Raw genomic sequence first — 112301 nt, 5'->3', positions numbered from 1 at the left:
CGGGTGAGGCGGTCCGCGCACAGGCCGACCGGACGCTGCTGGCGTCGATCGGCAAGAAGGCGGGGCAGCGCACGACGGCCGCCGACGCCGACGCCACCTTCGCCGCCTGCGCGCTGGTCGCCCGGGCCGCCGGGATCGCCCTCGCCGAGCCCGCACGGACGGGCGCCGACAGCGACCGTCTGGATCCGGTGGAGCGGATCGCCCTCGCCTCACGGGTGCGCGCCCGGGCCGTCCGCCTCGACGGCCGCTGGTGGCGGGACGACGTGGGCCCGCTGGTCGGCCACCGGGCCCTGTCCGGGGCGCCGGTCGCCCTGCTGTGGCGGCGCGGCGGCTATGTCGCCGTGCACCCCGCGACCGGGCGGGAGACGCCGGTCGAGAAGGCCAACGCGGCGGAGTTCGAGCCGCGCGCCGTCATGTTCTACCGCCCGCTGCCCGAACAGGCGTCGAGCCCGCTGCGGCTGCTGCGGTTCAGCCTGCGCGGCACCGGCGGCGATCTGACGAACCTGCTGCTGAGCGGGCTGGTGACGGTGGCGATCGGGGCGCTGGTGCCGATCGCCACCGGCAAGGTGCTGGGCGAGTACGTGCCGCGGGCCCAGCAGGGGCTGATCGTGCAGGCGTGTCTGGCCGTGCTGGTCAGCAGCGTGGTGGCGGCGGCCTTCCTGCTGCTGCAGAACCTCACCGTCCTGCGTCTGGAGGGCCGCATCGAGGCCACGCTCCAACCGGCCGTCTGGGACCGGCTGCTCCGACTGCCGACGAGGTTCTTCGCCGAGCGTTCGACGGGTGAGCTGGCGAGCGCCGCGATGGGCGTCAGCGCGATCCGCCGACTGCTGGCGGGACTGGGCCCCTCGGTGGCGCAGTCGGTGACGATCGGTGCGATGAACCTGGGCCTGCTGCTCTGGTACAGCGTCCCGCTGGCTCTGGCGGCGATCGGCATGCTGGTCGTGATCGCGTCCGTGTTCCTGGCGCTCGGGCTGTGGCAGGTGCGCTGGCAGCGACGCCTGGTCGTGCTCTCCAACAAGCTGAACAACCAGGCGTTCCAGACTCTGCGCGGACTGCCGAAACTGCGGGTGGCGGCCGCCGAGAACTACGCGTACGCGGCCTGGGCGGACCGGTTCGCGCGCAGCCGCGAGCTCCAGCAGCGCCTCGGCCGGATCAAGAACCTCACCACGGTGCTGGGCACGGTGTACCTCCCGCTGTGCTCCCTGCTGATGTTCATGCTGCTGGCCGGTCCTGCCCGCGGTGCGCTGTCGGCGGCGGACTTCCTCACCTTCAACACGTCGATGACGATGCTGCTCACCTCGGTGACCTCGCTGACCGGCGCCTTCGTGTCGGCGGTGGCCGCGCTGCCGCTGTTCGAGGAGATCCGTCCGGTGCTGGACGCCACGCCGGAGGTCGCCTCGGGGAGCACCCGTCCCGGCCCGCTGACCGGTGCGCTGGAGGCCCGCCGGCTGTCCTTCCGCTACTCCGACGACGGTCCCCTCGTGCTGGACGACGTCTCCTTCGAGGTGCGGCCGGGCGAGTTCGTGGCGATCGTCGGCCCGAGCGGCTGCGGCAAGTCGACGTTGCTGCGCCTGCTCATCGGCTTCGACAAACCGCTTTCGGGCAGCATCCTGTACGACGGCCAGGACCTGGCGGCGCTGGACCAGTCGGCCGTGCGCCGGCAGTGCGGGGTGGTGCTCCAGCACGCCCAGCCGTTCACCGGCTCCCTGCTGGACGTCATCTGCGGCACCGGGTCGTACACGCCGGAGGAGGCGATGGCGGCGGCCGAGCTGGCGGGGCTCGCGGAGGACGTCAAGCGCATGCCGATGGGGCTGCACACCATCGTCTCCGGCAGCGGGTCGGTCTCCGGCGGCCAGCGGCAGCGCCTGATGATCGCCCAGGCGCTGATCCGGCGGCCGCGCATCCTGTTCTTCGACGAGGCGACCAGCGCCCTGGACAACGAGACCCAGCGCACGGTCATCGACAGCACCCGCAAGCTCAACGCCACGCGGGTCGTCATCGCCCACCGCCTGTCCACGGTGCTGGACGCCGACCGGGTCATCGTGATGGAGAACGGCAAGGTCGCCCAACAGGGCCCGCCGGCACACCTCCTCGCGGACACCGGCGGCCGACTGCACGAGCTGGTGCGACGGCAGCTGACCTGACTTGCTCCTCGGGCTGAAGCCCGAGAAATCTGGCCTGCGCTCCACAGACGGCGACCGCCGGTCCGGCGGCCGTTTTCACGTTCTTCGTGAATCCCGGTAGCGCCTCCCCTTCCCTAACGAAACTTTGCCGTTTCGCTGAAAGTCGTCTAGCCTCGATGTGTACGAAACCGTTTCGTTTACGAGTCCTTTGCCTTCGGGTCCGTTCCTTCCCGGAAACCGCCCGAAACCTGCTGAAAACTCCCGAACCGACGTCCCTGGAGTCGTTCACCATGTCCCCGAAGACCTTGACGGACAGCGCCCGCTCGGGCGCCGAACAGGTGGCGTCCGCAGCATCCGCCAAGAAGTGGTGGATCCTCGCGGTCGTCGCCCTGGCCCAGCTGATGGTGGTCCTGGACGCCACCATCGTGAACATCGCCCTGCCCTCGGCCCAGGCCGACCTCGGCTTCTCCGACGGCAACCGGCAGTGGATCGTCACCGCGTACGCGCTCGCGTTCGCCTCCCTGCTGCTGCTCGGCGGCCGCATCGCCGACCTCTTCGGCCGCAAGCCGGCCTTCCTCGTCGGCGTCGTCGGCTTCGCCGCGGTCTCCGCGCTCGGCGGCGCCGCCGCCAACTTCGAGATGCTGGTCACCGCGCGCGCCCTGCAGGGCGCCTTCGGCGCGCTCCTCGCGCCGGCCGCTCTCTCGCTGCTCAACACGACGTTCACCGACGCCCGTGAGCGCGCCAAGGCGTTCAGCGTCTACGGCGCCATCGCCGGCGCGGGCGGCGCGGTGGGCCTGCTGCTCGGCGGCATCCTGACCGACGCGCTCGACTGGCGCTGGACGCTCTACGTCAACGTGGCCATCGCCGTCCTCGCCTTCGCGGGCGGCTGGATCCTGCTCTCCAACCACCGCGACGCCGCCGGCTCCAAGCTGGACGTGCCCGGCACCGTCCTGGTCGCCGCCGGTCTCTTCTCCCTGGTGTACGGCTTCTCCAACGCCGAGACGCACGACTGGGGCTCGCCGCAGACCTGGGGCTTCCTGATCGCGGGCGGTCTGCTGCTCGCGGCCTTCACCTGGTGGCAGACCCGGTCCTCGCACCCGCTGCTGCCGCTGCGCATCCTGCTCGACCGCAACCGCGCCGCCTCCTACCTCGCCGTCCTGATCTCCGGCGCGGGCATGTTCGGCGTGTTCCTCTTCCTCACCTACTACCTGCAGCTGAACCTGGGCTTCAGCCCGACGAAGACCGGTGTGGCGTTCCTGCCGATGGTCGCGGCGCTGATGGTCACCGCCCAGCTCGGCACCACGGTCCTGGTGCCGCGGATCGGACCGAAGGCGGTCATCCCGCTGGGCTTCGCGATCGCCGGCATCGGCATGGCCTGGCTGACCGGGATCGGCGTCGGCTCCGACTACGTGAGCGCGGTCCTGCCGCAGCTCGTCATCACAGGCGTCGGCCTCGGCCTGGTCATGCCGCCCGCCATGCAGCTGGCCACCGGCGGGGTCGCCGCCGAGGACGCGGGCGTGGCCTCCGCCGCGGTCAACGCCATGCAGCAGGTGGGCGGTTCGATCGGCACGGCACTGCTCAACACGCTGGCCGCGAGCGCCGCGACCGACTACCTCGCCGGCCGGGACGCCACCAGCAAGCTGGTCCAGGCGCAGGCGACCATCGAGAGCTACACCACCGCGTTCTGGTGGTCGGCGGGCTTCTTCGCGGCGGGCGCGGCGATCGCGGCGCTGCTCTTCCGCCGCGGGGTGCCGCAGCAGGACGCGGACGCCGCGCCGGTGGTCCACATGTAGCCGGATCGCCCTGGATGATCCCAGGGGCCGGCGGGCGGCCCCACTCCGCCCGTCCGGCCCCTGGGTGCGAGATCGCGGTCGCCCCGTGTCATCGGCTCGCACTCCCCACGAGACGAGCCTCTCGCGGCGTCCACGGGGGACACGCGACCTCGGTCTCAGAAGGTGAAGAGGCTGCTCCCGGCAGCGTTCTTCACGCACTCGTTGGCGAAGGCGCGCTCGTAGGAGACGCGCTTGCCCTGCCATACGCCGTCGACCGTGACGACCACCGGGCGGTACTGCCTGGTGCACAGCGCGTCGCCCGGACCGACCAGGGAGTCGAAGTCGCCGCCGGCGGCGCGCAGTTCGGCGCAGGCCAGGGCGGCTGCCGGGTGGGTGCCGGAGGGCGTGGGCGCGCAGGTGAGGGTGACGGCCCGGGCGGCGTCGACGGTGGCGGCGCTCTCTCCCTGGCCCACGGTGAGGACCAGGGCGGACGGGGCGTAGAGCGAGGCCGGTACTGCGGCCGGGGCGGCGAGCGCGGACCCGGTGAGGGGTCCGCAGACGGCGGCGGCCGTGAGGCCCAGAGTCGCTGCCCAGCGCGCGGTGTTCCGCATTGTGTGCATCCTTCCGCTCGATTCGAGGGTGTGCCGCTCCGAGCCCGATCGGGTGCCGGACGCGGCGAGCGCGAGTCTGCCGAGTCCGCCGCGGAAACTCACATCGACCCCACAGGTTTCAGTAACCTTGCGTATTGAATCAGTGGCGTGAAGTCACATCATTCGAACGGTTCATCGCCGAAAGCAAGCGCTTCATGATCCCTTTGGCCGACTCGATGACCGGTTTTCGTAGGTTCGTTAATAGGCCTGAAACATTCCGCTCAGCGCCCCCGTCGGCCCAGCCGGTCAGGCCGTCCCGTCCTCCAGGCGGACCGGCTGGGCCGACGGGGGCGCGTCCGTGCCGGTGACCGCCAGGGAGCCGGGCGTGGCGGAGGCCGCGTCGATCTGCCACCGCTGGCCGGCGGTGTGGTCGCGAACCTTCACCACGATGTCGTCGCCCGCCTTCTCGCCCGCGGTGGTCAGGGCCAGCGCGTCGTCCCAGCGGGGCAGCAGCTCGCCCTGGACGGTGAGGTCGTAGCGCACGTCGTCGCCGCGCGCGTCGCCTGCGTCGGCGCACTCCCCCAGGATGACGACCCCCGCGTCCGCGTGGGAGTCCACGCACAGACCGGGGGCGGCCACGCTGCGCAGCTGACCGTCGTCGTCGTACGACCACTGCTGGGCGGCGTCCGAGGAGCAGTCCGCCAGCTCGACGGCGGCCCCCGCCTTCGCCTCGCCCCGGATGCCCAGGCAGAGGTCGGCGGCGGTGTTGCGCAGCCTGGTCTGCCGCGGTGCGGTGGGCAGTTGGGCGGTGCCCGGGGCGGTGGGCGAGACCGTGGCGGCCTGGGAGTCGGTGCCGGGGACGGCGCCGCTGGTGGAGGCGGCCGGGTCGGCACCCCCGTCGTCCGGCCACAGGCCGACGGCGAGCAGCGTGGTCAGCAGGCCGGCCGAGGCGAGGCCGACGCCGGTGAGCAGCGCCCGCGGCGAGCGCGGCCCGTCGCCGGACGCGCGTCGGCGGGGCGAGGGGATGCGCGCGAGCAGGGCGCCGCGCCCGCCGCGCGGACGGCCGCCGCGGTGGCGCGCGGAGCCCCGCAGCCGTACGGTCTGCGGCTTGGCGCGGCCGGGTCGCGACTCGTGGTAGCGGCGGGCGCCCCATCCGAGGACCGCCTCGGCGAGCAGCACCCCGAGGCCGCCCTCGAAGTGGCCGAGCTGCTCGGCGGCGGCACGGCAGTACCGGCACTCGTCCAGATGCCGGCGCACATCCGGCAGCAGGTCGCCGCCGCGGCGGATGGGGACGTCGAGGAGCCGGTTGTGGAAGCGGCAGTCCTTGCTCGGGGCGAGTTCCCGGTGGGCGCGGACCAGGCCCTCGCGGAGCTTGTCCCGGGCCTGGTCGAGGGCGGCGGCCACGGTCTCGGTGTCCATGCCGAGCAGTCCGGCGGCGACGGTGACCGACTCGGCCTCGACCTCCACGTGCCACAGGACGCAGCGGGCGACCGGGGGAAGGCCCTGGAACGCGCGCTCCGCCAGCACCCGGTTCTCCGGGATCATGGACTTCGCGGCCCGCATCCCCCGGGCCCCGGCCGGCTTCTGCAACACCGGCAGGACCCCGGATATCCCCTCGTCGGCGGACCACAGCCGGGCCATGTCCCGCACGGTCACCAGCAGCCGGGGGCGCAGCGCGGTGCCCGGCTCGCCCAGCTTGAGCCGGTCGAAGACCTGGTGGAAGGCGGCCGCGGTGAGCATGGCCGCCACGCTGCCGGAGGAGGCGAGACAGATCACCGCGTACTCGTGCACCGGCCGCCAGTGCCGGGCGATCAGCAGCGCGGTGGACTCGGCGACCTCGCTGTCCGCTCCGCCCCGGATCCCGGCGGCGAGGGACTCGTCGGATTCACCGGGGCCCGAGCCGGGCGGCGGGAACGGAGGACGAGGAGGGCGAGGGGTGAGCACTGAGCGGTTCCTTCGGTACGTACCTGTTCGGCTCGGCGGGGAGCGCGAATTCGCCACCGCCTACGAACGCAGGGACCCGTCCGTGACCCCCCGCACGGGTAGTTCACCATTGCACAACTAAGTCGCGCACAACAAGGCGCGCGGTAAAGCAGCCCTCTTGTTGAAGGAATGTCGACAGGCGAGCCCGACTCGCCGAGCTGTATGGCCTGTTGCGCCCCGGATTGCGCCCCGTGTGAACCGCGCGCACGCACCGGAGCGCCGCGCACGCTCCCGGCGCGGGGCACGGCGTAGTGGACTGAAACCGGCCACTTCCTCGGAGGCCCCGCGCAGGACGGCGGCTCTCCTGCGCGAAACGGCCGCCGGCCGCGCTCCTCCCGCCCACGGCCGGCGGCCCAAAACGCTCAGCGCGAAGCGCTCACCTCCGCGGCGCGCTCACCTCCGCGGCGCGCTCACCTCCGCGGCGCGCTCACCTCCGCGGTGCGCTCACCTCCGCGGCGCGCTCATATCTGCCACGACCGCAGCCGGTCCGCCGCGCCGTACACGTCGGCCTTCCCGTCGATCAGGTCCCGGGCGAGGTCGACGAGCGCGCCGTAGGGCGGGTCGATGCCGACGCCGCTGACGAACATGTAGGCCACCGCCGTGGCGCAGGCGAACCGGGCGTTGGCCGCCGGCAGGGGCTTGAGCAGGGCGAGGGTGTGCAGCAGGGCGGCGGCCCGCCAGGCCGGGTCGGAGTCCACGCCGAGCCGGGGCGGATCCACCCGGTGCCGGGCGACGGCGGCGACCAGGGCGGAGAAGTCGTTGACGGTGGGCTGGTCCGGCAGGACCTCTTCATGGCGCTGAAGCAGCCAGGGCACGTCGATGTGGATGACGGGTGTCATCGGTCAGGCGACCCGCCCCTCGCCCCGGGCGGCCGGTTCGTCGTCGGGGAAGGCGGCCGCGAACTCGTCGGCGTGGGACGCGAAGAACCTGCGGAAGGCCTCCGCGCCCTCCTGCAGCGCCCGGTGCCGTGCGATGTCGGCCGCGGCCGCCTCCCGCACGAGTGCCTTCATCGACGTACCGCGTTCCTTGGCGATCTGCCGCAGGTCCTCCAGCTCGCGATCGCTGAACTCCACATTGAGGGCTGGCATGCCCTTCACGGTACCGCGCGGGTACTTACTCGTAAATATCCCCAGGTCATACCGATGATCAGGCGGTACCGGAGGCGACCGCTAACAGCTGCTAGCCCTGGTCCGCCACGAAGGACGCCATCCGGGCCAGCGCCGCGTTCCAGTTGATCGCGTTCTCGTTGGTCGACCAGGACTGGATGTCGTCGATGTAGCAGAACTGTCCGACGCAGCCCTGGAGCTTGGACTGCGCGTACGGGTCCTGGATGCTCGAGTTCGGGCCGCCCGCGAGGGTCCCGTCCGGCGGGTCGGGGAGGCTCGGGTCCAGCTGGTGGGCGTACCAACGGCTGTGCTGGCGGTGAGCGTTCACCTCGCCGTAGCCGGTGACGTAGGAGAGGTTCAGCGCGTTGCGGCCGAGGACGTAGTCCATGCTCTCCACGGCCGCGTCCCGGTACTTCGCCGCGCCGGTGACGTCGTACGCGGTCGCGATGACCACGGCGTTGTTGAGGACCTGATGGGTGGAGCCCCAGTCGTAGCGGTTGCCGTCGGGGGCGTAGGGCATGCCGTACGGCTGTGCGGCGAGCGCCGACAGATAGGCGTCCGCGCCCCGCACGACCGACCTGCGGACCTGGTCGCGGCCGGGCAGCCTGCTGGGGACGGTCGCGAGGTCGAGGCGGCCGGCGGCGGCGGTGCGGGACCAGTCGAAGCCGTTGGGGACGAAGACGTCCGCGGTGTGCACCGGGGAGTCGAGCACGTGGTCGGCGAACTGCCGCTCCCCCGTGGTCAGATACAGCTCGGCGGCCGCCCAGTAGAACTCGTCGGTCGCGTCGTCGTCGTTGTACGTCCCGCCGCCGTTGCCGTCGTTCGGGTCCGCGTACAGGTCCGGGTGGGCGAGGGCCGCCGTCCAGGCCTTGCGGGCGGCCGTCAGCGCCTTCGCGGCGAACGCCTTGTCGTAAGGCCGGTACAGCCGGGCCGCCTGTGCGGCCGTCGCGGCCAGGTTGAGGGTGGCGGTCGTGCTCGGCGGGTGCAGTTCGCGTTTCTGCGGGTCGTCGCCGGGCAGCAGCGGCAGGCCGGTCCACTGCTCGTCGTGGACCTTGTGGTGGGCCATGCCGGCCAGCGGCTGTCCGTCCGGCACCTGCATCTTCAGCAGGAAGTCCAGCTCCCAGCGGGCCTCGTCGAGGACGTCCGGCACCTTGTTGCCGCTCTCGGGGAGGGCGAGCGTGCCGTCGCCGAGCGCGGCGGGGCGGCCGGTGCGGGCGTACAGGGAGCGTTCGTAGGTGCTCAGCAGCTCCCAGGTGGCGATGCCGCCGTTGACGACGTACTTGCCGTGGTCGCCGGCGTCGTACCAGCCGCCGGTCACGTCGAGGGTGTAGTCGCACACCCCCGGCTGACAGGGGACGTTCGCGTCGCCCTGGTTGGGCGCGGCGTTCAGATGGCCCGCCGACCGGCCGTAGCCCGGCCGCAGGTCGTCGCGGATCGCGATCCCGCTGCGCTGCGTGTAGTAGTACTTCACGGCGTCCAGGCGCAGTCGCTGATAGGCGGCCGTGCCGATGTCGAAGGGGCGGCTGGTCTCGCCGTCGGCGACCAGCGTGAAGCCCGTGCCGTGCTTGCGGTAGGCCCCGAAGTCGATCGAGTGGACGTTCTGGCCGGAGGAGGCGTCGACGCCTCGCGGCACGCTCCAGCCGTGGGCGACCGTCCGGCCGGCGGCGCTCTTCAGCTGCCAGGGCAGCTTCTCCACGGCGTCGGTGACGAGGGTGGCGTTCTTCGGCCCGGCGGGCAGATAGGCGACCTGGTTGACGCGCACCCGCGGCCCGGTGTCGGGCTCGTAGACCTCCGGCGGCACCCCGCCCAGCAGCGACACGTCGTCCAGGCAGAACCGCCACGGGTCCGCGCTGCCACCCACCTGGAAGGCGACCTGCCCCTGCGTGGAGTCGACCGGCGAGGTGAAGGTGTAGGAGTACGCGTCGCCCGACGCGCTCAGCACCGGACTCGCCTCGTACCAGGTGTCGTACGGTGCGGCCCCGAGCCCCACGATCGCCCGCACCGGATGCCCCTCGGGCACCGAGGAGGCGCTGAAGGAGAACCGGTACGACGAGCCCTTCACCAGCGTGATCGCGTCCTGGCCGACGGCGGAGTCCCAGCGGTTGACGGTGCCGCCGGGGACGTCGGCGCAGAGCCGCCCGTCGGACAGACCGGCCGTGACGTTGCTGGTCCACCAGGGGTCGGCGGTCGTGTCGAAGCCGCCGTTGCGGACCTGCTCGACCTCCTCGGCGCCGGCCCGCTGCACGGGCAGCGCGGTGAGCGCCGCGCCCAGCAGGGCGGCGAGGGACAGCAGGACTGTGCTGCGTCGTGTCACGTCCGGGCTCCTCGAGCAGAGTCATGGAGTCATGGGAGCGCTCCCAGATAGGTCGCAAGGACATGCTTGTCACAGTCATGACACCCCGTCAACGGTCCGGACCGAACGGCTTCCGGCCCGTTGTCAGTGGCGGGACCTAATGTGGACGGCCGGAGCACCCACCGCGCGCACGACGACGCGCACGACGACGATCAGGAGTCGCCTTGACCACCCTCCCCGACCGCCCGCACACCGCCCTGCTCGTCGTCGACGTCCAGAACGGCGTGGTGGAGGGCGCGCCCCGCCGTGACGAGGTGATCGCGAACATCAACGCCCTGATCACCGCGGCTCGCGCGCAGGACGTGCCGGTGGTCTGGATCCAGCACTCCGACGACGACCTCGAACACGGCAGCGAGCAGTGGCAGTACGTCCCGGAGCTGGTCCGCCTCGACTCCGAACCCCTCGTCCACAAGAACTACGTCGACTCCTTCGAGGACACCGACCTGGAGGCCGTCCTCGCCGGGCGCGGGGTCGGCCGGGTCGTCGTCACGGGGGCGCAGACCGACGCGTGCATCCGCGCGACCCTGCACGGCGCCTTCGTGCGGGGGTACGACGTGACGCTGGTCCGCGACGCGCACACGACGGAGGACCTCACCGAGTACGGCGCTCCGGCTCCGGAGCAGGTGATAGCCCACACCAACCTGTACTGGTCGTGGCAGAGCGCGCCCGGCCGCAGCGCGGGCACGGTCGACACGGCGAAGGTGACGTTCGAGACGGCCGACGCGGGCTGAGAGGCGTTGCACCGCCGGAAGGCGACGCTCAGGCCGGGCCGGTCGGTCCGGGCCGTTCGTCCGGGCCGTTCGTCCGGGCCGTTCGTCCGGTCCGGTCGGGTCCGGTCGGGTCCGGTCGGGTCCGGGCCTGAGCGCCGCAGGGTCCGCCTCCGGTCAGGCGGTCACGCCTCCAGCTTGCTGATGCGGACCGCCCCCTGGACCGTGCCGGGTGCGCTGCTGGTCAGCGTCAGCCGCAGCCGGGAGCCGCGCACCGGGTCGAAGGTGAGAGCCGTCGGCGCGTCCGAGACGGTCGCCCAGTCGACGGCCGCCCCGGTGACCGGCACATACGCGTCCCCGTCCCAGACCTCGACCCCGACCGCCGAGGGCAGGCTGTGCGTGGCGTCGACGGTGAAGGAGACCGCCACCCGGTCGAAGTCCCGGGTCCGGCCCCAGTCCACCGAGATCCAGTCCTCGGCCCGCGCCCCGTTGAAGGCGGGCAACAGGGCGGTGGCGGACTTGGCGAAGGCGTTGGACCAGCCGGTGGCCGGGTCGCCGTCCAGCACGGCGGCGGGCAGGGTGTCCGCCCGGCCGGAGTAACTGGCGTCCGCGGAGGGATGGTCGAGCGGCGCCGGGTGCTCGGGGGCGAAGACGGGCGCGGGCGTGGCAGCCGTCGAGCGGGCGTGGGCGGTGCGCACGGTGGCGGTGCCCCTGCGCAGACCGTCCACGCTCGCGGTCACCTTCAGCGCGCCCGCCTTCGTCCCGGAGCGCACGATGGCGAGGGCCTTGCCGCAGAAGGCGGTTCGGGTGCTGGCCTGGTACCGCTCGGCGCTCTCCTCGCGCCCGTTGTCGAGTCCGGCGAGCGAACCGCCGGTCACCTCGAAGGAGATGAGATGTTCGGCGTCCGGCACGACGACCCCGCGCGCGTCGACCACGTCGGCGGTGACGAAGACCAGCGAACGGCCGTCCGCGGGCAGGGACGTGCGGTCCGCGGTGAGGCGTACGGCGTGCGGGTCGCCTGCCGTGCGCAGGACGTCGGTGGCGACCTTGCGGCCGTTCCTGCGGGCCACCGCCTTCAGCTCGCCCGGCTCGTAGGCGACCTGCCACGTCAGATGCAGCTTGCCCGCGCTGCCGTTGGGGCTGGTGTAGCTGCCCGGGTAGGGGCCGGAGGCGAACGTCTTGTCGTCGCCGGTGGCCTCGGTGGTCTCCAGGTAGGTGCGGCCGTCGACGGTCTTCTTCGTGTCGAACGTCCGCACCCCCAGGGACCTTCCGTTGAGGTACAGCTCGACGGTGTCGACGTTGGCGTACGCCCACACCTCGACCGTGTCGCCCGCCGTGTGGTTCCAGGTCATCGGCACCAGATGGACCATGGGCTCGTCGACCCACTGGCTGCGGAACAGGTGGTACATGTCCTTGGGGAAGCCGGCCGTGTCGACCGCGCCGAAGAAGGACGCCTTGACCGGGAAGACGTTGTACGGCGTGGGCTCGCCGATGTAGTCGATGCCTGACCACAGGAACTGCCCGGCGAACCACTTCCGGTCCCGGTCCTTCTTGTGCCCGTACTCGCCGCTCATCGTCCAGGAGGCGAGGTTGTTGTCGTAGGACGAGGTCGCTCGCCTGCCAGGAGTGTGGTTCTCGCCGGTGTTGAGGTGCCCGGGCTCCTGGTACGTCCCGCGCGTGGAGGTCTCCGAGGACGACTCGGACTCGAAGAGGAACAGGTGCGGGTAGGCGGCGTGCAGCGCGTCCACCGACTTCGCGGTGTTGTAGTTGAGGCCGAGCCCGTCCAGCTTGGCCAGCATCAGATCGGCGGCCGAGCCCTTGGCGGGCGGGGTGCGGTACTTGTCGGAGCCGATGACGAGCGGGCGGGTGTCGTCGGCCGCCCTGATCGCGCCGATGATCCGGTCGGCCATGGCCAGACCGGCGGTGGAGGTGGAGTCGGTGATCTCGTTGCCGATGGACCACAGCACCACGGCGGGCGAGTTGCGGGCGGCCAGCACCATCTCGGCGGCGTCCTTCTCGCACCACTCGTCGAAGAACCGGCCGTAGTCGTAGCGCGTCTTGCCGGTCTTCCAGCAGTCGAAGGCCTCGACCATCATCACGATGCCCAGGTCCTCGCAGACCCGGACGATCTCCGGCGAGGGCGGGTTGTGGGAGGTCCGGAAGGCGTTGACGCCCATCGACTTCATGATCGTCATCTGGCGGCGGACCGCGTCGACGCTGATCGCCGCGCCGAGCGCGCCCAGGTCGTGGTGGAGGTCGACGCCCTTGATCTTGGCGTGGGTCCCGTTGAGGAAGAAGCCCTCGTCCGGGTCGAAGCGGAAGGTGCGGATGCCGAAGGGGGTGCGGTAGGAGTCGACGCGCTCGCCGTCCACCCGGAGCTCTGTCTCCAGGGTGTAGCGGCGGGGGTCCTCGAAGTCCCACAACACCGGTTCGGGGACGGTGAGTTCATGGGTCTCGGTGGCCCGGTCGGCGACGGCGACCGTGGTGGACGCACGGGCGAGGGTGCGGCCGTTGGGGGCGACGACGCGGGAGACGACCTCGACGTCCGCGCCCGTGCCGGAGGCGTTCTCCACGGTGGTCGCGATCCGGACGACGGCCCGTTCGTCGGTGACCTCCGGGGTGGTGACGTAGGTGCCCCAGCGGGCGACGTGCACCGGCTCGGTGACGACCAGGCGGGCCTCGCGGTAGATGCCGCTGCCGGAGTACCAGCGGCTGCTGGGCAGACGGTTCTGCACCTTGACCGCGAGCACGTTCTCCGTCGTGCCGTCGGTGTGCAGCAGGTCGGTGAGGTCGAGGGCGAAGCCGGTGTAACCGTAGGGGTGGCGGCCGACCTCGACGCCGTTGCAGTAGACGGAGGAGTCCATGTAGACGCCGTCGAACTCGACCGAGATCCGCCGGCCCGCGTGGGAGGCCGGCAGGGTGAAGGCGAGGCGGTACCAGCCGAGGCCGCCGGGGAAGAAGCCGGTGCCGCTGGTGGTGCCGTTCTGCGTGGTGGGGGTCTGTTCGATGCTCCAGTCGTGCGGGACCGCGACCTCGCGCCAGCCCGAGTCGTCGTAGCCGGGGGCGGCGGCGTCCGCGTACTGCCCGGTCGGGTCGGTGATCCCGCCCGGGTTGGCCAGCGCGAAGCGCCAGCCGTCGCGCAGCGCGACCGTGTGCCGGCCGGAGGCGCTCGACCCGGTCTCGGCGGCCTGGGCCGCCGGGGTGCCGAGGAGCGCTCCGGCGGCCGGCGCGGCCGCGGAGGCGAGAAGGACCGATCTGCGAGTGACCGTCATGGTCGGCTCTCCCTCATCAGGAACCTCAATAGGAACCATAGGAACCAGAAGTACTCACAACTGATCGTTAACAAACAGAATCTGACGACGGTCGACTCCTGCCCGTCAAGGGGCCGGACGCGTCATCCCGTCCCACGGGTGCGCCACGGCCACACCTGGGCCCTTTCGGGTGACAACGGCTGGATTTACCCCTTGACCTGGGCCGTATCCCGGCGCTCTGCCGCCCCGTGGGGGTTCCCGTCCGTGCGCGGGCGGGACGGACTACCCTGGAACGGATGTGAAAGCGCCTGTTCACTGTGAGTGTCCGCGATGGAGTGGCGACGATGAGCCCGGAGTATCCGTTCGACGAGGCCGCGACGGCCCGGGCTGTCGTCGACGACGTCGGCACGCTCGTCGGCTGGAACGAGGGCGCGCGGGCCCTGCTGGGCTGGACGGCGGCCGAGGTCGTGGGCCGGCCCGCCGGGAACCTGCTGGCGGACGGAGCGCCCGTCCTCACCGGGGCCCGCTGGGACGGAACGGTCGCTTTGCGCCACCGGGACGGCCGGGCCGTGCCGATGTGGGTGCTCGCCCACCATCACCCCTCACGCGACGGCACGCCGGGGCAGTGGCTCGTCGTGACCCCCCTCTCCGGCGGCGGCCCCGACTCCCCCGACGACCCGCTGGCCACGGCCGCGCTGGTCCAGTCGCCGTGCGCCGTCGCCGTCTACGACGACCGGCTGCGGCTGCGCCGGATCAACGACGCGATGGCCGAGGTCATCGGACTGCCCGAGGAGCGCGTCCGGGGGCTGCGGGTCTCCGAGATCGGCGGAAAACCGCAGAGCGCGGAGCTGGAACGGCATCTGCTGCGGGTGCTCACCAGCGGCCGGGCCGAGGACGTCCAGACGTACATGCGCACCGGCGGCGAGGAGCGCGCGCACGCCTGGCTGGCCCGGATGGCGCCGATCACGGACGGCGCGGGCCGGGTGCGGGGCGTGTGCCTGGCCGCCCACGACTTCACCGAGAACTACCTCGCCCGGGAGCGGCTTCAGCTGGTCAACGAGGCGAGCGTGCGCATCGGCAGCACCCTCGACGTCACCCGGACGGCACAGGAGCTGGCGGCCGTGTGCGTGCCCGCGCTCGCCGACTTCGTCAGCGTCGACCTGCTCGACCCGCAGGACGGCGGGGAGCCGCCGGCCCGGTTCACCCCGCCGGTGAGCCTGCGCCGCGCCGCGCACCACTCGATCAACCCGGGCAGTCCGGAGGCCGTCGCCAAGCCGGGCGAGGCGCAGCACTACCCGGCCGGATCTCCGCAGGCCGACTCGCTGGTCGCGGGGCGCACCATCGTCGGCTCCGTGCCGAGCGGCGCCCTGGACGCCTGGCTGAGCTGGGACACCGCGCGCGCGGAACGGGTGCGCGAGCTCGGCGTCCACTCCACGATGTCCGTGCCGATCCAGGCCCGGGGCGTGACGCTGGGGGTCGCCGTCCTCACCCGGTTCCGGCGGCCGGACCCGTTCACCCCGGACGACGTGCTGCTGGCCGAGGAGGTCACGGCCCGCGCCGCCGTCTGCATCGACAACGCCCGCCTGTACTCCCGCGAGCGTGACACGGCCCTCGCCCTGCAGCGCAGCCTGCTGCCGCGCTCCCTGCCCCGCACGGCCGCCGTCGACGCCGCGTCCCGCTATCTGCCGGCCGCCCGCGCCGGGGTGGGCGGGGACTGGTTCGACGTGATCCCGCTGTCCGGGTTGCGGGTCGCCATGGTCGTCGGGGACGTCGTGGGCCACGGCGTCCAGGCCTCGGCCACCATGGGCCGGCTGCGCACCGCCGTCCGCACCCTCGCCGACATCGACCTGGCCCCCGACGAGCTGCTCACCCACCTCGACGACCTCGTGGTGCGGCTGTCCGAGGAGGCCGGCGGCGAGGGCAGCCCCGGCGAGGTCGGCGCGAGCTGTCTGTACGCGGTGTACGACCCGGTGTCCCGGCGCTGCACCCTCGCCGGAGCCGACCATCCCCCGCCGGTGCTGCTCCGGCCGGGCGGTGTGCCGCACCCGGTGGAGCTGCCCGCCGGGCCCGCGCTCGGCGTGGGCGGGCTGCCCTTCGAGTCGACCGAGCTGGAGCTGGCCGAGGGCAGCGTCCTCGCCTTCTACACGGACGGTCTGATCGAGTCCCAGCGGGACGCGGACGCCGGTCACCGGCTGCTGAGCGAGTCCCTGAAGGCGTACTCGGACTCCCTGGACGAGACCTGCGACCGCATCCTGCACGCCCTGCTCCCGCCGGGCGGCGCCTCCGACGACGTGGCGCTGCTGCTCGCGCGCACCCGGGGGCTGCCCGCCTCGCAGGTCTCGACCTGGCACATTCCGGCCGATCCCTCGCTCGTCGCGCCGATCCGCAAGCAGGTCGTCGAGCAGCTGGCGGCCTGGGAGCTGAGCGAGGCGTCGTTCACGACCGAGCTGGTGGTGAGCGAGCTGGTCACCAACGCGATCCGGTACGGCGCCCACCCCATCCGGCTGCGGCTGATCCACGACGCGACGACCCTGATCTGTGAGGTGTCCGACACCAGCCACACCGCCCCGCACCTGCGCCGGGCGAAGACCTGGGACGAGGGCGGCCGCGGTCTGCTCCTGGTCGCCCAGCTCACCCAGCGCTGGGGCAGCCGGCACACCCCCGAGGGCAAGACGATCTGGGCGGAGCTGTCGCTGTCCGAGGAGGAGTGAGGCGAGGGACGGGCAGGGGGACGAGGCAGTGAGGCGGTGAGGCGAGGAAGCGGGGGCGGGAGCAGGGCCGGGCGGGGCTCTTACCCACACGTGTTCTGATGGACGCCCGTTCCCGTCCCGGAGAGTCTCCTGAACACCACGCTCGCCGAAATACTGTCCGTCGTCCTTCTGATCGCCTCCCTCGTGTGGGCCGTCCTGCGTCCCGCCGGACGGTCGGAGGCCGTCGTCGCCGTCCCTGCCGCGGCCCTCGTGATCGCCCTGGGGGCGATCGCGCCGGAGCACGCGCTGACGGAGGCGGAGCGGCTCGGGCCGGTGATCGGCTTCCTCGCGGCGGTGCTGGTGCTGGCGCACCTGTGCGACGTCGAGGGACTGTTCACGGCGTGCGGGGCGTGGATGGCCCGGCGGGCGGCGGGGCGGCCCCGGCGGCTGCTGACGGCGGTGTTCGTGCTGGCCTCGGTCGTCACGGCCGTGCTCAGTCTGGACGCGACGGTGGTGCTGCTGACGCCGGTGGTGTTCGCCACGGCCGCCCGGATGGGCGTGCGTTCCCGGCCGCATGTCTACGCCTGCGCGCATCTGTCGAACACGGCCTCGCTGCTGCTGCCGGTGTCCAACCTCACCAACCTGCTGGCGTTCGCCGCGAGCGGGCTGAGCTTCACCCGGTTCGCCGCGCTGATGGCGCTGCCCTGGGTGGTCGCGGTCGGCGTCGAGTACGCGGTCTTCCGGCGGTTCTTCGCAGATGATCTACCCGCCGCCGAGCCCGCCCCCGACACCGGTCCGGCGCCCGAGTTCCCGGTGTTCGCGCTGGTCACCGTGGCCTGCACGCTCGCCGGTTTCGTGGTGGCCTCGGCGCTCGGGATCGAGCCGGCGTGGGCCGCGTGCGCGGGGGCCGTGGTGATGGCCGGGCGGGCGCTGGTACGGCGGCGGGCGACGCCGGTGTCCGTGGTGCGGGCCGCGGCCCCGGGGTTCCTGGCGTTCGTGCTGGCGCTCGGGATCGTCGTGCGGGCGGTCGTCGACAACGGGCTCGCCTCGGCGCTGCGGCACGCGCTGCCGGGCGGCTCGGGGCTGCTCGCCCTGCTGGGCGTCGCCGCGCTGGCCGCCGTCCTGGCCAACCTGATCAACAACCTGCCGGCGGTGCTGGTCCTGGTGCCGCTGGCCGCCCCGGCCGGGACCGGGGCGGTGCTCGCGGTGCTCCTGGGCGTGAACATCGGCCCGAACCTGACGTACGCCGGGTCGCTGGCGACGCTGCTGTGGCGGCGGGTGGTGCAGGACCGCGACGAGCGGGTGGAGGTCGGGGAGTTCACCCGGCTGGGGCTGCTCACCGTGCCGGCCACGCTGGTCGCGGCCGTGGTGGCGCTGTGGGCGTCGCTCCAGGTGGTCGGGGTGTGACCGCGGGGCCGTCAGCGGCGCCCGCTGCCGAAGCCGGAGCCGTACCCCCCGTAACCGTATCCGTATCCGTAGCCGTATCCGTAGCCGCCGGACCCGTAGCCGGAGCCTGCGGAGGAGCCCGACTGGCCGCCCCCTGAGCAGTAGTAGGTGTAGTACGAGCAGGAGGCCTTGTCGGAGACGGACGAGGAGCTGCTCGACTTGGGGGTGGTGGGCGTCGCGGACGGCTTCGGGGTGGACGTCGTCGGGGTCGTCGCCGACTTGGGCGTGGGCGTCGGAGCCGGCGTGTCGTCGGAGGTGCTGTCGGCGCCCCAGTTGACGAACTGCATCTGCGGGTCGGGCTGCGAGGTGTCGATCACCCAGCGCTGGGCGTTCGCGTCCGCGCGGTTCTTCAGGACGAGGGCGCCCGATCCGTCGGTGGCGGCGGGGGCCAGCGCGAGGTTCTGGTCCGACCTCGGGACGAGCGTGCCCTGGAGGGTGAAGTCGTACCGGATGTTCTTGGCGTCCTGCTTGGACTCGCCCGTGCAGGGGGCCAGGCGCACCGAGTAGCCGAGCTGGGAGTCGAGGCACAGGTCGGAGTCGGCGACGCTGCGCAGCAGCCCGTCGGTCTCGTACGCCCACTGCTGGCCGGCGGCGGAGGAGCAGTCGGCGAGTTCGGTCTCGGCGCCCTTGACGGCCTTCCCGCCGACGATGCCGATGCACAGCCCGGAGGCGACGTTGTGCAGCCGGCCGCTCATCGTGCCCTGGGCGTCGTCGGCCGCGCCGACCCAGGACGGGTCGGCGGCGGACGTGTCCGTGCCCGGCGACTTCGCCGCCTCGTTGTCGGCGGCCGGGGAGTTTCCGTCGCCCGAGCCGAGGGCCGCCCACACCACGAGCGGGAGGACGACCATGCCGCTCACGGTCAGCACGGCGGCGGCCAGGTTGCGGCGGCGGACCCGGCGGGCCGCCTTGTGCGCCGAGCGGCGCGACCCGGGGCGGGAGTCGGCGCCGGTCCCCGTTCCCGCGGGGGACGCGGGGTACTTGGCGATCGATCCAGGGCGGGACCTGACGACCGGCGCCAGGGCGGCGCCGGGCGACGGGGCCGCCTCGCCCTCGTCGGTGAAGGCCTCGCCGCGGAAGGCGCCGACGACGGTCGGGGGCTGCTGCGGCGCGTCGACCGGCTCGCGGTCGCCGGCCGCCCTGATCTCCAGGTAGGCGTGGGCGGCCCAGCCCAGGACGCCTTCGGCCAGCGCGACGCCGAGGAACCCCTCGAACTGCAGCAGCTGGTCGGCGGTGGTTCCGCAGTGCCGGCACTGCTCGAGGTGTCCGCGCAGGTCGGGGTCGACGTCGACGCCGCCGCGGCGGCAGGTGACGTCCAGCAGCCGGTGGTAGCGGTGGCAGTCGTCCTCGGTGGCGAGCTCGCGGTGCACCTGGAGGCACTCCTCGCGCAGCCGCTCGCGGGCCCGGCGCAGTTCGACGCGGGCGCCCTCCTCGTCGTGGCCGAGCAGGCCGGCCGGGATCGCCAGGGGCTCGGCCTCGACCTCCGTGTGCCACAGCAGGCAGCGGGCGGACTGGGGCAGTCGCTGGAACGCCCGGGACAGCATGCGCCGGTTCACCGGCGGGAGCAGCAGGGCGGCCGCGCGTTCGCCGTCGCCCTCCGCTACGCGCAGGGCGGGGTGCAGCAGGTCGCGGCGGCCGTCGGAGTCCCACTCGGCGGCGATCCGGCGCACGGTGACCAGCAGATGGGGACGCCAGGCGGCCGTCGGCCCGTTCTGCCGCAGGGTCTCGCCGAACAGGCGGGTGAACGCCGCCGTGGTCAGCATGCCGGCCGCGCGCTCGGTCTCGGTGCACAGCCGGGCGTAGGCGAAGGCCGCCTCCCAGTGCCGGTCCAGCAGTTCGCCGACGGGGTGCAGCGCGGGCGAGGCGCCGGTCCACTTCTTCAACTCGGAGCTGAGCTGTTCGTCCGTCGCGTCGAAGCGGCGCGCCGAAGGGGAATTCGACATGCCTGCGTCTTTCACAGCTGCATTCCTCCCGGGGACATGCTGCATAAAGTCCATACCAACAGGTATGCGACCCCGCCTTCAGGGCGACGGGATCCGATCACTCAGGGTTCGGCATCTCGACGTCCGCCGGGACAGCTCTTTTGAAGCGTGGGGGGTGGTGGACGAGAGGGCCTCGTGCGCGCGGCGTGAATATTTTCTGTCCGCGCACCGACACGGCACACCTTCGCACAGGCGCACCAGGAGGAACAAGAGATCTCGCGCTTTCGTGCCTGGTGCAGCGACCGAAGAATATTGACGAATCGTCAATCGGGGATCCGTTCGGGACGGTCACGGTATTGGTGCCCCTTTTGGCGTCCCTTTCGGGACGTCAATTGCGGTGCGCATTCCGTCCCGGTACGCCCCAGGGGGCGTCCCGTACCGGGCGCGGAACACGCGGGTGAAGTGGAAGGGGCTGGCGAAGCCCGAGGCCGCCGCGACCCGCTCCACGGACAGATCGGCGGCGCCCTCCAGCAGCCGGGCCGCGTGCCGCAGGCGCGCCTCGCGCAGGTGCCGCATCGGGGACTGGCCGACCTGCTCGGCGAACAGGTGGGCGAAGCGCGAGGGCGAGAGCGCCACGTGCCGGGCGAGCGAGCGGACGGTGTGCGGGGCGCCGGGGTCGGCGGCGATCAGCGCCTGCGCCCGGCGGACCCGGTCGTCGACGCCGGGCGAGGGCCGGGGCGGACGCGCGGAGGCCGTGGTGAGCAGGACGGCCTCCTCCAGTGCGCACAGGGCGAGTTCCCGGGCTGCCGTGCCGTCGGCCACCGCGATCCCGGAGCCCCCGGCCGGCTCCCCCGCCCCGGCCCCGTGGGCGTCCGTCCAGTGGGCGTCGGCCCGCATACGGCGGAAGGCGGACTCGACCCGGTCGTGCAGCGCGGCCGGGACGGGGGCGACGGAGTACAGGCCGTCGCCGGAGCCGTACGGGCGCAGCCAGGGCATCCAGGACGGGCGGGCCTGGCAGTGCGCCCACCAGAACCGCCAGTGCGCGACGCCGGGTTCGACGGCGTAGGCGTGCGGGACGCCCGGCGCGAGGGCCACCAGACCGCCCACGTCCGATCGCACCTCGGTCCCGCCCTGCCGCAGCCGTCCGGCCCCGCCCGTGGTCCAGGTGAACAGCCAACTGTCCGAGCCGCGCGGCCGGTTGACGCCGTACCCGGTGCGCTCGTCGAAGTGCCCGACCACCAGCAGGCCGGGCGGCGGGGACGGGGTCCCGGGCGCGGCAGCCTCGGGCAGGTGGTCAGCACGCATGGGCATCCTCCGTCGTACCGCGTCGGCCTAGCGTGGCAGACCGATCGAGGCGTCCGAAGACGTCCGGAGGCATCGAGGAGGACGCACATGACCGTCACGGACACCGACGCCGGCGCCGTCGGCACTCCGGTCCTGACCCGCGCGGGGCTGCGGCGGTATCGGGAGGACGGCTTCACCGTCGTCCGGGGGCTGTTCGGGTACGACGAAGTCGACCGGCTGTGTGCCGAGTTCGCGGCGCTGCACGCGGCCGGGCGGCCGGTGCCCGGGCATTTCGAGCCGCGCCCCGGGTCAGCCGACCCGCTGCACGCGTACCCGAGGGTGATGCAGCCGCACGAGTTCAGCGGCCTGGCCCGGCGGGCGCTGCTGGACGCGCGGCTGCGGGGCGTGCTGGAGGCGCTGCTCGGCGAGGAGGCGCTGGCCGCACAGAGCATGTTCTATTTCAAGCCGCCGGGGGCCCGGGGCCAGGCGCTGCACCAGGACGACTTCTATCTGCGGGTCGAGCCGGGCACCTGCGTGGCCGCGTGGCTGGCCTGTGACGTGATCGACCGGGACAACGGCGGCCTGGAGGTGGTTCCGGGCACCCATCGGATGGGGCTGTTCTGCCCGGAGGAGGCGGACGCGGAGCTGTCGTTCGCGCGGGAGTACGTGCCGGTGCCGCCCGGACTCGCGAGCGTGCCGGTCGACATGGCGCCGGGCGACGTCCTGTTCTTCAACGGCACCCTGGTGCACGGCTCGCGGCCCAACCGCAGCGCCGACCGGTTCCGCCGCTCCTTCATCGGGCACTACGTCGGCCGCTCCGCGCGGCGCATCGGGCGGCACTACCGCACGCTGTCGATGGACGGCGAGCGGATTCCGCTGCCGGAGAGCGAGGGCGCGGGCCCGTGCGGCACGGAGTTCGCACCGCACGGGCCGCACTGAACACTTCGATGACCCGGCTCAGCGACCGGCTCGGTGACCGGCTCGGCGGCCGGCTCAGTGACCGGCGATCGGATGGGGGACGTAGGCCTGTTCCAGCTCCTCCGACTCCTTGTCGCTCAGGGGCAGTTCGACCGCCGCCACCGCGTCCCGAAGGTGCCCGGGCTTGGACGCGCCGATGATCGGGGCCGTCACCGTGTCCTGGCGCAGCAGCCAGGCGAGCGCCACCTGGGCCCGCGGGACGCCCCGCTCGTCCGCGATCCGGGTGACCGCCTCGACGATGGCGCGGTCGCCCTCCGGGTAGAGGCGGCCGCCGAACTCGTCGCTCGCGCTGCGCCCGGTGACGGACCCCCAGTCGCGGGTGAGGCGGCCGCGGGCCAGCGGGCTCCAGGGCAGCACGCCGACACCCTGGTCCGCGCAGAGCGGCAGCATCTCGCGCTCCTCCTCGCGGTAGAGGAGGTTGTAGTGGTTCTGCATGGACACGAACCTGGTCCAGCCGTGCCGTTCGGCGGTGTGCTGCATCTTGGCGAACTGCCAGGCGTACATCGAACTCGCCCCGATGTAGCGCGCCTTGCCCGCCTTGACCACGTCGTGCAGGGCCTCCATGGTCTCCTCGACCGGGGTGTGCGGGTCGAAGCGGTGGATCTGGTACAGGTCGACGTAGTCGACGCCGAGACGGCCGAGGCTGTGGTCGATCTCCGACAGAATGGCCTTGCGGGACAGTCCGCCGCCGTTGGGGCCGGGCCGCATCCGGCCGTGCACCTTCGTCGCGAGGACGATCTCGTCACGGCGGGCGAAGTCGTGCAGCGCCTTGCCGACGATCTCCTCGCTGGTGCCGTCGGAGTACACGTTGGCCGTGTCGAAGAAGGTGACGCCCGCCTCGATCGCCTGCCGGATCAGGGGGCGGGACGCCTCCTCGTCGAGGGTCCACTCGTGCGTGCCCCGGTCCGGGAGCCCGTAGGTCATGCAGCCCAGACAGATCCGCGACACGTCCAGACCCGTCGAACCGAGCTTCACGTACTGCATCGTTGCCGCTCCTGACGTCGGTGGGGGTACCGCAGGGGAGCGTACGTCTCCTCCCGGCCGCGCGTTGCTGCCCTCAGGTGACCACGCGGCGTGGGAGCGGCCGGGCCGTGCGGCCGGTCCCGCATCCTCGGCGCAGGCGACCGGCGTCCGGCCGGTCGGAGCGTGTGGGAGAGAACCAGTGGCGACTCGACGGACGAAGCTCAGGACCCTGCTCGGGGCGGCCGTGCTGCCGCTGGCCCTCGTGTCGCCCGCGTGGGGCGGGCCGAGCGCGCCGGATCCGGTGGCCGAGGGGCCCGAGACGCTGTGCGCGCCGGCCGGCGTCCTGCAGGGCCCGGGCGGACAGCGGGCCCAGATCAGCCTGTGCGCGGGCAGCGGCACGCCGACGCTGGCGGTGTCCGCGCCGGCCGGCTGTCGCAGCGCCGGGAGCGGCGCCCTGGCCTGTCTCACCTCGGGCTCCTGGACCGCGCGGCGCGACGGGGAGACGGTCTCCTCGGGCACGCTCCCGGGTTCCGGCGAGTACCCCGGGCCCGGCGTCTACGACGTCACCGCCACCGTACGGGTGCGCTCCACGCCCGCCGGCGTCGACCTCACCGGCACCGTGCACGCCACGCTCACCCTGACCGCGCCGAAGCCGCAGCCCACCCACCGCATCGAGGTCGACCGCACGTCGCTGGCCCCGAACTCCGTGACCACGCTGACGTACACCGTGTCCCGGGACAGCGAGCGGGGCGACGGGAGCGCGCGGTTCGGGCTGATCGGGGAGGAGGCCTCGGGGATGACGGTGACGACGTCCGACGCCCGCTGCGTCAATCCGCTGACCGGCAGCTACCCCGCGAGCACCAGGAACGCCTACGCCCTGGACTGCGCGCTCACCGATCTGCAGCCGGGGCGTCCCTCGACCGTCGTCGTCCAGGTCGCGGTGAAGGACGCCTGCTCCACGGTCGTGTCCAAGCTGGGCTACTGGATGCCGCAGGGGCAGGCGCTGTTCACCGGCGGGATGCTGGCGGGGCCGACGGTGACCTGCGCATGAGTCCTTCGGCCGTTCCCACCCTGCGGAGCGGCCGGACTTGCTTGAATGAACGTGCATGAAAGCGCTCGCCCAAGCGCTTCACACCCTCTGTCGTCGGCCTCGCATCGGACCTCTCCGAAGGACGTCGGCGTGATCCTCAGAGGAGGTGCCCGGGAGCGGGAGCGGCTCGACGGCCTGGTCGCCGGGCTCCGCACGGGGGCTGAGCGGGGCGCCCGCGCTGCGCGGGGACGCCGGCATCGGCAAGACGGCGCTCCTGGACCACGCGGTCGCGCAGGCCGCAGATCTGCGGGTGCTGCGGGTCGCCGGCGTCGACGCGGAGCGCGGGTTCCCGTTCGCCGCGCCGCACGGCTGCTCGTACCGCTCCTGGACGGGCTGAAGGAGCCCGGCGCGCTGCCCGCGCCGCAGCGCACCGCGCTGCGGGTCGCCTGCGGACTGGCCGACGGGCCGGCCGCCGACCGCCGCTCGCTTCCTGGCGGGTCTGGCCACGCTCACGCTGCCGGCGCAGGCCGCCGAGCCGAGCCCGGTGCCGGGGTGCGTCGACGACGTGCAGCGGGTCCACGAGGAATCGCTGGCCGCGCTCGCCTTCGTCGCGCGCCGGGTGCACGCGGAGGGCGTCGGGCTGCTGTTCGCGGCGCGCACCGGCTTCGGGACGCCCGCGGGGATCGCCGTCGCGGACGTCGGCGGTCTCGCCGAGCCGTACGCACTGGAGCTGCTGCGCGAGGCCGTCGCCGGACCGCTGGACGCGGGCGTGGCGGCGCGGATCGTGACCGCGACGGCCGGCGATCCGCCGGCGCTCACCGACCTGGGGCAGGAGCTGTCCGCGCAGCCGTTGTCGGGCGGCTGGGCCGCCGAAGGTGCGGGAGTCCAACGCCCGGCACTACACGTCGCATACGGTCACCGAGGTCAGGGAGTTCGCGGGCCGGCCGCATCTGCTGCCCGTCGCGCCCGGCTGGGAGGAGGTCGCCGACTTCGCCCTCGACTGGGCGCTCTCGCACGCCCGGTAGCCGGGTCCGGTCGCCAAGTCCGTTGGGCGGGTCCGGTCGCCAAGTCCGTTGGGCGGGGCCGGTGAAGAGGCCTGGTAGACAGGTCCGGGGCGGCGGCGCGATCCGGCCCGTCGCCCCGGACCTGCGGGCGCCCCGACATCCGGGCGCCCGGACATCTGAAAGGACCAGGACCACCGTATGACCGAGGTTCGCATCACCCACATCGGCGGCCCGACCACGCTCATCGAGGCCGCCGGCCGACGACTGCTCACGGACCCGACGTTCGATCCGCCCGGCCGCCGCTACGCCTTCGGCTGGGGCACCTCTTCGCGCAAGACGTCGGGTCCGTCCCTCGATATCGCCGAACTGCCCCCGATCGACGCCGTGTTACTCAGCCACGACCACCACGCCGACAACCTGGACACGGCCGGGCGCGCCCTGCTGCCCCGGGCCGGCGTCGTCCTCACGACGCCGGCGGGCGCCCGCCGCCTCGGCGGCAACGCCCGCGGCCTCGCCCCCTGGGCGACCTGGCAGCTGAACTCCGCCGGCCTCCCGCCGATCGAGATCACCGCCACCCCGGCCCGCCACGGCCCGCCCCTCTCCCGCCCGCTCGTCGGCGACGTGACCGGCTTCGCCCTGAGCTGGCCCGGCCAACGCCACGGCGCCCTGTGGATATCGGGCGACACGGTCTTGTACGACGGTGTCCGCGAGGTGGCGAACCGGCTCACCGTGGGCACGGCCCTGGTGCACCTGGGCGGGGTCGGCTTCCCGCTGACCGGGCCCGTCCGCTACTCGCTGACGGCGTCCCGGGCCGTCGAACTGTGCCGTGCGGTGCGCCCGCACACCGTGCTGCCGGTGCACTACGAGGGCTGGTCGCACTTCCAGGAGGGCCGTGGCGCGGTCGAGGCCGAGCTGGCCAAGGCCCCCGACGAGATCCGCGAACGGTTCCACTGGCTGCCGCCCGGCACCGCGACGGAGATCTCCGTCTGACGCACCCGAGCGGGCCCGAGTCACCCGAGCAGGTCCAACGCCCGCTCCCACCGGAACTCCGGCCGCCCGCCGCCCACCCCCGCCTCACCGTCGTAGGGGTCGCCGATGCGGACGCCCATCGCGCGCAGGCGGGTCAGGCTCTCGCCGTAGGCGGGGTGGGCGGCCAGGGCGCCGGCCACACAGGGCAGGACGCCGATGGGTATGCCCAGGCCGGAGACCTCGCAGAGGGTGCCGAGGGCGAGGGTGTCGGCCATGCCGGCGGCCCACTTGTTGACGGTGTTGAAGGTGGCCGGGGCGACGACGACCGCGTCGGGCGGAGGGAAGGGGCGCGGGTCGCCGGGGCGCCGCCAGGCCGAGCGGATCGGGCGGCCGGTCTGCGCCTCGACGGCGGCCGTGTCGAAGAAGCCGTTCATGGCGAGGGGGGTGGCGATGACGCCCACCTCCCAGTCGCGTTCCTGCGCGGCGGTGATCAGCTTGCTGACGCCCTCGGCGACCCCGGCGGCGCAGACGACGGCGTAGAGGAAGGGCTTCCCGTCCTGTTCGGTCATCCGGGAACCCTACTGACGGGAGCCCTACTGACGGGAGCCCTATCGGCGGGAGCCCTATCGGCGGGAGCCCTGCCGAGGGGGCCTAGCGAAGGGGGCCTACCGAAGGGGGAAGGACAGCCCTCGTTCGGCTGCGGGGCGCGGGCCGTGGATGCGGCGGTCCCGCTCCTCGATGCGCACGTCGTCGATGCTCGCCTCGCGTCGGGTCATCAGCCCGTGCTCGTCGAACTCCCACAGCTCGTTGCCGTACGAGCGCCACCACTGTCCGTCGGCGTCGCGGCACTCGTACTGGAAGCGGACGGCGATGCGGTGGCCGTCGTAGGCCCACAGGTCCTTGCGCAGCGCGTACTCGTGCTCGCGCGCCCACTTCGCGGTGAGGAAGTCGACGATCGCGGCGCGGCCGGTGAGGAAGGCGCCGCGGTTGCGCCAGACCGAGTCCTCGGAGTAGGCGAGGGCGACCCGGTGCGGGTCACGGGTGTTCCAGGCGTCCTCGGCGGCCTGGGTCTTCTGGGCGGCGGTCTCCCGGGTGAAGGGCGGCACGGGCGGGCGGGCGTCCGGCATCGTCATCTCCTGACTCATCTCCTGACTCATCTCCAGACTCAACTCCCGAACTGGGGAGAACGAGCGTTCTCCGGTAGACTGCCACCGTAGAGAACGCTCGTTCTCCGGTCAAGGAGCCTTGAGGAGCGGTGATCGCCCATGGACAGCGCGACAGCCCGTGAGCAGGCGCTCGACGCCGCGGAGAGGCTGTTCTACGGGCGGGGCGTGCAGTCCGTCGGCATGGACGACGTGCGGGGCGCGTCCGGCGTCTCGCTCAAGCGGCTGTACCAGCTCTTCCCGGCGAAGGAGCAGTTGGTGGAGGCGTACCTGGAGCGGCGCGACCTGCGCTGGCGCGCGCGGCTGGCCGGGGCCGTCGCAGGGCACGAGGACCCCCGGGAGCGGATCATGGCCGTGTTCGACTGGCTGGAGTCGTGGTTCGGGGAGCCGGACTTCCGGGGATGCGCCTGGATCAACGCGTACGGCGAGCTGGGCGCGACCTCGGAGCGGGTGGCGGGGCAGGTGCGGGCCCACAAAGGGGCGTTCCGGGACTACCTCGCGGGTCTGGTCGCCGACGCCGGTCTGCCCCCCGCCCTGACCGGGCCGCTGTTCCTGCTGGCCGAGGGCGCGATGGTCACGGCCGGCATCGACGGCGCCGCCGCCCCGGCCGCCGAAGCCCGGGAGGCGGCACGGCTGTTGCTGGGGTGAGACCGGGGCCGGAGGGGGGCGGGGGGCGGGGGCGACGCGCCGTCGCGCGCCACCCCATCGCCGGGTCCGCGACACGTCAGCCTCGTGCCGGCCGCGTGCCGGCCTCGCGTCAGCCCGCCGTCTCGGACAGCGTGATCGCGCCGACCGGGCAGGCGTGTGCGGCCACCCGGACCATCGGGTCGCCGCCGCCGTTCTCGCGGCCGGGCAGCAGGGCGCTGAAGCCGTCGTCGTCCTGGGTGAAGACGCCGGGGGCGGCCAGGGCGCACTGGCCGGCTCCGATGCAGACGTCCGTGTCGATGTCGATGTGCGTGTCGGTGTGCATGGGCGGAGCCTCTTACCAGGTCACGGGGAGTTCCAGCATCCCCTGGATCGTGTCGCCGGGCTTGAAGGGGATCTCGTCCGCCGGGACGGCGAGGCGCAGGCCGGGGAGCCGGTCGAAGAGGGTGTACAGGGCGATCTCCAGTTCGGCGCGGGCCAGGTTCTGGCCGAGGCACTGGTGGATGCCGAAGCCGAACGCCACGTGATGGCGGGCCGAACGGCGCCAGTCGAGGGTGTCCGGGGCGGAGTAGGCGCTCTCGTCGCGGTTGATGACCGAGGTCGCGAAGACCACGCCCTCGCCGGCCCGGATGGTCGTCCCGGCCACCTCGATGTCCTCGGTGGCCTGCCGCAGCAGGCCGTCCGCGATGGACAGCATGCGCAGCAGTTCCTCGACGGCGGCCGGGAGCAGCGAGGGGTCGGCGCGCAGCTCGGCCAGCCGTTCGGGGTGCTGGAGCAGCGTGTACGTGCCGAGGGAGATCATGTTGGCGGTCGTCTCGTGGCCGGCGACCAGCAGGATGGTGGCCAGGGAGATCGCCTCCTCGCGGTCCACCGCGCCGTCGCGCAGCTGCCCGTGGACGAGGGCGTCGAGGACGCCGTCGCCGGACGGGTGCTCCAGCTTGCGGTCGATCAGCGCGTCGAGGTAGGCGTCGAGCCGGTCGCGGGCCTGGCGCACCTCGTCGACCTCCCGACTGCGCAGCAGCCGTCGTGACTGCTCCTCGAAGAACTCGTGGTCGGCGTACGGCACGCCGAGCAGCTCGCAGATCACCGTCGAGGGCACGGGCAGCGCGAAGGCGTTCACCAGCTCGGCGGGCGGTCCCTGGACGAGCATCGCGTCGATCCGCTCGTCGACGATCCGCTGGATGGCCGGACGCAGGGCGGTGGCGCGTTTCAGGGTGAAGCTCGAGACCAGCATCCGACGCTGGGCGTGGTGCTCGGGGTCGTCGACGCCCAGCAGGGCGGCCCTGCGCTCGCGCATCACCTCGAAGCGCGGGGCGGTCGCCGGGTAGCCGGGGCGGGTGCGGTCGGTCGACAGGCGGGGGTCGGAGAGCAGGTCGCGGGCCGTGGCGTGTCCGGTGACCAGCCATGCCGTACGGCCGTCGTAGAGGGTGACGCGGGACAGGGGGCGGGAGTCGCGCAGGGGGTCGTAGGCGGCGGGCGGGTGGAAGGGGCAGGTGCGGTCCTGGGGGAACGCGACGGGAGCGGGGCTTCGCGTCGCGTCCGTCAGGTCCGCCACGTCCGCCGATTCCGTCAATTCCGTCAATTCCGTCATGGGAGACCTCGCAGACGAAGAGTGCGTCGTGCCGATCTTCATTAGATGCCCTGGGCACCTATGAGTCGCCACGCCATTCCGGCCAGATCGACGAATGGGGCAATCTGGCCGGAACTGCGCGCTCCGGAATGGCGCTCCGAGCGCGTCGCTCGGGCACTGCGGGAGGACACGGCGTCCCGCGCCCGAAAAGCGGTTGCCGCGGGACGGCCCTCACCCGCAGGATCCGGCCATGCCCTCCATCGAAGCCCTGTCGCCGCTGACGTCCGCCGCCGTCCTTCCGGCGGGGGTCCGACAGCAGCCCGGCCGCCCCCGGAGGCCCGAGCCCGCACGCCCATGACGGCCGCGCTGGTCGCGGGGCTGGTGGCCGGCTACGGCATCGCCGTGCCCGTCGGCGCCGTCGGGACCTACCTCGTCTCCCTCACCGCCCGCACGTCCCTGCGCACCGGCGTGTGCGCCGCGCTCGGCGTGGCCGCCGCCGACGGGCTCTACGCCCTGCTGGCCACCGCCGGAGGAGCCGCCGTCGCCACCGCGCTGCGGCCGGTGCTGACACCGCTGCGCTGGGCCTCCGCGCTGGTGCTGCTGACGCTCGCGACGGTGGGCGCGGTGTCGGCCGTACGCCGCTACCGGGCCCACCGGCTCAGCGTCCTCGGCGACCGGTCCGCGCCGCCTCCGCCGAGTCCGGTCCGGGCCTTCCTGAGCCTGCTCGGGATCACTCTCCTGAACCCGACGACGGTGGTGTACTTCGCCGCGCTCGTGCTGGGCAACGGCGCCGCCGACGCCGTACGCCCCCTGGAGCAGGGCCTGTTCGTACTGGCCGCCTTCGCCGCGTCCGCTAGCTGGCAGCTGCTGCTCGCCGGGAGCGGCGCGCTGCTCGGCCGGGCGCTGACCGGTCACCGGGGACGACTGGCGACGGCGCTCGTGTCGAGCGGGGTGATGACGGTGCTGGCGGTGAGGATGCTGCTGTGAGGCCGGGCGGATACGGCCGGTGCGGATGATTCCCGTGCACGCCGGCGTTGAAGCACGGTGCGAGTCGGACGTACGACCTGACGAACGCGATGCGCTCGACGAACACGACGAACACGACGAACACGACGAACTTGACGAACTTGACGAAGGGGACGGATGCCATGCCTCTCGAGGGCGAGTACGAACCCAGCCCGACGCAGTGGGTACGCGAGCAGGTGGAGCTGTACGAGCGCTCCAACGGCGCCGAGGGGACGACGCTGCGGGACACGGGACTGCCGGTCATCCTGCTGACGACCCGGGGCGCGAAGAGCGGGAAGATCCGCAAGACCCCGCTGATGCGGGTCGAGCACGAGGGCCGGTACGCCCTGGTGGCCTCCCAGGGCGGGGCGCCCCAGCACCCGGTCTGGTACCACAACGTGAAGGCCGACCCCCAGGTGGAGCTCCAGGACGGTCCCGAGAAACAGGACATGACGGCCCGCGAGGTCACCGGCGCGGAGAAGTCCGCCTGGTGGGAGCGCGCCGTCGCCGCGTTCCCGCCGTACGCCGACTACCAGAAGAAGACGGACCGGGAGATTCCGGTGTTCGTGGTGGAGGTGGCCGACGGCGACTGACCTCGGCAGAGGCGACCCTGCGGAGAATTCGTAGAAAAATCTGCCGCGGGGACGTGTGAACGTGTCCGCAGGGGGCACGCGAGAGTCAGGCCCCGCCGCGTTCCCCCGTCGCGGCGGGGCTCCCCCATGTCTGGACCCTTCAGTCGGTCACCAGCCACTCCCCGTCGCGCATCAGCTCGCGCCCCTCGATCTCGTCCGCCTCGCGCCAGGCCTGCATCCGGACGGGGCGGACACGGAAGTACAGGTAGGGCTCGGCGAGTTCACGCGGGTCGAAGCCGGTCTTGCCCGCGAAGATCTCCGCGTCCTCCTCCGGCAGCTCCGCGGGCGGCACGGCCACGACGGCGCCCTCGATCATGACGACGTCCCGCGTCGGCCCGACGGCGACGCGCGCCACGCCGGTGGCGTGCAGATTGCGCCCGGTGGGACTGTCGGCCGGGGTGGCGAACAGCAGCGTGGCCCCGTCCCAGACGAAGGACAGCGGCACCAGATACGGCGATCCGCCATCCTGCGCGGCGGTCGCGACCCAGGCGTCCACATCACTCTCCAGCCGATGGAGCGTGTCGCTTCTGCGCTGCTTCGCGGGGCGTGCCGCTGCGGAGGTCATACCTCCAGTGTGACCACCGCCCGCCGGTCCGCACCCGCGATCTCCGCCGACCGCCCCGGCCCCTCTCACCCCTCTGGACTTCCTGGACAGGTGTCCCGTTATAGTGGACACCCGTCCAAGAAGTTGAGGGAGATCATGGAGATCCTGGCGAACGTGCTGGTCGTGCTGGTGGCCGCGCTGCATGTCTACATCCTGGTGATGGAGATGTTCCTGTGGCAGAAGAAGCCGGGGCTGTCCTTTCACGGGTTCGACGCCGAGATGGCGAAGCGGACCGCCGCGATGGCCGCCAACCAGGGGCTCTACAACGGTTTTCTCGCGGCGGGGCTGGTGTGGGGGCTCGTCGCCGGCGATCCGACCGGCTTCCGGGCGCAGGTCTTCTTCCTGTGCTGTGTGATCGTCGCGGGCGTGTACGGCGCGGTCACGGCGAACCGACGGATCCTGGTCGCACAGGCCCTGCCGGGCGCGCTCGCCCTGGCCGCCGTCCTGATCGCGCAGTGACGCGGGCCGAGCCCGAGGACCCGCGGGCGGCCCGCACCCGGGCGAGGCTGCGGACCGCGCTGCTCCAGGAGTGCGCGCAGCGGCCGCTGGAGGAGGTCGGCGTCGCCGCGCTGGTGCGGCGGGCCGGCGTCGGCCGGGCCACCTTCTACGTGCACTACCCCGACCTGGAGGCCCTCGCCGTCGACGCCTGCGCGGACGTCGTACGCGAGGCCGTGGAGGCGCTGCACGCCTGGCAGGGGCGGCCCGACCCGGTGCGGGCCCCGGCGGCGCTGGCGGAGTTCTTCGCCTCGCTCACCCCGCACGCCCCGCTGTACCGCGCCCTGTTGACCCCGGGCGGCGGCGGACCGCTCGGCCGGGTCCTGCACCGGGATCTGCGCGCCTACAGCCTGCGCGAGCGAGAGCGCGCGGGTGCGGCGGACGCCCCGCTGGTCGCCTCCGCCGTCGCCGCGACCTTCGCCGGAGTGCTCGCCGACTGGCTGCACGGCCTCCTCGACGGCACGGCCGCCGACATCGCCGACCAGGTCTGGCAGTTGCTGGTCGCCCTGCACGCGAGCCGCTGACGGGTCACATGCAGGCGACCCTCTCCTTCGCCAGGGGCCAGGCCTCCACGCCCTCGGGTGTGCGGACGTAGGCCGTCGTCCGGTCCTCCGTCAACCACAGCCGCCAGTCCCGGTAGCGGTATCCGGTGTCGTGCGCGTCGGCGGGCATCGGCACGTCCCCGTCGTACGGCGAGGTGAGCAGGTCGCCTTCGAGCGCCCGGCCGGGATCGCGGACGTACTGCCGGTAGCCCTCGCCCCGGCCCATCCCCAGGAAGTGCACGTCCTGCCAGTCGCAGTGCTCCGCGCCGGCGTAACTGCTCAGCGACGTGGTCGGGACACGCTCGCCGCTGCGGTCGGTCCAGATCTCCACCCGGCCGGAATCGGTGAAGCGCGCGGGCAGTTCGGCCGGATCGCAGGAGGCGTGGGTCTCCGGACCCCAGCCCGGCCGGTTCTCCTGGTCCTTGGCGACGACGACCGCGACCTTGGTCCGACCCCCGACGTCGAAGGAGTACAGGACGCGGTCGGTCTCCCGGCGCTCCACGCGATATCCGGAGCGCGGGCCCGACGGGTCGAACATGTCGAAGTAGACCCTCAGCCCCTGCTCCGGCGAGTCACCCCCGTCGCCCCTGCTCCAGCCGTCGGGTCCGCCGCCCTCGAAGATCTCCCCCGCGCACTCCAGTGCCCGGCCCGCGGCTCCCGACCCGACCAGCAGCGCCTCAGGGGTGTTTTCGTCCAGCTCCCTGGTGGGGACGTTCAGCGGACCGCTGTACGGCGTCGCCGGGGGCGTGCCCTCGACGACCACGCCCTCCCCGCCCTCGGCGCCGCACCCCACGGCCGCCACCAGTGCCGCCAGCACCGCCACGAACCCTCTGCGCATCCCCGCCCCTGTTCCTCCGGCCGCTCTTGCGCTCCTTCGACGCCGGGGCGGCGCGGAACGTTCAGCGGGCCGACTCGAAGGTCATGCCGGTCGACCGGAACGTCCTGCGGTACGCCTGCGGGGAGACCCCGATCGCCGCGTGCAGATGCTGGCGCAGCGAGGCCCCGGTGGCGAAGCCGACGCGGCCGGCGATCTGGTCCACGGAGAGGTCGCTCGCCTCCAGCAGGCGTCGCGCGTGGACGACGCGCTGCTGGATGAGCCAGCGGCCGGGGCTGAGGCCCACCTCGCCGTGGAAGCGGCGGGCGAAGGTGCGCAGACTCATCCGGGCGTGCGCGGCGAGGTCGGCCAGGGTGAGCGGCTCGTCGAGACGCTCCAGGGCCCAGGCGCGGGTGGCCGCCGTACTCGCCGCGCCGGCCTCGGGGACCGGCTGCTCGATGTACTGCGCCTGACCGCCGTCGCGGAACGGCGGGACCACACAGCGCCGGGCCACCTTGTTGGCGAGTTCGCCGCCGTGGTCCTTGCGCACGAGATGCAGACAGACGTCGATCCCGGAGGCCGCTCCGGCCGAGGTCAGCACCCGGCCGTCGTCGACGAACAGGACGTCCGCGTCGAGTTCGACCCGCGGGTACATACGGCGGAACCGGTCGGCGACGTTCCAGTGGGTGGTGGCCCTACGGCCGTCGAGGAGGCCGGCGGCGGCGAGCACGAAAGCGGCCGTGCAGATGGAGACGATGCGCGCGTCGGGGCGGATCCGGGCGAGGGCCTCGAGAACCCCGTCCAGCGGCTCGTCGGTGAGCCGCTCGGGCGCCACGGGGGCGATCACGACCGTGTCCGCCGTCTCCAGCGCCTGCGGGCCGTGCTCGACGCCGATCGTGAAGTCCGCGTTCGTGGACACCGGCCGACCGTCGACCGTGCAGGTCAGGGTCTCGTAGTGGCCGTCGGCCGCGCCGAGGATCCGGCTCGGGATGCCGAGCTCGAAGGGGTAGACGCCGTCCAGGGCGAGGACGACGACCCGATGTCTCTCTGTCGGGGCGACCATGGCACGATCCTATCGAAGCTTGGCCATCGTGCCATTTCCCGGGCGAACGGGGCCCGGCAGGCTGGTTCACCATGAGCACTGTGAACACCATGCGCGTCATCCGCCAGGACGTCCTCGGCGGTCCCGAGGTATTGAAAGAAGTGGAGGTGGAGCGGCCCGCGCCCCGTGCGAACGAGGTACTGGTCCGGGTGCGCGCGGCCGGCGTCAACCCGACCGACTGGAAGCACCGGGCCACCGGCGCCCTCCTGGGCGAGCCGCCCTTCGTCCTGGGCTGGGACGTCTCCGGAACCGTCGAGGCCGTCGGCATCGGCGTGTCCGCCTTCCGGCCCGGCGACGAGGTCTTCGGAATGCTGCCGTACCCCTACGGCCACGGCTCGCACGCCGAGTACGTCCTCGCCCCGGCCCGCGCCCTGGTGCGCAAGCCCGCGAACATCGACCACACGGAGGCGGGCGCCCTGCCGCTGGTCTCGCTGACCGCCTGGCAGGCGCTGGCGGAGACCGCCGAACTCCGGGCGGGACAGCGTGTGTTGATCCATGCCGCGGCGGGCGGGGTCGGTCATGTCGCCGTACAGATCGCCAAAGCGCGCGGCGCGTATGTGATCGGCACCGCCAGCGCGGGCAAGCACGAGTTCGTGCGCGGACTTGGCGCCGACGAGGTGATCGACTACCAGGAGACCGACTTCACCGAGGCGGTGAAGGACGTCGACGTCGTCCTGGACACGCTGGGCGGAGACACCTCGGTGCGCTCGCTGAGCGTGCTGCGGGCGGGCGGCATCGTGGTGTCGATCCTGCCCGTGCGTTCGAACGAGTACTACGAGGAGGCCGATCGGCTCGGCGTCCGGGCTGTGTGGGTGCTCGTGGACGCCGACCGGGCCGGGATGCGGGCGATCGCCGAACTGGTCGAGGCGGGTCGGCTGCGCGCCACGATCGCGGGCGCCTTCCCGCTGGCCGATGCCGCCGAGGCGCACAGGCTCGGCGACACCGGCCGGACCACCGGGAAGCTGGTCCTGACGGTCGACTGACGGGCTACCGGCAGCCGGTAGCCCGTAGCCGGTAGCCCGTACCCGGAGAGGCCCGTCAGAAGGTGAGCACCGGCTTGATGGTCTTGCCCGAGGTCATGTCCTGGACCGCCTGGCCGATGTCGGCGAAGGCGTACGTCCCGATCAGGCGGTCCAGCGGGAGCCGTCCCTCCTTGACCAGCTTGACGAGGGCCGGGATGAACGTCTGCGTCTCGCTGTCGCCGAGGGTGAGGCCGACGACCCGCTTCCCGGCGAGCAATCCGTTGACGTCCAGGGCGACTTCGCTGCCGAAGGGCGGGGCGCCGACGACGACCAGGGTGCCGCGGGCGGCGAGCGCGTCGACGCCCTGACGCAGGACGGCCGTACTGCCCGTGGTCTCCACGATGCCGTCGGCGCCCTGGCCGCCGGTGATCTCGGCGATCGCCTCGCCGAGGGCGCTCTGGCCGGCGTCGACGGTGTGGGTCGCGCCCAGCTCCTTCGCCAGTGCCAGGCGTTCGGCGACCTTGTCGACGGCGATGATCGTGGTGGCCGGGGTGAGGGCGGCGGCCATGACCGCCGACAGGCCGACGGCTCCGGCGCCGAGGACGACGACGGTGCTGCCGGTCGTCGGCCGGATCACGTTCCACACGGCGCCGACGCCGGTCTGCACCCCGCAGCCCAGCGGGGCGATCGACTCCAGCGGCACGTCCGGGTCGACCTTGACGAGGCTGCGCTCGTCCACCAGCGCCCGTTCGGCGAAGGAGGACTGGCCGAAGAAGTGGCCGCCGAGGGGCTCGCCGTCCCGGCTGACGGTGCTGGAGCCGTCGGTCCGGCGGCCGCCGATGAGGTTCAGCGGCAGCCAGGCCGCGCAGTAGGCGGGGTGGCCGCCGTGACAGTTGCGGCAGTCGCCGCAGGAGGTGAAGGACAGCACGACGTGGTCGCCGGGGGCCACCCCGGTGACGGCCGAGCCGACCGCCTCCACGACGCCGGCGCCCTCGTGACCGAGGACTCCGGGCAGCGGGAAGGGCAGTCCGCCGCTCGCCACGCCGAGGTCGGTGTGGCACAGTCCGGCCGCTACCAGACGGACGACCGCCTCACGGGGACCGGGGTCGTCCAGGACGACGTCGCTGAGAGTGAACGGGGCGCCGGCGGACTCGACGACGGCGGCACGCGTGGTGGTGGGCATGAGATCGGCTCCTAGACGGGGGCGCTCAGTCGAGCGAGACGACGACGGACTTGACCTTGGTGTAGGAGGCGAGCGCCTCGGGGCCGTACTCGCGGCCGAATCCGGAGTCCTTGACGCCGCCGAAGGGGACGGCCGGGTCGAGCATCGCCCAGTCGTTGACCCAGACGATGCCGGCCTGCAGCCGGTCGGCGACCCGGTGGGCGCGGGCGAGGTTTCCGGTCTGCACGCCGGCGGCCAGGCCGTACGGCGTGGAGTTGGCCAGCGCGACGGCCTCGTCCTCGGAGTCGAAGGGCTGGACGGTGAGGACCGGGCCGAAGATCTCCTCCTGGACGACACGGGAGTCGTTGGGGAGGTCGGCGATCACGGTGGGCTTGTAGTAGTAGCCGCCGTCGAGGTCGAGGCGCTCGCCGCCGCAGACGATCCGGCCGCCCTCCTTGCGGGCCAGGTCGACGTACTCCTCGACCTTGCGCAGGTGCTTCTCCCCCGCCATCGGGCCGATGACGGTCTCCGCGTCGCGGGGGTCGCCGATCGGCACGCCGGGGACGGCCTCGGCCAGGATGTTCAGCAGGGTGCTGTGGACCGGGCGGGAGACCAGCAGGCGCGGGCCGCCCATGCAGAACTGGCCGGTGTTGAAGACGAAGCCCTTGATGACCGCGCCGACGGCCTTCTCCAGGTCGGCGTCCTCGAACACCAGGTGCGCCGCGTTGCCCCCGAGCTCCATGGTGACCTGCTTGAGCTGCTCGCCGGCGACGCTCGCGGCGTGCCGGCCGACCGCGGTGGAGCCGGTGAAGGCGATCTTGTCGACGCCCGGGTGGCGCAGCAGCGCCTCGCCGGCCACCGGACCGCTGCCGGTGACGACGTTGACGACGCCGTCGGGGACGCCGGCCCGCTGGAGCAGGCCTGCCATGTACAGCGCGCTGAGCGGGGTCTCGTCGGCCGGCTTGTGGACGACCGTGTTGCCGGCGGCGAGGGCCGGGGCGAGCTTGGAGCCGGCCAGGATCAGCGGGAAGTTGAACGGGGTGATGGCGGCGACCACGCCGATCGGCCCGCGCTTGGTGTAGGCGAGGGCGTTCATCGGGGTGTCGCGGCTCGCGCCGTCCAGGGAGTACGCGAGGGAGGCGAAGTACTCGTAGTCGTTCGCCGCGTTGGTGACGTCGACGGCGTGCGCCAGGGTGATCGGCTTGCCGACGTCCAGGCTCTCCAGCCGGGCGATCTCGTCCGCCTCCTCGCGGATCAGCTGGGCCACGCGGTGCAGGACGCGGCCCCGCTCGCGGCCGCTGAGCCCGGACCACCGTCCGGAGTCGAAGGCCTCGCGGGCGGCCCGTACGGCCGCGTCCACGTCGACGGGGCCCGCCTCCGCGACGGTGGTGAGGACCGCGCCCCGGGACGGGTCGACCACCTCGGTCCGCGCCCCGTCCGCGGCCTCGCGCCACTGTCCCCCGATGAAGAGCCGACCGGGGTCGATCTCGAAGATGGTCATCACCACTCCTCAGCATCGTCGCCAAGATTTCAACCAACAGGATTCCTGTTGGTCCGCAGTCTCATTACAGACAGGTTTCCTGTCAATGGTCTACGCTCGCCTCATGGCCGGCACCCAGACAACCAAGGCACCTCCGTCCCTGCTCTACATGGTGAAGCAGGTGGAGCTCGTCGTGCGATCCCGCCTGGACGAGCTGGTCAAGCCGTCCGGCATCACCGCTCTGCAGTACACGGCGCTCACCGTACTGGAGCGGCACGACGGACTGTCCGCCGCTCAGCTGGCCCGGGACTCCTTCGTCACCGCGCAGTCCATCGCCGACCTGGTGCGCTCCCTGGAGAACCGCGGCCTGATCCGCCGCGAGCGCAATCCGCGCAACCGGCGCGAGCTGCTGATCCTGCTCACCCAGGAGGGGCGCGAGCTGCTCGACCTGTACGCGGGGCCGGTGCGGGAGCTGGAGGAGCGGATGGTGCGGGACCTCACGGCGCACCAGGCGGAGCAGCTCCGGGCGGCCCTGTCGAAGGCGTGGCAGGCTCTGTCGTAGAGACGCCCGCATTTCGAAGACATATGTCAATCGAACATGCTGAGATTCACTCGATCGGGGGTAACTTGCTGGGGTGGGGAACAGCCGTGCGCTTCCCCGCCGTTGGAGGCTCCCGACCGGTGGAGCGGGTTGGAGGCGATGTCGTCGTGCAGCAGGAACCCGCGGACACCCCGCATCTGCGCGTCCGCCGGGACCGGGGGTACACGGTGCTGGAGTTCCACGGCGAGATCGACCTCGTCGCCGCGACGGAGATCGCCCCGCGTCTCGACGAGGCGACCACCGGTCCCGCGCCCCGGATCGTGATCGACCTGACCGGGATCGAGTTCTTCGACTGCTCCGGCCTGCGCCTGCTGTACCGGGCCCGCGGCCGCGTCCTCGGCCGCGGGGGACATCTCCACCTGGTCTGCGCCCACCCGCTGACCCTGCGCGTCCTGCGGGCCACCGGCCTGTCCCGGCTGCTGCCGCCGGCGGGGACGCTGGAAGCCGCCCTGGAACGGCCCGAGGCGACCTCGGGGTCGTTATGACCGCGTCCCGGCATGACGGCGCCCCGGCTCGCCCTCCGCGGCCGGCCGTATGTCACGCGGTGCGCGGCGCGTCGAACAGCGCGCTCACGGACTCCCCGTTGTGGATCCGGCGCACGGCCTCGGCGAGCGCCGGGGCGATGGACAGGATCCGCAGCTTGTCGGTGTGCTCCTCGACGGGCACCGGCACCGTGTTGGTGCACACGATCTCCAGTACGTCGGGCTGCTCGCTGAGCCGTTTGAGGGCGCCGGCCGCGAACAGGCCGTGGGTGCAGGCGATCCGTATCGACCGCGGCTCCAGCTCCCGCAGCCGGTCGAGCAGCTCGATGACGGTGCTGCCCTTGGCGATCTCGTCGTCCAGGACGATGACGTCCCGCCCGGCGACCTCGCCGATCACCGCGCTGATGCTGACCCGGTCGTCGGCATAGCGCTGCTTGGCGCCCGCCGCCACCTGGGCGCCGATCATCCGCGCGAAGGCGGCGGCCTCCTTGGCGTTGCCGAGGTCCGGTGAGACGACGGTGGTGTCGGTGAGGTCGTAGCGACGGAAGTGGGCGGCCAGCTCACGGCGGGCGTGCAGATGGTCGACGGGCATCGAGAAGAAGCCGTGCACCTGGGGCGAGTGCAGGGTCATGGCCAGGACGCGATGGACGCCGGCCGCCGCCATCAGGTCGGCGACCAGGCGTCCGCCCAGCGAGATGCGGGGCGCGTCCTTCTTGTCGGAGCGGGCGTAGGAGTAGTGCGGCATGACGACGGTGATCCGGCCCGCCGACGCCCCGCGGGCCGCGTCGCACATCAGCAGCAGCTCGACCAGATGCTCCTGCACGGGCTTGACCAGGGGCTGGACGAGGAAGACGTCCCGCTCCCGACAGTTCGCCTGGAGCTGGACCTCCAGACAGTCGTTGGCGAACCTGCTGACGCGGGTGGGGCTCAGGGGCACGCCGAGGTGGGCGCAGACCTCGGCGGCCAGCTCGGGGTGGGCGCTGCCGCTGAACACGGAGATGTCTCTCACGATCGGCTCCTCGCTGACCATGTCCGGCTGGAGTCGGGATCTCTCATGCTACGGACCACGTCCGTTTTGCCCACTCGACGGCACAGTGGTCGGACGGCCGCCGAACGGGTGACGGCGTCCGACCTCCGGAAGTCTCTTGTCACAGGTTGCCAACAAGCCGGTCTGGCAGGGGAATTGGCGGGAATCCGGTCAGTAGGAAGGAGGGCCGTCGACATGACGACTCCCAACAAGCGCCTCCCCAGGCGTCTGCCCGGCTGGGCCAAGGTGCTCACCGCCGTCGTGGTCGTGCTCGTGGTGATGTTCGCCGGGATCAGTCTGAGCCTGCTCCCCGGACTGCGCGACCTCTTCGGCACCGAGACCCGCGACCGCTCGGGTCCCGCCCTGCTCAAGTCCATCCAGGACATGAGCCGTTACGACGCCGCCTCCGGCAACTTCCAGGTCGTCGTGGACCTGGAGAAGGACGCCAAGTACCTCCCCGACGCGCTCCGCGGCACCCGCACGCTGTACGTCGGCGCGGGCACCGTGGACGCCTACGTCGACCTCGGCAAGCTCGGCGACGACGACGTGAAGGTCAACGACGACCGCACCTCGGCCACGCTCCGGCTGCCGCACGCCCTGCTCGGCAAGCCGGCGCTCGACCCGGACCGCTCCTACGCGGTCTCCAAGCAGCGCGGTCTCCTGGACCGCCTCGGCGACCTGTTCTCGGACAACCCCAACGGCGAGCAGGCCGTCCAGAAGCTCGCGGTCAAGCACATCGGCGAGGCGGCGAAGGACAGCGAGCTGACCACGCGCGCCGAGAAGAACACCACCGACATGCTCAAGGGGCTCCTGAGCTCCCTGGGCTTCAAGGAGGTGACCGTGGCCTACGGCGCCTGAGACGCCAGAGACACCGGGGTGAAGGGGTACGTCGGGTGGGGCGAGTCCCTCGCCGACGCGCCCCTTCACCCTCGTCCTCTTCGCCCGCATCCTCGGGCCGTTCGCGGGTAACCGCCTTAGGACGCAGGTCGGTTGACAACTGGAGGACCGCATGGCCCGAACAGCCTCACGTCCACGTGCCGTGTTCCGCCTGCGCACCCCCAAGGGCGAGAAGCCGGCGCCGCCCGCGCGGAAGGCCGTAGAGCCCGCCGCGCCGGAGAAGAAGCGGGCGCCGGCGTTCGTCTGGCCGAGGAAGAGGACCGCGGAGCCCGCCGCGGCCGAGAAGAAGACCGTGGAGCCCGGCGCGGCGAAGAAGTCGGAGCGACGGGCGCGCAGCGAGCGGCGGCCGTTGCCGTGGCCGCTGCGGCTGCTGGCGATGCTGGTGGCCTTCGCGTTCATGGTGGCGTTCGCCGTCGTGCTCGCCCGGCTCACCCTGGAGCCGTCCCCCGCGTCCGTGTCCCTGGTGCACTCCAACCTGCGGCCGGGCGAGTCGCTGAAGGCCTACCTGGATCAGCCCGCGCTGCGCGACGCGGTGAAGCAGATCGGCGGGAACCTGCTGCTGGGCGTGCCCTTCGGCATCCTGGTGCCGGTCGTCGCGCCCCAGACGCGCGGGCTGCTGCGGGTCCTGCTGCTCACCGCGACCGTGATGCTGCTGGTGGAGTTCGCCCAGGGCGCGCTGGTGACCGGACGGGCCTTCGACATCGACGACGTCATCCTCAACACCACCGGCGCGCTGATCGGTTACCTGCTGCTCGGACGCCGGGTGAGCCGGGCCGTGCACGCCCGGAAGCAGCGCGCACGGAAGCAGCGCGCCTGACAGGACGCGGGTGAGCGCACGGGGACAGGACGATCAGCGGTGCCGTGGCGTCCACGTGTACCTGTCCCCGCCGACCCAGCGCACCACGTCCGGATCGTCGAGGTCGTGGACCGTGATGCCGAACGCGGCGGCCGTCTTCAGGACGTCGGTGACGGCCCACGCCTGACCCACCACCTCGCCGTCGATTTCCACGATCCGGAACGGCGGCGTGCCCGGCTGCACCCCGAGCACCATGATCCGCGGATGGGAGATGTAAGGGCTCGCGACTTCGGTCATGTAAGAAACTGTAGAGCGCAATCGATGATCACGAATCCTCCCAGAACCACTCAATTCACCCGGCCGGGTGAGACAGTGGAGCCAGGAGGTGGCGATGGATCCCGTCGAGGCCCTGGACCGGATCGCCTTCCTGCTGGAGCGGTCCCTGGCGCCGACGTACCGCGTCAAGGCCTTCCGCACGGCGGCCGGGGTGCTGGCGGAGCTGTCGGCGGAGGAGATCTCCCGGCGGGCGCAGACGGGGACGCTGGAGGCGTTGAAGGGGGTCGGCCCGAAGACCGGCCAGGTGGTGCGCGAGGCGCTCGCCGGGGACGTCCCGGCCTATCTGCGCACGGTGGAGGACGAGGCCGGCAAACCGCTCACGGACGGCGCCGGCGCACGGCTGCGGGAGCTGCTGCGCGGGGACTGCCATCTGCACTCCGACTGGTCGGACGGCGGCAGCCCGATCGAGGACATGGGCCGCACGGCGGCCGCGCTCGGCCATGACTGGGCCGTGCTGACCGACCACTCGCCCCGGCTCACGGTGGCCCACGGGCTCACTGCGGAGCGCCTGCGCCGACAGCTGGACGTGGTCGAGGAGCTCAACGCGTCCTGGGCGCCGTTCCGGCTGCTGACCGGCATCGAGTGCGACATCCTCGACGACGGCTCCCTCGACCAGGAACCGGAGCTGCTGGAACGGCTCGACCTGGTGGTCGTGTCCGTGCACTCCAAGCTGCGCATGGACGCCCGCGCGATGACCCGGCGGATGGTGAACGCCGTACGCGATCCGCACGCCGACGTGCTCGGGCACTGCACCGGGCGGCTGCTGACCGGGCGGAGCCGGTCGCAGGCGGGGCGGCGCGGACGGCCGGGGACGGAGCAGGGGCGGGCCGAGTCGCGGTTCGACGCGGACGAGGTGTTCGCCGCGTGCGCCGAGTCCGGCACGGCCGTGGAGATCAACAGCCGGCCCGAGCGGCTCGACCCGCCGCGCCGGCTGCTGCGCCGGGCCGTGGCGGCGGGCGTGCTGTTCTCCGTGGACACCGACGCCCACGCGCCCGGCCAGCTGGACTGGCAGATCCTCGGCTGCGCGCGGGCCGAGGAGTGCGAGGTGCCCGCGGAGCGGATCGTGAACACCTGGCCGGCGGAGGAACTGCTGGCGTGGACACGGAAGGGCGAGTGAACGGCGCGGGACGGTGACCGTCGAAGGGTGGTGACCCGTCGCGGGCGGTCACCGTCGAGGGGTGGTGACGCACCTCACCGTCGGGCGCGCCCGGTGCGGGAACAGCCGTGGGCGGCTTCCGGTTGAACCGTCCGTGGGTGCGGATGGGACAGTGTCCCCGGGCCTCACCATTCGCCCACAGGGACGATCGTTCGGCTGAAGCCCTGTGGAGCCTTTCGCCGAGAGGCGACCGCCATCCGTGCCCACCGCTCGACCGCCCCGACCGCGATCCCCCGTCCGGTCGGGGCTTCCTCATGTCCGGGGCACGCTCGGCTTCCCGCCGGGTCGCGCTCGATTTCCCGCCGGGTCGCACTTGACTTCGAGAGCACTCCAATTCGTAGCGTTCGGACCATGAGCAACAGCGATACCGCACAGCACAAGATCGGCTCGGGCTTCGAGGCCTCGAGCACCGCCGACGACGTCGTGCGGGGCATCGACCTCACCGGGAAGCTGGCGATCGTCACGGGCGGCTACTCCGGCCTCGGCCTGGAGACCACCCGCGCCCTGACCGGCGCCGGCGCCCACGTCGTCGTCCCCGCCCGCCGCCCGGAGACGGCCCGGGAGAACCTCTCCGGGATCGACGGCGTCGAGACCGACGAGCTCGACCTCGGCGACCTGGAGAGCGTGCGCGCCTTCGCCGACCGGTTCCTCGCCTCCGGCCGCACCGTCGACATCGTGATCGGCAACGCCGGGATCATGGCCTGCCCGGAGAGCCGGGTGGGGCCCGGCTGGGAGGCGCAGTTCGCCACCAACCACCTCGGCCACTTCGCCCTCGTCAACCGGCTGTGGCCGGCGATCGAGCCCGGCGGCGCCCGCGTCGTCTCCGTCTCCTCGCGCGGCCACCACGCCGGGGGGATGCGATGGGACGACGTCCACTGGCGGCGCGGCTACGACAAGTGGGAGGCGTACGGCCAGGCCAAGACCGCGAACGTGCTGTTCGCCGTCCACCTCGACCGGTTGGCCCGGGAGCGCGGCGTACGGGCCTTCTCCCTCCACCCCGGAGCCATCCTCACCCCCCTCCAGCGACATCTGGAGCGCCAGGAGATGGTGGAGCGCGGCTGGATCGACGAGGAGGGCAACCTGCTGGACCCCGATGGCTTCAAGACCCCGCAGCAGGGCGCGGCCACGCAGGTCTGGGCCGCGACCTCGCCCCAGCTGGACGGCCTGGGCGGCGTCTACCTCGAGGACTGCGACATCGCCGAGCCCGCCCCCGCGGACGGCGAGCGGGTCGGCGTGAAGGACTGGGCGACGGACCCGGAGCAGGCGGCGCGCCTGTGGGAGCTGTCGGCGGAGCTGACGGGCGTGAACGCGTTCGCCGCGTAGGGCCTGCCCGGCGGAGCCTCACTGATCTGACTGATCTCTCGGGGCGCGTTCCTCCAGTGCTGTGCGCCAGGCGGGTTCTGGGGGCGCCGCGCAGCAGGGTGCGGGGACGGCCGCGGTCGGAGTCGACGCTGCCGGCCTCCTCGACCAGCCCGTCGGCGACCAGCCCGTCGGCGACCAGGTCGCCGACGACGTTGCTGACCGAGCCGGAGCTCAGTCCGGTGGCCGGGCCGAGCTCGAAGCGGCTGAGGGGTCCGAAGTAGAGCCGCTGCAGCACGGCCGTGCGGTTGGCCCGCCTGAGATCGCGCACCGTGCGCCCGTTCCCCACCGCCATGCGGCTCCCTTCATGCCTTGCCCGACCTGCGGCATACCCTTGCGGGTGGCCCTGGCGCGCTGTTCTCCGCCCCTTAGTTCACGGTGTGAGCCAAGAGACGTCCGCGTCGGCGATCTCGTCCAGCGCGACGACGAGCTCCGGGGCGACCGCCTCCTGCACCCAGCGGTCGTGATCCGCGCCGGTCGCCCGTGGGACCGTCTCGGTGAGCATGATCAGGTAGAGGTAGGTGCGGTAGAGGGCGAGCCGCAGGCGGGCGGACGCGTCGAACACCGCCCGCCCTCCGGCCCCGCGATAGCCCTCGAGGAACGCCTCGTCCTTCCTGATGTCCCCCAGCAGCGCCAGGGAGACGAAGTCGGCGAGCGGGTCGCCCCAGAACATCCGCTCGCCGTCGATGAGACCGCCGATGCGGGCGTCCCCGTCCGCGCGGTCGACCAGGATGTTGCCGGGCCACAGGTCGAAGTGGACGAGGCGCGGGACGGTGACCTCGTCGAGGGCGTCGTAGGCGGCCCGGGCGACGGCGGCCACCTCGTCGGCGGGGCGGGGCAGTCGGGCTCCGTAGTGGCGGGCGTCGGCCAGGATGGCGTCGAACATCGCGGTGAACGCGGTGCGCCAGTCGGGGGCGAGCGGGCCGAACGCGCCGGTCGGGTAGCCGAACCCGGGCCCGGTCACCTCGTGCAGTCGGGCGACCTGACGGCCCAGCTCCGTGCGCAGCCGCGTCTGTTCGGCGGCCGTGAGCGAACCGTCCCAGGGGTCGCCCGGGCACAGCGTCAGCAGCAGCCGTGGCCCGTCGAGGGTCACGACCCGGGGCGCCGGCACCTCGGCCTCGGCCGCACCGCGGCAGAACTCCGCCTCCCCGACCAGCAGTCGGCTCTCGTAGCGCAGGCCCACCGCAGTGGGGGCGACCTTCATCACGTAGCGACTGCCGTCCGTGAGGCGAAGCTCCTCGACGGTGTTGTACGTGCCACCGCTGAGCGGACGGACACCGGCGAGGCGGTCGGGCGGGACGCCCGCGGCCTCCAGCACGCTCCGGGCCCGCTCCCAGGAGTCCCTCACCATGCGCCCACCCCTTCTCCCTCGGTCAGCCGGCCGCGTACCCGCCCTCGACGCAACGCCCTTCCCCGATCAGCCCGTTGAGCCGCGTCTCGACGGCCGGGCCGTCGGCGTCGGCGTCGGGCGCGCGGTCCCGGTACAGGGTACGGAACGCGTCCCGGACGGCCGGTCACGGTGTCCGGCCGCCGTCCCTCACACCGGACCGGCTGACTACCCTGGCCCGGTGACCACCACCCCGCACGTGCTGTCGATCGCCCTGGACGAGACGTCGGACCCGTCGCTGCGCCCGCTCCCCGTGGCCGTCGCCGAGCTGCTGGCGGAAATCGGCGCGCCGCCCCGGCTCGTCGCCCATCTGCGGGCCGTGCACGACGTGGCCGCACAACTCCTCGACCGGGTCGGGCTGTCCTGCCCGGCGCTGGCCGTGGACCGGGAGGCCGTGCTGTTCGGCGCGGCCACGCACGACGTCGGCAAGGTCCTGCACCCGGGCGAGCTGTCCGGTCCGGGCGCCCGGCACGAGGAGGCCGGGCGGGAGCTGTTGCTGGCGCACGGGGTCCGTCCCGAGCTGGCGCGCTTCGCCGGGACCCATGCCTCCTGGGAGGCCTCCGGCGTCGGCGTCGAGGATCTGCTGGTGAGCCTGGCCGACAAGGTGTGGAAGAACAAGCGGGTGGCGGCCCTGGAGGACCTGGTCGTGGCCGAGCTGTCGCGCGCGAGCGGGCGGCCGGTCTGGCAGGAGTTCCTGGCCCTGGACGAGTTCCTCACCGACGTCGGCGAGGGCGCGGACCGACGGCTGGCCTGGCAGGCGCTCCACCCTGTGCAGGGGTGAACCGGGAAATTCACTGGCCCGCGCGTGCCACGGCTCCCTAACCTAATACCTCTAGGTTTTAGCCGAGCTTCCGGAGACATCCCATGAAGTCCCTCACCGAGCGCGACATTCGCACCTCGTTCGTCAACTGCTCCAAGGGCGAGGCCGCCCGCCTGGCCGTCCCCCGCGATCTCGACCAACGACCGTGGGACGACCTGGACTTCCTCGGCTGGCGCGATCCCGGCGCGCCCGACCGCAGCTACCTCGTCGCCGAACGGCAGGACCGGCTCGTCGGCGTGACCCTGCGCTTCCCGTCGTCGCGGCGCAGCCTCCTGCACCGCAGCATGTGCTCGCTCTGTCTGACCACCCATCCGGGCGGCGGAGTCTCGCTGATGACGGCCCGCAAGACGGGTGCGGCGGGCCGCGAGGGCAACTCGGTCGGTCTGTACATGTGCACGGACCTCGACTGCTCCCTCTACCTGCGCGGCAGGAAGGTCCCCGCGTCCGGGGGCCGGTTCGAGGAGAGCCTCACCCTGGAGGAGCAGATCGACCGGACGACGGGCAACCTGTCGGCCTTCCTCGACAGGCTGTACGCCTGACCTTCCCCGCCCACCCTCCCGGCCCGGCGCTCCTGCCGGGCCCCGCCCGGCCTTCCCTGCCTGGTCGGGACCGTCTAGGCTCCGTCGCGGACAGTCACCGTCCTCAAGGGAGCCGAGTTCCCCGTCGAGTGGCGCAAGATGCTGCAGAAACGTTCCGGGCCGACGGGGAAAGGGAACTGGACTGGGGATGCGAGATGTACGTGAGCGGGCGGCGCCCCTTGTGCGGTTCATGCGGCGCCACCGGGAACCCGTGGTCGTCCAGGCCCTGCGATCCGCCGCGGCGGCGACGGTGGCGTACGTCGTGGCGCTGCACCTCAGTCCTGAGCCCGCCCCGCTGACCGCGCCCCTGACCGCGCTGCTGGTCGTCCAGGTCACCCTGTACGCCACGCTCACCAACGGCATCCGGCGGGTCAACTCGGTGGTGGCCGGCGTCCTGGTCGCCATCGCCTTCAGCCTGCTGGTCGGTCTGACCTGGTGGAGCCTGGCCCTGCTCATCGTGGCCTCGCTGGCCGTCGGACATCTGGTGCGCGTCGACGAGTACGTGCCCGAGGTGGCGATCAGCGCCATGCTGGTGCTCGGGGTGACCACGGTCGGGGACACCGCCTGGGCCCGGGTGGTGGAGACGCTGATCGGCGCGGTCGTCGGCCTCGGCTGCAATCTGCTGCTGCCCCCTCCGGTGTGGGTGGAGGAGGCGGGGGAGTCGATCGAGGGGCTGGCCCGTGGGCTGCGCCAGCTGATGCTGCGCATCGGGGAGGAGGCCTCGGGCCGTACGCCCGTGGAGCAGGCGGCCGCCCGGCTGCACGAGGCGCGCCGGCTCGACCACGACATCGTCGGGGTCGACGCGGCCCTGCGGCAGGCCGAGGAGAGCCTGCGGCTCAACCCCCGGGTGCGCGAGGGCCTGCTGCACCGGGTGGTGCTGCGCACCGGCCTGGACACCCTGGAGATCTGCACGGTCGTCCTGCGGGTGCTGGCCCGCACCCTCACCGACCTCACCAAGGAGCGCGAACCCGAGCCGCTGTTCGCGCCCGAGACCGGCGCCGCGGTGGAGCGGCTGCTGTCGGAGATCGCCGACGCGGTGGTCAGCTTCGCGGTGCTGGTCACCACGCAGGTCAGCCAGAACGCGGACGCCGCCGAGGCCCGGCTCACCGCGGAGCTGCGGCAGGCCGCGGCCACCCGGGACAAGCTGGCCCAGCTGCTGCTGGAGCAGCTCCAGCACGACGCCCGCCAGTGGCAGCTGCACGGCGCGGTGCTGACCGAGGTCAACCGCATCCTCGACGAGCTCGACACCGAGCACCGCTCCCGCCGGCTTCTGGAGGAGCTGGACCGCTGCACGCGCGAGGAGCGCGACCGGCTGCCGTGGCTGTACCGGCTGCGCGCCCTGGTGCGGGTTCCGGACCGGCTGCGGCGGAACCGCGCGGCCGCCCCCGGTCGTTCTAGGTGACGTACACGATCGGGATGACGTGCACGTCGACGAGGGGAGCACGCGGATGGCCGACAGCGCCGTACGGATCAACGGGGACACACTGAAGCTGCCGGGCGGGGTGTCGGTGCGGTTCGTCCGCACCCTGCGTCTGCCGGAGAGCGGCACGCACGCGCTGCCGCCGGGCCTGGGCACGTTCCCGGTGCGGCGGGTCGCCGACTATCCGAACACCGCGCCCGCCGAGTGGCTCGCGCGCGGCGGCGTGCTGCTGCCGGTGTATCTGCGCGAGGCCATGTGGCTGAGCTTCGGGGGCTCCACGGAGCCCGCCGCGCTGCAGGTAGGGGTGGGCAAGGTGTGCGCGGTCTCCGGCGAGCCGTGGAGCGACCGGCTCTCCGCGCGGCCGCAGAACTATGTCGCGCTGCCGCGCCAGCCCTGGCTGGACGGCATCAACTCGGGGAAGGGCACGGTGCGCCAGTTCGTGGCGGTGCCGCTGGGGCTGGGCGCGACCGTGGAGGGTCAGGTCACCGGCGAGGAGGTCTGGGGCGGGATCCAGCTGCAGTCGTTCCCGCTGAACGAGGAGAAGCACGCCGAGTGGCGCGAGGCCGAACGCCTGGCCGCCGAGCGCCGGGCGGCGGCGGAGCGCGAGCGGTCGCTGCGGACGCAGAGCACGAAGACGGTCTACGGCGCTCCGCCCGCCCCGGGCGCGATGCCTCCGCCGAGTCTGGGTGCGGCGCCCCCCGCTCCGGGCGGCGCGCCCCGGGCCGCCGCCGCGATGGGCCTGGGCGTGGGCGGTTCGATGCGGCAGGAGGTGTTCAAGGACGACCGTCCCACCCGGCACTATGCCTCGACGCCCGCCGGGCGGGTCTTCGTGCATCTGGTGACGCCCCCGGAGTGGCGTCGCATCACCGGCGAGCCCGCCCCGCCGTCCCCGGTGGACCGCGCCGCGTACACCCGGGCGGGCCTGCCCTGGTACGACTACTACGACCAGGACGCCCAGGACCTCGCCCCCACCGACCAGCTGGGCGCGGTGCAGCCGGTCGGCGACTGGCTCGGGGACGACCTGGACCCCTGGCAGCCGCCCGCGCCGGGCCAGGTGCACCCGCTGAAGGACGCGCCGGGCAAGCCGGTGGAGGACGGCGACTGGTAGAGCGACCGGCAGAGCGGCTGAGGGGGCCTCGGGCCGACCGGTGCCCGGCCTTCCGCTTTTGCGTTCGACGCCCGTTCCGGGTCAAGGTGGCTGTCACGACCGGGGCGTACGACGACCAGAGGTGCGGGCATGGGCAGTGGTACGGGCGGGACGGGCGGCAGGTGGAGCAGGCGCCGCTTCGTCGGTGCGCTCGGCGCGCTGGGCGGCGCGACCGCGGCCTCCGCCCTGGCCGGCTGCGGCGCGGACGACAGCGCGTCGGCGCGGGCCCCGCAGGGCGGGGAGCGGGCGCAAGGCGCCACACCGTCCCGGCAGCCGTCCCCCGCCCCCTCCCCCTCGGTCTCGTCGTCCGCGCCGGAGGCATCGGCTCGCCCCTTGGGCCCCCGCCCGCTCTACCTCGGCACCTACACCTCCGCGCAGGGCGGCGGCACGGGCATCGGCGTCGCCTCCTACGACCCCGCGTCGGGGCGGATCACCGGCGGCCGCACGGTGACCGGCGTCCAGGACCCGTCGTACCTCGCGGTGCACCCGGACGGCGGGACGCTGTACGCGGTGAACGAACGGGAGCGGGGTGCGGTGACCGCCGTACGGCTGTCCGACCGGAGGGTCCTCGGGAGCCTGGCGACGGGCGGGGCGCAGCCCTGTCATCTGTCCGTGCATCCGGGCGGGCGCTGGCTGCTGAGCGCCGACTACGGCTCGGGGACGGTGGCCGTGCACCCGATCGACGCCTCGGGGGCGCTCGGCGAGCGCACGGATCTGGTCACGCACCGTCGTCCGGCGCCCGGTCCAGGTCAACGGGGGCCGCACGCGCACCAGTTCGTCACCGCGCCGGACGGCGGGCACGTCCTCGCCGTCGATCTGGGCACGGACACGGTGTACACGTACCGGCTGAACGAGAGGTCGGGGACGCTGACGGAGGTCGCGCAGGCGCACACCCGGCCGGGCGCGGGTCCGCGGCACCTCACGTTCCATCCCGGCGGCCGGCACGCCTACCTCGCCAACGAGGCGGACGACACGGTCGCGGTCTGCGCCTACGAGCCGGCGAGCGGCCGGCTGACGATCGGCGCGCCGCAGTCCACGGGCGCGACGGCGGACGTCAACTACCCGGCGCAGCTGGTGGTCACGCCGGACGGGGCGTACGCGTATCTGGCCAACCGGGGCGACGACAGCCTCGCGCGCTATGCGGTGGAGGCGGACGGGGCCCGGCTGCGGCTGCTCGACACGGTGGCGGTGGAAGGCGACTTCCCGCGGCAGATCGCCCTCTCGCCGGACGGCGGTCTGCTGTTCGCGGCGAATCAGCGCTCCAGCACCGTCAGCGTCTTCCGCGTGGACGGCGCGAGCGGTGAACTGCGCCTCGCGGGCGAGCCGTTCGCCTCACCCGTCGCCGTCTGTGCGCTGCCGCTGTAGGGCGCGGGGGCAGGAGGCGGCGGCCGCCTGGGTGAGCAGGACGTGCATGCGCTCGGTGAGCTGCGACACGTCGTCGGCGGGCGCGTGGAACGGCAGTCGTACGTCGCCGTGGGTGCGGGAGCGCTCGATGCGCAGCGTCAGTCCGTGCCGGTCGACGGCGAGCGGCTGGACGCGGACGGCGCTGTGCAGGCTCTCGGGCCGGACGAGCCGGGTGAGCCGTTCGACGGCGTCGGGGTGGGCGTCGGCGAGGTGGGTGAGCAGCTGGGCCTCGGCGGCGGCGAGGGGGTCGGGTGCGGCGGCGGCGAACTCCTCGAGGCCGACGACGACCGCGCCCGTGGGCGGTTTCAGCACGACGCGGGTGGGCTGGAAGGCGAGACAGCCGTCCTCGGGGACGAACCAGCCGGCGAGCCAGAGCCGGGCGCGGATCCGGCTGCGGACGGGGACGGGCGCGACGTCGGCGAACTCCAGCACGGCGGACGGCTCGCCGCGGGGCGCGCAGATCGCCGCCGTCAGCAGGGCGCTGTCCTCGGGCACGCTCAGCCGTACACGCCCGTCCTCGTCCACGGTGTGCGCGCCGACGAACTCCTCGCGGCCGCCGTCCGCGGTCACCGCGCAGGACCACGCGGCGGCGAGCACCGAACGGGCCCGTTCGGCCGCCGCGGGCGCGGCCGTCCAGCTGTGACCGTCACCCATGTCGCGCAGATCGCCCATGTCACCCATCTCGGAACCTCCTTAGGTAAGCCTTGCCTAACCTATCGGAGATCGGGGTGAACGCCAACCGGCTCGAGCGATCCTGTGCGGCGCCTTTCAGCGGGCGATGACCCCGAGCAGCGCCCGCGCGCACAACTCCCGCACCTGCTCCCGGGACAGGTCCGCCCCCCGCAGCCACTCCAGACAGACGGCCGTGGTGAACGCCAGCCAGCCGCGCACCGCCAGCCGTACGTCGGGGCGCTGTTCGAAGAGCGGGCCGAACTCGGGGTCGGCGGCCAGCGCCGCGAGGATCTGGTTCTCCTGCGCCGCGAGCGCCCGTTGGTAGACCTTGCGCACGGCCTGGTCGCCGGCCGCGTCCGCACGGTGGAAGGCCCGGTAGCCGTGCGCATGGGTCTCGACGTACTCCAGATAGACGTCCAGACCGGCGGAGAGCTGTTCGCGCACCGGCACGCCCGGCACGGCCGCCGTCATCCGCAGCATCCGCCCGCTCTCGCGCTCGACGACGGCCGCGAAGAAGTCCCGCTTGTTCGGGAAGTAGTGGTACAGCAGTCCGCGCGAGACGCCGGCGATCTCGGCGACCTGCTCGATCCAGACCTCGTCGTACGGACTCTCCGAGAACAGTCGCGCGCCCACCGTCAGGAGCTGCTCCCTGCGCGCCTCGGTGCTGAGTCGGCGCCGGGTGGGCTCAGTCTGGTTCGCGGCCATTCCCGCACTTTACTTGACGTCGGTTCAACAGCGGGATCAGACTGAGACACGCTATTGAACCGACGTACAACAGGCTCAACCTGCCGCAGGATCAAGGGAGATCGCGTCATGGCGGAGACGACGACCGCGCTGCCGAAGGGCTTCCGGGGCGCCGAGCAGGGCTGGCCTCGCCTGGACCGCATCCCGCATCCCCCGCGCCGGGTCCCGCTGCTCGGTGACGTCCTCGGCGCCGACCGGCGCACTCCGATACAGGACTCGCTCCGCTACGCCCGGCAGCTGGGGCCGATCTTCCGCCGGAAGGCCTTCGGCAGGGAGTTCGTGTTCGTCTGGGGCGCTGACCTGGTCGCCGACATGGCGGACGAGTCGCGGTTCGCCAAACACGTGGGCCTGGGGGTCGCCAACCTGCGGCCCCTCGCCGGGGACGGACTGTTCACGGCGTACAACCACGAGCCCCACTGGCAACTGGCGCACGACGTCCTGGCCCCCGGCTTCAGCCGCGAGGCGATGGCGGGCTACCACCCGATGATGCTGGCCGTGGCCGAGCGGCTGACGGACCGCTGGGACCGCGAACTCGCGGCCGGCCGGGCGGTGGACGTGCCCGGCGACATGACCAAGCTGACCCTGGAGACGATCGCGCGCACGGGGTTCGGACACGACTTCGGCTCCTTCGAGCGCGACCGCCTGCACCCCTTCGTGACGGCGATGGTGGGCACGCTCAGCTACGCACAGCGCCTCAACACCGTGCCCTCACCGCTGGCCCCGCTGCTGCTGCGCGCCGCGACCCGCCGCAACGAGGCCGACATCGCCTACCTCAACCGCACGGTCGACGACCTCGTGCGCACCCGCCGGGCGGCGAGCGGGGACGGGGACCTGCTCGACCGGATGCTGGAGACGACCCACCCTGAGACCGGCGAGCGGCTCTCCCCGGAGAACGTCCGCCGCCAGGTCATCACCTTCCTGGTCGCCGGACACGAGACGACCTCGGGCGCCCTGTCCTTCGCGCTGCACTACCTCGCCCGCCACCCGGACGTCGCGGCCCGCGCCCTCGCCGAGGTAGACCACGTGTGGGGCGACGCGCAGGCGCCGGGCTACGAGCAGGTCGCCAAGCTGCGGTACGTGCGGCGGGTGCTCGACGAGGCGCTGCGGCTGTGGCCGACGGCGCCCGCGTACGCCCGCGAGGCCACCCGGGACACCGAACTGGCCGGGGTCCACCCGATACGGCGGGGCGGATGGGCGCTGGTCCTGACGCCGATGCTGCACCGCGATCCCGAGGTGTGGGGCGAGGGCGCCGAGCGCTTCGACCCCGACCGCTTCGACGCCGGGGCGGTACGGGCGCGCGCCCCGCACACCTTCAAGCCGTTCGGCACCGGGGCGCGGGCCTGCATCGGCCGCCAGTTCGCGCTGCACGAGGCCACGCTGGTGCTCGGGCTGCTGCTGCGCCGCTACCAGCTGCGGCCCGACCCGAGCTACCGGCTGCGGGTCACCGAACGGCTGACGCTGATGCCGGAAGGGCTGAAGCTGCACCTGGAGCGGCGCACCGCGCCGACCGCACCCGCACCGGTCTCGGTCCCCGACGAGCGTTCGTCAGAGCCCGGCTGTCCAGTGCACGGGACGGGCGACTGACTCCGGCAGCCTGGTCCCGACGCTGCCCCGGGCCGCGTCGAGCTGAGGCTGGGTGAGGAAGAACGCCCCGGTCAGATCGGCGTCCGTGAGGTCGGCGTCCCGCAGATCGGCGCCGATCAGGTCCGCACCGCGCAGGTCGGCCCCGGTGAGGTCGGCGGCGATGAGGTAGGCGCCGCGCAGATCGGCCCGACTCAGATCGGCCCCCTTGAGCCGGGCGCCCATGAGATCGGCTCCCCGCCGCTGCTTCTTCTTTCCGCGTACCCCGGCCCGCGCCAGCTCACTGGTCCGCAGCAGAAGCACGTTGACCTCCTGCCGATGCGCGCCGACGTCGAGCGCGCCGAGCTCGTCGGGCGTCCCGCGCGTGAGTTCCTCGGTACGGTCGAGAGCCCGGCGCAGATCCGGATGAACCGGCCGGGCGGCTGGCAGGGCGAGCGCCTCGGCCAGGTACCACAGCAGCTCGTGAAGCTGCCGTACGACGGGGAACACGTCGAACATCCGACGCGACTCCTCCCGCGGGACCGTACGCCAGTCCTGACCGCCGAAGGTGACCTGTGAGACCTTCTGCCCGGCGCCGAAGCAGTCGTAGACCGTGCAGCCGGTGAACCCCCGCTGCCGCAGCCGGGTGTGGATGCCGCAGCGGTGGTCCTCGCCCAGGTTGGGGCAGGGCGTGCCGGCCGGCTTGTCGATCGCGAAGTCCGCGGAGCGGGCGAAGGGCAGGGCCACACAGCACAGCCCGAAGCAGTTCCCGCAGTCACCGCGCAGCTCGCCGCGCTCCACCCTCTGGTCTGGCATGCCCTCCACCCTACTGACCTGCGGTCATTCTGCCTCCGGGATATCCAGCCGGGCCAGGCGCTCGGGGTCGGCCAGGATGTGCAGGGCGACGATCCTGCCGTCGGCGACGGTGACGCCCATGACCGACTGCGTCCGCCCGTCGACGACGTTGACGATCCCGACCGCGCCGTTGACCAGCACGAACCGCCGCTGGGCCGCGAACTGCCGGAAGAGCAGGGCCTGTCCGGCGACCGCCCGTGCACCGTGCACCACCTTGGACGCGGCCGCGCCGCGCACCGCCCCGGAGTCGGCGCGCAGCACCACGTCCGGGTCGAGGACGGACAGCAGCGCCTCGAAGTCGCCCGCCCGGCTGGCCGCCAGGAAGGCGTCGACGACCGTGCGCTGCCGGACCGGGTCGGGCTCGGCCGACGGCGTCGCGCTCTGCACCCGGCGCCGGGCGCGGCTGGCGAGCTGCCGGGTCGCGGCCGAACTGCGCTCCACCAGCGGCGCGATGTCGTCGAAGGGCACGGCGAACAGGTCGTGCAGCACGAACGCGAGACGCTCGGCGGGGTCCAGGGTCTCCAGGACGACCAGCAGGGCGAGCCCCACCGAGTCGGCCCGCAGCGCCTCCTGCTCCGGGTCGGTCCGGGAGAGGGAGGCGAGCGAGGAGAGGGGGGCGATCACCGGGTCGGGGACGAAGGCGTCGTAGGCCTCCATCGGCTGTTCGCGGCGGGCCGTGCGCGAGCGCAGCAGGTCCAGACAGATCCGGCCGACGACGGTGGTCAGCCAGCCGCCGAGGTTGTGTACGTCGTCGGTGTCGGCGCGGCTGAGTCGGAGCCAGGTCTCCTGGACGGCGTCGTCGGCCTCGGTGAGCGAGCCGAGCATCCGGTAGGCGACGGCCTTGAGATGCGCCCGGTGCTCCTCGAACCGCTCCGCCAGCGCTTCCTTGTCGTTCACAGCTCCCCCTGAGCGAATCGACTATCGGTTGAACAGCTTGACCGCCAAGCCCCTCTAGACCTCGTCCCGGGTCAGCGCCAGCAGGCGGTCCAGGACGCGGGGGCCGCCCGCGCGGACGCCGTCGTGCTCGAACTCGTCGGTGACCCAGGTGCGCAGACCGCGGACGGCGCGGGCGGTGGCCAGGGAGTGCGCGGTGTCGACGTACAGGTCGTCGTGGTAGACCGCCGCCGCGACCGGGACCTCGTTGGCGGCGAGTCGCGCCGGGTCGTAGAGGGGGGTCCAGTCGGTGCGGGCGGCGAGGAGGTCGGCGGTCTCGCGCAGGGGGCGCAGCGCGGGGTCGCAGTCGAACATCCAGGGGTGGACGGTCTCCCCGGTCAGCAGCACCGGTCCGTCGCCGGCCAGCGTCTTCGCCGCGTCGAACTGCGGGAACTCGGCGCGCACCCGCTCCGCGGCCCAGCCGGTGGGGCGGGCGTCCTGGCCGTAGATCGCCTCGTGGACGAGGGCGTAGAGGGGGTGTCCGGCGTACGAGAGGACGCTCTGGATCTCCTCCTGGAAGGCGTCGGACAGCGCCGGGCCCTGCGGGGTGGGCACGAAGGCGTCCTCGAGGAGGAAGTGCAGCCGGTGGCTGCCCTCGCCGGAGCCGAGGAGGATGCCGAGGGTCTGGAAGGCCTCGACGGTCAGACGGTAGCCGCCCGGGAGGGTCACCTCGTGCTGGAGCAGGTGATCGGCGATGCGGCGGACCCGTTCGACGTCCTGCGGGTAGCGGGCGTAGTGCGCGGCCGCCTTGCGCTCCATGCGCGGGTAGGCGGCGCGGTAGACGTCGTCGGCGTGGGCGTCCAGGGACGGCAGCCCGCCGGTGATCAGCGCGGCGGTCAGCCCCTCGGGGGCGGTGGAGAGGTACGCGACCGTGCAGAAGCCGCCGAAGCTCTGGCCGAGGACGGTCCAGGGAGCGCCGGCGGTGACCTGGCCGCGGATCAGCTCGCAGTCGCGGACGATCGCGTCGGCGCGGAAGTGCGCGAGGTAGTCGGCCTGCTCGGCCGGGCCGCCGCGCAGCGGGAGCGTCTGACGGTTGGCCGGTGTGGAGTGACCGGTGCCGCGCTGGTCGAGGAGGAGGACGCGGAACTCCTCCAGCGCCCGGCCGAGCCAGGCGGGGCGGCCGACGAACCGCTGGGCGCCGAATCCGGGGCCGCCCTGGAGGTAGAGCAGCCAGGGCAGGTCCTGGTCGGCCTTGTCGCTCGCGACGACCTCGCGGGCGTACAGCTCGATGGTCTCCCCGGCCGGGTCGGCGTGGTCGAGGGGGACGGTGAAGCGGCGGTCGGTGAGTACGACGCCGGGCTGGCGGTAGCTGAGGGACAACAGGGGTCTCCTGGGACGCTCGGTGTACGGGCCGCGACCCAGTTCAGCACATGTCCGGGCCGCGCCGGAGCCCGGGGGATCATGAACGCCTACTGAACGGGCGCTCAGCGGTCGCTGAACGGCTGCTCAGCGCGCCGAGAGGCTGGACCTGCGCACCACCAGTTCCGGCTGGAGGACCACCCGCCGGTGCTCGTGCCGGCCGGCGTTCTCCTCCGTCTCCTCCAGCAGCAGCTCGGCGGCGAGCGCGCCCATGGTGACGGCGGGCTGGCGGACCGAGGTGAGCGGGACGGCCGCGGCGGCGGCGAACTCGATGTCGTCGTAGCCGACGATGGCGAGGTCGTCGGGGACGCCGACGCCGGCCGCGTACATGGCCTGCAGGACGCCGAGGGCGAGCAGGTCGTTGGCGCAGAACACGGCGGTCGGGCGGTCGGCGAGGCCGAGCAGGCGGGCGCCCGCGTCCCGCCCTGCGGCGACGTCGAGCCGCTCGGTGGGCAGCTCGCGCAGCTGTTCCGGGCCGAGGCCCGCCTCGGCGAGCGCGTTCAGGGCGCCGGTGCGGCGGTCGCGGACCTGGGTGAAGCCGGGCGGGCCGCTGACGTAGGCGATGGAGCGGTGTCCGGCGTCGATCAGATGCCGGACGGCGAGCGCTCCGCCGGCCACGTCGTCGACCGACACCGAGCACTCGGTGGTGCCGTCGGAGACCCGGTCGACCAGCACGAACGGGATGCCGTGCCGACGGAAGGACTCGATGTTGCGGCCGGTGGCGTCGGCCGGGGTGAGCAGCACGCCCCGCACCCGCTGCTCGGCGAAGAGCGACAGGTACTCGGCCTCCTCGCCCGCGCTCTCGGCGCTGTTGCAGACCATCACGCCGAGCCCGGCGTCCCGGGCGGCCCGCTCGGCGCCTCGGGCGACGTCCACGAAGAAGGGGTTGCCCATGTCCAGGACGAGCAGGCCCATGATCCGGCTGCGGCCCGCGCGCAGCTGGCGCGCGGACTCGCTGCGGACGTAGCCGAGCCGGTCTATCGCGGACAGCACCCGGGCCCGGGTCTCCGTGGCGACGGTGTCCGGGCGGTTGATGACATTGGACACCGTGCCGACGGAGACTCCGGCGGCACGGGCGACGTCCTTGATTCCCACCGGCTGGGCCATCAGACGGGGACCTCCAGGTGAACGGGGTACGGCGGGACGGCCTTCACAGTACCGTCATGCCGCCGCACCCCTGTTCGGGTACGGATACGGGTCATGCGGGCAGTGCGAAGTCGACGACGTGGAGCGCCGAGGGGGTCGTTCCGCTCGATGTCTCCTGATACATGAACGACAGCACGTTGTCGGCCTTGACACGCAGTTCGTCGATCACGACCTCGCCGAAGGCGTTGAGACCGCTGCCGTCGAAGAGCACCGTCCAGTCCGTGTAGCCGGAGGCCTTCGACGCGCCGGCGATCCGGCCGAAGGGGAAGACCGCGTAGGCGTTGTCGTACTTGTCCAGGACCAGCTTGGTGCGCTGGCTGGAGCCGAGGACGACCGGGATCTCCGTCTTCTGCCAGGCTCCGGAGGAGTTCTTGCGGACGTGGAAGGCGCGGCCGTTGGCGGTGCGGTCGCCGACGTAGTCGGTGGTGCACTGGCCGAAGCGGCCGGGGACGTAGCTGATGATCGCGTGCGGGAGGCCGGTGGAGTCGGTGGACTGGCTCTCCTGGTTCATCAGGGAGTGGTCGGGGTTGAGGGAGTCGACGACCAGGCCGGAGTCGGTGACCGCCACGGTGTCCGAGGTGCCGGTGGTGGCGACGAGCGTGCCCGCGTTGTTGCGCCAGGTGCGGCCGCGGTCGTCGGAGTAGACGTAACCGGTGTCGTGGTTGGTGATGCCGCCGCTGGAGCACATCACGGCGCCGTTCTGCTCGCGCCAGGTGAAGAAGGCGTGCAGCCGGCCGTTGACGTCGTAGTCGATGCCGTGCAGGTACATGTTGCGCAGCGTGCTGGAGCCGTGCGAGCTGGTGTAGGTGCCGGTGGAGCTGCTCCACTCGCCGAGCGCGGTCCACGTCGAACCGTCGTACTCGGCAAGGGCGTTGCGGCCGTTGCCGGAGATGCCGACCCGGTAGCTGAGCTGGAGCCTGCCCTCGGGGGTGGAGACGAACTGGGGGTAGGTGAACTGGGTGGTGAGCGCGAGGCCGTCGAGGGTGGTCTGGACGGCGCCGAAGACGGCCGAGGTCCAGGAGGTGGTCCCCGGGTTGTCGAGGAGTCCGGCGACCGACTTCACGTAGAAGAAGCCGTCGCTGTGGGAGTCCATGTTGAGGTGCAGCCGGCCGTCGACCTTGGAGACGCCCATGGAGATGACGTTGTGGGAGTCGCTGGCCTTGAGCTTGTGGGTGAGGGTGACGGTCGACCAGGTGCTGCCGCCCAGGACGCGGCGGGCGACGACCGCGTAGCCGGTGGAGGTGTACCAGGCGGCGTACTGGTAGCCCTTGTAGGTCAACAGGCCGTTCTTCTGGAACGAGTTGTTGTTGACCAGGCCGTCGTAGGAGACGAAGAAGACGGCTGTCGCGTCGAGTTGGGTGGCGCCTGTCTGCGTGACCGAGGGGCCGGGGTCGGCGGCGCTGGCGGTGCCGGTGGCGAGGAGGGGGGTCGCGGCGGCGCTGAGGAGGGCGCCGGCCAGCAGAGTGCGTCGTCTCATCTCGGGGGACTCCGTTGTCATGCGAGGTGGAAAACTTCGGTCAGGGGCTTCATGGCCTCGTCGGGGCGGGCTCCGTCGAGGGACTCGAAGAAGGGGGCCATCTCGGCCTGCCAGCGGGCGTTGACGTCCGTGGCCTCCATGCCGGCGAGGGCGGCCTCGAAGTCCTCGGTCTCCAGGTAGCCGACGAGCAGGCCGTCGTCTCTCAGGAAGAGCGAGTAGTTGTGCCAGCCGGTGGCCGAGAGAGCTTCGAGCATCTCCGGCCACACGGCCGCGTGGCGTTCGCGGTACTCGGCGAGGCGGTCCTGTCGGACCTTGAGCAGGAAACAGACGCGCTGCATGAAGTACCGCTCCCGTGGGGTGAAGGCGGATCAGAAGTTGAACTGGTCGATGTTCTTGGCGTCGAACACGGTCGGCTTGCCGAGGCTGATCACACCGTCCTTGCCGATGGTGTACGTGGTGCCGTCGGCCTTGAAGGTCTCGCCCTCCTTGCCGGTGATCTGGCCCGAGACCAGCGCCACCGCCGTCTGCGCGGCCAGTGCGCCGAGCTTCGAGGGGTCCCACAGCTCGAAGGCGTCGACGGTGCCGTTCTTGACGTAGGTGCGCATGTCGTTCGGGGTGCCCAGGCCGGTCAGCTTGACCTTGCCCTTGTACTTGGAGCCGGAGAGGTACTGGGCGGCGGCCTTGATGCCGACGGTGGTCGGGGAGATGATCCCCTTCAGGTTCGGGTACTGCTGGAGCAGGCCCTGGGTCTGCTGGAAGGACTGCTGGGCGTCGTCGTTGCCGTACGCGACCTTGACGAGCTTGACGTCCTTGTACTTGGCGTCCTTCAGCTCGTCCTTCATGAAGTCGATCCAGGTGTTCTGGTTCGTCGCGGTCTGCGCGGCGGACAGGATCGCGATCTCGCCCTTGTAGCCGATCTGTTCGGCGAGCAGCTGCACCTCGGTGCGGCCGAGGTCCTCGGCGGAGGCCTGCGAGACGAAGGCGTTGCGGCACTCGGGGTTGGTGTCGGAGTCGTAGGTGACGACCTTGATCTTGTTGCTCATGGCCTGCTTGAGGGCGGTGCACAGGGCGCCCGGGTCCTGCGCGGACACGGCCATCGCGTCGACCTGCTGCTGGGTGAGGGTGTTGACGTAGCTGACCTGGCCGGAGGTGTCGGTGGCGCTGGAGGGGCCGACCTCCTTGTAGCTGGAGCCCAGCGTCTTCAGAGCCTCCTCGCCGCCCTTGTCGGCGGAGGTGAAGTAGGGGTTGTTGACCTGCTTGGGCAGGAAGCCGACGGTCAGGCCCTTCTTGGTGGCCGCGTTCGGGTCGGCCTTGCCGCCGGAGGCCGCCGAGCCGGTGGACTCGCTCTTCACGTCCTCCTTGGTGGTGCCGCCGCAGGCGGTCGCGGCGAGGGAGAGGGAGGAGACGACGGCGAGAGCCGCACAGGCACGGCGGAGGGATGACTTGGACATGGCGAGTCCTTCTTGAGAGAGGTTGAGGTGAGAGCTTTGAAGGGGCGCGGGGCTGTGTCGATATGCGGCTCCGCCGCGCGGGCGCGACCAGCCACAGCGGACCCGCAGCTTTGATACGGCCTATCCGGCGGAGCGTGCCGCCCTCGCGACGGAGATCTGCCGTGCGACCCGGGGGCCGAGCACGGAGACGACGAGCAGGACGCCGGTGACGACGATCTGCGACTGGGCGGAGACGTCCTGGAGGCTCATCACGTTCTGCGCCGCGCCGAGCAGGAAGACTCCCGCGATCGCGCCGCCGAGCGTGCCCTTGCCGCCGTCGAAGTCGATGCCGCCGAGCAGGACGGCCGCGATGACGGAGAGTTCGAGGCCGGTGGCGTTGTCGTAGCGGGCGCTGGCGTAGTGCAGCGCCCAGAAGATCCCGGTGAGGGAGGCCATCAGCCCGGTCACCGTGAACAGGATCAGCTTCTGCCGCTTGACCCGGATGCCGGCGAACCGGGCGGCCTCCTCGCTGGCCCCGGTGGCGAACAGCGAGCGTCCGAACGGGGTGGCGTGCAGGACGACCACAGCGATCGCGAGCAGGACGACGAAGGGCAGGAAGGCCTGCGGGAGGAAGCTGTCCCCGACCCGGCCGGCCGCGAAGTCCAGGTACTGGGTGGGGAAGTCGGTGACCGCGTCGGAGCCGAGGACGATCTGCGCGATGCCCCGGTAGGCGGCGAGGGTGCCGATGGTGACGGCGAGAGAGGGCAGCCCGAGGCGGGTCACGAGCAGGCCGTTGACCAGCCCGCACACCACGCCGAGCAGCAGACAGATCGGGATGATCGTCTCGATCGTCATGCCCTGGTTCCACAGGGCGCCCATCACCGAGCCGGACAGCCCGGCGGTGGAGGCGACGGACAGGTCGATCTCGCCGGAGACGACCAGCAGGGTCATCGGCAGCGCGATGAGCGCGATGGGCAGGGTGTTGCCGATGAGGAACGACAGGTTGAGGGCGTTGCCGAAGCCGTCCACGAAGGAGAACGAGAACAGCAGCAGGACGATCAGGAGGGCGCCGACGACCGTGTCCCAGCGGATGGCGCGGGTGAGCGACTCAGGCATGGCCGGCGTCTCCCTTCTTGACGGTGGTCTTCACGGGGGCGGTGGTGGTCCTGGTCGCGGCCGACTTCCTCTTCAGCGCGGACGCCACCCGTAGGGCGACGACCCGGTCGACCGCGATGGCCAGCAGGAGCAGCACGCCGTTGATGGCGAGCACCCAGACCGAGCTGACGCCGAGTGCGGGCAGGACGCTGTTGATGGAGGTGAGCAGCAGCGCGCCGAGGGCTGCGCCGTAGACGCTGCCGGAGCCGCCGGTGAAGACGACGCCGCCGACCACGACCGCGCTGACGACGGTGAGTTCGTAGCCGTTGCCGGTCCCGGAGTCGACGTTGCCGAACCGGGCCAGGTACATCGCCCCGGCGAGTCCGGCGAGACCGCCGCAGAAGGTGTACGCGGCGAGGATCCGCTTGCGGACCGGGATGCCGGCGAGGCGGGCGGCCTCCGGGTTGGAGCCGAGCGCGTACAGCTCGCGTCCGCTGCCGAAGTGCTTGAGGTAGTACGCGGTGGCGATGAGGACGGCGAGCGCGATCAGCGCCAGCCACGGCACCGCCGAGAGACCGCCGGATCCGAAGTCGACGAACGAGTTCGGCAGGTCGGCGGCGGTGATCTGGCGGGAGCCGACCCAGATGGAGTCGATACCGCGGATGATGTACAGCGTGCCGAGGGTGACGACGAGGGCGGGCACCTGACCGAGGCTGACCAGCAGGCCGTTGAGGAGCCCGAAGCCGACGCCCAGCAGGACCGCCAGCACGATCGCGATCACCGGGTTGCCGCCGCCGTGCAGATAGGCGCCGGCGGCGAAGGCGCTGATGCCGAGGGTGGAGCCGACCGACAGGTCGACGTTGCGGGTGATGACGACCAGGGACTGGCCGGTGGCGACCAGCACCAGGATGGTGGCGTTGAGCAGCAGGTCCTTGATGCCCTGCTCGGACAGGAACTCGCTGTTGCCGGCCTGGGTGACGGCGATCATCACCAGGAAGACGACCAGGATGGCGAGTTCGCGCATCTTGAACACGCGGTCGACCAGCCGGGTGCCGCTGGACTTCGGCGCCTCGGCGACGGGGGCCTCGTGGGAGGTGGTCGCCGTCATGCGGCGGCCCTCCCGGTGGCTGCGGCCATCACGGTTTCCTCGGTGGCTTCGGTGCGGGGGATCTCGGCGGCGAGCCGGCCCTCGTGCATCACCAGCACGCGGTCGGCCATGCCGAGGATCTCGGGCAGGTCGGAGGAGATCATCAGGACGGCGACCCCGTCGGCGGCCAGCTCGCTGAGCAGCCGGTGCACCTCGGCCTTGGTCCCGACGTCGATGCCGCGGGTCGGCTCGTCCACGATGAGCACCTTGGGGCCGGTGGCCAGCCACTTGGCGAGGACGACCTTCTGCTGGTTCCCGCCGGACAGCGTGTTGACGGTGTCGGCGATCCGGGCGTACTTCACCTGGAGCTTGACCGCCCAGTCGAGGGAGCGGCTGCGCTCTGCGCCGCGGTCCATCAGACCGGCCTTCACGGTCGTCCGCAGGCCGGTGAGACCGATGTTGCGCTCGATGGACATGTCCATCACCAGGCCCTGGGCCCGCCGGTCCTCGGGGACCAGCGCGAGGCCGGCCGCCATCGCGGTGGAGGGGGCTCCGTTCGTCAGCGTGCGGCCGTCGACCGCGACCTCCCCCGCGTCCCAGCGGTCGATGCCGAAGACCGCCCGGGCGACCTCCGTACGCCCGGCGCCGACGAGTCCGGCGAGGCCGACGATCTCGCCGCGCCGGACCTCGAAGGAGACGTCGGTGAAGACGCCCTCCCGGGTCAGCCGGCGGACGCTGAGGGCGACCTCGCCCGGCGTCACGTCCTGCTTGGGGTAGAGCTCGTCGAGGTCGCGGCCGACCATACGTCTGACCAGGTCGTCCTCGGTCATGTCCTCGATCGGTTCGCTGGCGATCCAGGCGCCGTCGCGCAGGGTGGTCACGCGTTGGCAGATCTGGAAGATCTCCTCCAGCCGGTGGGAGATGAACAGCACCGCCGCGCCCTGCTCACGAAGGGTGCGCACGACGCCGAAGAGTCGGGCGACCTCGCTGCCGGTGAGGGCGGCGGTCGGCTCGTCCATGATCAGGACGCGGGCGTCGAAGGAGAGCGCCTTGGCGATCTCGACGATCTGCTGGTCGGCGATGGACAGTCCGCGCGCCGGGCGGTCGGGGTCGAGGTCGACGCCGAGGCGCTGCATCAGGGCGGCGGTGGCCGCACGGGTGGCCTTGTGGTCGATGCGGCCGAGGGCGCGGCGGGGCTGGCGGCCCATGAAGATGTTCTCGGCGATCGACAGGTCGGGGAAGAGCGTGGGCTCCTGGTAGATCACGGCGATGCCGGCGTCGCGGGCGTCGCCGGGACCGTGGAAGACGACGGGCTCACCGTCGAGCAGCACCCGACCGGCGTCGGGTCGGTGCACTCCCGCGAGGGTCTTGATGAGCGTGGACTTGCCCGCGCCGTTCTCGCCGGCGAGGGCGTGTACCTCGCCGGGGAACAGCTCCAGGGAGACGCCCCGCAGGGCGCGAACGGCGCCGAAGGACTTGGCTACGTCCCTCAACGCCAGCACCGGGGCCGGTCCCGCGTCGGACGGGTGGGTCATGGATGGCTCCTCGACGACGCCCGGGACATGCCCTCACGGCGTCGTGAAAGGTTTCAACTGGATTGCCGGGACGTTAGGCATCCGGGCCATGTCACGTCAATGGGTACGTCTCGAAAAGTTTTCGATAGCCGAAGGTCACGCAGCGGTCACGGAGAACGGGCCTGGCCGGAAGTCTTGACACTCCCCCGACGGGCTCATAGCTTCCCGTTCTGAATCGTTTCATCCGAGAGCCGTTCCGGATGGCTTTCCGAATGCCCCTCCGGATGTCCTTCCGGACCGATGTCACAGGAGCCCAAGTGACCGACCTCGCCGCGGTGAAGGCCGCGCTCAAGACCCAGGCCGTCGAGACGCCGTCGTGGGCGTACGGGAACTCAGGCACCCGTTTCAAGGTGTTCGCCCAGGAGGGCGTCCCGCGCACCCCGCAGGAGAAGCTGGACGACGCGGCGCAGGTGCACTCGTTCACCGGCGTGGCCCCGACCGTGGCCCTGCACATCCCCTGGGACAAGGTGGAGGACTACTCCGCACTTGCGAAACATGCCGAGGATCGCGGGGTGAAGCTGGGCGCGATCAACTCCAACACCTTCCAGGACGACGCCTACAAGCTGGGCAGCATCTGCCACCCGGACGCGGCGGTGCGACGCAAGGCTCTTGATCATCTGCTGGAGTGCGTCGACATCATGGACGCGACCGGCTCCGCCGATCTCAAGCTGTGGTTCGCCGACGGTACGAACTATCCCGGCCAGGACGACATCCGCGCGCGGCAGGACCGGCTCGCCGAGGGCCTCTCCGCGGTGTACGAACGGCTCGGGGACGGGCAGCGGATGCTGCTGGAGTACAAGTTCTTCGAGCCCGCCTTCTACGCGACGGACGTCCCGGACTGGGGCACGGCGTACGCGCACTGCCTGAAGCTCGGGCCGAAGGCGCAGGTCGTGGTGGACACCGGGCACCACGCGCCCGGCACCAACATCGAGTTCATCGTCGCCACGCTGCTGCGGGAGGGGAAGCTCGGCGGGTTCGACTTCAACTCACGGTTCTACGCGGACGACGACCTCATGGTGGGCGCCGCCGACCCGTTCCAGCTGTTCCGGATCATGTACGAGGTCGTGCGTGGGGGCGGCTTCACGTCCGAGGTGGCGTTCATGCTCGACCAGTGCCACAACATCGAGGCGAAGATCCCGGCGATCATCCGGTCCGTGATGAACGTGCAGGAGGCCACGGCCAAGGCGCTGCTCATCGACCGGGACGCGCTGAGTGAGGCACAGGCCTCCGGCGATGTGCTCGAGGCGAACGCCGTCCTGATGGACGCGTACAACACGGACGTCCGGCCGCTGCTTCGTGAGGTGCGCGAGGAGATGGGGTTGGACCCCGAGCCGATCGCCGCGTACCGACGGTCCGGGTGGGCCGAGAAGATCGTCGCCGAGCGGGTCGGCGGGGAGCAGGCCGGCTGGGGCGCGTGAGCGTCTGCCTGGATCTGTTCCGTCGCGGGCCGCGGGCACGTCGTGGCCGGTCGCGCCCGCGCGGCGGAGCCGCACGTCGACACGGCTCCGCGCCCCTAGGGAAATGCTCTCCCCTCTCTCAAGTAAGGACTGGACGTTCATGGCACCGCACCCCGAAGCTTCCGCTCTCCTGGCCCGGTCTCAACGGCTCGGCGCTGATCCCCGCAACACCAACTACGCCGGCGGCAACACGTCCGCCAAGGGGACCGACGAAGACCCCGTGACCGGCGGGGACGTCGAGCTGATGTGGGTGAAGGGTTCCGGTGGTGACCTCGGGACGCTCACCGAGGCCGGGCTGGCCGTGCTGCGGCTGGATCGGCTGCGGGCCCTGACGGACGTCTACCCGGGCGTCGAGCGCGAGGACGAGATGGTCGCCGCGTTCGACTACTGCCTGCACGGCAAGGGCGGCGCCGCGCCGTCGATCGACACCGCCATGCACGGGCTCGTCGACGCCGCCCACGTCGATCATCTGCACCCCGACTCGGGCATCGCGCTGGCCTGTGCGGCCGACGGGGAGAAGCTGACCGCCGAGTGTTTCGGGGACAGCGTGGTGTGGGTGCCGTGGCGGCGGCCGGGCTTCCAGCTGGGGCTGGACATCGCGGCCGTGAAGGCGGCCAACCCGCAGGCCGTCGGGTGCATCCTCGGCGGGCACGGCATCACGGCGTGGGGAGACACCTCCGAGGAGTGCGAGCGCAACTCGCTGCACATCATCCGCACCGCCGAGGCCTTCCTGGCGGAGAGGGGGAAGGCCGAGCCCTTCGGGGGCGTCGTCGAGGGGTACGGCGCTCTGCCCGAGGCCGAGCGGCGGGAGCGGGCCGCCGCGCTCGCGCCGTATGTCCGGGCCGTCGCCTCGCAGGACCGGCCGCAGGTCGGGCACTTCGAGGACGCCGACGTCGTCCTCGACTTCCTGGCACGGGCCGAGCATCCGCGGCTCGCCGCGCTCGGCACCTCCTGCCCGGACCACTTCCTGCGGACCAAGGTGCGGCCGCTGGTCCTGGACCTGCCGCCCACGGCTCCGCTCGAGGAGGCGATCGCGCGGCTGAAGGAGCTGCACGCCGAGTACCGGGAGGAGTACGCCGCCTACTACCGGCGGCACGCACTGTCCGACTCGCCCGCCATGCGCGGGGCCGATCCGGCGATCGTGCTCGTCCCCGGCGTCGGCATGTTCAGCTTCGGCAAGGACAAGCAGACGGCGCGCGTGGCCGGCGAGTTCTACGTCAACGCGATCAACGTGATGCGGGGGGCCGAGGCGGTGTCGGCGTACGCGCCGATCGAGGAGTCGGAGAAGTTCCGTATCGAGTACTGGGCGCTGGAGGAGGCCAAGCTCCAGCGGATGCCGAAGGCGAAGCCGCTGGCGACCCGGGTGGCCCTGGTCACCGGGGCCGGCAGCGGGATCGGGAAGGCGATCGCGCGTCGGCTGGTCGCCGAGGGCGCGTGTGTCGTCGTAGCCGATCTGGACGCGCGGAACGCGTCGGCCGTCGCCGAGGAACTGGGCGGGCCCGACAAGGCCGTCGCCGTCACGGTCGACGTGACGTCCGAGGAGCAGATCGCCGACGCCTTCCGGGCGGCCGCCCTGGCGTTCGGCGGGGTCGACCTCGTCGTCAACAACGCCGGGATCTCCATCTCCAAGCCGCTGCTGGAGACTTCGGCGAAGGACTGGGATCTCCAGCACGACATCATGGCCCGGGGGTCCTTCCTCGTCTCGCGTGAGGCGGCGCGGGTGATGATCGCGCAGGAGCTGGGCGGCGACATCGTCTACATCGCTTCCAAGAACGCGGTCTTCGCCGGGCCCAACAACATCGCCTACTCCGCGACCAAGGCCGACCAGGCTCACCAAGTGCGGCTGCTGGCAGCCGAGTTGGGCGAGCACGGCATTCGCGTCAACGGGGTCAACCCGGATGGGGTGGTGCGGGGGTCGGGCATCTTCGCCGGCGGCTGGGGCGCTCAGCGGGCGGCGGTGTACGGGGTCGAGGAGGCGAAGCTGGGCGAGTTCTACGCGCAGCGGACCATCCTCAAGCGCGAGGTGCTGCCCGAGCACGTCGCGAACGCCGTGTTCGCGCTGACCGGCGGTGAGCTCACCCACACGACCGGACTGCACGTCCCCGTCGACGCGGGTGTGGCGGCCGCGTTCCTCCGGTGACGGCCGTGCGGTCGTACGCCGCCGTCGACCTCGGCGCGTCCAGCGGGCGGGTCATGGTCGGCCGAGTGGGCCCGGACTCCCTGGAGTTGACGGAGGCGCACCGCTTCCCCAACCGGCCGGTCCGGGTGCCGGAGGGGCTGCGCTGGGATGTGCTGTCCCTGTACGCGGGGGTGTTGGACGGGCTGCGGGCGGCCGGTCAGGTGGACTCGGTCGGCATCGACAGCTGGGCCGTCGACTACGGCCTGCTGGACGCCGACGGGGCCCTCCTCGGCAACCCGGTGCACTACCGCGACGCCCGCACGGACGGGATCGCGGAGAAGGTGTGGGGAGCCGTGCCGGCCGCCGAGCTGTATGCGGCCACGGGCCTCCAGTACGCGCCCTTCAACACCCTGTACCAGCTCACAGCGGCGGCCTCTTCTGCCCAACTGGCGCATGCGCGGCGACTGTTGCTCATCCCCGACCTGCTGTCGTACTGGCTGACGGGCGAGCAGGGGACCGAGCTGACCAACGCCTCGACGACCCAGCTGATCGATCCCCGGACGCGCTCGTGGTCGTACGACGTCGCCGCGCGGCTGGGTGTCGACCTGGAGCTGTTCGCGCCGCTGCGGCGGCCGGGCGATCCGGCGGGGCTGCTGCGGGCGGAGGTGCTGGAGGAGACCGGGCTGAGCGGGCCCGTGCCGGTGACGGCCGTCGGGTCGCACGACACGGCGTCAGCGGTGGCGGCCGTCCCGGCGGTGGGCGAACGGTTCGCGTACATCTGCACCGGCACCTGGTCGCTGGCCGGTCTGGAGCTCGACGCGCCCGTGCTCACCGAGGAGAGCCGCGCCGCCAACTTCACCAACGAGCTGGGGCTGGACGGCACGGTCCGCTATCTGCGCAACATCATGGGCCTGTGGCTGCTCCAGGAGTGCGTACGGGCCTGGGGCGACCCCGATCTGGGGGTACTGCTGCGGGAGGCGGCCGCGGTGCCTGCGCTGCGGTCGGTCGTGGACGCGGGGGACGCGGCCTTCCTGGCGCCCGGCCGGATGCCGGAGCGGATCGCCGAGGCCTGCCGGGCGTCGGGGCAGCCGGTTCCCGGGTCCCCGGCGGAGATCACCCGCTGCATCCTCGACTCGTTGGCCCTGGCCCACCGCCGGGCGGTCGGGGACGCCCAGCGGCTGGCCGACCATCCGGTGGACTGCGTGTACATCGTCGGCGGCGGCACCCGCAACGCGCTGCTGTGCCAGCTCACCGCCGACGCCTGCGGGCTGCCGGTGGTGGTCGGCCCGACGGAGGCGGCCGCGCTGGGCAACGTGCTCGTCCAGGCCCGGACGCACGGCATCGTCGGCGACCTGGCCGACATGCGGGCGCTCCTCGTCCGTACCCAGCCGCTGACGCGGTTCGAGCCGCGCGGCGACGCGGCGCGCTGGCAGGAGGCGGAGGCTCGGCTCGCCACCCGGTGAGCCGGGGTCTCCCCCGCGCCTCTCCCCTCCTACTAGGCTTCACTCATCCGATGATCGACCCCGAGGAGCCGCGATGCGTGTCGCACTGTTCCTGACCTGTGTCAACGACACGCTCTATCCCGACACCGGCCGTGCCGTGGTGAAACTGCTGACCAGACTGGGCGTCGAGGTCGACTTCCCGATGGCCCAGACCTGCTGCGGACAGGCCCACTACAACACCGGCTACCGCCACGAGGCCGAACCGCTGGCCCGGCATTTCTCCGATGTCTTCGGGGAGTACGAGGCGATCGTGACGCCTTCCGGCTCGTGCGGGGCGATGGTGCGGGAGCTGTATCCGAGGATGGGCGAACGGGCCCGGGCCGAGGGGCGCGGGGACACCCTGGCCGCGACGCTGGCGCCCGTGGCGCCCAAGACCTACGAGCTCACGGAGTTCCTGGTGGACGTGCTGGGGGTGACGGACGTCGGGGCGTACTACCCGCACAAGGTGACCTACCACCCGACCTGCCACGGGCTGCGGAGCCTGGGGCTCGGCGAGCGTCCCCGGCGGCTGCTGCAGGCCGTCAAGGGTCTTGAGCTGGCCGAGCTGCCGGGGGCGGAGGAGTGCTGCGGGTTCGGCGGCACCTTCGCCGTGAAGAACCCCGACGTCTCGGCGGCGATGGGCGCGGACAAGGTGCGCAACGCCGAGTCCACGGGCGCGGAGGTGCTGTGCGCCGCCGACAACTCGTGTCTGATGCACCTCGGCGGGACCATGGCCCGGCTGCGGACGGACCTGCGGCCGGTGCACATCGCGGAGATCCTGGCGAGCACGGAAGAGGAGCCGACCGTATGAGCGGCACGTTCGTCGGGATGCCCGCCTTCCCCAAGGCCGCGCACGAAGCCGTCAACAACCCGACCCTGCGCGGCAATCTGCGCCACGCCACCCACACCATCCGCGCCAAGCGGGAGAAGGCCGTGGCGGAGGTGTCGGACTGGGCGGCGCTGCGCGAGGCCGGCAAGCAGATCAAGGACCACACGCTCCGTCATCTCGACCGCTATCTGGTCCAGTTGGAGGAGTCGGTCACGGCCGCCGGCGGCATCGTGCACTGGGCCGCCGACGCCGACGAGGCGAACCGGATCGTCACCGAACTGGTCCGGATGACCGGCGAGTCGGAGGTCGTGAAGGTCAAGTCGATGGCCACGCAGGAGATCGGCCTCAACGAGGCCCTCGAAGCGGAGGGCATCCACGCCTACGAGACCGATCTCGCCGAACTCATCGTGCAGTTGGGCAAGGACCGGCCCTCGCACATCCTCGTCCCGGCCATCCACCGCAACCGCGGCGAGATCCGGGACATCTTCGCGCGCGAGATGAGCGAGTGGGGCCGCCCGGCCCCCGAGGGGCTGACCGACACGCCCGCCGAACTCGCCGAAGCCGCCCGCCTCCATCTGCGGGAGAAGTTCCTGCGGGCGAAGGTCGGGATCTCCGGCGCGAACTTCATGGTCGCCGAGACCGGCACCCTGGTGGTCGTCGAGTCCGAGGGCAACGGGCGGATGTGCCTCACCCTTCCCGAGACCCTGATCTCGGTCGTCGGCATCGAGAAGATCGTGCCGACCTGGCGCGACCTGGAGGTCTTCCTCCAGACCCTGCCCCGCTCCTCGACCGCCGAGCGCATGAACCCCTACACGTCCACCTGGACGGGCACCGCGGACGGCGACGGGCCGAGCACCTTCCATCTCGTCCTGCTGGACAACGGCCGCACCGACACCCTCGCCGACGAGGTCGGCCGCCAGGCCCTGCGCTGCATCCGCTGTTCGGCCTGTCTGAACGTGTGCCCGGTGTACGAGCGGGCCGGCGGCCACGCCTACGGCTCGGTCTACCCGGGGCCTATCGGCGCGATCCTCAGCCCCCAACTCCGGGGCACCGCGAGCGAGATCGACGCCTCGCTGCCGTACGCCTCGTCGCTGTGCGGGGCCTGCTACGAGGTCTGTCCGGTCGCCATCGACATCCCGGAGGTGCTGGTGCATCTGCGGGAGCGGGTCGTCGAGGGCGGGCCGGTGACCCGCGAGGGCAACAAGGTGGTGCTCAAGCCCGCCAAGGGGCATGCCGCCGAGCGGGCGGCGATGCGCGCGGCCCGCTGGGCGTTCAGCCACCCCGGCGCCCTGCGCACCGGACAGCGGCTCGCGTCCCGTACGCGTCGGCTGCATCCGCGTGCGCTGCCCGGGCCCGGCAAGGCGTGGAGCGACACCCGGGAACTGCCGGCCGTGCCCGCGGAGCCGTTCCGCGACTGGTGGCAGCGCACGCACGGCGGAAGCGGAGAGGGCGGGGCGAAGTGAGCAGCAGGGAACAGATCCTGGGCCGGGTGCGACGCGCCCTGGCCGACGTACCGCGGGACGACCCCTCGTACGAGGATGCGGTCGCCCGCGACTATCTGCGCGAGCACGGCGGGCGGAGCGTCGCGGAGACGGTGGAGCTGCTGGCGGAGAACCTGGCGGACTACCGGGCGCTGGTGCACCGGTGCGCCGAGGCCGAACTCCCCTCTCTGGTCGCCCGGCTGCTGGCGCGGCGCGAGGCGGCGACCGTGCTCGTGCCGACCGGTCTGCCGGAGGCGTGGCTGGCGGAGAGCGACGTCACGCGGGTCGCGGACCGGGGCGAGAGCACCGCGCACGAGCTCGACCGGGTCGACAGCGTGGTCACGGCGTGCGCGCTGGCGGTCGCCGAGACGGGCACGATCGTGCTGGACGGCGGCCCCGACCAGGGCCGCCGCCGGATCACCCTGGTCCCCGACCATCACCTCTGCGTGGTGCGCGTCCCCGACCAGGTCGTCTCCTCCGTGCCCCAGGCTCTCGAACTCCTCGACCCGCGGCGGCCGTTGACATGGATCTCCGGTCCGTCGGCGACCAGCGACATCGAACTGGACCGGGTGGAGGGGGTGCACGGCCCGCGCACCCTGGAGGTGATCCTCGTCGGCTGAGGTCGTCACCGGCCCGCCGCTCGTCCGTCGCTCGTCACCTGGCGTCGTAGCCCTCGCGGGCCTGTTCCACCTCGGGCAGGTTGTCCGTGGCCCATTCGGCGAGGTGCGCGAAGAGCGGGCGGAGGCTGAGCCCGAGTTCGCTGATCTCGTACTCGACGCGCGGGGGGACCTCCGGGTGGTAGGTGCGGATGACCAGGCCGTCGCGTTCGAGCTGCCTGAGACGCTGGGTGAGGACCTTGGGGGTGATGCGCGCGATCCGGCGTTCCAGCTCGACGAAGCGCTGGCGCCCCTGAGTGTGCAGCGTCCACAGGATCGGCGTGGTCCAGCGGCTGAACACGATGTCGACGACGGGGGCGATGGGGCAGGCGAGTTCGGGATCCGTCTCGGTCGGAGTCTCCGGCGCATGGGCGGTCATGTGCATCCCTCCGGGAGAGTCACTTTCCTCTAGGTACCCACTATACGAGCGGTGTTAGCTTCGCTGTGCAAGGACGACAGGCAAGAGCAACAACCCATCCTCAGCAGGGAGTTAGCCATGATCGTGGTGACGGGGGCGACCGGTAACGTCGGCCGTGAGCTGGTCCGCATTCTCGCGACGGCCGGTGCGCGGGTGACCGCGACGTCCCGGAACATCTCGGACGCGGAGGTCCCGGACGGCGTACGGCAGATGCGCGCGGACCTCACCGACGCGGAGAGCCTGCGGCCGGTGTTCGACGGGGCCGACGCGCTGTTCCTCCACGACGGTGGGGCCGGCGCGCATCTGCTCAGGCCACGGGACGTTCTCGACGCGGCGAAGGCGAGCGGGATCGGCCGCGTGGTGCTGCTGTCCTCCCTGGGGGTGGTGACACGACCCGAGTCGCCGTCGCACGGGGGCGTGATGCGTGCCGTCGAGGACGCCGTGCGGGAGTCGGGCCTGGACTGGACGATCCTGCGGCCGGGCAGCTTCCACACCAACGCCTACGCCTGGGTGGAACCGGTGCGCGCCCACCGGACCGCCCCGGCCCCCTTCGGGGACGTCGGACTGCCCACCGTCGACCCGGCCGACATCGCCGAGGTCGCGGCCGTGGCGCTGCGGGAGGACGGACACGTCGGCGCCGTCTACGAGTTGACCGGGCCCGCGCCGACCACGCCCCGGCAGCGGGCCGCCGCGATCGGCGAGGCGCTGGGCGAGCCCGTCCGGTTCGTCGAGCAGACGCGGGAAGAAGCGCGTGAGCAGATGCTGGCGTTCATGCCGGAGCCTGTCGTCGAGACCTCGCTGGCCATCCTCGGCGCGCCGACGCCCGCCGAGCAGCGGGTCAGCGCCGACGTGGAGCGGGTGCTGGGCCGGGCGCCGCGCGGCTTCGCCGAGTGGGCGCGACGCAACGCGGCCGCCTATCGGTGACCTGGTGAAGGGGCTGCGCGCTCGGCCGTGTGCTCGGCAGTACGTTCAGCAGTACTTCATCGCGCAGCCGTACCGCAGGGCGTACCGGGCGGCGCGCAGGTACAGCGCCACGTAGAAGGCCGCGTCCAGGTCCTCGGCCCAGGGGCCCGGGTGGGTGGCGGCGGCCTCTCGCCCCTCGCCGTCCAGGAACCACAGGGTCAGTTCGAGATTCCCGCCCGTCGCCGGTATCGCGTCCAGGGGCAGGCCGATGACGGCGGCCAGGCGCTCGGCGAGGGCGAGGACCTGCGGGGCCCCGGCGACCAGCGTCTCGTCGGTGTACGCCGAGCCGACGGGCAGCGTTATCCCCTCATCCAGCGACAGCGGCACCAGCACGGACCAGTCGAGGAGGGTGGCGACCTCCGCGTCCGTGAGCCGCGCCCGGCACAGCGCGACGAACCCGTCCATGGAGGGGCTGACCTTCTCCTCGAACCAGCCCGGCGCCTCCCGCGCCCCCGCTCCGGGCCGGTACGGCGGCAGCCCGCGTCGGCGCAGCTCCTCGGCCAGCGCCGAGGCGACCTCCGCATGTCCCCCCTCCTCCCGCGCGAACCAGTCCTGCGTGGCGACACTCACCAGATACACACCCATGCACACAACGTAACCGGTGCCACTGACAGCGCCGGCACGGCCGACGACACCCCCGACGACATCGCCGACGACATCGACAAGCGAGGTGAACAAGCGCTTAGATATGTGATCGGAAATGCTTCTCTCCCCCGATCGCGTCCGTCCGGAGGCCCCGTTGTTCACGTCCGTCGACGATGTCTCCGCCCGGCTCGCCGAGACCGGGTACCTCGCCTCCCCCGCGGTCGCCACGACCGTGTTCCTCGCCGACCGTCTCGGCAAGCCGCTGCTCGTGGAGGGCCCGGCCGGGGTCGGCAAGACCGAGCTCGCCAAGGCCGTCGCCCAGGTGGCCCGGGCCCGGCTGGTACGGCTGCAGTGCTACGAGGGCGTCGACGAGTCCCGGGCGCTGTACGAGTGGAACCACGCCAAGCAGCTGCTGCGCATCAGCGCGGGCCGCGACGAGACCTGGGACGAGACCCGCACGGACATCTTCAGCGAGGAGTTCCTGCTCCCGCGCCCCCTGTTGACCGCCCTGCGCGGCGACGAGCCGACGGTGCTGCTGATCGACGAGACCGACAAGGCGGACATCGAGGTGGAGGGCCTGCTCCTGGAGGTGCTCAGCGACTTCCAGGTCACCGTCCCGGAGCTGGGCACGATCACCGCGACCCGCCGCCCCTTCGTCGTCCTCACCTCCAACGCGAGCCGTGAGCTGTCGGAGGCGCTGCGCCGGCGCTGTCTGTTCCTGCACATCGGCTTCCCCGAGGAGGAGTTGGAGCGGCGGATCGTCCGGCTCAAGGTGCCCGGGATCGACGCGGCGCTGGCCGAGTCGGTGGTCCGGGTGGTCGGGGCGCTGCGCGCGATGGACCTGCGCAAGGCTCCCTCGGTCGCCGAGACCATCGACTGGGCCCGCACCCTGCTCGCCCTGGGCGCCCACACCCTCGACGAGACCGTCGTACGAGACAGTCTGGGCGTGATCCTCAAGCACCAGGACGACATCCTGAAGGCGTCGACGAAGCTCGACCTGGACGCCGTATGACCACCCCTACGACGGGTACGACGGGTACGACGGAAACGACGCACAAGACCGATGCGGCGGACACGGCGGCGCGGCTGGCCGGGTTCGTCGCGGCGCTGCGGGAGCACGGCGTGCGGGTCGGCACCGGCGAGACCGTCGACGCGGCCGAGGCCGCGGCGGCGCTGGGGTTCGCGGACCGCGGGCTGCTGCGCGAGGGGCTGGCCGCGACGCTGCTGCACTCGACGGAGCAGCGGCGGGTGTTCGACGCCGTCTACGACCTGTACTTCCCGCGCGGCGTCGGCGCCCCGCTGGGCGAGCCCGGCGACCGGGACGAGCTGCGCGACCGGCTCGCCGCCGCGCTCGCCGCCGACGACACCGCGATGCTGGCCCAGTTGGCGATCGAGGCGGTCGACGGCCTTGGCGGGTACGGGAGTTCACCGGGTTCGGACGGCTGGTCCTCGCACCAGACGCTCGAACGGCTTCGGCCGCAGACGCTGTTGGCGCAGGTCCGCGACGATCTGCGGGCGCGGGGCGGTGGGTCCGGATTCGCCGGCCGACTGCTGGAGGACGAGATCCGGCGACGGATCGAGGCCTTCCGGGCCCTGGTGGCGGCGGAGTCGCGCCGCCGGGTCGCCGAGCGGCGGGGGCGGGAGGAGATCGCCCGGCGGGCCGTGGCCCCGACCGCGGACCGGGTCGACTTCCTGTACGCCGGGAAGGACCGGCTGGCCGAACTACGGCGCACGGTGCAGCCGTTGGCACGCAAGCTGGCGACCCGGCTGGCCGCGCGCCGTCGTCGTGCCGCGCGCGGCACGATCGATCTGCGGCGCACTCTGCGCGGCTCCCTTTCCACGGGCGGAGTGCCGATGAAGCCGGTGCTCCGCCGGCGCCGTCCGGTACGGCCCGAACTGGTGCTGCTGTGCGATGTGTCGGGCTCGGTGTCCGGGTTCTCCGACTTCACGATGCTGCTGGTGCAGGCGTTGCACGAGCAGTTCGCCAAGGTACGCGTGTTCGCCTTCGTCAACCGCGTCGACGAGGTGACCGCCCTGCTCGAACACGGCGCGGCCGACCCGGCGGGCCTCGGCGCCCGCATCCAGGCGGAGGCCGCGCTGACCGGCTACCACGGCAGCAGCGACTACGGCGCGGCCCTGGGCGAGTTCACGGAGCGGTACGGCACGGCGGTCGGCCCGCGCACCACGGTCTTCGTGCTGGGCGACGCGCGGACGAACATGGGCGATCCGAACCTGCCGGCGCTGCGGCGGATCGCCCGACAGGCGCGTCGCGTCCACTGGTTGAACCCGGAGCCGCTCCCCCAGTGGGGCTCCGGCGACTCGGCCGCACCCGAGTACGCCGAGCTGGTCGCGATGCACGAGTGCCGCAACGCCCGCCAACTCGGCGCACTGGTGGAGCGGTTGCTCCCGGTCTGACCCTGGTCGAGCCCGGGCCTAGCCCTCCTTCGCCTTGGCGTACTCCTTCGCCATCGAGCCGGCGAAGTCGTAGACCACGCACTGTTCGTCGCCGACGACCCACGCGTCGTGTCCCGCCGGGCACACGAAGACGTCGCCGGGGCCCAGTTCGCCCTCGCCGCCGTCGTCCATACGGATGTGCATGCGGCCCGAGACGATGTAGCCGTTGTGGTGGATCTCGCAGCTGGCGGTGCCCGCGATCGGGGCCACCGACTCGGACCAGCGCCAGCCGGGCTCGAAGGTGCCCACGGCGAAATCGAGGTTCGTCATGTGGACGGCCTCGAGGTGGCCGCGGGGGAAATCGCGCCGCTCGTCCGGCTTGTCGAGCGTCTTCACTTCCAGCATGACGCTGCCTCCTTCCGACCGCGCCTCACCACGGCCGGGGCCGGTCTCCCCGACGGCCCTGGATGCCGCCGGTGGTAGCCAGGCCCCCATACCTCTCCATCGTCCGCCCGGCCACCGGAGGCCGCCATTCGGGGGACCCGGGCCCGGACACCGGCGCGGAGACGCGCAGGAGCGCAGGTGGGGGTCAGGGCTCAGGTCGTTGCGGGACCGCAGAGCTCGGCGAAACGGTCGGCGTCGACGTTGCCGCCGGAGACGATCACGCCGACGCGGCGGGGCAGGGAGTCCACCCGGCCGGCGAGCAGGGCGGCCAGCGGGGTCGCACCGCTCGGCTCCACCACGATCTTCAGACGCTCGAAGGCGAACCGCATGGCCGCGCGGATCTCGTCGTCGGACACCAGGGCGATCTCGTCGACGAGCCGGCGGTTCACGGAGAAGGTCAGCTCCCCCGGAATGTGCAGGGCCTGGCCGTCGGCGATGGTGCGCGGCACCGGGATCTCGATCCGCCGGCCCGCCTCCAGCGACCGCTTGGTGTCGTCGCCGGCCTCCGGCTCGACGCCGACGATCCTGATCCCCGGGTGCAGCGCCTTGGCCGCCGTGGCGCTGCCGGCGATCAGCCCGCCGCCGCCGACCGGCGCGAGCAACACGTCCAACTCCCCTGCCTCCTCCAGGAGTTCGAGGGCCGCTGTGCCCTGGCCCGCCATGACGTGCGGGTGTTCGTAGGGCGGGATCAGCGTCAGGCCCCGGTCGGCGGCCAGAGCCTCGGCGATGGCCACCCGGTCGCCGCCGTAGCGGTCGTACGTCACGATCTCGGCGCCGTACGCCTCCGTCGCCCGCCGCTTGGAGCGCGGGGCGTCCTCGGGCATGACGATCACCGCGGCGGCGCCCAGCTCGCGGGCCGCGAGGGCCACCGCCTGGGCGTGGTTGCCGGAGGAGTAGGCGGCGATGCCGCGGGACAGCTGCTCGGGGGTGAGCCGGGAGGCCGCATTGTAGGCGCCGCGGAACTTGAAGGCGCCCACCCGCTGGAAGTTCTCGCACTTGAGGAGCACCTCGGCGCCGACGAGCGCGTCGAGGGTGCGGGAGCGCAGGACGGGCGTGCGGTGGGCGACGCCCTTGAGCCGGGCGGCCGCGTCACGGACGTCGTCGAGGGTGATCGGCGCAGGTGTGGTCGTCACGGGCGTGCTCCCTGGGAGGTGTCGGCGGCGGTCGGGTCGGTCGAGGCCCGGGCCTGGGAGAGATAGCTGTACGCGGAGGCGCGGGAGACGCCGAGGCGGGCGGCGACCTGCTCGATCGCGCGGCGCACGGCGAACACCCCGTGTTCGTCCAGGCTCCGGAAGAGCGCGAGGCGCCGTGTCCGGTCGAGGCCGGCCCAGGTCTGCTCCTGGCGCGCCAGATGGGCGTCGAGGAGAGCGTCGACGACGGAGTCGATGTCGTCGCCGAAGGTGGTGACCGGCGCCTTCCCCAGCACTCCCTCCGGTGTTCCCGTCGGCGTCCCCCCGGCGCCGGCCAGCGCGGCGAGCAGGCTCTGCGCGCGGGTGACCTCGGTGACGTCCACGTTGACGCACAGCGCGCCGAAGACCGCGGCGGCGGAGTCGCGCAGCAGCATCGTCGACGACTTCACCAGCCGCCCGTCGCCGATCCGGGTGACGTAGTTCAGCTCGTCGTCGGCGGTGTCTCCACGGGCCAGCACCCGCAGGCCGATCTCGCTCATCGCGCCGCCGACCGTGCGCCCCGTCACCGCCCCCGCGACGGCGACGACCGACTTCTCCGGTCGCCGGTAGTCGTGCAGCACCACCTCGCACACCGGCCCGAACGTCGCCGCGATCCCGGCGACGACAGGCCCCAGCGCCCGCAGGATCGCGTCCCGCTCAGCATCCCGGGCACCCCGGGAGTCCCCCGAATCACGTGAATCCATGAAAGCATTAGACCATACGTCCAGTCATTGGACTGCCAGTCCAGGTCGACGCGGTGGCCGAAGCGGCCGTCGATTCAACGGTCGACGCGCCTGGCCGACACGCCGGACGGCCGCGCCGGGTCGACGCCTTCAGGGGAACCGTCGATCAAGGGGTGGCCACGCCAATTGCCGTTTCCCTAGGATGGGTTGTCGGCCGCGCCAGACCAGGGCACGGCGGGGATCTGGGGGAAGAGATGCAGCCTGGCAAGCAGCTGTCCACGTCGATCGATGCCACGGTGCCGACCGCCGCGCGCATGTACGACCACTACCTGGGCGGCAAGGACAACTACGCGGCCGACCGCGCCGCCTGCGAGGAGCTCGACAAGGTCGTCCCCAGCACCCGCGCCCTTGCGCTGAACAACCGGCGCTTCCTCCAGCGCATCGTGCGGACCCTGACCCAGGAGTACGGGATCCGGCAGTACCTCGACCACGGCTCCGGCCTGCCCACCCAGGACAACGTCCACCAGGTCGCCCAGCGCATCGACCCGACGACGCACGTCGTCTACGTCGACAACGACCCGATGGTCCTCGTCCACGGCCGGGCCCTGCTGGAGCAGGACGAGCGCACCACCGTCATCCACGCCGACATGCGCGAGACCGAGGCCATCTTCACCAACGAGGACACCACCCGGCTGATCGACTTCTCGCAGCCGGTGGCCGTGCTGTTCAACTCGGTCTTCCACTGCATCCCCGACAGCGACACCGACGGTCCGCAGGCCGTCGTCCGCCGGGTGGCCGAACGGCTGGCGCCCGGCAGCTATCTGGTGATGTGTCAGCTCGTCAGCGAGGACCCCGAGGTCCGCAAGTTCGTCACCGACTTCATGGACCAGGCCACCCAGGGGCACTGGGGCCGGGTGCGCCAGGAGAAGGACGTCGCCGCGCTGTTCGAAGGCATGGACATCCTCGACCCCGGGCTGGTGGAGGTCTCCACCTGGCGCCCCGACAACGAGGTGGCTCCGCGCCAACTCACCCAGGAGTGGATCGAGTTCGGCGGTGTGGGCCGCCTGCGCCCGTAGTCACGGGCGGGGTCGCGCAGGGCGTGATCACGGAGCGGCGTAGCGCCGCTCCGCCGTCTGCTCCAGCAGCGCCAGGGACTCCCGCGGGTTGAGGGCCTCGTCGGCCAGCCGGTCCAGGGCGATCCGGTACTCCTCCGTCTCGTCCTGGTCCTCCAGGAACGTGGCGCTCGTGATCTGCTCCAGATAGACGACGTCGGGCAGATCGGTGCCGCCGAAGCGCAGATAGGTGACGGGGATGGTCGGCGCGGAGGCATGCGTCAGGTCCAACGGGACGACCTGGACGGTCACATGGGGCAGCCGGGCCACCGCCACCAGATGCGCGAGCTGCTCCCGCATCACCTCGGGGCTGCCCAGGACGCGCAGCAGCACCGACTCGTCGAGGATCGCCCACACCTGCGGGGCGTCCGCGCGGCGCAGCAGCTCGGCTCGCCGCGTCCGCAGCTCCACACGGCGCTCGACCTCGCGGGTCGGGGCCGACGGCAGCCCGCGCTCCACCACCGCCCGTGTGTACGCGGGGGTCTGCAACAGCCCCGGCACGTACTGGATCTCGAAGGTACGGATCGCGATGGCCGCCTCCTGGAGTCCGACGAACCGGTCGAACCACTCGGGCATCAGCCGCTTGTCGTACCGCTGCCACCAGCCCGGCTCGCCCGCGCGCCGCAGCAACTGCAGCAGCACGGAGGCCTCGTAGGCGTCGGTCCCGTACTGCTCCAGGAGCGCACGGACGTCGGCCTCGGTGGGCGGCCGACGCCCCTTGCCCGCCTCTATGCGCGACAGCTTCGCCGGGCTGAATCCGACGGCGCGCGCTGCCTGGTCCTGTGAGAGGCCGACGTCCTCCCGGATACCCGCCAGCTGCACGCCGACCAGCATTTTCAGCAAGGTCGGGGCGGGCTCGGCCCGATTCAGATACGGTTCGAGGCGGGAGACGCGAGGTGACTCGAAAGGCATCCTGACTCCCTGTGGACCGGCAGACGACAGACCCAATCATCGCATCCGACGGCCTCCGACCGCACGGGGCACGGCAGTTGAGTCCCCCTCAGATGTTCACGACACCCTCACGACGCGCCCCCCTCACAGCAGGTGGTCGAACTCCCCGTCCTTCGCCCCGGCGACGAACGCGGCCAGCTCGGCCGGCGTGTAGACCAGCGCGGGCCCATGGGGATCACGGGAGTTGCGCAGGGCGACGTCTCCCCCGTCCAGAGCCGCGACCTCCACGCAGTTGCCCTGGGCGCTGCTGTGGCTGCTCTTCATCCAGCGGACGTCCAGCGCGCTGGCCTGTACCCCGTTCGGCACTGACGACATAGCACTCTCCTCGCTCGTAGCCCGTGGCTCGTACGCGCAATTTCCCGTGAAATTGCACGAGGACACTGTCAGCGTGGATAATAGCCATGCCGTCAACCGCACTTCTGGCAGACCGTCCTGACGTCGTCTCAGGGATCAGGGAGATGCACCGTGTCATCACCTGCGCAGTTCCGGAGCCACGAGTCCGTCCGTGACTCGCCCAGAACCGCCGTGCTGCCGCTCGCGGGCAGCCGGGAGGGATTCGCGCAGGCGCGGGACTTCACCCACCGCGTGCTCGACGGCTGGTCCCTGGACCACTGCTCGGACGACGCGGTCATGGTCGTCACCGAACTGGCCGCCAACGCCGTCCTGCACGCGCTCCCGGACCCCGAGGCCGACGACTTCGACGTACGCCTCAGGCTCAGCCTGCGCCGCTCGCACCTGGTGTGCGCCGTCACCGACCCCAGCGACGACCCGCCCCTCTACCCGCACGACGGCGATCCCCTGCTGGAGCACGGCCGCGGACTGCACATCGTCGAAGCCCTCTCGGAGCACTGGGGCTGGACCCGCCGCTCCCCCATGGGCAAGACCGTCTGGGCCATGCTCCCGACCCGTCTCCACCCCTGACATGACTGCCACGAAGAGAACCCCCGCCCTGGAAGACCTCGGACACGTGCCGTGGCCCGAGATCAAGGACTCCACCGGGTCCGCCGCGGCCATCCCGCACCTGCTCACCACCGTCGCCCGGGGCGACGCCGACACCGCGGGCTCGGCCCTCGGTCAACTGCGCCGACGCATCTGCCAGTACGGCTTCGTCGTGGACCAGGCGACGGCGGCGACGGTCCCGTTCCTCTGGGAACTCGTCCGGCTCCCGCAGGTCACCTGTCGCGCCGACATACTGCGCCTGCTGAAGAGCATCGCCGACGCCCGGCAGTGGGAGAGCACCGCGGCCGCGTACCCGAAGCTGCTGCGCCACCCCGGCAACCATGTCGCATGGGAACGCGAGGCCCGCCTCGCCGTCCGCGCGCAGCGCGGCGTCCTGCGACAGCTGCTCGCCGAGCCGGAACCGGACACCGAGGTAGTCCGCGCCACCACGGAACTCGCGGCGACGCTGACGGACGGACCTCGCCCCTGAGAGACCGCCGAAGGACCGAGAAGCCCCGGTCCGACGGCTCCCCGCTCGCAGGAACTGCGCATCCCCGCTTCTCAGCGCTAGGTTGGGCGGCATGAGCAACCTTGACCGTGCGCCCGTACCGAGTGTGTGCGGCGGCCGTGGATTCGTCGTCGCCGAACCCGTCCGCGAGCTGCTGAGCCCCCGGCGCGTCAAGCTCGGCGGGTCGACCGAGGTGCGCCGACTGCTGCCGAACCTCGGCCGACGCATGATCGGCGCCTGGGCCTTCGTCGACCACTACGGCCCCGACGACATCGCCGACGAACCCGGCATGCAGGTCCCACCGCACCCCCATATGGGTCTGCAGACCGTCAGCTGGCTGCACGAGGGCGAAGTGCTGCACCGCGACTCGACCGGCAGTCTGCAGACCATCCGGCCCCGGGAGCTCGGGCTGATGACCTCCGGGCGCGCGATCAGCCACTCCGAGGAGAGCCCCAAGGCGCACGCCCGCCTCCTGCACGGCGCCCAACTCTGGGTCGCCCTGCCCGACGCCCACCGCCACACCGACCCCGCCTTCGAACACCACGCCGACCTGCCCACGGTCACCGCTCCCGGCCTCACGGCCACCGTGCTCCTGGGCGGCCTCGACGGCTCGACGTCACCCGGTTCGGCGTACACCCCGATCGTGGGCGCCGACCTCGCGCTCGCCCGCGGCGCCGACGTCCGGCTGCCGCTCGACCCCGACTTCGAGTACGGCGTGCTGTCGATGTCCGGCGAGGTGCACGTCGACGGAGTGCCCGTCCTGCCCGGCTCGATGCTCTACCTCGGCTGCGGCCGCACCGAGCTGCCCCTGCGCGCCGAGTCCGACGCGGGCCTGATGCTCCTCGGCGGCGAGCCGTTCGAGGAGGAGCTCGTCATGTGGTGGAACTTCGTCGGCCGGTCCCAGGAAGAGATCGTCCAGGCGCGCGAGGACTGGATGAAGGGGGCACGTTTCGGCGAGGTGAGGGGCTACGACGGGGATCCGCTGCGCGCACCGGAACTGCCGCCCACGCCGCTGAAACCACGGGGAAGGGCCCGCTGACCTGAATGCTGACCTCATGCCGGCTTTCCTGATGGGTCGTCACACGACGCCACCCCGGGAGCATCGCTCCCGGACGTGTGAGGCGTGAGATTCCCGGAGCGCTCACGTCCGACCGGACGGCAGGACGTAGGCAGGTCCGCGCTCGGACCATGCGGTCCACAGGAGCGCGTTGGCGCCGTAGGCGGCATGAATACCGACCGCGACCTGGCAGTTGGCCCGTTTTCCCAAGGCCCCGCAGTACTGCGGGGCCACCCCGGCCGACATCCGCCCGTCCTTGGGCACCACCGACACATCGTCGATCACCCAGGCCGTCGGACCGATCAGCGGCAGCACGCGTTGCGGAACGTCCTCACCGGACACCCGGACGAGACACCGGAATCACTTCGGGAACAGATCGCGCCGCTGCCTTCGCTGACCCATCGCGTTCGTTCCTGGTGCGACGGCGCCGCCGTCTGCCTGGTCAGCCGTCCAGCCGCCGTGCGCCGAGCCAGCTGACCATCGCCGGGTCGCGGTGGTCGAAGAACAGCGTCGCCCCGGTGTCCAGGGTGGCGACGGCCGCCATCTGGTCGTCGGTGAGCTGGAAGTCGAAGACGTCGAAGTTCTCCGCCATGCGCTCGGGGCGCACCGGGAGACACTGTCCGATGACATTCCTCCTCCTTGGCGCCACCGGAGCCACCGGCGCCCTGTTCGTGGAACGGGCCACCGCCGCCGGACACGAGGTGCTCGCCTTCGTCCGCGACGCCTCCAAGATCACCCCGGCCGAGAGGCTGACACCCCGCAAGGAGATCGACCCGTGACCAAGACCCTCGGCCTCATCGGCGCCGGCAACATCGGCAGCGCGTTGGCCCGACTGGCGGTCGCCGCCGGCCTCAATGTCGTGCTGAGCAACTCCCGCGGCCCGGAGACCCTCGCCGATCTCGTCGCCGACCTCGGCGAACAGGCGCGCGCGGCCACCCCCGCCGAGGCCGCGCAGGCCGGCGACCTGGTGGTGGCGACCGTCCCGCTGAACACCTACGCGCAGCTGCCCGCCGCCGCCCTGGCCGGCAAGACCGTCATCGACACCATGAACTACTACCCCGAGCGCGACGACCGGATCGCCGAGCTCGACGCCGGCGAGCAGACCTCCAGCGCACTGGTCCAGCGCCATCTGACCGACTCCCAGGTGGTCAAGGCCTTCAACAGCATCGACTTCGTGCGCCTGTTCAGCTCCGCCCGACCCGCCGACGCCGACGATCGCAGCGCCCTGCCCATCGCCGGTGACGACAAGGCCGCCAAGTCCCAGGTGGCCGAACTGCTGGACGCGCTGGGCTACGACGCCGTGGACATGGGCACTCTCGCCGACAGCTGGCGCAGCGAGCCGGGCACCCCCGTCTACGTCCAGCCGTACCTGTCGGCGCGGCCCGAGGGGCTGACCCAGGAGGAGACAGGGCGCTGGTTCTTCGAGGTCCCGGGCGTCCCGGTGCCCGCCGACAAGGTGAGGGAACTGACCGCCACCGCCGTCCGGCGTTCCGCGGGCGACGCCCGCGCGACCCTCGCCTAGGACCGCCTGTTCGGCGGGTGGGGGGCCGTGCCACAGCCCGGAACACCGCTCCCCCGTACAGCCCGACCTGTCACCCGACAAGGCCAAGCCCCTAGCTTGGCATGAGGCCAAGCAGCCACGCGTGACGCCTCGGACCGAGGGCGCCGGACACCTCGCGCGTGCTCGCGCAACGCCGACGCGGGGACATCGAAGCGAACGCGGCCGACTTGGCCGAGCCCGACGAACTGCTCACTCTCGTGGGCAGCCGCTACCGGAGACGCTGCTTCTCCTCCAGCTCTGTCCGCACCCTGCTGAGGGCTGCCCAGGGCTGGGGGAGGGCACGGCCGCAACACGAAGAGACTGTGATGAACGACAGACGAATCCCCCTGAAGAAGCGGTTCAGACTCGCGGCGGCGGTTGCCGCGACGTCGGCCGTGCTCGTCTCGGCGCCGTACGCGTCCGCCGCGACGGACCAGACGCAGCCGAAGCCGGTCGTCACCCACGTGAAGACCGTCGCCTCCTTCGACTTCGCCGTCGGCGACGCGCCGGAGAACGTCACCCTCAACCCGGACGGCTCGCTGACCGTCTCGATGCTGGGCGGTTCGGTGGGCAGGCGACCAGCGCTCGTACGGGTCGACGTGTCCGGGCACCGTGAGGTGCTCGTCGCCGGGCAGCCGGGTGACATGATCACCGGCAACGCGCGCGGGCACGACGGCAGCGTCTACTACAACGTGTCCTCCGCCGACGCCGCCCGGTCCGGCGTATGGAAGCTGCCTCTGGACGGAAGCCCCCGGCGCATCGCCGCCCTGCCCGCCGGTGAACTCCCCAACGGCCTGGCCATCGACCCGGCCGGACGCACCCTGTACGTCGCCGAAAGCTTCAAGGGCGTCGTCTGGTCCGTTCCGGTCTCGGGCGGTACGGCGACGCGCTGGCTGACCGACGCCTCGCTCGCGCCGGCGGAGTCCCCGCTGCCGTTGGGCGCGAACGGGCTCCGTTTCCACAACGGCGCCGTATGGGTCTCCAACTTCAGCAAGGGCGCCCTGTTGCGGGTGCCGGTCACCGCCACCGGTTCGGCCGGTCCGGTCCATGTCGTGACCAGCGGCGTCGTGGGCATCGACGACTTCAACTTCCTGAGCGGCCGGTCCGACGTGGTGTTCGCCGCGCTGAACAGCACCGACGAGATCGCCGTGGTCTACCCGAACGGCGCCAAGAAGACCGTCCTGACCGCCGCGGACGGGCTCGCCTCGCCGACCGCCACCGTGGTGCGCGGACAGCGGCTGTACATCACCGACGGCGGGTTCGCCGAGTCCCGCGACGCGAAGCTCCAACAGGGGAAGATCAACTTCTCTGCCCTGTTCGCCTCCTCCGCGTCCTAGCCGGTCGGTCGGGGCCCGGGCAACGAGCAGCTGACCGATCCGTCGGCCACGTCCTGGGCACCCGACCTCCCCGAGAACGTAGAAAGAAGGAGTCCGAAACATGAGCAACGAACACCAGCCCGTCAAGGAAATCGTCGTCGTCATCGGCCCCGGCAGCATCGGCCTGGCCATCGCCCGCCGGGTCGGCGCCGGCCGCACCCTGCTGCTGGCCGCCCACGACGAGAAGGCCTCGCAGACTGCCGCCGAGCAACTGCGCGGCGAGGGCTACGAGGTGGCCGTCCAGGCCACCGACATCTCCGACCTGGCCCAGGTCGAGGCGCTGGCCGCCACAGCCGCCGAGATGGGCGCGGTCACCCAGGTGATCCAGGCCGCCGGCGTCTCCCCCACCCAGGCGACCATCGAGCGGCTGCTGCACGTCGACCTGCTCGGCACGGCGTACGTCCTCGACGTCTTCGCCCGTGTGATCGCGCCCGGCGGGGCCGGCATCGTGGTCGCCAGCATGGCCGGGCACCGGGAGAGCCCCTACCCGCGCGAGATCGAGCACGCGCTCGCGACCACCGAGACCTCGCAGCTGCTCGCGCTGCCGTTCCTGCAGCCCGACCGGATCGGCTCCTCCGTCCACGCCTACGCCCTGTCCAAGCGGGCCAACTCGCTGCGCGTGCAGACCGCCGCGGCCGCGTGGGGCAAGCGCGGAGCCCGCGTCAACGCCGTCAGCCCCGGCGTGATCATCACCCCGCTGGCCCTCGACGAGCTCTCCGGCCCGCGCCGCGAGTGGTTCGAGACGGTGCGCGAGGTTTCGGCCGCCAAGCGCTTCGGCACCTCCGAGGAGGTCGCCGCGGCCGCCGCCTTCCTGCTCGGCCGCGAGGCAGGCTTCATCACCGGAGCCGACCTCCTGATGGACGGCGGCGTGACCGCGGCGCTGCGCGCCGGTGAGCTGACCACGCCGTGACGCGCCGAGAGCCGCGGGGGTGAATCCGCCCAGGTCCGGGTCCGCAGTCCGGACCCGGGCGGACGGCTGGTCCTCACCGCTGACACCCGGGCCCTGCGGGCGACGCACGGCTGTCCGCGCGGTTGCGGCACACCACCCCGCCCGCCGTGCTTCGTGCCGCCCGGCCTCCTGTCGTGACCCGCTGCATCCAGCCCGCTCGGACACCTGTCTGCGGTCTCCCGTGTCGCTGCCAGGACGAACCTCCCGAGCGCGCTGCATCACGAAGCGAGCCGACGCCGACGACGGACTGACTCACCGACCCACATGGCGGCGCAGCTCCGCGTACCAGCGGGTCTCCGCCGCAGCCACCGCCGCCAGGATGACGACGACGCTCGCCAGGGCGGCGACCGGCGGGAGTGCGGCCGCCGCGGGGATGCCCGCGAGCAGCAGGCACAGGGCCGTCAGGCGGAAGCCGCCCCATACGTTCAGCATGATCCGGCCGAACAGCAGCAGCCCGGCCACGTAGAGGGCCGCTCCGCCGCACAGGGCCCAGGCGTAGAAGCCGCCCAGCGCCTTGCCGTCGGCGGCGTGCGCGACGACGCCCTCGACGCCGAGGGCGGTCAGGACGACACCGGCCATGATGGGGAAGTGGGCATAGCCGTAGGCGTTGACCGCCAGGCCGAGGCGGGCCTGGCCCTGCGCCTTGTCCAGCTGGCGTTCGCCGATCAGGGTCGCCAGGTCGAAGTACAGCCACCACAGGCCCGTCGCGGCGGCCACGCCCAGGACGGCGGCGGCGAGCAGCCCCGCGCCGACCGGGTGGTCCGTGGCGCCGGCGCCCATGGCCAGCAGGGATTCACCGATCGCGATGATGACGAACAGCTCGTGCCGCTCGGCGAAGTAGCGGGCGCTGTGGATGCGCCAGCTGCCCCGGCGGGAGGTGGCGTACACACCGCCCCAGTCCACCACGATCGCCGCCGCGAACAGCGCCGTCTGCCACCGGCCGCCGACCGCCGCACCGGCGATCAGGAGCCCGCAGCCCGCCAGGACCGGCGCCCAGGAGACGGCGACCTGCCGCAGCAGCCCGCGGTCGCCACGCGCCAGCACGCTGTAGAGGACCAGGTGCACGACACGTACGAACAGGTAGGCGCAGGCCAGGACCAGCGGACCGTTCAGGCCGCCGGGCAGGTCGTCCCACGCCTCCGGGACGGTGAGCGCGACCACGAACACCCCGGCCATCGCGAGTGCCATGCCCGCGCGTACGACGCCGCGGTCGGCCCGGGCCTGGTTGCCCAGCCAGGCGTACGCGGACCAGGAGAACCAGACCAGCGCCAGCAGCAGCACTCCGTGCAGCACGCCCGTGCCGGTGTGGTGGTGGGCCATGTACTGGGTGGTCTGGGTGAGCGTGAAGACGTACACCAGGTCGAAGAACAGCTCGAAGGTGGTCACCCGGCTGCCCGCCGGCGACTTCCGTGCTCCGGTCGGCGGGCCGCTCTGCGGCGGTCCGTACTGCTCGCTTTGCACCTACATGTCCTCGGAGCGTGGGTCGAGCGGCGTGGTCGTGGAGCTCTCAGTGAGGCCGGTGATGCCGGTGAGGGCCGGTCTTCAGGTTGTCCGCGGGAGGAGCCGGCGGCAACAGGACCACGATCGTTCGGCTGAAAGGCTGCGGGACGGTCAGGACAGGGGGGAGGCGGGATCCTCCTCGGCGGCCGCCGACCGGTCGTCGCGTGCCGACGTCCGCTTCGCGGACTTCTCCTGCCCGAGCAGGTCGAGCAGGACCATGGCGTCGTGATCGGCGGTGCCGGGCTCGGCGTAGTACGTCACCATGCGGTGCCCTGAGGTGCCTTCCAGCTCCATGGACTGGTAGCCGAGGGTGAGGTCGCCGACGTCGGGGTGATGGAAGGTCTTGCGGCCGTAGGAGTGGCCCTTGACGTCGTAGCGCTCCCACAGGCGGGCGAACTCCGGGCTCTTGAGGAGGAGTTCACCGGCGAGCCGGGTGAGGTCGGGGGCGTCGGGATCGGTGCCGGCCAGGGCGCGCAGCCGGGCCACGCAGCCGCGGACCTGGGTGTTCCAGTCGTGGAACAGGTCACGCGAGGCGGGGTGGAGGAAGAGGTAACGGGCGATGTTGCGCTCCTTGGCAGGCCAGTCCTGGATGCCGGGGAGGAGTCGCATTCCGCCTGGGTTGGCGGCGAGCAGGTCGTTGGTGCGGCTGACGACGTGTGCGGGTTGGGGGCGCAGACTCTCCAGGAGCAGTTTCACGCCGGGCCGGACGGTGCGGCCGGGTGCGGCGGGAGGCTCGGGCGCACTGCGCGCGGCGCGGGCGGCCAGGCTGCGCAGGTGCTCAAGCTCGTCGTCCTCCAAAAGGAGGGCGCGGGCGAGGGAATCGACCACGGAGGCGCTGGGCCGGGTCTCCTTGCCGCGCTCCATGCGGACGTAGTAGTCGATGCTGATCCCGGCCAGGGTGGCCAGTTCCTCGCGGCGCAGCCCGGGCGTACGGCGCAGGCCGGAACCGGCCGTCAGGCCGACCTCCTCCGGGGTCACCCGGGCCCGGCGGGCGCGTAGGAAGCGCCCCAGCTCGGTGCCCACGCCGTTGCGCTGCTCGCTGTTCATGTCTTCCAGTCTGCGGGCCGCGCAACCTCTTCGGCATATGCGTGGGGGGCCCTGTCACACCCCGGAATGCCGCTCCCCGGCACAGCCCGCCCCGCCATGCGGCGACCATGGGGGGAAGAGCTGGCCGCCGTCAGTTCCGCTTCTCTTCGACGGGTTTCACGTTCGATGCGGTGGCGACCATGTCCAGCAGGATCATCTTGTCGTGGTCGGGGGTGCCGGGGTCGGCGTAGTGGGCGACCAGCCGGTGGCCGGGGAAGCCTTCCAGCTGCATGGACTGGTATTCGAGGGTGAGGGCGCCGACGTCCGGGAGGTGGAAGGTCTTGCTGCCGTGGGTGTGCGCCCGTACGTCGTAGCGGTCCCAGAGCTGTCCGAACTCCGGGCTCTCGGTGAGCAGTTCGTCGACGAGCCCGACGAGGTCGGGGGCATCCGGGTCGGTGCCCGTCAGGGCGCGCAGACGCCCCACGCACGCGCGGATCTGCTCGTCCCAGTGGTCGAACACCGTGCGGGCGCCGGGGTTGAGGAACACCCAGCGCGCGACGTTGCGCTTCTCGACCGGCCACTGCTCCATGCCCACGAACAGCCGCAGCCCGCCCGGGTTCCAGGCGAGCAGGTCCATCGTGCGGCTGACCACGACCGCGGGGTGGGGCCGCAGGCTCTCCAGCAGCAACTTGATCCCGGGTCCCACCGACGGGGTGGGCGCCGCCGGAGGCTCGTAGGCGGCGGGGCGGGCGGCGCACACGGCGAGGTCCCGCAGGTGTTCGTGCGCGTGCTCGTCCAGCAGGAGGACACGGGCGAGCGCGTCGACGACGGACGGGCTGGGATGGGACTCCTTGCCGCGTTCCAGGCGCGTGTAGTAGTCGATGCTCACACCGGCGAGGGTGGCCAGCTCCTCACGACGCAGCCCGGGCGTGCGCCGCAGGCCGGGGCCTGCCTTGAGGCCGACCTCCTCGGGCGTCACCCGGGTGCGGTGGGCGCGCAGGAAACGCCCCAGTTCAGTGCCGTCACTGCCGTTGCGCTGCTCACGTGCCATGCGGCCAGTGCGTCAGGGCGGGCAGGACGGGATCCACGGGCTGGGCGTGGGGGGCCCTGTCACACCCCCGAACAGCGCTCCCCGGCACAGCTCGGCCTGCCACGCGACGCGTCCGGCGCGCAGGCTGGACAGCGTTGAAGAACTCGTTCCGTCCCGAGAAACCGTTTCCTCATCAGGAGATCCACCCGTGTCCAGTTCTGTCGCATCGGACAAACCGTCGGCGTCGGCCGATGCCGCCGCCGAGCAGCCCGGCACCGCGAACGGCGCCCGGTGGGCGCTGGCGGCCGCGCTGCTCGGCTTCTTCGTGATGACCCTCGACGCCCTGATCGTCAACGTCGCACTGCCCGAGATCGGGCGCGGCTTCGGCGGTGGCATGACGGGGTTGCAGTGGGTGGTGGACGGCTACACGCTGATGTTCGCCGCGCTGCTGCTGTCCGCGGGGTCCGTGACCGACCGGATCGGTGCGCGGCAGGCGTTCGGGGCGGGGCTCGTCGTCTTCACCGTCGCCTCGGCCGCCTGTGGCTTCGCACCCGACCTGGGCGTGCTGGTCGCGGCGCGGCTGGTGCAGGGTGCGGGTGCCGCGGTGATCGTGCCGGCCTCGCTGGCGCTGATCCGCGAGGCGTTCCCCGACCCGGCTCGGCGTGCCCGGGCCATCTCGGTGTGGGCGATGGGCGGCTCGGTGGGCGCCGCGGCCGGCCCGGTGCTGGGCGGTGTGCTGAGTGAGCTCAGCTGGCGGATGATCTTCTTCGTCAATCTGCCGGTGGGCGTGCTGGCGCTGTTCCTGCTCACCCGGGCCGCCCGCTCGCCCCGTCGGGGCGACGCCCCGTTCGACTGGACCGGGCAGATCGCCGCGGTGGCGGCGATGGGCGGCCTGACGTACGCGGCGATCGAGGCCGGCTCCGTGGGCCTGGGCGCGCCGCGCGTGCTGCTCGCACTGGCGGTGGCCGTGGCGGCGGCGGCGGTCTTCCTGGCGGCGCAGGCGCGTGGCCGCAGCCCGATGGTGCCGCTGGAACTCCTGCGCTCCCGGACGATGGCGCTCTCCGCGACCGTGGGCTTCGCGCTCAACGTCGGCTTCTACGGCATGATCTTCCTGCTCGGCCTGTACCTCCAGCAGGACCGGGGCCTGTCGCCGATGGCCACCGGGCTGGCGTTCCTGCCGATGACCCTGCTGACCGCGGTCGTCAGCCCTACCGCCGCCCGGCTCGCCGCGAAGTTCGGGCCGAGGATGCCGATCGTCACCGGGCAGCTCCTGATGGCCGCGGGCCTGGCCGCGCTCTGCGTTCCGCCGGCGTCGGCGCCCGCCTGGCTGCTGGTCCTGCTGATGATCCCGGTCGGAACCGGTGGCGGCCTCGCCGTACCGGCGGTGACCTCACTCCTCCTCGACCGCGTCCCCGCCCAGCGCGCCGGCACGGCGAGCGGAGTGCTCAACGCCTCCCGCCAGCTCGGCGGCGCCCTGTCCGTGGCCGTCTTCGGCGCCCTGGTGTCGAACCATGCGCACTTCCTGCACGGGCTGCGCACCAGCCTCCTGATCGCCGCGCTGCTCGTGGCCCTGACCGCGGCGGCGTCCGTACTCCTGAAGGAGAAGACCTCATGACCTCGACATCGGCGGCATCGGCCTGGACGAGCGAGGAGCTCGACAGCATCGAACACGCGGAGGAACTGCAGATCGCGTCCCTGCGGCAGGGCGGCGAGCTGGGCAGCCGGCGGACGATCTGGGTGGTCCGCGTCGGCGCCGGCGTCTACGTCCGTTCCGTCAACGGCCCCGGCTCCGACTGGTACCGCGGCACCCGGGCCCGCCGGGAGGGCCGTATCCAGGCCGGCGGAGTCGGCAAGGACGTCTCGATCATCGACGCCGACGACGAGGTCAACGACGCCGTGGACACCGCGTACAGGACCAAGTACGGGCATTACGCCGCGTACATCATCAAGGCCATCACCAGCCCCGAGGCGGGCTCCACGACGATGCGGCTCGAACCCCGCTGACCCGACAACTCCCTTACAAACAGCAGCAGTCACACCAAAACCACCAGACCGGAGAAGCCATGCTCACCGTCAACGCCTACGCAGCGACGTCCGCCGCAAAACCCCTCACGCCCACGACCGTCGAGCGCCGCGACGTAGGCCCGCACGACATCCTCATCGAGATCAAGTACGCCGGCATCTGCCACTCCGACATCAGCAACGCCCGCAGCGAGTGGGGCCCGTCGACCTACCCCCTGGTCCCCGGCCACGAGATCGCCGGCGTGGTCACCGAGGTCGGCGCCGAGGTCACCCGGCACGCGGTCGGCGACCGGGTCGGCGTCGGCTGCATGGTCGACTCCTGCCGCGAGTGCGAGTCGTGTCTGAGGGGCGAGGAGCAGTACTGCCTGAAGGGCAACACCCTCACCTACGGCGCCGTCGACAAGGACGGCACCCTCACTCAGGGCGGCTACTCCACCCACGTCGTGGTCACCGAGGACTTCGTCGTCCGCATCCCCGAGGGCATCGACCTCGACGCGGCGGCCCCGCTGCTGTGCGCGGGCATCACGACGTACTCCCCGCTGCGCCGCTGGGGCGCGGGCCCCGGCAAGAAGGTCGCCGTCATCGGCCTGGGCGGCCTCGGCCACATGGCCGTCAAGCTCGCGCACGCGATGGGCGCCGAGGTCACCGTGCTGTCCCAGTCGCTGAAGAAGATGGACGACGGCCTGCGCCTGGGCGCCGACCACTACCACGCCACCAGCGACCCGGCCACCTTCGAGCAGCTGGCCGGCGCCTTCGACCTCATCGTCAACACGGTCAGCGCGAAGCTCGACCTCGACGCCTACCTCGGCCTGCTGGCCGTGAACGGCGCCCTGGTCAACGTCGGCGCCCCCGCCGAGCCGCTGTCGCTCAACGTGTTCTCGCTGATCATGCGCGGCCGGTCCTACTCCGGATCGCTGATCGGCGGCATCAGGGAGACCCAGGAGATGCTCGACTTCTGCGCCGAGCACGGCATCGGCTCCGAGATCGAGGTCATCCCCGCCGACAAGATCAACGAGGCCTACGAGCGTGTCCTCGCCTCCGACGTGCGCTATCGCTTCGTGATCGACACCTCGACGCTGGCCTGACCGCCGACGGCCACGTCCGCCTGAGACCAAGACAGCCGCACGAGAACCGAGGAGATGAGCGGATGGCCACCACTGCTCCCCGGACCGACGACGAACTCGACCGGATCGGATCGGCCGAGGAACTGGAGGTCGCCTCCCGGCTCCGGGACGGCGAGCTGGGAGGTTGGCGCACCATCTGGGTCGTGCGCGTGGACGGCGACATCTACGTCCGCTCCGTGAACGGCCCCGCCTCCGCCTGGTTCCGCGCCACCCGAGCCCGCCACGAGGGCCGTATCGAGGCCGGCGGGGTCGAGAAGGACGTGGCGTTCGAGGACGTCGACGGCGAGATCGACGACACGGTCGACGCCGCCTACCGCACCAAGTACGGCCGCTGCTCCGCCCACACCATCCAGCGCATCACGAGCTCCACCGCGGGCTCGACGACCATGCGGCTCCTGCCGCGCCGACCGCCGCGGGAGAAGGCCCATGTTCACCGTCGACGACCACGCCGCCGCATCGCCCGGCGAGCTCCTCGCGCCGACCACGGTCGAGCGCCGTGATCCCGGCCCCCACGAGGTCACGCAGCGGGTCATCCGCCTCCTGACCCCGTTGGGAGCCATGCCGTGATCGGTCTCGAACTCGTCGTGGTCCTCGGCGTGGCCGTGCTCCTGGGCAACGCCGCCGGCGACCGCTACCGGATCGCCCCGCCCGTCGTGCTGCTCGTCCTCGGCGCACTGCTCGGCTTCGTGCCCGCGCTGCGCGAGGTCGAACTGCCGCCGGAGGCGGTCCTGCTCATCTTCCTGCCGGTGCTGCTGTACTGGGAGAGCCTGACCACCTCGCTGCGGGAGATCCGCCGGGACCTGCGCGGCATCATCCTGATGAGCACCGTGCTGGTCATCGGCACCGCCGGCGCGGTGGCGACCGTGGCGCACGAACTGGGCCTGGCCTGGGGCCCGGCGTGGGTGCTGGGCGCGGCCGTGGCCCCCACCGACGCGACCGCCGTCGGCGTCCTCGCCAAGGCACTGCCCCGCCGCAACGTGACCCTGCTGCGTGCCGAGAGCCTCGTCAACGACGGCACGGCGCTGGTGGTCTTCGGGCTGGCCGTCGGCATCACGGTCGGCGACGAGCACTTCACCGTCCCCCACGTCACCTGGCTGTTCGCCGTCTCCTACGTCGGCGGAGCCGCGGCCGGAGCGGTGACCGCCTGGCTGGTGATCAGGGTGCGCCGGGTCTTCGACGACCCGCTGCGGGGCAACGTGGCGATGATCCTCACGCCGTTCACCGCCTACCTGGCCGCCGAGCTGATCCATGCCTCCGGCGTGCTCGCAGCCGTCGCGGCGGGGCTGATCATGAGCCAGGCCGGGCCACGCGTGGCAGGCGCCGCGATGCGCCGCCAGGCGGAGGAGTCCTGGTCGCTGGCCACCTTCCTGCTCAACGGCTCCCTGTTCGTCCTCGTCGGCCTGCAGGCCCAGGCCGCCGTACGCGAACTGCACGGCAGTGACCTCACCAACGCCCTCATCGCCGTCGCGGCGGTCTCCGCCGTGGTCGTCGCCGCGCGCTTCGCCTTCAACTTCACCGTTCCGTACCTGATCCGTCTGCTGGACCGCCGCCCGCAGCAGCGCCTGCGCCGGATGAACTACCGTGCGAGGGTGGTCACTTCGATCGCCGGCTTCCGGGGCGCGGTGTCGCTGGCCGTGGCCCTGTCGGTGCCGACGACGCTCGACTCCGGCGCCCCCTTCCCCGACCGCGACACCATCGTCTTCGTCACCTCCGGAGTCATCGTCACCACGCTCCTGGTCCAGGGCCTGCTGCTGCCGGCCGTGGTGCGCTGGGCCCGGCTGCCCCACGACACCTCGGTCGAGGAGGAGCGCTTCCTCGCCGAGACGACCGCCACCGAAGAGGCCCTCGAAGCCCTCCCCGCACTCGCCGAGGAACTGGACACCGACCCCGCGGTCACCGAACGCATGCGCCAGGAGTACGAGACCCACCTGCTCGTCGTCCGCGCCGGGGGCGACGAGACCACCACCGACGACGAAGCCGTCCTGCGCCACCACCGGCACTACACCGCCCTGCGCCTGGCCCTGCTCGCCCACAAACGCGCCACGTTGGTCCGCCTGCGCGACGACCACGAGATCGACGACACCGTGTTGCGCCACGTCCAGCGTCAGCTCGACATCGAAGAAGTACGGCTCTCCCGACGCCAAGCCTCCGAATGACCCCCACCAGGACAGGAGCCCCATGCCCGCTTGCTCTACCGGGCCGTCACGTGCCGACCCATCAGGTGTCTCTTGAGCGACGGGCCAGGAACTTTCCCAGTTCCCACACGAGCAGGAGCGCGAGAGCGGCCAGCAGCGCCCAGCCGAACTGCCGCGCGTTGATCTCGGTCGTCCCGAGGATGCGGCGGAAACCGTCCATCTGGGTCACCAGGACCGCGATTACGAACTGGGTCAGTGCCACCCAGTTCATCTGCCTGCTGTCGAAGGTGGACGTTGTCAGCACGGAGTCCGTCTCGCTGCGGCACTCGAACGCGGCCACGATCAGACAGAGGGCGAAGGCGGTGAACGCGATCGACTGGCCGGTGTCGACGCTGTCGAAGTGGGCCTGACCGAGCTTGATCAGCGCGAGCAGGAGGGCGGTGATCGCCAGCCCGCCGAGTCCGACCGTGACCAGTACGGGCCGGGTGAGGACGGACTCCCCTCGCGGTCGCGGCCTGCGTCGCATGAGTCCGGGGCTCTCCCGGTCGAAGCCGAGAGCGAAGCCGAAAGAGGCGTTGACGACGAAGTGGATCCACAGCACCTGCGGCGGGGTGAAAGGCTCACCGGCGGCGATGTTGAAGACGGTGGCCCCGAGAAAGGTCAGCACGAAGGTGACCAGCAGGAGCAGGACGAATCGGATGTACTTGGTGAGGTTGTCGTAGATTCTGCGGCCCTGCTCCACGGCGTAGACGATGGTGGCGAAGCGGTCGTCGGAGAGGATCATGCGTCCGGCGTTCTTCGCCACGTCCGTGCCGCTGCCCATGGCGATGCCGATGTCGGCGGCTTTGATGGCGGGCGCGTCGTTGACGCCGTCCCCCGTCATCGCCACGACATTGCCCTTTTTCTTGAGGGTGTCGGCGAGCAGCACCTTGTGCTCCGGCGCGACGCGGCCCACCACACCGATGCCATCGATGCGGGCGAGCTGCTCCTCCTCGCTCATGGCGGCGAATTCGGCACCGAGGACCGCCTCGCCGGGGATGCCGAGCTGCCGGGCGATCGCCGCACCTGTGGTGACGTCGTCACCGGTCACCATGCGGACCCGGATGTGCCCCGCCTGCGCGCCGGCCACCGCTGCCTTGGCGTCCTCGCGGGGCGGATCGACCATGCCGACGAGACTGGTCACCCGCAGCTCGGTGACGTACGCGAGCAGGTCGCCGTCCGGGTCGAAGTCGGCCGGGTCCAGATCACGGGTCGCCGCGGCCATCACCCGGTGTCCCTCGCCGCCCATCCGCTGGGTCTGTGTCTCGGCGCGCGCGCTCAGTTCGGCGTCCCATGGGATGGTCTTGCCCGCCGCAAGCGCGGTGGCGGCCCGCGCCACCACCGCCGGGACCGCGCCTTTGACGAAGCACCGGACAACCTGCCGTCCGGAGGCGTCGACCGCTTGGTTGAAGGTGGCCATCAGCTTGTAGCCCGGGTCGAACGGCAGCGTGGCGAGCCGGGGAAGGCCCTCCCTGGTGGCGTCGATGTCCAGCCCGGCCTTGTGCGCGAGCACCAGCAGGGCGCCCTCGGTGGGATCGCCCACCACCTCGCCGTCCACCAGCTTCGCGTCGCTGGCCACCACGTAGGGCAGGATCGCGTCCTCGATGCCCGCGGCGGAAGCCGGCGAACCCGCGGCATGGTGGATCTTCCCGTCGAGGCCGTAGCCCGTGCCCGAGACGGTGTACCGGTCGGTGGGACTCACGACTTCGACGGCGGTCATCTGGTTCATGGTCAGGGTGCCGGTCTTGTCCGAGTTGATCGCCGACGTGAACGCCAGGGTCTCGACGGACGGCAGTTCCTTGACGATGGCGTTCCGCTTCGCCAGGTTGAGGCTGCCGACGGACAGGATCGCCTGGGTCACCGTCGGCAGGGCCTCGGGGATGGCGGCGATGGCCAGCGAGACCGCGCTGACGAACAACACGTCCCAGGCCTGGTCCCGCCAGCGTCCCAGGGCGAACATCACGATCATGGTCAGGGCCGCCGCCCCCGTGATCCACAGCGTCAGGGTGTCGAGTTCCCTGGTGAGCGGCGGCAGCTCTTTCTCGGTGGCCGACAGCATCCCAGAGATCTTGCCGACCTCTGTCGCGGCGCCGGTCGCGGTGACGACGAGCACGCCGCTGCCGTGGGTGACCGGGGTGTTCATGAAGGCCATGTTCGTCCGGTCGCCGGGCGCCGACAGGGTGCCCGCCAGCGTGCCGGCGTCCTTCGCGGCGGGGACGCTCTCGCCGGTGAGCGCCGACTCGTCGATCTGCAGGGCACTGGCCTCGATGATGCGTCCGTCCGCCGCCACCTGGTCCCCGGCGGCGATGAGCACGATGTCGCCGACGACCAGCTGTTCGGCGGGAATCTCGGCCTCCGTGCCGTCCCTGCGTACCCGCGCCGTCGCCTTCATCATCGACTGCAGCGCGTTCATCGCGCTCTCGGCCTTGCCCTCCTGGCGCAGGCCCACGACGGCGTTCAGCAGGGTCAGGACGATCAGCAGGATCGCGGTGGCCCACTCCTGGATGAGCAGCGAGACGACCGCCGCGGCCACGAGGACGATCTGCATGTAACTGCGGTACTGCGCGAGGAACCGGTGCCAGGCCGGAGGCCGCTTCTCCTGGGGAAGTGAATTCGGGCCGTGCGCGTCCAGAAGTTGCGCGGCCCGTGCTGCGGAGAGACCGAACGCCGGATCTACGCCGAAAGCCGTTACAACATCCTCGGGAGTGCGCGTGTACCAGCCGTCCTCCGAAGCCCGAGGCTGTTCTCCCACGGAATTCGAACGCACCGTCATCGCTCTGCCTCCCGATCCGTGCCCCGAGCCGTGGCCGCGGATGCGTCCGGGCCGATCGCGCGCTGGTTCCACGGGTCTCAGCCGCGCTTCTTCCTGGCCGGCGGATGCCGGTCGGCGTACGGATCGGCCGATGCCCCGGCGGGGGCCTCCCGCTCCAGGTCCCGTTTGGTGACGAGCAGGTCCTTCCGTGCGGCCTTCCCCACGTCGGGGTACTGAGGATCGATGTCCATCAGGGTGTGCGCGAGGATCGCCGCCGAGCAGATCCGTCCGAACCACTTCCGGTCCGCCGGCACGACGTACCACGGCGCCCACTTCGTACTCGTGGCCGACAGCATCTCGGAGAACGCGTATTGGTAGTCGTCCCACCGGCGCCGCTCGCGGACGTCGGCCGCGGAGAACTTCCAGTTCTTCTCCGGCCGGTCGATCCGCTTCAGGAAACGGGTGCGCTGCTCTTCCTTGGACAGGTTCAGGAAGATCTTCACCACCTTGAACCCGTTGTCCGTGAGATAGCGCTCCCAGTGGTTGATCTCCCGGTAGCGCCGCTGCCATATGTCCGGCCCGCGCGTGTCGTCCGGCAGTTTCTGCCGGACCAGGTTCTCGGGGTGGACGCGCACGACGAGAACCTCCTCGTAGTGCGAGCGGTTGAAGATGGCGATCTCACCGCGCGTGGGCAGGCGCTGGGCGTAGCGCCACAGGTAGTCGTGGTCCAGTTCCTCGGCGGAGGGCACCTTGAAGCTGCTGACTCGTACGCCCTGAGGATTGACGCCGCTCATCACATGGCGGATCGTCCCGTCCTTGCCGCCGGCATCAAGGGCCTGGAGGCACAGGAGTACGCCGTAGGTGTCCTGGGCGGCCAGCCGCTCCTGGTACTCGGCCAGCAGGGACACCCCGGTCCGCAGCAGCTCGATCCCCTCCCGCTTCTTCAGACCTGCCTTGTAGCGAGGATCGAAGTCCCGGTCAAGGCGCACCTTCGACCCCGGTTTCACCCGTAGGGGCGCGATGAAATTCGCGATGCGTTCGGCTCTCTCGTCCGACATCACGATCAGTCCTTCTCTGGTCCGGGGTGAGCGCGGCGCGTCTCGGGGGCCGCTCTGCGGTAAGCGGTCCTGACTGTGGTCTCGACGGTGACCGCGTCGACCGAGGGATAGACGGCCCTCAGCCGCGCCGCCATATTCCGGACGGACACCGGTTCGTCCTGCGAACCGGGCGGCGGGACGGTCGCAGGCCCTGCGGGATCAGTGCGCTTCACCGGCCCGGGGCGGCGGCTCAAGCCCCCGACGGGGAGGCATGCACGGACGTCAGGAGTCTGTTCTTCGACCGTCATGGCCGCACGTGTCCCATCTCCCACGACCTCCAGACCGCAGAACCACCCATCCCGCCACAGCCGTGACAGGATCCCTCGCGCTCATTGTCTGTTCGCCCGGACAAGATCGCCCCCTGAGGCTGGGGGCGGGAAACCGCCGGGGGAGGCGTCGGCGCCGCGGCCGGGCCGCTGATCGAGGGAACTCTTCAACCGTCACCGCACACGACCCGCCCGGCGAGGCTTCGCCCGGCGACTACGTCGTCCCCGTCGATTGACCGGCGCCATCGGCCCCGGGACGCCTTTGCCGGGTCCGCACACCCTGCCGGGCTGCTTCGCGGATGCCGGTGTCCCGTGTACGGCGGCGCCTCTACCGTCCAGCCCGACAGGTGATCACAGGGGGTGTGCGGAAGGGGCCGAGCAGTGGGCGGGATCTGGGTCTGGACGGGGTGGTGAACCACTTCATGACCGAGTGGCACCAGCGGTACCGCGGCCCCGGTGTGATGATCTACTGGCACGTCGAGAAGAAGTCGCTGTGCGTCTACAGCCAGCTCAAATCCTGCTCGGCCTCCGAGGTCGCCGCGATGATCGAGGCGTGCTGCGGCACTGCACGGATATGGAGATCGACCGGCAGTGCACCGACACGCACGGCGCCTCCATCGCCGGGTTCGCCTTCGCCTTCGCCTTCGCCCACATGCTCGGCTTCAACCTGCTGCCCCGGCTGAAGAACGTCGGCTCGGCGCGGCTGTACCGGCCGGCGGCCGGGGAGGACGAGAAGTGGCCGAACCTGGCGCCAGTGCTGTCGACCAAGACGATCGACTGGGAGCTGATCCGTCAGCAGTACGACCAGATCGTGAAGTACACCACCGCCCTGCGCCTGGGCGCCGCCGAGGCCGAGCAGGTCCTGCGGCGCTTCACCCGCGGCGGGCCCAAGCATCCGACGTACCGGGCGATCGAGAACTCGGGCGGGCGGTGCGTACGACGTTCATCTGCGACTACCTCGCCGACGCGGATCTGCGCCGGGAGATCAGCGACGGGCTCCAGGTGGTGGAGAACTGGAACAGCGCCAACCATGACCTGTTCCACGGCAAGGACGGCGACCTGACCGGTTCCGACAAGGAGTCCCAGGAGGTCTCCGTGCTCGCCCTGCACCTGCTTCAGTCGGCGCTGGTGCACGTCAACGCTCTGCTCCTCCAGGACATCCTGATCGAGGAAAAGTGGCAGAAGCGGCTCACCGACGCCGACCGGCGGGCCCTGTCGCCGCTGTTCTGGACCCACGTGAACCCCTACGGCCGGTTCGAGCTGGACATGAACAGCCGCCTCGATCTGGACCTGTCCATCCGGACGACGGTGCCCAGCCCGCGCATCCCGCAGGGAGGGACAGCCGCAGCCCCGGCATGACACCTCGGGCCCTGGGCCTGGCTGGATCCCGAGGGGCCTCGGCCGCGTCCATGTGAACCGATCGCCACCCTCGCCCACCCCGATGCGTTTCGGGTGGTGCCGTCCGGGTGGTCAGTTGTGGTGTTCGCGGGCGGGCATGTCCCCTCGCGTGCCCCGTCGTTCAGTCGGGTGTCTCGGTCGAGTCGGCGTTTTCGGAGTCGTTGGCCGGCGCGGACCGCTCGATGTCCTCGTTGGCCGTGGCCCAGCTGGCCAGCAGGTTCAGGGCGTCCTGCGAGGCTGAGTGGGGCTCGGCGGTGTAGGTGAGGAGGAACTGGCGGGGGCCGTCGGGGAGCGGGAAGGTTTCGAAGGGCAGGTCGAGGTCGCCGACGACCGGGTGGTGGAGGAGCTTCACGCCCGTGGTGTGCATCCGGACGTTGTGGGCCGCCCAGCGGCGACGGAATTCCTCGCTGCGGGTGGACAGCTCCCCGATCAGGTCCGTCAGCCGCCGGTCGTAGAGATCGCGGCCCGCCTCGGCGCGCAGCATGGCGACCGTGTCGCCTGCGACTTCGTCCCAGCGGCGGAAGAACTCGGTCGCGTGCGGGCTGAGGAAGACGAACCGGGCGTTGTTCGGCGGCCGTGCAGGGTCGGCGTAGACGGGGGAGAACAGGGCGCGCCCGAGGTGGTTGGCGGCCAGGATGTCCCCGCGTCCGCTGAGGATGAACGCGGGTGTGCCGCTCATCGAGTCGAGGACGCGCTGCACCGTGGGCCGGACACGCTGCTGGGCCGGGCGGCGGCGTGGCGGGCGGGTCGTGCCGGCGCCGCGCAGGAGGTCGAGCAGGTGGATGCGTTCGGCCTCGTCGAGCTGAAGTGCTTGCGCGATGCCCTCGATGACGCTCTCGGAGACGCCGGTGGCGTTGCCGCGCTCCAGCCGGGTGTAGTACTCGCTGGAGATGCCCGCGAGGAGGGCGACCTCCTCGCGGCGCAGCCCGGTGACCCGCCGACGTTCTCCGCCGTACACGGGCAGTCCGGCCTGCTCGGGGGTGACCCTGGTCCGTCGCGTGCCGAGGAATTCCCGGATCTCCGCTCGGAAATCATCGCGGATGTCGCGGTTTGTGCCGTTGGGGTCGTTTCTGCCTGCCATGCGCTTCACTCTACGAGCGCATCCGCCGGGTTGGGGGTCCCTGTCAGTGACCCCCTCATCAGGGACTCCCACCCTGGGGTGACAGCCGGTTTTGTTGGTGGTGCACCGCCCACGGCGGTGTGAACCGTCCAGACAGACGGTGCTCGTGCCGCCGGTCCCAGCCCCCTCTGAGGCGCCGTCGGTGCGGCAGGCATCACCCCCGCACACAGCGGGTGCCGGAGCACGGCGCCTGAAAGGAAGCCCCCCATGAGCAAGGTCATTCTCGTCACCGGTGCCGGACGCGGTCTGGGCACGGACATCGCCCGCGAGGCCCTCGCCGCCGGCCACCAGGTCGTCGCCACCGGCCGCCGCCCCGCAGAGGTCGAGAGGACCCTGGGCGGGCCGCAGGACAATCTGCTGGTCACCAGGCTCGATGTCACCAGCCTGGAGGACGCCGAGGCCGCCGCGCAGGCCGCCGTCGACCGCTTCGGCCGCATCGACGTCCTGATCAACAACGCCGGGAACCTCTTCACCGGCTACTTCGAGGAGATCTCGCCCGTGCAGATGCGCCAGCAGTTCGAGACCAACCTCTTCGGCCCGATGAACGTCACCCGCGCCGTCCTGCCGATCATGCGCCGCCAGCGCGCCGGCCACGTCATCACCATCACCTCGACCGCCGGACTGGTCGGCATGGAGTTCACCTCCGCCTACGCCGCCTCCAAGTTCGCGGAAGAGGGCTGGATGGAGTCCCTGCGCTACGACGTCGAGCCGTACAACATCCACACCACGATCGTGGAGCCCGGCTACTTCCGCACCGAACTCCTCGTGGACGGCTCCACCACCTGGCCCGAGCTGTCCATCGACGACTACGCCCCGCGCACCGCCCCCCGGATCGAGGGCATGAAGAGCATGAACGGTCAGCAGCCCGGCGACCCCGCCAAGCTCGCCCGCGCCCTGCTCGCCATCGCCGGCCAGGAGACGCCGCTGCTGCGCTTCGTCGCCGGTGCGGACGCCATCGAGGCCGCCGAGGCCAAGGCGAAGGGGCTCCTCGCCCAGGCCGACGCCTCCCGCGAACTGGGCGGCGCCCTGGCCTACGACGACGCCCACGCCTGAACACCACACCCCGCACCCCGGCCAGGACGGAGGACCGCTGCCGGGTGCATTTCGACAGCACGGAGAGAGCCAACATGCCCCTCAAAGGCGAGTACCAGCCGAGCAAGGCGCATTTTGTACGTGACCAGGTGGAGCTGTACGAAAGCTCCGGCGGTACGCAGGGAACGACGCTGAGTGTCCTGGTCGCACGGGAGGAAGACGAGAGGCTCCGGGACCTGCCCGTCGTCATCCTGACCACCCTGGGCGCGAAGAGCGGCAAGATCCGCAAGACCCCGGTCATGCGGGTGGAGCACGACGGCGTCTACGCCGTGGTCGCCTCCATGGCAGGAGCCCCCAAGCACCCGGTCTGGTACCACAACGCGGTGGCCGACCCCCGGGTCGAGCTTCAGGACGGCCCGGTGCGCCAGGACATGCTGGCACGCGAGGTGACCGGGGACGAGAAGGCCCTGTGGTGGGCCCGAGCCGTCGAAGCGTTCCCCGACTACGCCGAGTACCAGAAGAACACGGACCGTGAGATCCCGGTCCTAGTTCTGGAGCCGGCGGCCCACGAGCACTGACCCGGCGCAGCCGGTTCAGCCCGCGGACCCACCGCAGCCTGGCCCTGGCAACACCAGCGTCGGACCACCCCACCTGGCAGCAGCCAGCTCGAATCCCCCATGGTCGGCCCGCCTGACTGCCTGGACGAAGCACATCACAGACGACCGCGGCATCGATGTCCTCGGCAGCCTGACCTACGACGACACCCACGCCTGAGCACCATGCCCGGCCGAGGCCGGAAGCCGCCGGGTGCACCTACGGCGCTGACCCGCTACCCGGCAACGGCGCCCGCGCCGACAGCGTGCGGACCACCGAAGCACGGTCCGCCAGCTGGTGGCGCACCCCATTGATCAGACCGGCCTGACGGCCGTCACGAAAAGGAGTACCTGATGAAGCACGTATCACTGGGCGGGCTCGATGTCTCCCGCATCGGACTGGGAGCCATGACCATGGCCGGCGTCTACACCACGGGTGCGGGGCTCGACGACGCCGAGTCGATCCGCACCATCCACCGTGCGCTGGACCTCGGGGTCACCCACATCGACACCGCCGAGATCTACGGCCCCTTCCACAGCGAGGAAATCGTCGGCAAGGCCGTCAAGGGCCGCCGGGACGACGTCGTCGTGGCGACGAAGTTCGGTCTCGTCTCCCACGCCGGCAACGGCCCCGGCGTCATCGACAGCAGCGCCGGCAACGTGAAGGCCGCGGTCGAAGGCTCGCTCCTGCGGCTCGGCACCGATCACATCGACCTCTACTACCAGCACCGCGTCGACCCGAACACGCCCATCGAGGAGACCATCGGCGCGCTGGCCGAGCTGGTCGCCGAAGGCAAGGTGCGCCACATCGGCCTCTCGGAAGCCGGACCCGAGACGATCCGCCGGGCGCACGCCGTGCATCCGGTGGCCGCGCTGCAGACCGAATACTCCCTGTGGACCCGCGACGCCGAGGCCGAGATCCTCCCGCTGCTGCGCGAGCTCGGTATCGGATTCGTGCCCTACTCGCCGCTCGGCCACGGCTTGCTGACCGGGCAGATCCGCACCGTCGACGACTTCGCCGACGACGACTGGCGCAAGACCAACCCGCGCTTCACCGGCGAGAACTTCCAGCGCAACCTGCGCATCGTCGACGAAGTGCAGGCCATCGGCGCAGAGATCGGCGCCACCCCGGCCCAGACCGCGCTGGCCTGGCTGCTGACCCGCGGCGACGACATCGCCCCCATCCCCGGAACCCGGCGGGTCGCACGCGTCGAAGAGAACACCGCCGCCGACGCCATCGAACTCAGCGCCGCTCAGCTCGACCGCCTGAACAACCTCACACCGGCCGCGGGCGAGCGCCACGACGAGGCGAACATGGCCACCATCGACCGTTGATCTGACGCCCCGTCGGCGTACTGGCCCGTCGCACCCGACCAACCCGCATCCGTTCGCCCATTTCACTGATCACTGAAGAGGCTTTCTCATCATGTCCAAGGTTCTCCTTGTCGTAGGCCACCCCGACCTGTCCCAGTCGAAGGCCAACAAATCTCTGGTGGACGCCGTCCGCGAGCTGGCCCATGTCACCGTGCACGACCTCTACGCCGCCTACCCCGACTTCCAGATCGACGTCGACGCCGAGCAGGCGCTGCTGGCCGAACACGACGTGATCGTCTTCCAGCACCCGGTGTTCTGGTACAACACCACCCCTCTGCTCAAGCAGTGGCAGGACAAGGTCTTCACCCTCGGCTGGGCCTTCACCATGGACGGCTCTCCCTCCAAGCTGGCCGGCAAGAAGGCCATCGTCGCCGTCACCGCCGGCGTCCCCGCCGAGCACTACACCCCCGACGGCGCGAACAAGACCACCCTTGAGGCGCTCCTCAGCAACTGGCACGCAACCCTGCGGCTGTGCCAGTTCGACATCCAGCCGATGGTCAAGCTGTACGGCACCGCCTTCGGCCTCTCCGACGAGGACCTGTCCACCGCCGCCAAGCAGTACAACGAACTGCTCGCCTCCTTCGCCGCCTGACCGCGCTCTCGCGACAACAGCCGCCCTCGCTGATCGCAGCGCAGCGGTGACAGCCCTGCCAGTCTCCGGTCACTCTTCGCCGGATCAGCGCCAAGCGACTGGAGACTGGTAGGACCACCCGCGCCGCGGAGATCTACGAGGAACTTGCGGCTCGCTGGTCGGCCGCTCGCGAAGGATCTCGAAGTCGTGCTTCCAGCGAAAGCAGCATCAAGGCCCTGCTTAGCGAAGAACAGCCCCTCATAAACGGTCCTTTGCACGAGCAAGATCAATACTGGGCCGCCGGACCCCCGTCGATCCCGGATTCGTTCTCAAAACGCGTTCTCACCCAAAAGCGGGACGGACCCTTCTGAGACTTGCATTGTGCGAAAATCCGGGCCCATGACGGCCCCTCAGCAGCCCTCCGCGTCCGACCGGTCGGACGCGGACGACGTCGAACAGCACGCCTGTCCGAAGTGTGATGCTCAGCCCGGCTCGCCGTGCCGCTCGCGCGGCGGCGCGGTCGCCTCCGCCTACCACACCCGCCGCCTCACCCAGGCGCCCCGGCTGAAGAAGGCGCTGCGCGTGCCGACTCCGGCCGACCGCGGACCGGGCCGGCCGTGGCGGCCGGGCACCCCGCCGCCGGCGCCGATCGACCCGGACCTGCCGAGCGCGGACATCCGCATCGGCTACGCCCGCTGCTCGACCCTCGGGCAGGAACTCGACTCCCAGCTCGACGCGCTCAGCAAGCACGGCATCCCGAGGGACAAGATCTTCAGCGAGAAGATCGGCACCCGCGTCCGGGTCCGCCCCCGATTCGAGGAGGCGCTCCGCACGGCTCGGGAGGTCAAGGCGCACGCCCCGCACTGCCGCGTCATCTTCACCGTGTACGAGATGAAGCGGCTCGGCCGCGACGCCGCCGAGCTGACCGCGCTCGCCGACCATCTCACCGCCCACGGCCTGGCCCTGGAGATGCTCGCCGGGCCCCTGCCCGGCGTCTACGACCCCACCGGGCCGGGCAAGCTGCTGTTCGCGTTCTTCGCGGCGATGGCGGAGACGGAGCGGGAGAACATCCGGGAGGCGACGCTGGAGGGGCTCGACACTGCGGCCCGCAAGGGCAAGCACGGCGGCCGGCCGCCGGTCATCACCGACGACATGCTCCACACCGTGCTGCACCGGAGGGCGAACGGCGAGTCCGTCGAGCAGATCCAGCCCGACCTGATCATCCCCACCGGCAAGCGCAAGGGCCAGAACCCCTCCGTCGCGAGCATCTACCGGGCGCTCGCCGAGCACGCCAAGCGCAAGGCGTACCCGCAGGCGGTCGAGCAGGCACACGCCGACTTCGCCGCCCTTCAGGCCGACCAAGTCCCCGACCCCACCTCGCTGTCCCTGACCGAGCGTCACTCTGATTACAGAGAGCTACTCGTCACTTCGCCGTAGCTTCGGGAGAACAGGGCCGTGATCCCCGTGGGTTCGCGAAAACTGAAGGTAGTTCATCGGGAACCTGAGGGGCCGATGCCGCCATTTTCAGCGATAGACCCCTGGGTTCATGGGGAACACGTTGGGTCGGCTTCGACAGGCCTGTGTGTGGAGTGCGCGGAGCAGAGGACGGCCAGTGGAGAAAACCGATCGACAGACGAGTGCACGAGGCACTGTGATGGCTCCGACTGCCCGCCGCATGGAGCGGGCCCACCTCAGGAGTTGCTCTTGGCAGCCGGGAGAGCCGCGGACCCCCGCCCCGCGATCGATGCCGCACTGGCCAGGCACCTGGTCGATACGCAGTTCCCGCAGTGGGCCGAGCTGCCTCTCAAACGGCTCGACCCGGCCGGTTCGGACCATGTGATCTACCGGCTGGGCGAGGACCTGTCCGTCCGGCTGCCCCGCCATGCGGGTGCCATCAGACAGGCCATGAAGGAGTCCGAGTGGCTTCCCAGGCTCGCCCCGCACCTGCCGTTGGCCATCCCGGTACCGGCGGGGGTGGGTGAGCCCGACTTCGGCTATCCGTGGCCGTGGGCGGTGTCCCGCTGGCTGGACGGCGATGTGGCGACTGCTGAGGCACTGGCTGACTCGTCCCGGGCTGCCGTCCAACTGGCGGAGTTCCTCACCGCTCTTCAGGCGTTTATTCCCGAGGACTTCCCCGTCGAGGACGCTCGCGAGGAGCTCACCGGTCGGCCGCTGACCGACCGGGACCGCGCGACGCGAGCCGCTATCGCGGAGGTCGACGGTGCGTTCGACGCCGCGGCCATGACCGAGCTGTGGGATGCGGCGCTGAGCGCCCCCGGATGGGATGGCCCGCCGGTCTGGTTCCACGGCGACTTCCACACCGGCAACCTGCTGACCGTCGCCGGCCGCCTCAGCGCGGTCATCGACTTCGGCGAGCTCGGCATCGGCGACCCGGCCTGCGACCTGACCATCGCCTTCACCCTGATGTCTGCCGGGAGCCGGGCGGTTTTCCGCGCCACGCTCGGTGTCGACGACGCCACCTGGACCCGGGGCCGCGGCTGGGCCCTGGCCACCGGCCTGAACGCCTACACCTCCTACGCCGCCGTCAATCCCCGGGTCGCCGCGCAGACCACCCGCCAGATCACCGAGGCTTTGATCGGCTGATCAACCGATTCCAGGATGTGCGGGTTCATGGAGAACGCCCTGGGCCCATTTCGGGTTCGGATCCGAGGAGCTTGCGGGCGGAGTCCGCGTAGCGGATGGCGGTCTTCTCGTCGATGCCGAAGACGAGCGCGAGGTGGAGTGGGTCGGCGCCGTGGGTGAGGGCCTCTTCGAGCTGTCTGTCGACGCGGAGCCGTTCGAGAGTGGCGGTGAGGTTGCGGGTGGCCCGGGTGGTCCAGAGCTTGCCGGCCGGGCCGAGTTCGACGGCGGTCTTCTGAGTGATCAGCAGGTGCGGGTTGGCCGTGTTCGGCCAGCGGGTGCGGCGGTGGTCGAGCCAGTCCAGGACAGCACGGCGGGTGAGGTCGTCGAGCGGGCGGACGTGGCCGCCGACGGTGATGCGCCGGTTGCCCAGATCGACGTCGTCCAGCTGCATCGTGCGGATCATCTTCGGCCGTGCCGCGCGGACGGCGGCCAAGGCGATGATGAGCCGGATGTCTGGGGTGGTGGCGGTGGCGATGGCCTCGTCGATGTCCGCCTGGGCAAGGGCTTGGAGGACGCCGCCGGTCTGTCGGGGGACGCGGATACGGACCGTGGGGTTGCGGAAGATCTGGCCGTTCTTCTTCGAGTACCGGAACAGCGACCGCAGGGCGACGATCCGGCTCTCACGCTGTTTGCCGGTGACAGCGTCTCGGGTCGCGATGATGTCCTCCCGGGTGACTTCTCGCAGGTGGTCGTATCGGCTGGACCATTCCAGTAGCACCGGCTGGATCTCACCCAGGTAGGCCCATGCCGTGTGCCGGGAGCGGGGCTCGGACCGCGGGCCACCGTCGAGGAGAGTACGAGCCCAGGCTTCGACGGCGCGGCGGATGCCCGGGGCCATCCCGTCGAGTTTGCGTTCCAGCCACCGGTCGACTGCGGGGGCGCGGTCGTCGGTGAACAGGCCAAGGCGGTCGAGGACTTCGGCGGTCCGCACGACCGGTAGCCCGCGGACACGCAGGGCCGGGAAGAGCTCGGAGTACCGAATCGACTCACCTTCGCGGTAGCCGGACAGCACGATCACCAGCGCTCGGTTCACGTCGCTGGCGATCCAGCGGCTCCAACCGCGGGCCTCTCCCAGTGCCCGGGCGGCCTTCCAGGCCCGGACCAGCCAGGGATTGGCCAGGTCAGCATGCCGCTCCCGGTCGAACCGGCGGAAGTCCCGAGTGGCGGTGAACAGCGTCAGTTGCATCCATTCTGTGATCATGTGAGACGGGTCGGGAAGTGGCGGCTGCCTCAAGACGCGTCGCCCGGCTTTGCCGACCGGCAGCCCTCCGCTTTTGGGCCGCTGCAGATTCGCGAAGAACAGCTGCTGGCAGGTCACCAGCCGTAGGTACGGCTCGATTACCGAAGCCTTGCCACTGGCCTTGATCGCCCAGGTCGCCTGAGCCCCGCAGAGACGGCAGTATCCGTGCTTGTCATCGACCGGGACCTGCCGCCGACAGCCGACGCACTTGCCGACGGCGTGTTGCTGACCGTAGGTATAGCAGCCGCGGCAGAACCGGCCGGGCAGCTGCCCCCAGGCGAAACAGCCTGAGCAGGAGGCTGCCGGCTTGTTCTCGCTGATCTTCCCCATGATGGTGACCAGGTCACATCGGAGGCAGCGAACGGCCGTCGCGACGCTTGGGTACGACGGCCGGAGCCACCACCGAGCCGGCCGTGGCCTCCTGAACGCCAGCTTGCTGACCTGGGCGCCTGACCTTCCCGGGCTCGGGAATCAGCAGATCGCTGATCTCACAGCCGAGCACGACTCAGATCGCGTCGAGGTCCTCCAGCTTGAGAGAGACC

At 71.8% G+C, this 112301-nt stretch carries 103 protein-coding genes and 5 pseudogenes (2 of these 108 only partly in view); 57 read left to right on the top strand and 51 right to left on the bottom strand.

Going from position 1 to position 112301, the window contains the following annotated elements; all coding sequences use genetic code 11:
* Both OG562_RS40070 and OG562_RS40065 read left to right on the top strand, forming a co-directional pair.
* Window positions 1-2144, top strand: the 3' portion of a protein-coding gene (locus OG562_RS40070) for an NHLP bacteriocin export ABC transporter permease/ATPase subunit (protein WP_266406838.1). 709 nt of this gene lie to the left of the window's left edge; only the last 2144 of its 2853 coding nucleotides appear in the window; the start codon falls outside the window, past its left edge; it ends in the stop codon at window positions 2142-2144.
* A 269-nt stretch (window positions 2145-2413) separates the two neighbouring features.
* Entirely contained in the window at window positions 2414-3916 is a 1503-nt protein-coding gene (locus OG562_RS40065; protein ID WP_266406837.1) for an MFS transporter, read from the top strand.
* A 155-nt stretch (window positions 3917-4071) separates the two neighbouring features.
* Here OG562_RS40065 and OG562_RS40060 read toward each other — a convergent pair whose 3' ends face one another.
* The 5 genes from OG562_RS40060 to OG562_RS40040 form a co-directional block, all read right to left on the bottom strand.
* On the bottom strand, window positions 4072-4506 hold the full coding sequence (locus OG562_RS40060; protein ID WP_266406835.1) for a protease inhibitor: 435 nt from the start codon (window positions 4504-4506) through the stop codon (window positions 4072-4074).
* Window positions 4507-4791: 285 nt separating this feature from the next.
* On the bottom strand, window positions 4792-6429 hold the full coding sequence (locus OG562_RS40055; protein WP_266406834.1) for a ricin-type beta-trefoil lectin domain protein: 1638 nt from the start codon (window positions 6427-6429) through the stop codon (window positions 4792-4794).
* Window positions 6430-6929: 500 nt separating this feature from the next.
* The gene (locus OG562_RS40050; RefSeq protein ID WP_266406833.1) at window positions 6930-7307 is read right to left on the bottom strand and encodes a toxin Doc; all 378 of its coding nucleotides are present in this window, start codon (window positions 7305-7307) and stop codon (window positions 6930-6932) included.
* 3 nt (window positions 7308-7310) lie between these two features.
* Complete coding sequence (locus OG562_RS40045; RefSeq protein ID WP_266406831.1) at window positions 7311-7556, bottom strand: hypothetical protein; 246 nt, start codon at window positions 7554-7556, stop codon at window positions 7311-7313.
* 91 nt (window positions 7557-7647) lie between these two features.
* Window positions 7648-9888, bottom strand: coding sequence for a glycoside hydrolase family 9 protein (locus OG562_RS40040; RefSeq protein ID WP_266406828.1), 2241 nt, complete (start codon window positions 9886-9888; stop codon window positions 7648-7650).
* Between the two features lie 203 nt (window positions 9889-10091).
* Between OG562_RS40040 and OG562_RS40035 the strand changes: the two genes are divergently transcribed.
* Window positions 10092-10658, top strand: a complete 567-nt coding sequence (locus OG562_RS40035; protein ID WP_266406827.1) for a cysteine hydrolase family protein — start codon at window positions 10092-10094, stop codon at window positions 10656-10658.
* 161 nt (window positions 10659-10819) lie between these two features.
* Here OG562_RS40035 and OG562_RS40030 read toward each other — a convergent pair whose 3' ends face one another.
* Window positions 10820-13906 (bottom strand): glycoside hydrolase family 2 TIM barrel-domain containing protein, encoded by a 3087-nt coding sequence (locus tag OG562_RS40030; RefSeq protein ID WP_266406825.1) that lies wholly within the window; start codon window positions 13904-13906, stop codon window positions 10820-10822.
* A 323-nt stretch (window positions 13907-14229) separates the two neighbouring features.
* Here OG562_RS40030 and OG562_RS40025 point away from each other — a divergent pair, with 323 nt between their 5' ends.
* Together OG562_RS40025 and OG562_RS40020 are read left to right on the top strand one after the other, a co-directional pair.
* A complete protein-coding gene (locus tag OG562_RS40025) occupies window positions 14230-16596 on the top strand; it encodes a SpoIIE family protein phosphatase (RefSeq protein ID WP_266406824.1) in 2367 nt (788 codons plus the stop codon).
* Between the two features lie 129 nt (window positions 16597-16725).
* Window positions 16726-17982 (top strand): SLC13 family permease, encoded by a 1257-nt coding sequence (locus OG562_RS40020; protein ID WP_266409783.1) that lies wholly within the window; start codon window positions 16726-16728, stop codon window positions 17980-17982.
* An 11-nt stretch (window positions 17983-17993) separates the two neighbouring features.
* Here the strand turns inward: OG562_RS40020 and OG562_RS40015 are convergent, their stop codons facing one another.
* Window positions 17994-19961 carry an RICIN domain-containing protein gene (locus tag OG562_RS40015; protein ID WP_266406823.1) on the bottom strand — a complete coding sequence of 656 codons (1968 nt, stop codon included), beginning with the start codon at window positions 19959-19961 and terminating at the stop codon, window positions 17994-17996.
* Between the two features lie 327 nt (window positions 19962-20288).
* On the bottom strand, window positions 20289-21245 hold the full coding sequence (locus tag OG562_RS40010) for a helix-turn-helix domain-containing protein (protein WP_266406822.1): 957 nt from the start codon (window positions 21243-21245) through the stop codon (window positions 20289-20291).
* Between the two features lie 87 nt (window positions 21246-21332).
* Between OG562_RS40010 and OG562_RS40005 the strand changes: the two genes are divergently transcribed.
* Window positions 21333-22163, top strand: coding sequence for a phytanoyl-CoA dioxygenase family protein (locus OG562_RS40005; protein ID WP_266406821.1), 831 nt, complete (start codon window positions 21333-21335; stop codon window positions 22161-22163).
* 54 nt (window positions 22164-22217) lie between these two features.
* On the opposite strand, the gene OG562_RS40000 is transcribed toward OG562_RS40005, so the two are convergent.
* On the bottom strand, window positions 22218-23186 hold the full coding sequence (locus tag OG562_RS40000; RefSeq protein ID WP_266406820.1) for an aldo/keto reductase: 969 nt from the start codon (window positions 23184-23186) through the stop codon (window positions 22218-22220).
* Window positions 23187-23364: 178 nt separating this feature from the next.
* Between OG562_RS40000 and OG562_RS39995 the strand changes: the two genes are divergently transcribed.
* From OG562_RS39995 to OG562_RS39980, 4 genes are all read left to right on the top strand, one after another.
* Entirely contained in the window at window positions 23365-24216 is an 852-nt protein-coding gene (locus tag OG562_RS39995; protein WP_266406818.1) for a hypothetical protein, read from the top strand.
* Between the two features lie 145 nt (window positions 24217-24361).
* Window positions 24362-24592, top strand: coding sequence for a hypothetical protein (locus OG562_RS39990; RefSeq protein WP_266406817.1), 231 nt, complete (start codon window positions 24362-24364; stop codon window positions 24590-24592).
* A gap of 168 nt (window positions 24593-24760) precedes the next feature.
* Window positions 24761-25285, top strand: a complete 525-nt coding sequence (locus OG562_RS39985; RefSeq protein WP_266406815.1) for a hypothetical protein — start codon at window positions 24761-24763, stop codon at window positions 25283-25285.
* 112 nt (window positions 25286-25397) lie between these two features.
* On the top strand, window positions 25398-26189 hold the full coding sequence (locus OG562_RS39980; RefSeq protein WP_266406814.1) for an MBL fold metallo-hydrolase: 792 nt from the start codon (window positions 25398-25400) through the stop codon (window positions 26187-26189).
* Between the two features lie 20 nt (window positions 26190-26209).
* On the opposite strand, the gene OG562_RS39975 is transcribed toward OG562_RS39980, so the two are convergent.
* Window positions 26210-26737 carry a flavoprotein gene (locus OG562_RS39975; RefSeq protein WP_266406812.1) on the bottom strand — a complete coding sequence of 176 codons (528 nt, stop codon included), beginning with the start codon at window positions 26735-26737 and terminating at the stop codon, window positions 26210-26212.
* Between the two features lie 96 nt (window positions 26738-26833).
* On the bottom strand, window positions 26834-27295 hold the full coding sequence (locus OG562_RS39970; RefSeq protein ID WP_266409781.1) for a nuclear transport factor 2 family protein: 462 nt from the start codon (window positions 27293-27295) through the stop codon (window positions 26834-26836).
* 138 nt (window positions 27296-27433) lie between these two features.
* On the opposite strand from OG562_RS39970, the gene OG562_RS39965 reads away from it, so the two are divergent.
* Window positions 27434-27979, top strand: a complete 546-nt coding sequence (locus tag OG562_RS39965) for a TetR/AcrR family transcriptional regulator (protein ID WP_266406810.1) — start codon at window positions 27434-27436, stop codon at window positions 27977-27979.
* A gap of 109 nt (window positions 27980-28088) precedes the next feature.
* Here OG562_RS39965 and OG562_RS39960 read toward each other — a convergent pair whose 3' ends face one another.
* Together OG562_RS39960 and OG562_RS39955 are read right to left on the bottom strand one after the other, a co-directional pair.
* Window positions 28089-28301, bottom strand: a complete 213-nt coding sequence (locus OG562_RS39960; protein ID WP_266406807.1) for a ferredoxin — start codon at window positions 28299-28301, stop codon at window positions 28089-28091.
* A 12-nt stretch (window positions 28302-28313) separates the two neighbouring features.
* Entirely contained in the window at window positions 28314-29567 is a 1254-nt protein-coding gene (locus tag OG562_RS39955) for a cytochrome P450 (protein WP_266406805.1), read from the bottom strand.
* A 333-nt stretch (window positions 29568-29900) separates the two neighbouring features.
* Between OG562_RS39955 and OG562_RS39950 the strand changes: the two genes are divergently transcribed.
* Together OG562_RS39950 and OG562_RS39945 are read left to right on the top strand one after the other, a co-directional pair.
* Entirely contained in the window at window positions 29901-30533 is a 633-nt protein-coding gene (locus OG562_RS39950) for a LysE family transporter (protein ID WP_266406803.1), read from the top strand.
* A 161-nt stretch (window positions 30534-30694) separates the two neighbouring features.
* The gene (locus tag OG562_RS39945; protein ID WP_266406801.1) at window positions 30695-31144 is read left to right on the top strand and encodes a nitroreductase family deazaflavin-dependent oxidoreductase; all 450 of its coding nucleotides are present in this window, start codon (window positions 30695-30697) and stop codon (window positions 31142-31144) included.
* 139 nt (window positions 31145-31283) lie between these two features.
* On the opposite strand, the gene OG562_RS39940 is transcribed toward OG562_RS39945, so the two are convergent.
* Window positions 31284-31748 (bottom strand): pyridoxamine 5'-phosphate oxidase family protein, encoded by a 465-nt coding sequence (locus OG562_RS39940; RefSeq protein ID WP_266406798.1) that lies wholly within the window; start codon window positions 31746-31748, stop codon window positions 31284-31286.
* Between the two features lie 135 nt (window positions 31749-31883).
* Here OG562_RS39940 and OG562_RS39935 point away from each other — a divergent pair, with 135 nt between their 5' ends.
* On the top strand, window positions 31884-32246 hold the full coding sequence (locus tag OG562_RS39935) for a DUF1304 domain-containing protein (protein WP_266406796.1): 363 nt from the start codon (window positions 31884-31886) through the stop codon (window positions 32244-32246).
* Window positions 32243-32806, top strand: a complete 564-nt coding sequence (locus OG562_RS39930) for a TetR/AcrR family transcriptional regulator (protein WP_266406795.1) — start codon at window positions 32243-32245, stop codon at window positions 32804-32806. Before OG562_RS39935 ends, OG562_RS39930 begins: the two co-directional genes overlap by 4 nt.
* Window positions 32807-32810: 4 nt before the next feature.
* Here the strand turns inward: OG562_RS39930 and OG562_RS39925 are convergent, their stop codons facing one another.
* On the bottom strand, window positions 32811-33662 hold the full coding sequence (locus OG562_RS39925) for a hypothetical protein (protein ID WP_266406794.1): 852 nt from the start codon (window positions 33660-33662) through the stop codon (window positions 32811-32813).
* 61 nt (window positions 33663-33723) lie between these two features.
* Complete coding sequence (locus tag OG562_RS39920) at window positions 33724-34701, bottom strand: GlxA family transcriptional regulator (RefSeq protein WP_266406792.1); 978 nt, start codon at window positions 34699-34701, stop codon at window positions 33724-33726.
* A gap of 71 nt (window positions 34702-34772) precedes the next feature.
* On the opposite strand from OG562_RS39920, the gene OG562_RS39915 reads away from it, so the two are divergent.
* Window positions 34773-35723: an NADP-dependent oxidoreductase gene (locus tag OG562_RS39915; RefSeq protein WP_266406790.1), complete on the top strand. Its 951-nt coding sequence runs from the start codon at window positions 34773-34775 to the stop codon at window positions 35721-35723.
* Between the two features lie 55 nt (window positions 35724-35778).
* Here OG562_RS39915 and OG562_RS39910 read toward each other — a convergent pair whose 3' ends face one another.
* Both OG562_RS39910 and OG562_RS39905 read right to left on the bottom strand, forming a co-directional pair.
* Window positions 35779-36885 (bottom strand): NAD(P)-dependent alcohol dehydrogenase, encoded by a 1107-nt coding sequence (locus tag OG562_RS39910; RefSeq protein ID WP_266406787.1) that lies wholly within the window; start codon window positions 36883-36885, stop codon window positions 35779-35781.
* 25 nt (window positions 36886-36910) lie between these two features.
* Window positions 36911-38365 (bottom strand): aldehyde dehydrogenase, encoded by a 1455-nt coding sequence (locus OG562_RS39905; RefSeq protein ID WP_266406785.1) that lies wholly within the window; start codon window positions 38363-38365, stop codon window positions 36911-36913.
* A gap of 103 nt (window positions 38366-38468) precedes the next feature.
* On the opposite strand from OG562_RS39905, the gene OG562_RS39900 reads away from it, so the two are divergent.
* Complete coding sequence (locus OG562_RS39900; RefSeq protein WP_266406783.1) at window positions 38469-38906, top strand: MarR family winged helix-turn-helix transcriptional regulator; 438 nt, start codon at window positions 38469-38471, stop codon at window positions 38904-38906.
* Between the two features lie 146 nt (window positions 38907-39052).
* Entirely contained in the window at window positions 39053-39430 is a 378-nt protein-coding gene (locus tag OG562_RS39895; protein WP_266406780.1) for an anti-sigma factor antagonist, read from the top strand.
* A gap of 52 nt (window positions 39431-39482) precedes the next feature.
* Here OG562_RS39895 and OG562_RS39890 read toward each other — a convergent pair whose 3' ends face one another.
* Window positions 39483-40436 carry a ribose-phosphate pyrophosphokinase gene (locus OG562_RS39890; RefSeq protein WP_266406777.1) on the bottom strand — a complete coding sequence of 318 codons (954 nt, stop codon included), beginning with the start codon at window positions 40434-40436 and terminating at the stop codon, window positions 39483-39485.
* A 213-nt stretch (window positions 40437-40649) separates the two neighbouring features.
* On the opposite strand from OG562_RS39890, the gene OG562_RS39885 reads away from it, so the two are divergent.
* Window positions 40650-41312 carry a DUF4230 domain-containing protein gene (locus OG562_RS39885; protein WP_266406774.1) on the top strand — a complete coding sequence of 221 codons (663 nt, stop codon included), beginning with the start codon at window positions 40650-40652 and terminating at the stop codon, window positions 41310-41312.
* Window positions 41313-41643: 331 nt separating this feature from the next.
* Window positions 41644-42168 (top strand): VanZ family protein, encoded by a 525-nt coding sequence (locus OG562_RS39880; RefSeq protein ID WP_323187670.1) that lies wholly within the window; start codon window positions 41644-41646, stop codon window positions 42166-42168.
* A 33-nt stretch (window positions 42169-42201) separates the two neighbouring features.
* On the opposite strand, the gene OG562_RS39875 is transcribed toward OG562_RS39880, so the two are convergent.
* Complete coding sequence (locus OG562_RS39875) at window positions 42202-42444, bottom strand: hypothetical protein (RefSeq protein WP_266406772.1); 243 nt, start codon at window positions 42442-42444, stop codon at window positions 42202-42204.
* A gap of 94 nt (window positions 42445-42538) precedes the next feature.
* On the opposite strand from OG562_RS39875, the gene OG562_RS39870 reads away from it, so the two are divergent.
* Entirely contained in the window at window positions 42539-43600 is a 1062-nt protein-coding gene (locus tag OG562_RS39870) for a PHP domain-containing protein (protein ID WP_266406770.1), read from the top strand.
* 390 nt (window positions 43601-43990) lie between these two features.
* The gene (locus tag OG562_RS39865; protein WP_266406768.1) at window positions 43991-44962 is read left to right on the top strand and encodes an SDR family NAD(P)-dependent oxidoreductase; all 972 of its coding nucleotides are present in this window, start codon (window positions 43991-43993) and stop codon (window positions 44960-44962) included.
* 73 nt (window positions 44963-45035) lie between these two features.
* Here OG562_RS39865 and OG562_RS39860 read toward each other — a convergent pair.
* Window positions 45036-45293 (bottom strand): annotated as a pseudogene (locus OG562_RS39860) (sugar kinase); the annotation flags it as partial.
* Window positions 45294-45371: 78 nt separating this feature from the next.
* Entirely contained in the window at window positions 45372-46346 is a 975-nt protein-coding gene (locus tag OG562_RS39855) for a phosphotransferase family protein (protein WP_266409779.1), read from the bottom strand.
* Between the two features lie 220 nt (window positions 46347-46566).
* On the opposite strand from OG562_RS39855, the gene OG562_RS39850 reads away from it, so the two are divergent.
* The 5 genes from OG562_RS39850 to OG562_RS39830 all read left to right on the top strand — a co-directional run bounded on the left by OG562_RS39850 (window position 46567) and on the right by OG562_RS39830 (window position 51715).
* A complete protein-coding gene (locus tag OG562_RS39850) occupies window positions 46567-47166 on the top strand; it encodes an HD domain-containing protein (RefSeq protein WP_266406767.1) in 600 nt (199 codons plus the stop codon).
* 83 nt (window positions 47167-47249) lie between these two features.
* Entirely contained in the window at window positions 47250-47744 is a 495-nt protein-coding gene (locus OG562_RS39845; RefSeq protein ID WP_266406765.1) for an FBP domain-containing protein, read from the top strand.
* 187 nt (window positions 47745-47931) lie between these two features.
* On the top strand, window positions 47932-49185 hold the full coding sequence (locus tag OG562_RS39840; RefSeq protein ID WP_266406763.1) for an aromatic acid exporter family protein: 1254 nt from the start codon (window positions 47932-47934) through the stop codon (window positions 49183-49185).
* 46 nt (window positions 49186-49231) lie between these two features.
* Entirely contained in the window at window positions 49232-50311 is a 1080-nt protein-coding gene (locus OG562_RS39835) for a hypothetical protein (RefSeq protein ID WP_266406762.1), read from the top strand.
* 129 nt (window positions 50312-50440) lie between these two features.
* Entirely contained in the window at window positions 50441-51715 is a 1275-nt protein-coding gene (locus OG562_RS39830) for a lactonase family protein (protein WP_266406760.1), read from the top strand.
* Here OG562_RS39830 and OG562_RS39825 read toward each other — a convergent pair.
* A complete protein-coding gene (locus OG562_RS39825; RefSeq protein WP_266409778.1) occupies window positions 51683-52408 on the bottom strand; it encodes a DUF2470 domain-containing protein in 726 nt (241 codons plus the stop codon). The genes OG562_RS39830 and OG562_RS39825 overlap by 33 nt on opposite strands.
* A 114-nt stretch (window positions 52409-52522) precedes the next feature.
* Window positions 52523-53131: a TetR/AcrR family transcriptional regulator gene (locus OG562_RS39820; protein WP_266406757.1), complete on the bottom strand. Its 609-nt coding sequence runs from the start codon at window positions 53129-53131 to the stop codon at window positions 52523-52525.
* Between the two features lie 108 nt (window positions 53132-53239).
* Here OG562_RS39820 and OG562_RS39815 point away from each other — a divergent pair, with 108 nt between their 5' ends.
* The gene (locus OG562_RS39815) at window positions 53240-54754 is read left to right on the top strand and encodes a cytochrome P450 (protein ID WP_266406755.1); all 1515 of its coding nucleotides are present in this window, start codon (window positions 53240-53242) and stop codon (window positions 54752-54754) included.
* Here the strand turns inward: OG562_RS39815 and OG562_RS39810 are convergent.
* From OG562_RS39810 to OG562_RS39765, 10 genes are all read right to left on the bottom strand, one after another.
* Window positions 54716-55546 carry a pentapeptide repeat-containing protein gene (locus tag OG562_RS39810; protein WP_266406753.1) on the bottom strand — a complete coding sequence of 277 codons (831 nt, stop codon included), beginning with the start codon at window positions 55544-55546 and terminating at the stop codon, window positions 54716-54718. The two genes, OG562_RS39815 and OG562_RS39810, sit on opposite strands and share 39 nt — an antisense overlap.
* Window positions 55547-55570: 24 nt before the next feature.
* On the bottom strand, window positions 55571-56482 hold the full coding sequence (gene sigJ / locus OG562_RS39805; RefSeq protein WP_266406751.1) for an RNA polymerase sigma factor SigJ: 912 nt from the start codon (window positions 56480-56482) through the stop codon (window positions 55571-55573).
* Window positions 56483-56536: 54 nt separating this feature from the next.
* Window positions 56537-57838: an alpha/beta fold hydrolase gene (locus tag OG562_RS39800; RefSeq protein ID WP_266406750.1), complete on the bottom strand. Its 1302-nt coding sequence runs from the start codon at window positions 57836-57838 to the stop codon at window positions 56537-56539.
* A 126-nt stretch (window positions 57839-57964) separates the two neighbouring features.
* The gene (locus OG562_RS39795) at window positions 57965-58984 is read right to left on the bottom strand and encodes a LacI family DNA-binding transcriptional regulator (protein ID WP_266406748.1); all 1020 of its coding nucleotides are present in this window, start codon (window positions 58982-58984) and stop codon (window positions 57965-57967) included.
* A 91-nt stretch (window positions 58985-59075) separates the two neighbouring features.
* Window positions 59076-60500 (bottom strand): BNR repeat-containing protein, encoded by a 1425-nt coding sequence (locus OG562_RS39790; protein ID WP_266406746.1) that lies wholly within the window; start codon window positions 60498-60500, stop codon window positions 59076-59078.
* A 17-nt stretch (window positions 60501-60517) separates the two neighbouring features.
* On the bottom strand, window positions 60518-60838 hold the full coding sequence (locus OG562_RS39785; protein WP_266406745.1) for an L-rhamnose mutarotase: 321 nt from the start codon (window positions 60836-60838) through the stop codon (window positions 60518-60520).
* Window positions 60839-60868: 30 nt separating this feature from the next.
* On the bottom strand, window positions 60869-61951 hold the full coding sequence (rhaS, locus tag OG562_RS39780; RefSeq protein ID WP_266406743.1) for a rhamnose ABC transporter substrate-binding protein: 1083 nt from the start codon (window positions 61949-61951) through the stop codon (window positions 60869-60871).
* Between the two features lie 120 nt (window positions 61952-62071).
* Window positions 62072-63046 (bottom strand): ABC transporter permease, encoded by a 975-nt coding sequence (locus OG562_RS39775; RefSeq protein WP_266406741.1) that lies wholly within the window; start codon window positions 63044-63046, stop codon window positions 62072-62074.
* Window positions 63039-64133, bottom strand: a complete 1095-nt coding sequence (locus OG562_RS39770) for an ABC transporter permease (protein WP_266406739.1) — start codon at window positions 64131-64133, stop codon at window positions 63039-63041. Before OG562_RS39770 ends, OG562_RS39775 begins: the two co-directional genes overlap by 8 nt.
* Complete coding sequence (locus OG562_RS39765) at window positions 64130-65647, bottom strand: sugar ABC transporter ATP-binding protein (RefSeq protein ID WP_266406737.1); 1518 nt, start codon at window positions 65645-65647, stop codon at window positions 64130-64132. The genes OG562_RS39770 and OG562_RS39765 overlap by 4 nt, the downstream gene beginning before the upstream one ends.
* Window positions 65648-65943: 296 nt before the next feature.
* On the opposite strand from OG562_RS39765, the gene rhaI reads away from it, so the two are divergent.
* The 6 genes from rhaI (at window position 65944) to OG562_RS39735 (ending at window position 73673) form a co-directional block, all read left to right on the top strand.
* A complete protein-coding gene (gene rhaI, locus OG562_RS39760) occupies window positions 65944-67104 on the top strand; it encodes an L-rhamnose isomerase (protein WP_266406735.1) in 1161 nt (386 codons plus the stop codon).
* A gap of 139 nt (window positions 67105-67243) precedes the next feature.
* Window positions 67244-69283, top strand: a complete 2040-nt coding sequence (locus tag OG562_RS39755) for a bifunctional aldolase/short-chain dehydrogenase (RefSeq protein WP_266406732.1) — start codon at window positions 67244-67246, stop codon at window positions 69281-69283.
* 5 nt (window positions 69284-69288) lie between these two features.
* Complete coding sequence (locus OG562_RS39750; RefSeq protein WP_266406730.1) at window positions 69289-70725, top strand: rhamnulokinase family protein; 1437 nt, start codon at window positions 69289-69291, stop codon at window positions 70723-70725.
* A gap of 73 nt (window positions 70726-70798) precedes the next feature.
* Window positions 70799-71554 carry a (Fe-S)-binding protein gene (locus OG562_RS39745; protein ID WP_266406727.1) on the top strand — a complete coding sequence of 252 codons (756 nt, stop codon included), beginning with the start codon at window positions 70799-70801 and terminating at the stop codon, window positions 71552-71554.
* The gene (locus OG562_RS39740; protein ID WP_266406726.1) at window positions 71551-73035 is read left to right on the top strand and encodes a LutB/LldF family L-lactate oxidation iron-sulfur protein; all 1485 of its coding nucleotides are present in this window, start codon (window positions 71551-71553) and stop codon (window positions 73033-73035) included. The genes OG562_RS39745 and OG562_RS39740 overlap by 4 nt, the downstream gene beginning before the upstream one ends.
* Window positions 73032-73673, top strand: coding sequence for an LUD domain-containing protein (locus OG562_RS39735; RefSeq protein ID WP_266406725.1), 642 nt, complete (start codon window positions 73032-73034; stop codon window positions 73671-73673). The genes OG562_RS39740 and OG562_RS39735 overlap by 4 nt, the downstream gene beginning before the upstream one ends.
* Before the next feature lie 34 nt (window positions 73674-73707).
* Here the strand turns inward: OG562_RS39735 and OG562_RS39730 are convergent, their stop codons facing one another.
* Window positions 73708-74088 (bottom strand): helix-turn-helix domain-containing protein, encoded by a 381-nt coding sequence (locus OG562_RS39730; protein WP_266406724.1) that lies wholly within the window; start codon window positions 74086-74088, stop codon window positions 73708-73710.
* A 117-nt stretch (window positions 74089-74205) separates the two neighbouring features.
* Between OG562_RS39730 and OG562_RS39725 the strand changes: the two genes are divergently transcribed.
* The gene (locus OG562_RS39725) at window positions 74206-75051 is read left to right on the top strand and encodes an NAD(P)H-binding protein (protein WP_266406722.1); all 846 of its coding nucleotides are present in this window, start codon (window positions 74206-74208) and stop codon (window positions 75049-75051) included.
* A gap of 45 nt (window positions 75052-75096) precedes the next feature.
* Here OG562_RS39725 and OG562_RS39720 read toward each other — a convergent pair whose 3' ends face one another.
* Window positions 75097-75675, bottom strand: coding sequence for a hypothetical protein (locus OG562_RS39720; RefSeq protein ID WP_266406719.1), 579 nt, complete (start codon window positions 75673-75675; stop codon window positions 75097-75099).
* Between the two features lie 154 nt (window positions 75676-75829).
* Here OG562_RS39720 and OG562_RS39715 point away from each other — a divergent pair, with 154 nt between their 5' ends.
* Window positions 75830-76687 (top strand): MoxR family ATPase, encoded by an 858-nt coding sequence (locus OG562_RS39715; protein WP_266406718.1) that lies wholly within the window; start codon window positions 75830-75832, stop codon window positions 76685-76687.
* Window positions 76684-78090, top strand: coding sequence for a VWA domain-containing protein (locus tag OG562_RS39710; RefSeq protein WP_266406716.1), 1407 nt, complete (start codon window positions 76684-76686; stop codon window positions 78088-78090). Before OG562_RS39715 ends, OG562_RS39710 begins: the two co-directional genes overlap by 4 nt.
* 18 nt (window positions 78091-78108) lie before the next feature.
* Here the strand turns inward: OG562_RS39710 and OG562_RS39705 are convergent, their stop codons facing one another.
* The 3 genes from OG562_RS39705 to OG562_RS39695 form a co-directional block, all read right to left on the bottom strand.
* Window positions 78109-78474 carry a cupin domain-containing protein gene (locus OG562_RS39705; RefSeq protein WP_266406714.1) on the bottom strand — a complete coding sequence of 122 codons (366 nt, stop codon included), beginning with the start codon at window positions 78472-78474 and terminating at the stop codon, window positions 78109-78111.
* A gap of 191 nt (window positions 78475-78665) precedes the next feature.
* Window positions 78666-79646: a threo-3-hydroxy-L-aspartate ammonia-lyase gene (locus tag OG562_RS39700; RefSeq protein ID WP_266406712.1), complete on the bottom strand. Its 981-nt coding sequence runs from the start codon at window positions 79644-79646 to the stop codon at window positions 78666-78668.
* On the bottom strand, window positions 79643-80386 hold the full coding sequence (locus OG562_RS39695) for a transcriptional regulator (RefSeq protein ID WP_266406711.1): 744 nt from the start codon (window positions 80384-80386) through the stop codon (window positions 79643-79645). The genes OG562_RS39700 and OG562_RS39695 overlap by 4 nt, the downstream gene beginning before the upstream one ends.
* Window positions 80387-80619: 233 nt before the next feature.
* On the opposite strand from OG562_RS39695, the gene OG562_RS39690 reads away from it, so the two are divergent.
* Window positions 80620-81441 carry an SAM-dependent methyltransferase gene (locus OG562_RS39690; protein ID WP_266406709.1) on the top strand — a complete coding sequence of 274 codons (822 nt, stop codon included), beginning with the start codon at window positions 80620-80622 and terminating at the stop codon, window positions 81439-81441.
* Between the two features lie 27 nt (window positions 81442-81468).
* On the opposite strand, the gene OG562_RS39685 is transcribed toward OG562_RS39690, so the two are convergent.
* On the bottom strand, window positions 81469-82389 hold the full coding sequence (locus OG562_RS39685) for a helix-turn-helix transcriptional regulator (RefSeq protein WP_266406707.1): 921 nt from the start codon (window positions 82387-82389) through the stop codon (window positions 81469-81471).
* A 123-nt stretch (window positions 82390-82512) separates the two neighbouring features.
* Window positions 82513-82743: a DUF397 domain-containing protein gene (locus OG562_RS39680; RefSeq protein WP_266406705.1), complete on the bottom strand. Its 231-nt coding sequence runs from the start codon at window positions 82741-82743 to the stop codon at window positions 82513-82515.
* Between the two features lie 150 nt (window positions 82744-82893).
* Between OG562_RS39680 and OG562_RS39675 the strand changes: the two genes are divergently transcribed.
* The 3 genes from OG562_RS39675 to OG562_RS39665 all read left to right on the top strand — a co-directional run bounded on the left by OG562_RS39675 (window position 82894) and on the right by OG562_RS39665 (window position 84914).
* Window positions 82894-83349 (top strand): ATP-binding protein, encoded by a 456-nt coding sequence (locus OG562_RS39675; protein ID WP_266406704.1) that lies wholly within the window; start codon window positions 82894-82896, stop codon window positions 83347-83349.
* A 1-nt stretch (window position 83350) separates the two neighbouring features.
* Window positions 83351-83857 (top strand): hypothetical protein, encoded by a 507-nt coding sequence (locus OG562_RS39670; protein ID WP_266406703.1) that lies wholly within the window; start codon window positions 83351-83353, stop codon window positions 83855-83857.
* A 91-nt stretch (window positions 83858-83948) separates the two neighbouring features.
* A complete protein-coding gene (locus tag OG562_RS39665; RefSeq protein ID WP_266406702.1) occupies window positions 83949-84914 on the top strand; it encodes a pirin family protein in 966 nt (321 codons plus the stop codon).
* A 102-nt stretch (window positions 84915-85016) separates the two neighbouring features.
* Here the strand turns inward: OG562_RS39665 and OG562_RS39660 are convergent.
* Both OG562_RS39660 and OG562_RS39655 read right to left on the bottom strand, forming a co-directional pair.
* Window positions 85017-85247 (bottom strand): annotated as a pseudogene (locus tag OG562_RS39660) (transposase); the annotation flags it as partial.
* Between the two features lie 127 nt (window positions 85248-85374).
* Window positions 85375-85539: pseudogene (locus OG562_RS39655) on the bottom strand (aldo/keto reductase); the annotation flags it as partial.
* Between the two features lie 16 nt (window positions 85540-85555).
* Here OG562_RS39655 and OG562_RS39650 point away from each other — a divergent pair.
* The 4 genes from OG562_RS39650 (at window position 85556) to OG562_RS39635 (ending at window position 88758) form a co-directional block, all read left to right on the top strand.
* Complete coding sequence (locus OG562_RS39650) at window positions 85556-85711, top strand: NAD(P)H-binding protein (RefSeq protein WP_266406700.1); 156 nt, start codon at window positions 85556-85558, stop codon at window positions 85709-85711.
* Entirely contained in the window at window positions 85708-86454 is a 747-nt protein-coding gene (locus OG562_RS39645) for an NADPH-dependent F420 reductase (RefSeq protein ID WP_266406698.1), read from the top strand. Before OG562_RS39650 ends, OG562_RS39645 begins: the two co-directional genes overlap by 4 nt.
* 344 nt (window positions 86455-86798) lie before the next feature.
* Window positions 86799-87809 carry a hypothetical protein gene (locus OG562_RS39640; protein WP_266406696.1) on the top strand — a complete coding sequence of 337 codons (1011 nt, stop codon included), beginning with the start codon at window positions 86799-86801 and terminating at the stop codon, window positions 87807-87809.
* A 100-nt stretch (window positions 87810-87909) separates the two neighbouring features.
* Window positions 87910-88758, top strand: a complete 849-nt coding sequence (locus OG562_RS39635) for an SDR family oxidoreductase (protein WP_266406695.1) — start codon at window positions 87910-87912, stop codon at window positions 88756-88758.
* A gap of 291 nt (window positions 88759-89049) precedes the next feature.
* On the opposite strand, the gene OG562_RS39630 is transcribed toward OG562_RS39635, so the two are convergent.
* From OG562_RS39630 to OG562_RS39620, 3 genes are all read right to left on the bottom strand, one after another.
* A complete protein-coding gene (locus tag OG562_RS39630) occupies window positions 89050-90258 on the bottom strand; it encodes a low temperature requirement protein A (RefSeq protein WP_266406693.1) in 1209 nt (402 codons plus the stop codon).
* Window positions 90259-90408: 150 nt separating this feature from the next.
* Window positions 90409-91344 carry a helix-turn-helix transcriptional regulator gene (locus tag OG562_RS39625; RefSeq protein WP_266406692.1) on the bottom strand — a complete coding sequence of 312 codons (936 nt, stop codon included), beginning with the start codon at window positions 91342-91344 and terminating at the stop codon, window positions 90409-90411.
* A gap of 130 nt (window positions 91345-91474) precedes the next feature.
* Entirely contained in the window at window positions 91475-92374 is a 900-nt protein-coding gene (locus OG562_RS39620) for a helix-turn-helix transcriptional regulator (RefSeq protein ID WP_266406690.1), read from the bottom strand.
* Between the two features lie 187 nt (window positions 92375-92561).
* Here OG562_RS39620 and OG562_RS39615 point away from each other — a divergent pair, with 187 nt between their 5' ends.
* From OG562_RS39615 to OG562_RS39595, 5 genes are all read left to right on the top strand, one after another.
* Complete coding sequence (locus tag OG562_RS39615) at window positions 92562-93968, top strand: MFS transporter (RefSeq protein ID WP_266406688.1); 1407 nt, start codon at window positions 92562-92564, stop codon at window positions 93966-93968.
* Complete coding sequence (locus tag OG562_RS39610; RefSeq protein ID WP_266406685.1) at window positions 93965-94357, top strand: DUF2255 family protein; 393 nt, start codon at window positions 93965-93967, stop codon at window positions 94355-94357. The genes OG562_RS39615 and OG562_RS39610 overlap by 4 nt, the downstream gene beginning before the upstream one ends.
* A 59-nt stretch (window positions 94358-94416) precedes the next feature.
* Window positions 94417-95460, top strand: a complete 1044-nt coding sequence (locus OG562_RS39605) for an NAD(P)-dependent alcohol dehydrogenase (protein ID WP_266406684.1) — start codon at window positions 94417-94419, stop codon at window positions 95458-95460.
* A 62-nt stretch (window positions 95461-95522) separates the two neighbouring features.
* Window positions 95523-95999 (top strand): DUF2255 family protein, encoded by a 477-nt coding sequence (locus OG562_RS39600; RefSeq protein ID WP_266406682.1) that lies wholly within the window; start codon window positions 95523-95525, stop codon window positions 95997-95999.
* A 63-nt stretch (window positions 96000-96062) separates the two neighbouring features.
* Window positions 96063-97655, top strand: a complete 1593-nt coding sequence (locus OG562_RS39595; protein ID WP_266406681.1) for a Na+/H+ antiporter — start codon at window positions 96063-96065, stop codon at window positions 97653-97655.
* Between the two features lie 61 nt (window positions 97656-97716).
* On the opposite strand, the gene OG562_RS39590 is transcribed toward OG562_RS39595, so the two are convergent.
* Both OG562_RS39590 and OG562_RS39585 read right to left on the bottom strand, forming a co-directional pair.
* Complete coding sequence (locus OG562_RS39590; protein ID WP_266406678.1) at window positions 97717-100446, bottom strand: HAD-IC family P-type ATPase; 2730 nt, start codon at window positions 100444-100446, stop codon at window positions 97717-97719.
* Between the two features lie 77 nt (window positions 100447-100523).
* Window positions 100524-101483, bottom strand: a complete 960-nt coding sequence (locus OG562_RS39585) for a polyphosphate kinase 2 family protein (RefSeq protein WP_266406676.1) — start codon at window positions 101481-101483, stop codon at window positions 100524-100526.
* Between the two features lie 604 nt (window positions 101484-102087).
* Between OG562_RS39585 and OG562_RS46285 the strand changes: the two are divergent.
* Window positions 102088-103147: pseudogene (locus tag OG562_RS46285) on the top strand (Tn3 family transposase).
* 160 nt (window positions 103148-103307) lie between these two features.
* Here the strand turns inward: OG562_RS46285 and OG562_RS39565 are convergent.
* Window positions 103308-104267: a helix-turn-helix domain-containing protein gene (locus OG562_RS39565; RefSeq protein ID WP_266406672.1), complete on the bottom strand. Its 960-nt coding sequence runs from the start codon at window positions 104265-104267 to the stop codon at window positions 103308-103310.
* A 246-nt stretch (window positions 104268-104513) separates the two neighbouring features.
* Between OG562_RS39565 and OG562_RS39560 the strand changes: the two genes are divergently transcribed.
* From OG562_RS39560 to OG562_RS39535, 6 genes are all read left to right on the top strand, one after another.
* On the top strand, window positions 104514-105359 hold the full coding sequence (locus OG562_RS39560; protein WP_266406670.1) for an SDR family oxidoreductase: 846 nt from the start codon (window positions 104514-104516) through the stop codon (window positions 105357-105359).
* A 74-nt stretch (window positions 105360-105433) separates the two neighbouring features.
* Window positions 105434-105916, top strand: a complete 483-nt coding sequence (locus OG562_RS39555; protein WP_266406668.1) for a nitroreductase family deazaflavin-dependent oxidoreductase — start codon at window positions 105434-105436, stop codon at window positions 105914-105916.
* 369 nt (window positions 105917-106285) lie between these two features.
* Complete coding sequence (locus OG562_RS39550) at window positions 106286-107266, top strand: aldo/keto reductase (protein ID WP_266406666.1); 981 nt, start codon at window positions 106286-106288, stop codon at window positions 107264-107266.
* A 91-nt stretch (window positions 107267-107357) separates the two neighbouring features.
* Window positions 107358-107897, top strand: a complete 540-nt coding sequence (locus OG562_RS39545) for an NAD(P)H-dependent oxidoreductase (protein ID WP_266406664.1) — start codon at window positions 107358-107360, stop codon at window positions 107895-107897.
* 378 nt (window positions 107898-108275) lie between these two features.
* Window positions 108276-109313 carry a recombinase family protein gene (locus OG562_RS39540; RefSeq protein WP_266406663.1) on the top strand — a complete coding sequence of 346 codons (1038 nt, stop codon included), beginning with the start codon at window positions 108276-108278 and terminating at the stop codon, window positions 109311-109313.
* 267 nt (window positions 109314-109580) lie between these two features.
* Window positions 109581-110480, top strand: coding sequence for an aminoglycoside phosphotransferase family protein (locus tag OG562_RS39535; protein ID WP_266406662.1), 900 nt, complete (start codon window positions 109581-109583; stop codon window positions 110478-110480).
* Between the two features lie 25 nt (window positions 110481-110505).
* Here the strand turns inward: OG562_RS39535 and OG562_RS39530 are convergent, their stop codons facing one another.
* Window positions 110506-111705 (bottom strand): hypothetical protein, encoded by a 1200-nt coding sequence (locus OG562_RS39530; RefSeq protein ID WP_266406660.1) that lies wholly within the window; start codon window positions 111703-111705, stop codon window positions 110506-110508.
* A gap of 397 nt (window positions 111706-112102) precedes the next feature.
* Window positions 112103-112301, bottom strand: a pseudogene (locus OG562_RS39525) (helix-turn-helix domain-containing protein); it runs 131 nt beyond the window's last position.

This window comes from Streptomyces sp. NBC_01275 (assembly GCF_026340655.1).
GTDB lineage: Bacteria > Actinomycetota > Actinomycetes > Streptomycetales > Streptomycetaceae > Streptomyces.
Note: the sequence above shows the minus strand (reverse complement) of the source record. Positions and strands in the feature narration are given on the sequence as shown.

Excerpts from the sequence above, each read along its gene's own strand:
- OG562_RS39550 (WP_266406666.1), top strand. The coding sequence starts at position 106,286 with ATGAAGCACGTATCACTGGGCGGGCTCGATGTCTCCCGCATCGGACTG.
- OG562_RS39680 (WP_266406705.1), bottom strand. The coding sequence starts at position 82,743 with ATGTCGTCAGTGCCGAACGGGGTACAGGCCAGCGCGCTGGACGTCCGC.
- OG562_RS39960 (WP_266406807.1), bottom strand. The coding sequence starts at position 28,301 with ATGCACACCGACACGCACATCGACATCGACACGGACGTCTGCATCGGA.
- OG562_RS39815 (WP_266406755.1), top strand. The coding sequence starts at position 53,240 with ATGGCGGAGACGACGACCGCGCTGCCGAAGGGCTTCCGGGGCGCCGAG.
- OG562_RS39755 (WP_266406732.1), top strand. The coding sequence starts at position 67,244 with ATGGCACCGCACCCCGAAGCTTCCGCTCTCCTGGCCCGGTCTCAACGG.
- OG562_RS39810 (WP_266406753.1), bottom strand. The coding sequence starts at position 55,546 with ATGCCAGACCAGAGGGTGGAGCGCGGCGAGCTGCGCGGTGACTGCGGG.
- OG562_RS39555 (WP_266406668.1), top strand. The coding sequence starts at position 105,434 with ATGCCCCTCAAAGGCGAGTACCAGCCGAGCAAGGCGCATTTTGTACGT.
- OG562_RS39915 (WP_266406790.1), top strand. The coding sequence starts at position 34,773 with ATGAGCACTGTGAACACCATGCGCGTCATCCGCCAGGACGTCCTCGGC.
- OG562_RS39875 (WP_266406772.1), bottom strand. The coding sequence starts at position 42,444 with ATGACCGAAGTCGCGAGCCCTTACATCTCCCATCCGCGGATCATGGTG.
- OG562_RS39665 (WP_266406702.1), top strand. The coding sequence starts at position 83,949 with ATGAGCAACCTTGACCGTGCGCCCGTACCGAGTGTGTGCGGCGGCCGT.
- OG562_RS39650 (WP_266406700.1), top strand. The coding sequence starts at position 85,556 with ATGACATTCCTCCTCCTTGGCGCCACCGGAGCCACCGGCGCCCTGTTC.
- OG562_RS39605 (WP_266406684.1), top strand. The coding sequence starts at position 94,417 with ATGCTCACCGTCAACGCCTACGCAGCGACGTCCGCCGCAAAACCCCTC.
- OG562_RS39795 (WP_266406748.1), bottom strand. The coding sequence starts at position 58,984 with ATGGCCCAGCCGGTGGGAATCAAGGACGTCGCCCGTGCCGCCGGAGTC.
- OG562_RS39765 (WP_266406737.1), bottom strand. The coding sequence starts at position 65,647 with ATGACCCACCCGTCCGACGCGGGACCGGCCCCGGTGCTGGCGTTGAGG.
- OG562_RS39835 (WP_266406762.1), top strand. The coding sequence starts at position 49,232 with ATGGCCGACAGCGCCGTACGGATCAACGGGGACACACTGAAGCTGCCG.
- OG562_RS39695 (WP_266406711.1), bottom strand. The coding sequence starts at position 80,386 with ATGGATTCACGTGATTCGGGGGACTCCCGGGGTGCCCGGGATGCTGAG.
- OG562_RS39710 (WP_266406716.1), top strand. The coding sequence starts at position 76,684 with ATGACCACCCCTACGACGGGTACGACGGGTACGACGGAAACGACGCAC.
- OG562_RS40000 (WP_266406820.1), bottom strand. The coding sequence starts at position 23,186 with ATGCAGTACGTGAAGCTCGGTTCGACGGGTCTGGACGTGTCGCGGATC.
- OG562_RS39540 (WP_266406663.1), top strand. The coding sequence starts at position 108,276 with ATGACGGCCCCTCAGCAGCCCTCCGCGTCCGACCGGTCGGACGCGGAC.
- OG562_RS39825 (WP_266409778.1), bottom strand. The coding sequence starts at position 52,408 with ATGGGTGACGGTCACAGCTGGACGGCCGCGCCCGCGGCGGCCGAACGG.
- OG562_RS39970 (WP_266409781.1), bottom strand. The coding sequence starts at position 27,295 with ATGCCGGACGCCCGCCCGCCCGTGCCGCCCTTCACCCGGGAGACCGCC.
- OG562_RS39945 (WP_266406801.1), top strand. The coding sequence starts at position 30,695 with ATGCCTCTCGAGGGCGAGTACGAACCCAGCCCGACGCAGTGGGTACGC.
- OG562_RS39910 (WP_266406787.1), bottom strand. The coding sequence starts at position 36,885 with ATGCCCACCACCACGCGTGCCGCCGTCGTCGAGTCCGCCGGCGCCCCG.
- OG562_RS39745 (WP_266406727.1), top strand. The coding sequence starts at position 70,799 with ATGCGTGTCGCACTGTTCCTGACCTGTGTCAACGACACGCTCTATCCC.
- OG562_RS39900 (WP_266406783.1), top strand. The coding sequence starts at position 38,469 with ATGGCCGGCACCCAGACAACCAAGGCACCTCCGTCCCTGCTCTACATG.
- OG562_RS40065 (WP_266406837.1), top strand. The coding sequence starts at position 2,414 with ATGTCCCCGAAGACCTTGACGGACAGCGCCCGCTCGGGCGCCGAACAG.
- OG562_RS40015 (WP_266406823.1), bottom strand. The coding sequence starts at position 19,961 with ATGTCGAATTCCCCTTCGGCGCGCCGCTTCGACGCGACGGACGAACAG.
- OG562_RS39965 (WP_266406810.1), top strand. The coding sequence starts at position 27,434 with ATGGACAGCGCGACAGCCCGTGAGCAGGCGCTCGACGCCGCGGAGAGG.
- OG562_RS39770 (WP_266406739.1), bottom strand. The coding sequence starts at position 64,133 with ATGACGGCGACCACCTCCCACGAGGCCCCCGTCGCCGAGGCGCCGAAG.
- OG562_RS39690 (WP_266406709.1), top strand. The coding sequence starts at position 80,620 with ATGCAGCCTGGCAAGCAGCTGTCCACGTCGATCGATGCCACGGTGCCG.
- OG562_RS39935 (WP_266406796.1), top strand. The coding sequence starts at position 31,884 with ATGGAGATCCTGGCGAACGTGCTGGTCGTGCTGGTGGCCGCGCTGCAT.
- OG562_RS39740 (WP_266406726.1), top strand. The coding sequence starts at position 71,551 with ATGAGCGGCACGTTCGTCGGGATGCCCGCCTTCCCCAAGGCCGCGCAC.
- OG562_RS39925 (WP_266406794.1), bottom strand. The coding sequence starts at position 33,662 with ATGCGCAGAGGGTTCGTGGCGGTGCTGGCGGCACTGGTGGCGGCCGTG.
- OG562_RS39865 (WP_266406768.1), top strand. The coding sequence starts at position 43,991 with ATGAGCAACAGCGATACCGCACAGCACAAGATCGGCTCGGGCTTCGAG.
- OG562_RS39820 (WP_266406757.1), bottom strand. The coding sequence starts at position 53,131 with ATGGCCGCGAACCAGACTGAGCCCACCCGGCGCCGACTCAGCACCGAG.
- OG562_RS39845 (WP_266406765.1), top strand. The coding sequence starts at position 47,250 with ATGAAGTCCCTCACCGAGCGCGACATTCGCACCTCGTTCGTCAACTGC.
- OG562_RS40010 (WP_266406822.1), bottom strand. The coding sequence starts at position 21,245 with ATGCGTGCTGACCACCTGCCCGAGGCTGCCGCGCCCGGGACCCCGTCC.
- OG562_RS39600 (WP_266406682.1), top strand. The coding sequence starts at position 95,523 with ATGGCCACCACTGCTCCCCGGACCGACGACGAACTCGACCGGATCGGA.
- OG562_RS39585 (WP_266406676.1), bottom strand. The coding sequence starts at position 101,483 with ATGTCGGACGAGAGAGCCGAACGCATCGCGAATTTCATCGCGCCCCTA.
- OG562_RS39530 (WP_266406660.1), bottom strand. The coding sequence starts at position 111,705 with ATGCAACTGACGCTGTTCACCGCCACTCGGGACTTCCGCCGGTTCGAC.
- OG562_RS39940 (WP_266406798.1), bottom strand. The coding sequence starts at position 31,748 with ATGACCTCCGCAGCGGCACGCCCCGCGAAGCAGCGCAGAAGCGACACG.
- OG562_RS39885 (WP_266406774.1), top strand. The coding sequence starts at position 40,650 with ATGACGACTCCCAACAAGCGCCTCCCCAGGCGTCTGCCCGGCTGGGCC.
- OG562_RS39790 (WP_266406746.1), bottom strand. The coding sequence starts at position 60,500 with ATGAGACGACGCACTCTGCTGGCCGGCGCCCTCCTCAGCGCCGCCGCG.
- OG562_RS39830 (WP_266406760.1), top strand. The coding sequence starts at position 50,441 with ATGGGCAGTGGTACGGGCGGGACGGGCGGCAGGTGGAGCAGGCGCCGC.
- OG562_RS39705 (WP_266406714.1), bottom strand. The coding sequence starts at position 78,474 with ATGCTGGAAGTGAAGACGCTCGACAAGCCGGACGAGCGGCGCGATTTC.
- OG562_RS39560 (WP_266406670.1), top strand. The coding sequence starts at position 104,514 with ATGAGCAAGGTCATTCTCGTCACCGGTGCCGGACGCGGTCTGGGCACG.
- OG562_RS40045 (WP_266406831.1), bottom strand. The coding sequence starts at position 7,556 with ATGCCAGCCCTCAATGTGGAGTTCAGCGATCGCGAGCTGGAGGACCTG.
- OG562_RS39730 (WP_266406724.1), bottom strand. The coding sequence starts at position 74,088 with ATGACCGCCCATGCGCCGGAGACTCCGACCGAGACGGATCCCGAACTC.
- rhaS (WP_266406743.1), bottom strand. The coding sequence starts at position 61,951 with ATGTCCAAGTCATCCCTCCGCCGTGCCTGTGCGGCTCTCGCCGTCGTC.
- OG562_RS39725 (WP_266406722.1), top strand. The coding sequence starts at position 74,206 with ATGATCGTGGTGACGGGGGCGACCGGTAACGTCGGCCGTGAGCTGGTC.
- OG562_RS39955 (WP_266406805.1), bottom strand. The coding sequence starts at position 29,567 with ATGACGGAATTGACGGAATTGACGGAATCGGCGGACGTGGCGGACCTG.
- OG562_RS39545 (WP_266406664.1), top strand. The coding sequence starts at position 107,358 with ATGTCCAAGGTTCTCCTTGTCGTAGGCCACCCCGACCTGTCCCAGTCG.
- OG562_RS40005 (WP_266406821.1), top strand. The coding sequence starts at position 21,333 with ATGACCGTCACGGACACCGACGCCGGCGCCGTCGGCACTCCGGTCCTG.
- OG562_RS39840 (WP_266406763.1), top strand. The coding sequence starts at position 47,932 with ATGCGAGATGTACGTGAGCGGGCGGCGCCCCTTGTGCGGTTCATGCGG.
- OG562_RS39590 (WP_266406678.1), bottom strand. The coding sequence starts at position 100,446 with ATGACGGTGCGTTCGAATTCCGTGGGAGAACAGCCTCGGGCTTCGGAG.
- OG562_RS39870 (WP_266406770.1), top strand. The coding sequence starts at position 42,539 with ATGGATCCCGTCGAGGCCCTGGACCGGATCGCCTTCCTGCTGGAGCGG.
- OG562_RS39785 (WP_266406745.1), bottom strand. The coding sequence starts at position 60,838 with ATGCAGCGCGTCTGTTTCCTGCTCAAGGTCCGACAGGACCGCCTCGCC.
- OG562_RS40025 (WP_266406824.1), top strand. The coding sequence starts at position 14,230 with ATGAGCCCGGAGTATCCGTTCGACGAGGCCGCGACGGCCCGGGCTGTC.
- OG562_RS39620 (WP_266406690.1), bottom strand. The coding sequence starts at position 92,374 with ATGGCACGTGAGCAGCGCAACGGCAGTGACGGCACTGAACTGGGGCGT.
- OG562_RS39720 (WP_266406719.1), bottom strand. The coding sequence starts at position 75,675 with ATGGGTGTGTATCTGGTGAGTGTCGCCACGCAGGACTGGTTCGCGCGG.
- OG562_RS39635 (WP_266406695.1), top strand. The coding sequence starts at position 87,910 with ATGAGCAACGAACACCAGCCCGTCAAGGAAATCGTCGTCGTCATCGGC.
- OG562_RS40050 (WP_266406833.1), bottom strand. The coding sequence starts at position 7,307 with ATGACACCCGTCATCCACATCGACGTGCCCTGGCTGCTTCAGCGCCAT.
- OG562_RS39685 (WP_266406707.1), bottom strand. The coding sequence starts at position 82,389 with ATGCCTTTCGAGTCACCTCGCGTCTCCCGCCTCGAACCGTATCTGAAT.
- OG562_RS39980 (WP_266406814.1), top strand. The coding sequence starts at position 25,398 with ATGACCGAGGTTCGCATCACCCACATCGGCGGCCCGACCACGCTCATC.
- OG562_RS39670 (WP_266406703.1), top strand. The coding sequence starts at position 83,351 with ATGACTGCCACGAAGAGAACCCCCGCCCTGGAAGACCTCGGACACGTG.
- OG562_RS39975 (WP_266406812.1), bottom strand. The coding sequence starts at position 26,737 with ATGACCGAACAGGACGGGAAGCCCTTCCTCTACGCCGTCGTCTGCGCC.
- OG562_RS39920 (WP_266406792.1), bottom strand. The coding sequence starts at position 34,701 with ATGGTCGCCCCGACAGAGAGACATCGGGTCGTCGTCCTCGCCCTGGAC.
- OG562_RS39905 (WP_266406785.1), bottom strand. The coding sequence starts at position 38,365 with ATGACCATCTTCGAGATCGACCCCGGTCGGCTCTTCATCGGGGGACAG.
- OG562_RS39625 (WP_266406692.1), bottom strand. The coding sequence starts at position 91,344 with ATGAACAGCGAGCAGCGCAACGGCGTGGGCACCGAGCTGGGGCGCTTC.
- OG562_RS40030 (WP_266406825.1), bottom strand. The coding sequence starts at position 13,906 with ATGACGGTCACTCGCAGATCGGTCCTTCTCGCCTCCGCGGCCGCGCCG.
- OG562_RS39610 (WP_266406685.1), top strand. The coding sequence starts at position 93,965 with ATGACCTCGACATCGGCGGCATCGGCCTGGACGAGCGAGGAGCTCGAC.
- OG562_RS39565 (WP_266406672.1), bottom strand. The coding sequence starts at position 104,267 with ATGGCAGGCAGAAACGACCCCAACGGCACAAACCGCGACATCCGCGAT.
- OG562_RS39775 (WP_266406741.1), bottom strand. The coding sequence starts at position 63,046 with ATGCCTGAGTCGCTCACCCGCGCCATCCGCTGGGACACGGTCGTCGGC.
- OG562_RS39640 (WP_266406696.1), top strand. The coding sequence starts at position 86,799 with ATGAACGACAGACGAATCCCCCTGAAGAAGCGGTTCAGACTCGCGGCG.
- OG562_RS40060 (WP_266406835.1), bottom strand. The coding sequence starts at position 4,506 with ATGCGGAACACCGCGCGCTGGGCAGCGACTCTGGGCCTCACGGCCGCC.
- OG562_RS39950 (WP_266406803.1), top strand. The coding sequence starts at position 29,901 with ATGACGGCCGCGCTGGTCGCGGGGCTGGTGGCCGGCTACGGCATCGCC.